Source organism: Chitinophaga agrisoli (genome assembly GCF_008386695.1).
In the GTDB taxonomy this organism is placed as follows: Bacteria; Bacteroidota; Bacteroidia; order Chitinophagales; family Chitinophagaceae; genus Chitinophaga; species Chitinophaga agrisoli.
Genome location: NZ_VUOC01000002.1, coordinates 1,806,264 through 1,921,606 on the forward strand (window position 1 = coordinate 1,806,264; position 115,343 = coordinate 1,921,606).

Annotated in this window: 92 protein-coding genes (2 of these 92 cut by a window edge); 50 read left to right on the forward strand and 42 right to left on the reverse strand. The window is 49.4% G+C overall.

From position 1 onward, the window contains the following. The 3 genes from F0L74_RS14585 to F0L74_RS14595 form a co-directional block, all read right to left on the reverse strand. Positions 1-1,040, reverse strand: the 5' portion of a protein-coding gene (locus F0L74_RS14585) for a CinA family nicotinamide mononucleotide deamidase-related protein (protein WP_246197712.1). Its footprint begins 202 nt before the window's first position; only the first 1,040 of its 1,242 coding nucleotides appear in the window; its start codon is at positions 1,038-1,040; its stop codon lies beyond the left edge, outside the window. Between the two features lie 163 nt (positions 1,041-1,203). Then, positions 1,204-1,614, reverse strand: a complete 411-nt coding sequence (locus tag F0L74_RS14590) for an acyl-CoA thioesterase (protein ID WP_149838577.1) — start codon at positions 1,612-1,614, stop codon at positions 1,204-1,206. Between the two features lie 2 nt (positions 1,615-1,616). Next, positions 1,617-2,024, reverse strand: a complete 408-nt coding sequence (locus F0L74_RS14595; protein WP_149838578.1) for a DoxX family protein — start codon at positions 2,022-2,024, stop codon at positions 1,617-1,619. 398 nt (positions 2,025-2,422) lie between these two features. Between F0L74_RS14595 and F0L74_RS14600 the strand changes: the two genes are divergently transcribed. From F0L74_RS14600 to F0L74_RS14610, 3 genes are all read left to right on the forward strand, one after another. Continuing rightward, positions 2,423-5,503 (forward strand): tetratricopeptide repeat protein, encoded by a 3,081-nt coding sequence (locus F0L74_RS14600; RefSeq protein WP_149838579.1) that lies wholly within the window; start codon positions 2,423-2,425, stop codon positions 5,501-5,503. A gap of 61 nt (positions 5,504-5,564) precedes the next feature. Then, positions 5,565-7,214 carry a TonB-dependent receptor gene (locus F0L74_RS14605; RefSeq protein WP_149838580.1) on the forward strand — a complete coding sequence of 550 codons (1,650 nt, stop codon included), beginning with the start codon at positions 5,565-5,567 and terminating at the stop codon, positions 7,212-7,214. Positions 7,215-7,246: 32 nt separating this feature from the next. Then, entirely contained in the window at positions 7,247-8,350 is a 1,104-nt protein-coding gene (locus F0L74_RS14610; RefSeq protein ID WP_149838581.1) for an HU domain-containing protein, read from the forward strand. A gap of 46 nt (positions 8,351-8,396) precedes the next feature. On the opposite strand, the gene F0L74_RS14615 is transcribed toward F0L74_RS14610, so the two are convergent. Continuing rightward, positions 8,397-9,293, reverse strand: a complete 897-nt coding sequence (locus F0L74_RS14615) for an SDR family oxidoreductase (RefSeq protein ID WP_149838582.1) — start codon at positions 9,291-9,293, stop codon at positions 8,397-8,399. 146 nt (positions 9,294-9,439) lie between these two features. Next, entirely contained in the window at positions 9,440-11,539 is a 2,100-nt protein-coding gene (locus F0L74_RS14620) for a prolyl oligopeptidase family serine peptidase (protein WP_213086968.1), read from the reverse strand. A gap of 211 nt (positions 11,540-11,750) precedes the next feature. On the opposite strand from F0L74_RS14620, the gene pfkA reads away from it, so the two are divergent. The 5 genes from pfkA to coaA all read left to right on the forward strand — a co-directional run bounded on the left by pfkA (position 11,751) and on the right by coaA (position 18,109). Then, complete coding sequence (gene pfkA, locus F0L74_RS14625) at positions 11,751-12,731, forward strand: 6-phosphofructokinase (protein ID WP_149838584.1); 981 nt, start codon at positions 11,751-11,753, stop codon at positions 12,729-12,731. Positions 12,732-12,741: 10 nt separating this feature from the next. Continuing rightward, on the forward strand, positions 12,742-14,232 hold the full coding sequence (gene pyk / locus F0L74_RS14630) for a pyruvate kinase (protein ID WP_149838585.1): 1,491 nt from the start codon (positions 12,742-12,744) through the stop codon (positions 14,230-14,232). 341 nt (positions 14,233-14,573) lie between these two features. Beyond that, entirely contained in the window at positions 14,574-15,560 is a 987-nt protein-coding gene (locus F0L74_RS14635; RefSeq protein WP_149838586.1) for a helix-turn-helix transcriptional regulator, read from the forward strand. 195 nt (positions 15,561-15,755) lie between these two features. After that, on the forward strand, positions 15,756-17,132 hold the full coding sequence (locus F0L74_RS14640) for an NAD-dependent succinate-semialdehyde dehydrogenase (protein WP_149838587.1): 1,377 nt from the start codon (positions 15,756-15,758) through the stop codon (positions 17,130-17,132). Positions 17,133-17,155: 23 nt separating this feature from the next. After that, on the forward strand, positions 17,156-18,109 hold the full coding sequence (gene coaA / locus F0L74_RS14645; protein ID WP_149838588.1) for a type I pantothenate kinase: 954 nt from the start codon (positions 17,156-17,158) through the stop codon (positions 18,107-18,109). 180 nt (positions 18,110-18,289) lie between these two features. Here coaA and tssD (F0L74_RS14650) read toward each other — a convergent pair whose 3' ends face one another. The 5 genes from tssD (F0L74_RS14650) to F0L74_RS14670 all read right to left on the reverse strand — a co-directional run bounded on the left by tssD (F0L74_RS14650) (position 18,290) and on the right by F0L74_RS14670 (position 22,504). Further along, the gene (tssD, locus tag F0L74_RS14650) at positions 18,290-18,679 is read right to left on the reverse strand and encodes a type VI secretion system tube protein TssD (protein WP_149838589.1); all 390 of its coding nucleotides are present in this window, start codon (positions 18,677-18,679) and stop codon (positions 18,290-18,292) included. Positions 18,680-18,856: 177 nt separating this feature from the next. Beyond that, positions 18,857-19,378, reverse strand: a complete 522-nt coding sequence (gene tssO / locus F0L74_RS14655; RefSeq protein ID WP_149838590.1) for a type VI secretion system TssO — start codon at positions 19,376-19,378, stop codon at positions 18,857-18,859. A gap of 100 nt (positions 19,379-19,478) precedes the next feature. Further along, entirely contained in the window at positions 19,479-20,654 is a 1,176-nt protein-coding gene (locus F0L74_RS14660) for a hypothetical protein (protein WP_149838591.1), read from the reverse strand. Positions 20,655-20,669: 15 nt separating this feature from the next. Next, on the reverse strand, positions 20,670-21,524 hold the full coding sequence (locus tag F0L74_RS14665) for a TssN family type VI secretion system protein (RefSeq protein ID WP_149838592.1): 855 nt from the start codon (positions 21,522-21,524) through the stop codon (positions 20,670-20,672). 26 nt (positions 21,525-21,550) lie between these two features. Next, entirely contained in the window at positions 21,551-22,504 is a 954-nt protein-coding gene (locus tag F0L74_RS14670; RefSeq protein WP_149838593.1) for a type VI secretion system baseplate subunit TssG, read from the reverse strand. Between the two features lie 128 nt (positions 22,505-22,632). On the opposite strand from F0L74_RS14670, the gene F0L74_RS14675 reads away from it, so the two are divergent. From F0L74_RS14675 to F0L74_RS14685, 3 genes are read left to right on the forward strand one after another with little or no spacing between them, the layout of a single operon-like run. Continuing rightward, positions 22,633-23,721 (forward strand): PKD domain-containing protein, encoded by a 1,089-nt coding sequence (locus F0L74_RS14675; protein WP_188316007.1) that lies wholly within the window; start codon positions 22,633-22,635, stop codon positions 23,719-23,721. Between the two features lie 13 nt (positions 23,722-23,734). Further along, a complete protein-coding gene (locus F0L74_RS14680; protein WP_149838595.1) occupies positions 23,735-24,166 on the forward strand; it encodes a GPW/gp25 family protein in 432 nt (143 codons plus the stop codon). Between the two features lie 28 nt (positions 24,167-24,194). Beyond that, a complete protein-coding gene (locus tag F0L74_RS14685) occupies positions 24,195-26,024 on the forward strand; it encodes a type VI secretion system baseplate subunit TssF (protein WP_149838596.1) in 1,830 nt (609 codons plus the stop codon). Between the two features lie 148 nt (positions 26,025-26,172). Here the strand turns inward: F0L74_RS14685 and F0L74_RS14690 are convergent, their stop codons facing one another. The 5 genes from F0L74_RS14690 to F0L74_RS14710 all read right to left on the reverse strand — a co-directional run bounded on the left by F0L74_RS14690 (position 26,173) and on the right by F0L74_RS14710 (position 32,966). After that, complete coding sequence (locus tag F0L74_RS14690; RefSeq protein WP_149838597.1) at positions 26,173-27,222, reverse strand: lytic transglycosylase domain-containing protein; 1,050 nt, start codon at positions 27,220-27,222, stop codon at positions 26,173-26,175. Between the two features lie 24 nt (positions 27,223-27,246). Beyond that, positions 27,247-28,143: a hypothetical protein gene (locus tag F0L74_RS14695; protein ID WP_188316008.1), complete on the reverse strand. Its 897-nt coding sequence runs from the start codon at positions 28,141-28,143 to the stop codon at positions 27,247-27,249. A 119-nt stretch (positions 28,144-28,262) separates the two neighbouring features. Continuing rightward, a complete protein-coding gene (locus tag F0L74_RS14700) occupies positions 28,263-29,645 on the reverse strand; it encodes a DUF5458 family protein (RefSeq protein ID WP_149838599.1) in 1,383 nt (460 codons plus the stop codon). 286 nt (positions 29,646-29,931) lie between these two features. Next, a complete protein-coding gene (locus tag F0L74_RS14705) occupies positions 29,932-30,372 on the reverse strand; it encodes a hypothetical protein (protein WP_149838600.1) in 441 nt (146 codons plus the stop codon). A gap of 125 nt (positions 30,373-30,497) precedes the next feature. After that, the gene (locus F0L74_RS14710; RefSeq protein WP_149838601.1) at positions 30,498-32,966 is read right to left on the reverse strand and encodes an AAA family ATPase; all 2,469 of its coding nucleotides are present in this window, start codon (positions 32,964-32,966) and stop codon (positions 30,498-30,500) included. A 724-nt stretch (positions 32,967-33,690) separates the two neighbouring features. Between F0L74_RS14710 and tssD (F0L74_RS14715) the strand changes: the two genes are divergently transcribed. The 7 genes from tssD (F0L74_RS14715) (at position 33,691) to F0L74_RS14745 (ending at position 39,910) form a co-directional block, all read left to right on the forward strand. Beyond that, the gene (tssD, locus tag F0L74_RS14715) at positions 33,691-34,080 is read left to right on the forward strand and encodes a type VI secretion system tube protein TssD (protein WP_149838602.1); all 390 of its coding nucleotides are present in this window, start codon (positions 33,691-33,693) and stop codon (positions 34,078-34,080) included. Between the two features lie 3 nt (positions 34,081-34,083). Beyond that, on the forward strand, positions 34,084-35,235 hold the full coding sequence (locus F0L74_RS14720; RefSeq protein WP_149838603.1) for a hypothetical protein: 1,152 nt from the start codon (positions 34,084-34,086) through the stop codon (positions 35,233-35,235). Beyond that, positions 35,235-35,657 carry a toxin-antitoxin system YwqK family antitoxin gene (locus F0L74_RS14725; protein WP_149838604.1) on the forward strand — a complete coding sequence of 141 codons (423 nt, stop codon included), beginning with the start codon at positions 35,235-35,237 and terminating at the stop codon, positions 35,655-35,657. The genes F0L74_RS14720 and F0L74_RS14725 overlap by 1 nt, the downstream gene beginning before the upstream one ends. Before the next feature lie 28 nt (positions 35,658-35,685). Further along, a complete protein-coding gene (locus F0L74_RS14730; protein WP_149838605.1) occupies positions 35,686-37,503 on the forward strand; it encodes a type VI secretion system Vgr family protein in 1,818 nt (605 codons plus the stop codon). Positions 37,504-37,511: 8 nt separating this feature from the next. Continuing rightward, positions 37,512-38,876 (forward strand): hypothetical protein, encoded by a 1,365-nt coding sequence (locus F0L74_RS14735; protein ID WP_149838606.1) that lies wholly within the window; start codon positions 37,512-37,514, stop codon positions 38,874-38,876. Between the two features lie 81 nt (positions 38,877-38,957). Beyond that, a complete protein-coding gene (locus F0L74_RS14740; protein WP_149838607.1) occupies positions 38,958-39,584 on the forward strand; it encodes a redoxin domain-containing protein in 627 nt (208 codons plus the stop codon). Positions 39,585-39,643: 59 nt separating this feature from the next. Then, on the forward strand, positions 39,644-39,910 hold the full coding sequence (locus tag F0L74_RS14745; protein ID WP_149838608.1) for a hypothetical protein: 267 nt from the start codon (positions 39,644-39,646) through the stop codon (positions 39,908-39,910). Positions 39,911-39,980: 70 nt separating this feature from the next. Here F0L74_RS14745 and F0L74_RS14750 read toward each other — a convergent pair whose 3' ends face one another. Further along, positions 39,981-41,186, reverse strand: coding sequence for a DUF6807 domain-containing protein (locus tag F0L74_RS14750; RefSeq protein ID WP_188316009.1), 1,206 nt, complete (start codon positions 41,184-41,186; stop codon positions 39,981-39,983). A 194-nt stretch (positions 41,187-41,380) separates the two neighbouring features. Between F0L74_RS14750 and F0L74_RS14755 the strand changes: the two genes are divergently transcribed. Further along, the gene (locus tag F0L74_RS14755) at positions 41,381-41,659 is read left to right on the forward strand and encodes a hypothetical protein (protein WP_149838610.1); all 279 of its coding nucleotides are present in this window, start codon (positions 41,381-41,383) and stop codon (positions 41,657-41,659) included. A gap of 17 nt (positions 41,660-41,676) precedes the next feature. Here F0L74_RS14755 and F0L74_RS14760 read toward each other — a convergent pair whose 3' ends face one another. Together F0L74_RS14760 and dnaK are read right to left on the reverse strand one after the other, a co-directional pair. Beyond that, positions 41,677-42,693: a dipeptide epimerase gene (locus tag F0L74_RS14760; protein WP_149838611.1), complete on the reverse strand. Its 1,017-nt coding sequence runs from the start codon at positions 42,691-42,693 to the stop codon at positions 41,677-41,679. Between the two features lie 104 nt (positions 42,694-42,797). After that, positions 42,798-44,708, reverse strand: a complete 1,911-nt coding sequence (gene dnaK, locus F0L74_RS14765) for a molecular chaperone DnaK (protein WP_149838612.1) — start codon at positions 44,706-44,708, stop codon at positions 42,798-42,800. A gap of 199 nt (positions 44,709-44,907) precedes the next feature. On the opposite strand from dnaK, the gene F0L74_RS14770 reads away from it, so the two are divergent. From F0L74_RS14770 to F0L74_RS14780, 3 genes are all read left to right on the forward strand, one after another. Further along, positions 44,908-46,260, forward strand: a complete 1,353-nt coding sequence (locus tag F0L74_RS14770) for an OmpA family protein (protein ID WP_149838613.1) — start codon at positions 44,908-44,910, stop codon at positions 46,258-46,260. Between the two features lie 139 nt (positions 46,261-46,399). Continuing rightward, positions 46,400-46,963: a porin family protein gene (locus tag F0L74_RS14775; protein WP_149838614.1), complete on the forward strand. Its 564-nt coding sequence runs from the start codon at positions 46,400-46,402 to the stop codon at positions 46,961-46,963. Positions 46,964-47,055: 92 nt separating this feature from the next. Beyond that, positions 47,056-48,987: an arginine--tRNA ligase gene (locus F0L74_RS14780; RefSeq protein ID WP_149838615.1), complete on the forward strand. Its 1,932-nt coding sequence runs from the start codon at positions 47,056-47,058 to the stop codon at positions 48,985-48,987. Positions 48,988-49,094: 107 nt separating this feature from the next. On the opposite strand, the gene F0L74_RS14785 is transcribed toward F0L74_RS14780, so the two are convergent. The 5 genes from F0L74_RS14785 to F0L74_RS14805 form a co-directional block, all read right to left on the reverse strand. Next, entirely contained in the window at positions 49,095-49,589 is a 495-nt protein-coding gene (locus tag F0L74_RS14785; protein WP_149838616.1) for a tetratricopeptide repeat protein, read from the reverse strand. 62 nt (positions 49,590-49,651) lie between these two features. Further along, positions 49,652-50,137 carry a cytidine deaminase gene (locus F0L74_RS14790; RefSeq protein WP_149838617.1) on the reverse strand — a complete coding sequence of 162 codons (486 nt, stop codon included), beginning with the start codon at positions 50,135-50,137 and terminating at the stop codon, positions 49,652-49,654. 122 nt (positions 50,138-50,259) lie between these two features. Then, a complete protein-coding gene (gene lepB, locus F0L74_RS14795) occupies positions 50,260-51,435 on the reverse strand; it encodes a signal peptidase I (RefSeq protein WP_149838618.1) in 1,176 nt (391 codons plus the stop codon). A gap of 87 nt (positions 51,436-51,522) precedes the next feature. Then, the gene (locus F0L74_RS14800; RefSeq protein ID WP_149838619.1) at positions 51,523-52,170 is read right to left on the reverse strand and encodes an alpha/beta fold hydrolase; all 648 of its coding nucleotides are present in this window, start codon (positions 52,168-52,170) and stop codon (positions 51,523-51,525) included. Positions 52,171-52,250: 80 nt separating this feature from the next. Next, entirely contained in the window at positions 52,251-53,429 is a 1,179-nt protein-coding gene (locus F0L74_RS14805; RefSeq protein ID WP_149838620.1) for a sigma-54-dependent transcriptional regulator, read from the reverse strand. A 202-nt stretch (positions 53,430-53,631) separates the two neighbouring features. Between F0L74_RS14805 and F0L74_RS14810 the strand changes: the two genes are divergently transcribed. Then, entirely contained in the window at positions 53,632-54,441 is an 810-nt protein-coding gene (locus tag F0L74_RS14810; RefSeq protein WP_149838621.1) for a serine O-acetyltransferase, read from the forward strand. Positions 54,442-54,510: 69 nt separating this feature from the next. Next, a complete protein-coding gene (gene cysM, locus F0L74_RS14815; RefSeq protein ID WP_149838622.1) occupies positions 54,511-55,395 on the forward strand; it encodes a cysteine synthase CysM in 885 nt (294 codons plus the stop codon). Positions 55,396-55,484: 89 nt separating this feature from the next. Here cysM and F0L74_RS14820 read toward each other — a convergent pair whose 3' ends face one another. Next, positions 55,485-56,468, reverse strand: coding sequence for a pyruvate dehydrogenase complex E1 component subunit beta (locus tag F0L74_RS14820; protein WP_149838623.1), 984 nt, complete (start codon positions 56,466-56,468; stop codon positions 55,485-55,487). A gap of 184 nt (positions 56,469-56,652) precedes the next feature. Between F0L74_RS14820 and F0L74_RS14825 the strand changes: the two genes are divergently transcribed. After that, positions 56,653-57,285 (forward strand): hypothetical protein, encoded by a 633-nt coding sequence (locus F0L74_RS14825; protein ID WP_149838624.1) that lies wholly within the window; start codon positions 56,653-56,655, stop codon positions 57,283-57,285. Positions 57,286-57,328: 43 nt separating this feature from the next. Here F0L74_RS14825 and F0L74_RS14830 read toward each other — a convergent pair whose 3' ends face one another. From F0L74_RS14830 to F0L74_RS14840, 3 genes are all read right to left on the reverse strand, one after another. Next, positions 57,329-58,501, reverse strand: a complete 1,173-nt coding sequence (locus F0L74_RS14830; protein ID WP_149838625.1) for an acetyl-CoA C-acyltransferase — start codon at positions 58,499-58,501, stop codon at positions 57,329-57,331. Positions 58,502-58,677: 176 nt separating this feature from the next. Continuing rightward, complete coding sequence (locus F0L74_RS14835) at positions 58,678-62,430, reverse strand: PKD domain-containing protein (protein WP_149838626.1); 3,753 nt, start codon at positions 62,428-62,430, stop codon at positions 58,678-58,680. Between the two features lie 313 nt (positions 62,431-62,743). Beyond that, complete coding sequence (locus tag F0L74_RS14840) at positions 62,744-63,556, reverse strand: PKD domain-containing protein (protein ID WP_149838627.1); 813 nt, start codon at positions 63,554-63,556, stop codon at positions 62,744-62,746. A gap of 148 nt (positions 63,557-63,704) precedes the next feature. On the opposite strand from F0L74_RS14840, the gene dnaG reads away from it, so the two are divergent. After that, entirely contained in the window at positions 63,705-65,690 is a 1,986-nt protein-coding gene (dnaG, locus tag F0L74_RS14845; protein WP_246197713.1) for a DNA primase, read from the forward strand. Positions 65,691-65,697: 7 nt separating this feature from the next. Here the strand turns inward: dnaG and F0L74_RS14850 are convergent, their stop codons facing one another. Then, a complete protein-coding gene (locus F0L74_RS14850) occupies positions 65,698-66,195 on the reverse strand; it encodes a dihydrofolate reductase (protein ID WP_213086969.1) in 498 nt (165 codons plus the stop codon). A 34-nt stretch (positions 66,196-66,229) separates the two neighbouring features. Continuing rightward, entirely contained in the window at positions 66,230-67,024 is a 795-nt protein-coding gene (locus tag F0L74_RS14855) for a thymidylate synthase (RefSeq protein ID WP_149838630.1), read from the reverse strand. A 308-nt stretch (positions 67,025-67,332) separates the two neighbouring features. Between F0L74_RS14855 and F0L74_RS14860 the strand changes: the two genes are divergently transcribed. Then, positions 67,333-70,308: a SusC/RagA family TonB-linked outer membrane protein gene (locus tag F0L74_RS14860; RefSeq protein WP_149838631.1), complete on the forward strand. Its 2,976-nt coding sequence runs from the start codon at positions 67,333-67,335 to the stop codon at positions 70,306-70,308. A 33-nt stretch (positions 70,309-70,341) separates the two neighbouring features. Beyond that, positions 70,342-71,670, forward strand: coding sequence for a RagB/SusD family nutrient uptake outer membrane protein (locus F0L74_RS14865; protein WP_149838632.1), 1,329 nt, complete (start codon positions 70,342-70,344; stop codon positions 71,668-71,670). A 77-nt stretch (positions 71,671-71,747) separates the two neighbouring features. Here F0L74_RS14865 and F0L74_RS14870 read toward each other — a convergent pair whose 3' ends face one another. After that, entirely contained in the window at positions 71,748-72,926 is a 1,179-nt protein-coding gene (locus F0L74_RS14870; protein ID WP_149838633.1) for a proline dehydrogenase family protein, read from the reverse strand. 75 nt (positions 72,927-73,001) lie between these two features. Here F0L74_RS14870 and F0L74_RS14875 point away from each other — a divergent pair, with 75 nt between their 5' ends. Beyond that, the gene (locus tag F0L74_RS14875) at positions 73,002-73,790 is read left to right on the forward strand and encodes a FecR family protein (protein ID WP_149838634.1); all 789 of its coding nucleotides are present in this window, start codon (positions 73,002-73,004) and stop codon (positions 73,788-73,790) included. Positions 73,791-73,936: 146 nt separating this feature from the next. Here the strand turns inward: F0L74_RS14875 and F0L74_RS14880 are convergent, their stop codons facing one another. After that, a complete protein-coding gene (locus F0L74_RS14880) occupies positions 73,937-74,968 on the reverse strand; it encodes a sugar phosphate isomerase/epimerase family protein (protein WP_149838635.1) in 1,032 nt (343 codons plus the stop codon). 138 nt (positions 74,969-75,106) lie between these two features. On the opposite strand from F0L74_RS14880, the gene F0L74_RS14885 reads away from it, so the two are divergent. Then, entirely contained in the window at positions 75,107-75,532 is a 426-nt protein-coding gene (locus F0L74_RS14885; RefSeq protein ID WP_149838636.1) for a hypothetical protein, read from the forward strand. Positions 75,533-75,655: 123 nt separating this feature from the next. Here F0L74_RS14885 and F0L74_RS14890 read toward each other — a convergent pair whose 3' ends face one another. The 4 genes from F0L74_RS14890 to F0L74_RS14905 all read right to left on the reverse strand — a co-directional run bounded on the left by F0L74_RS14890 (position 75,656) and on the right by F0L74_RS14905 (position 78,377). Next, positions 75,656-76,525 (reverse strand): alpha/beta fold hydrolase, encoded by an 870-nt coding sequence (locus F0L74_RS14890; protein ID WP_149838637.1) that lies wholly within the window; start codon positions 76,523-76,525, stop codon positions 75,656-75,658. 30 nt (positions 76,526-76,555) lie between these two features. Beyond that, on the reverse strand, positions 76,556-77,146 hold the full coding sequence (locus tag F0L74_RS14895; protein ID WP_188316010.1) for a TetR/AcrR family transcriptional regulator: 591 nt from the start codon (positions 77,144-77,146) through the stop codon (positions 76,556-76,558). A gap of 118 nt (positions 77,147-77,264) precedes the next feature. Beyond that, positions 77,265-77,813: a DUF1640 domain-containing protein gene (locus F0L74_RS14900; RefSeq protein WP_149838639.1), complete on the reverse strand. Its 549-nt coding sequence runs from the start codon at positions 77,811-77,813 to the stop codon at positions 77,265-77,267. A 129-nt stretch (positions 77,814-77,942) separates the two neighbouring features. Continuing rightward, positions 77,943-78,377 carry a hypothetical protein gene (locus F0L74_RS14905; protein ID WP_246197714.1) on the reverse strand — a complete coding sequence of 145 codons (435 nt, stop codon included), beginning with the start codon at positions 78,375-78,377 and terminating at the stop codon, positions 77,943-77,945. Between the two features lie 152 nt (positions 78,378-78,529). On the opposite strand from F0L74_RS14905, the gene F0L74_RS14910 reads away from it, so the two are divergent. Further along, the gene (locus F0L74_RS14910; RefSeq protein WP_149838640.1) at positions 78,530-78,931 is read left to right on the forward strand and encodes a nuclear transport factor 2 family protein; all 402 of its coding nucleotides are present in this window, start codon (positions 78,530-78,532) and stop codon (positions 78,929-78,931) included. Positions 78,932-78,974: 43 nt separating this feature from the next. On the opposite strand, the gene F0L74_RS14915 is transcribed toward F0L74_RS14910, so the two are convergent. Beyond that, entirely contained in the window at positions 78,975-79,877 is a 903-nt protein-coding gene (locus F0L74_RS14915; RefSeq protein ID WP_149838641.1) for an SAM hydrolase/SAM-dependent halogenase family protein, read from the reverse strand. A gap of 93 nt (positions 79,878-79,970) precedes the next feature. Between F0L74_RS14915 and F0L74_RS14920 the strand changes: the two genes are divergently transcribed. The 3 genes from F0L74_RS14920 (at position 79,971) to F0L74_RS14930 (ending at position 85,305) form a co-directional block, all read left to right on the forward strand. After that, positions 79,971-81,803 carry a glycoside hydrolase family 9 protein gene (locus tag F0L74_RS14920; RefSeq protein ID WP_213086970.1) on the forward strand — a complete coding sequence of 611 codons (1,833 nt, stop codon included), beginning with the start codon at positions 79,971-79,973 and terminating at the stop codon, positions 81,801-81,803. A gap of 54 nt (positions 81,804-81,857) precedes the next feature. Further along, a complete protein-coding gene (locus F0L74_RS14925) occupies positions 81,858-82,721 on the forward strand; it encodes an alpha/beta hydrolase (RefSeq protein WP_149838642.1) in 864 nt (287 codons plus the stop codon). 454 nt (positions 82,722-83,175) lie between these two features. Continuing rightward, positions 83,176-85,305 (forward strand): DUF4082 domain-containing protein, encoded by a 2,130-nt coding sequence (locus tag F0L74_RS14930; RefSeq protein WP_188316011.1) that lies wholly within the window; start codon positions 83,176-83,178, stop codon positions 85,303-85,305. A gap of 61 nt (positions 85,306-85,366) precedes the next feature. Here the strand turns inward: F0L74_RS14930 and F0L74_RS14935 are convergent, their stop codons facing one another. Then, positions 85,367-86,098 (reverse strand): GntR family transcriptional regulator, encoded by a 732-nt coding sequence (locus F0L74_RS14935; protein ID WP_149838644.1) that lies wholly within the window; start codon positions 86,096-86,098, stop codon positions 85,367-85,369. 242 nt (positions 86,099-86,340) lie between these two features. Between F0L74_RS14935 and F0L74_RS14940 the strand changes: the two genes are divergently transcribed. The 9 genes from F0L74_RS14940 (at position 86,341) to F0L74_RS14980 (ending at position 101,418) form a co-directional block, all read left to right on the forward strand. Further along, positions 86,341-87,639, forward strand: coding sequence for a GH36-type glycosyl hydrolase domain-containing protein (locus F0L74_RS14940; protein WP_149838645.1), 1,299 nt, complete (start codon positions 86,341-86,343; stop codon positions 87,637-87,639). Between the two features lie 61 nt (positions 87,640-87,700). Next, positions 87,701-90,769, forward strand: a complete 3,069-nt coding sequence (locus tag F0L74_RS14945; protein WP_149838646.1) for a SusC/RagA family TonB-linked outer membrane protein — start codon at positions 87,701-87,703, stop codon at positions 90,767-90,769. Between the two features lie 56 nt (positions 90,770-90,825). Then, a complete protein-coding gene (locus F0L74_RS14950) occupies positions 90,826-92,343 on the forward strand; it encodes a RagB/SusD family nutrient uptake outer membrane protein (protein ID WP_149838647.1) in 1,518 nt (505 codons plus the stop codon). Positions 92,344-92,484: 141 nt separating this feature from the next. Then, positions 92,485-95,373, forward strand: a complete 2,889-nt coding sequence (locus tag F0L74_RS14955) for a glycoside hydrolase family 38 N-terminal domain-containing protein (RefSeq protein ID WP_246197715.1) — start codon at positions 92,485-92,487, stop codon at positions 95,371-95,373. Positions 95,374-95,383: 10 nt separating this feature from the next. Beyond that, on the forward strand, positions 95,384-97,201 hold the full coding sequence (locus tag F0L74_RS14960) for a class I mannose-6-phosphate isomerase (protein WP_149838649.1): 1,818 nt from the start codon (positions 95,384-95,386) through the stop codon (positions 97,199-97,201). Then, complete coding sequence (locus tag F0L74_RS14965; RefSeq protein ID WP_149838650.1) at positions 97,202-98,518, forward strand: MFS transporter; 1,317 nt, start codon at positions 97,202-97,204, stop codon at positions 98,516-98,518. Between the two features lie 6 nt (positions 98,519-98,524). Then, entirely contained in the window at positions 98,525-99,379 is an 855-nt protein-coding gene (locus tag F0L74_RS14970) for an ROK family protein (RefSeq protein WP_149838651.1), read from the forward strand. Between the two features lie 56 nt (positions 99,380-99,435). Continuing rightward, positions 99,436-100,308 carry an ankyrin repeat domain-containing protein gene (locus F0L74_RS14975; protein ID WP_149838652.1) on the forward strand — a complete coding sequence of 291 codons (873 nt, stop codon included), beginning with the start codon at positions 99,436-99,438 and terminating at the stop codon, positions 100,306-100,308. Positions 100,309-100,359: 51 nt separating this feature from the next. Continuing rightward, positions 100,360-101,418: a winged helix DNA-binding domain-containing protein gene (locus F0L74_RS14980; RefSeq protein ID WP_149838653.1), complete on the forward strand. Its 1,059-nt coding sequence runs from the start codon at positions 100,360-100,362 to the stop codon at positions 101,416-101,418. Between the two features lie 60 nt (positions 101,419-101,478). Here the strand turns inward: F0L74_RS14980 and F0L74_RS14985 are convergent, their stop codons facing one another. The 4 genes from F0L74_RS14985 to F0L74_RS15000 form a co-directional block, all read right to left on the reverse strand. After that, positions 101,479-104,019 (reverse strand): phosphocholine-specific phospholipase C, encoded by a 2,541-nt coding sequence (locus F0L74_RS14985; protein WP_149838654.1) that lies wholly within the window; start codon positions 104,017-104,019, stop codon positions 101,479-101,481. 158 nt (positions 104,020-104,177) lie between these two features. Continuing rightward, the gene (locus F0L74_RS14990) at positions 104,178-104,945 is read right to left on the reverse strand and encodes an SDR family NAD(P)-dependent oxidoreductase (RefSeq protein ID WP_149838655.1); all 768 of its coding nucleotides are present in this window, start codon (positions 104,943-104,945) and stop codon (positions 104,178-104,180) included. Positions 104,946-105,026: 81 nt separating this feature from the next. Next, entirely contained in the window at positions 105,027-105,734 is a 708-nt protein-coding gene (locus F0L74_RS14995) for a LytR/AlgR family response regulator transcription factor (RefSeq protein WP_149838656.1), read from the reverse strand. Further along, positions 105,709-106,770, reverse strand: coding sequence for a sensor histidine kinase (locus F0L74_RS15000; protein ID WP_149838657.1), 1,062 nt, complete (start codon positions 106,768-106,770; stop codon positions 105,709-105,711). The genes F0L74_RS14995 and F0L74_RS15000 overlap by 26 nt, the downstream gene beginning before the upstream one ends. A gap of 203 nt (positions 106,771-106,973) precedes the next feature. Here F0L74_RS15000 and F0L74_RS15005 point away from each other — a divergent pair, with 203 nt between their 5' ends. Genes F0L74_RS15005 through F0L74_RS15015 form a run of 3 tightly spaced genes read left to right on the forward strand, consistent with a single transcriptional unit; the run spans position 106,974 to position 110,059 of the window. Next, positions 106,974-107,459: a (2Fe-2S)-binding protein gene (locus tag F0L74_RS15005; RefSeq protein WP_149838658.1), complete on the forward strand. Its 486-nt coding sequence runs from the start codon at positions 106,974-106,976 to the stop codon at positions 107,457-107,459. Then, positions 107,446-109,641, forward strand: coding sequence for a xanthine dehydrogenase family protein molybdopterin-binding subunit (locus F0L74_RS15010; RefSeq protein ID WP_188316012.1), 2,196 nt, complete (start codon positions 107,446-107,448; stop codon positions 109,639-109,641). Before F0L74_RS15005 ends, F0L74_RS15010 begins: the two co-directional genes overlap by 14 nt. Positions 109,642-109,651: 10 nt before the next feature. After that, a complete protein-coding gene (locus tag F0L74_RS15015; protein ID WP_188316013.1) occupies positions 109,652-110,059 on the forward strand; it encodes a c-type cytochrome in 408 nt (135 codons plus the stop codon). 81 nt (positions 110,060-110,140) lie between these two features. Here the strand turns inward: F0L74_RS15015 and F0L74_RS15020 are convergent, their stop codons facing one another. Next, positions 110,141-111,310: a M20 metallopeptidase family protein gene (locus tag F0L74_RS15020; RefSeq protein WP_149838661.1), complete on the reverse strand. Its 1,170-nt coding sequence runs from the start codon at positions 111,308-111,310 to the stop codon at positions 110,141-110,143. 102 nt (positions 111,311-111,412) lie between these two features. Here F0L74_RS15020 and F0L74_RS15025 point away from each other — a divergent pair, with 102 nt between their 5' ends. The 4 genes from F0L74_RS15025 to F0L74_RS15035 all read left to right on the forward strand — a co-directional run. Beyond that, positions 111,413-113,170 carry an ABC transporter ATP-binding protein gene (locus F0L74_RS15025; protein WP_149838662.1) on the forward strand — a complete coding sequence of 586 codons (1,758 nt, stop codon included), beginning with the start codon at positions 111,413-111,415 and terminating at the stop codon, positions 113,168-113,170. 10 nt (positions 113,171-113,180) lie between these two features. Then, positions 113,181-113,318, forward strand: coding sequence for a hypothetical protein (locus F0L74_RS33280; RefSeq protein ID WP_188316014.1), 138 nt, complete (start codon positions 113,181-113,183; stop codon positions 113,316-113,318). Between the two features lie 99 nt (positions 113,319-113,417). Next, positions 113,418-115,052 carry a DUF4932 domain-containing protein gene (locus tag F0L74_RS15030; RefSeq protein ID WP_149838663.1) on the forward strand — a complete coding sequence of 545 codons (1,635 nt, stop codon included), beginning with the start codon at positions 113,418-113,420 and terminating at the stop codon, positions 115,050-115,052. Positions 115,053-115,078: 26 nt separating this feature from the next. Then, positions 115,079-115,343, forward strand: partial view of a DUF4846 domain-containing protein gene (locus F0L74_RS15035; protein WP_213086971.1) — the 5' portion only. 545 nt of this gene lie beyond the right edge of the window; the window shows 265 of its 810 coding nt (coding positions 1-265); the start codon lies at positions 115,079-115,081; the stop codon falls past the right edge of the window.

The window sequence follows — 115,343 nt, forward strand, 5'->3', positions numbered from 1 at the left end:
AGCAGCTTGAGGGCGCCGGTTACCATTTCCCGTACTGTTTCCTCGCTTACCGCCCCATGCGCTTCCAGGGTGGCGGCGCTTACGCCCAGCATTTTCATCTTCATTTCGTTGCTGTAGGTGACTACGCTGCCGGTATAATAGGCGGAGCTGCCTGCCACCGCGGTGATATTATGCGCAATATAGCCGCCGGTGCAGCTTTCTGCCGTGCCCACGGTTTTGCCCTTTTCCTTTAACAGGCGGCCCAGCACTTCTCCCATGGGAATGTCTTCGTCATACACGACAATCTCCGCCAGCAAGTCCTTCATTTCATGGAAAAGCAGGGATAGTTCCGCGGCGGTGGATACCTTATCCTCGCCCAGGGCTGTAAGCCGCAGCTTCAGCAGGCCATAGCTGGGCAGGTAGGCCAGTTTGATATGCGGGGGCAGCTTAGCCTCGAACTGCAGTAGTTTTTCTGCCACAAAAGACTCGCCCATACCGGAAGTAAGCAAGGTCTGGTGCATCACGGCCTTTGTCTGGAACTGCTCCTGCAGGCGGGGGATGACATGATCCTGCATGATGCCTTTCATTTCATGCGGCACGCCCGGCATAGAAACGAATACCTTGCCGTCCTTTTCGAACCACATACCCGGGGCCAGTCCCCAGTTGTTTAACAGCACCGTGCAGGAATCAGGTACCAGGGCCTGGTCTATATTCCGCTGCAGGATGGGCAGCCCCCTGCTTTCGAAAAGCTGCATCAAACGTTGGAGGGTGGGTTCGTGCTGCACCATCTCTCCCCCAAAATACTCCCACAGGGTAGGTTTGGTAATATCATCCGCCGTGGGGCCTAATCCACCGGTGATGAGTATAATATCAGCAGTGGCGCTTTCAGCGTCCAGCGCATCCAGGATGGCCTCCCGCGTATCCCCTACGGCTACACGGCGCTGTACCCATATACCCATGCCGTTCAGTTGCTGTGCCATCCAGGCGGAGTTGGTGTCTATGGTCTGTCCTATGAGCAATTCATCCCCAATGGTGATGATGCTGGCTGTTATCTTTTCCACGCGTAATGGTTTTTAGATACGAAAGGAGCAAAATTAGGGAGTAAAACCTTGTAAAACACAATTATTCAGCGGGAGGGGGAACCAGGTGGCTGCAAGCTGCCTGGCATGAAAAGGGCCAGCCAGATCACCGGCCAGCCCTGATATCTTTGATCTGTTAGCGGATCTACTGGAAAAACGGCGCTAATTTCTCCCTTAATACCGGGGGCATATCAGCTTTCTTTTTGGTAACGGTATCTATGAATACCAGCGTGGTAACGCCTACATTCAACAACTCCCCTTTCTCATTATACAGCTCTGAATGGAACTGTATCTTATGATGGGCAGGTAATTCTTTTAGTGTAGTCTTTACGGTTACCAGATCGTCATAGAGGGCCGGCCGCAGGTATTTGGTATGCAGTTCCGCCACCGGCAGCATAATACCCTGCTCCTCCATTTCCTTATAGCTAACGCCCAGCGTACGCAGGGCCTCTACGCGGCCCACTTCGTAATAGAGGGCATAATTGCCGTAATACATATAACCCATCTGGTCTGTTTCTCCGTAACGTACACGTATCTGGATGGTAGCAGTAAACATATCTATCCTCCTATCAAATTGTCAACACTCACTTTACCAGGCCCGCAGAACAGGATCACAACGAATGCGGCCAGGAACATGATGGCTTTTTCCTTTACGTCTATAGCGTCATTTGCATGGATCATAAAGATCGCCACGCTCAGCCCAACGATCAGCGGAATGGCAGCCAGGCGCGTAAGCAGGCCCAATATCACAAATACGCCGCAAAATACCTCTGAAAAAACTATCAACCCCAGGGAAGCTGTTCTGCCTATATGAAACGGATCCGGGAACTTCTGAGAAACGGCCGCAAAATTCATGAGTTTAGGCCATCCGTGAGTGAGTATCAGCCCCCCAAACACCAGCCGTGTCAGGAGCAGGGAAAAATGTACAGTACCATTGGTTAAACCGGCTGAAAACAGTTTTCTCATAGAATTTAAAAATGGTTTAATTCTTGCTTTGGTTAATTTCGTCGCAAGATAGGGCAATACGCCTATGCCGTGGGTTCAGAGTTATCCACATTGCTGTAGATAAGCAATACCAGGCAGAAAAGTATAAACTTTTATATTTGCTACCATTGATTGAGCGTTATTGGGTTATCTGTTTTCCTGAATTCGTCCCGTTTTATCTGATCATTGATGCCGGCTGATATTAATCTCCTGATTGTCAATACCAATAACGGGACATTTGCGTTAACAGATAAGCCCTACACCTTTTTATAAGAGTCGCCGGTTGTTAGCCGTTAGCCGCAAGTAGAACGTGTGGGGATAGTCCGCCGTTTATCATCTGCCGCCAACGGCTACCGCCAACAAACAAATAAACACAGAGCATGCAGTTCATAAGAAAGATCGTGGTTTCCGGACAGTTGTATTTATCCCTCCTGGCCTTTGCCGGCGCCGGCTTATTGGCCATTCCTACTGCCCGGGCGCAACAAACACGCATTTACACTGATCCTGATAAAGTTTTCAAGGATGCGCAACAACTGTTTCAGCAGGAAAAGTATGGCGTATCTATGCAGCTTTTCCACCAGGTGATCGAGAATATCGACTATTTCCAGGAAACCAACCGGAACCTGGTAAAAACGGATGCTCAGTACTATTACATTGTTTGCGCGCTTAAACTGCAGCAGCCTAATGGAGAAAAGCTGGCCCTCGATTTTGTGGAACATGGTAATAACAATGCCCGCGAACAGCTGGTAAGCTATCAGTTGGCCAAATACTACTTCCACAAAAACATGTTCCAGGAAGCTATTCCCTACTACGAAAAAGCTAATATCGACAACCTGTCCAACAGTGAGATAGCAGACGCGAAATTTGAGCTGGCGTATTGCTATTTTAATGTGAAGGATTTCAAAAAAGCGCAGCCATTATTTGGCGATATCCGGGAAATAGAAGGCAAGTACTACGTACCCGCCAATTATTACTACGGTTTTATTGCCTATAATAACAAACAATATAACGAGGCCCTGGCCAGCTTTAAACGCGTGGAACAGGATCCTAAATACAGCGGTATTGTACCCTACTATATTGCCGAGATCTATTATTTCCAGGGTAAACGCGACCAGGTGATCAGCTACGGAGAGCCCCTGCTGAAGAAAGGCGATATCTACTACGATGCGGAGCTCAAACAATTGCTGGGACACGCGTATTTCGAGAAAAAGGACTACAAAAAAGCCCTGCCCTACCTGCAGGAATACCAGGACCAGGCGGAGGAAGTACGGAAAGAAGATGTATACCAACTCTCCTACTGTTATTACCAAACGGGGAATTACAATAAAGCCATCAACGGGTTTAAACAGCTGAGCAGCGAAAAAGACTCCCTGGGCCAGAACTCCATGTACCTGCTGGGCGACTGTTACCTGCGTACCAATCAAAAAGCCAATGCCCGTAATGCATTTGCCTTTGGCGCCCGTAACAACTCCAACCCGCAGCAGCAGGAAATATCCCGCTTCAACTATGGCAAACTTTCTTATGAACTGGGGTATTCTGATGTGGCGCTTACGGAACTTACCAATTTCGTGAACACCTACCCGCAGTCCACCTATAATAAAGAGGCCCGCGAAATACTGGTGGGCCTGCTGGTCAATACCAATAACTATGCGGACGCCCTTGCCACGATAGAAGCCATCAGGGACAAAAGCCCCACCGTGCTGCGGGCTTACCAACGGGTAGCCTATGGCAGGGCCACCCAATTGATCAACGACGGCCAGCTAACAGAGGCAGACCGCCTGCTGGATGTGGCCATTGGCAACCCCTATGATAAGAACATTAAACAGCTGGCTCATTTCTGGAAGGCGGAGATCGCCATCCGTCAGCAACGTACAGATAATGCGATCGTGAACCTGAACACCTATCTGACCGGCAGCGTACCTGCTTCCGGCGAGGCCAATGCTCCAACCGCCAGCTATAATATGGGCTATGCCCTGTTAAAAAAAGAGGACTACACGCACGCCCTCCAGCATTTCCAGGCAGCGCAAAAGGCCAGCGGCCCTAATGCAGGCCGTATCAACAACGACGCCCTGCTGCGCAGCGCGGACTGTTATTATATGCTGAAGGATTTCCCCAAGGCTACCGCATTATACGACCGGGTGATCGCCAATAACGACCCCGGATCAGATTATGCTACCTATCAGAAAAGTATCATCCTGGGCATTCAGGGCAAATACACAGAAAAGCTGGCCCTGCTAAAACAGCTGGGAGATAAATATCCGGCATCCGGCTTTGGCAATGACGCCGACCTGGAGATCGCCAATACCTACCTGGCAGATGAAAAATATACAGAGGCCATCCCCTTCCTGGAGCGGGTGCTGCAAAAACAGCCCAACGGCCCCAACGCACCGCGTGCATTGGTAAAGCTGGGATTAAGCTATTATAATAAGGATAATGACAGCAAGGCTTTATCCTACTATCGCCAGGTGATAGATAAGTACCCTAACTCGCCGGAGGCCAATGAGGCCCTGCAGAGCCTCAAGGATATCTATGTAAGCCAGGGCAAAACAGATGAATATGTGGCCCTGCTGAAAGCCAGCGGCAGAACGGTGACCGCTTCCTCCGCGGATTCCCTGGCCTATGCCACCGCAGAGACCCGGTTTACCAGCGGGGACTGCAAAGGCGCCATCCCGGCGTTCAACAACTATATACAGCAGTATCCCAACGGCCAGTTTATCATGCCGGCTTATTTTTACCGCTCAGAGTGCGCATACAACAGCAATGATTATACGACCGCGCTGCCGGGTTATGAGTACATACTGGCCGGTAACACCAGCCTGTATGCAGAGCGTTCTGCCCTGCAGGCCGCCAATATCAATTTTTACCAGGTTAAGAACTACGAAAAAGCGCGCAATTACTACCTGCAGCTACAGGATCTGAGCACCAGTAAGGAAAATACACAGACGGCCACCCGCGGCCTGCTGCGCAGCAATTATGAGCTGAAACACTGGGACGAAACGGCCAACTATGCAGAGGTACTGCTGTCCAGCTCCAGCCTGAGCACAGACGACCAGATCCTGGCGCATTTTTACCTGGGCAGGGCCCAGCAGGAGCAAAAGCAGTATGACGATGCCATTAACGAGTTTAAAACAGTGGCTGGCCTTACCAAATCCGAGACCGGGGCTGAAGCCCGCTATTATACCGGCGTGAGCTACCTGCTGAAGAATGACCTGGAAAATGCAGAAAAAGCAGGTTTTGACGTGATCAAGAACACGCCCTCCTACGGCACCTGGGTGGCTAAATCCTATATACTGTTAGGGGATGTATACACCCAGCAGAAAGATTATTTCAATGCCAAAGCTACTTTCCAGAGCCTGGCAGAGAACTGCCCCATACCAGAGCTGAAACAGGAAGCCAAAGACAAACTGGCTAAAGTAGAAGCAGAGGAAAAGGCGGAATCAAAGATCAGGACCCAGCCTTAATACAGTCCCCAACGGGACCAGGAGCAAATTGTAAAGTTGAATAAATCATAAAAGCGCATAAATGAACGGTAACATCAAATATATAAGCAGGTGGGGATTGATGGGGATGATGGCAGTATTTTCACTGCAGCAGTCTGCACACGCGCAGGATTCACTGAAACAGGAAACGATCGACATTATATCCACCTATCAGCCCAAACTGCGCGATGCGGCCAAGCTGAACCTGACGGCATCCCTGCCGGGCGCAGATACTGCGCGTCCACGGTTGCTGTATGAGGTGCCTGCCCTTAACCTGTATTTCATGTACCAGCCCGTGCCACTGAAGCCGCTGGCCCTGGGCAGGGATACGCTGAGCCCCCTGCAGAATAACTTCATCAAGGCGGGTTTTGGCAACTACCGTACACCATTGATACAGGCAGGTTTTGGCAGCAACCGGAATGATAAATTCAATTTTGGCCTGTATGGCAATTTCACCTCTTCCAAAGGGGATATCAAGAACCAGGACTATAGTGCGCTGAACGTGCTGGCCTCCGGCACCTATTTTTCTCCCCTGTTCGAGATCAACGGCAGCGTGGGCTTTGACCGGAATGTGATCCATTACTACGGTTATGATCATACCCTGTACGACCTGAAAGCCGGCGATGTAAAACAGGCTTTTAACCAGGGTACCATTACCGTAGGGTTAAAGAACCGCGTACAGAATGACTGGGCCTTCAGGATTGCGCCCCGGGCCAAATTCATGGTGTTTAATGACGCTTTTGACCGTAAGGAGAACACCGTGATCATTAATGCGCCGGTTACCAAACAGCTGGTGCAGGACCTGTACCTGAAAGCAGAAGGCGTTTTTGACCTTTCTACCTTTAAAGAGGGAGACCAAAAGCAGATCAATAATAATGTGGTGGCCATTCACCCGGCGCTGGAACTGGTAAAACCCGGTTTTATGCTGCATGCCGGCGTAAATCCTACCTGGACCAACAGCAAATTCTACCTGCTGCCAGATATCGTGAATGAGTCCCATATCCTCCGTAAGAAAGTGATCCTGAGCAGCGGTTGGATCTCCTATATCGATAAAAACAGCTACCGGAACCTGGCTAACAAGAATCCCTTTATTGGCCAATACCCGGCCATGGGCGGCCTGCTGAATACCCGCGTGGAGGAAAAATACACCGGTATTAAAGGTACCCTGGGCAGCCATTTTAATTATAATACCAAGTTTGCCGCGGTTACCTGGTATAACCTGCCCCTGTTCGTGAACGATACCCTGCCCATGCATAACACCTTCTTTATGAAGAATGAAGAGAAGCTGACTGCATTCCAGCTGCATGCGGAAGTGGGTTATATAGAGGAAGAGAAATTCCAGCTGCGCCTTACCGGCGACTGGTTTAACTATAACAAACAGACCTCAGAGGTAAAACCCTGGGGGCTGGTACCTTTCCAGGCCAACGCCTTTGCCCAGTATACCTTTGCTAAAAAGCTGCACCTGAACGCCAACCTGTATGCTTTAAGCGGCAGCTATTACCAGCTACCCAACCTGGATTTTGACAAAACCAAGGGCGCATGGGACCTGAATGCCGGCGCGGACTACGATATAGGCCGTTATTTCAATGTTTGGGTGAACGCTAACAACCTGTTTAACACGCATTACCAGCGTTGGAACGGGTATCCCACCTATGGTTTTAATATAGTAGGGGGCATAATGATTAAATTTTAAGTTGTAAACTTGCGCAATAATCATAAACGACCTTGATATTACAGCAATACATCCAGGATGTACTTTTCAGACAACAAGTGTGCATAGTGCCCGGTTTAGGCACTTTCACGCTTCAGTATTCCCCCGCCAGGTATAATGCAGTGGACAGAAGCCTGGACCCGCCTGCACAGCAGGTTACCTTTGAAGAAAACTGGACAGACGACGGCTCCTGCGTGGAATGGATCTCCCTGAAGGAGAACCTGGTATCCTCCGTAGCGCAGTTAAAGCTGGACAAATATATTAATGCGCTGAAGGCGGACCTGCAGAACGGTCAGCCGCTAGACCTGCCGGGCATCGGCACCCTGCAGCTCAACTCCCAGGGGCATATTGTCTTCCGGGAAGAGGCCCTGCCCAGCAGACCTGATACCTTGCAGCTGCGGCAGGTAAACTTTTCTGACCCGGCGCCCAGCTGGACGCCACCGGCCTCCACACCGCCTCCCCCGGTTGATACTTATACGCCACCACCGGTAACTCCGGCGTACCAGGAGCCGGCATATCAAGCGCCTGCCTACCAGGAGCCGGCCTACACGCCGCCCGCGGACCCAACACCCACGCCCGCAGCCAGCTCGCAATATGCAGCAGAACAGCCGCCTACCCCGGCGCCCGTTCCACCATGGGAACAGGAGGAGCAACAATCCCGTTTCAGGTGGTGGTGGGTAGCCATTCCTATTGCAGCCGCGCTGTTAGCTACCGCTATCTGGTGGTTTGTGAATAATCAGTCATCGCTGGCGGCAGATAATAACACGGAAGAAACGGCGCCGCCTGTGATCCCCGCGGACACCATGTCTATGCCACAAGAGGTAACGCCTATTGATACGGGTACCGCGCCGGTGACTTTTAAGCCAACGGACACCTTAAAATACCTGGTAGTATTTGCTGAGTATACGAATGGACGGGCTAACGCTGAAAAAAGAGCGAGTCAATTAAAGAGGTGTTGCAATGTAAATGTTAGTATGGATTATATAGGCAGGGACTCCTCCACCGTGAGGCTGTCCGTGCCTTTCCGCTCATTGGCAGCCGATACGGCTGCCAATATAAAAACTGTTCAAGTGAATTACGCCCAGAAGTTTAAGGCGTACCTGGAGTTGATAAAATAGTCAAAAGGCACTAGCCGCATTTCAATAGTCCCCTATCCTACCCCTATTATCCCATTTCCTTACCTACGATCTCTAACCCTTCCGCAAAACTATGTGGTTCATACCCTAGTTCCTGTACCGCCTTGTCTATAACGAAGCCTGTTTTGGCGGGACGTTTGGCTGGTTGTACAAAGGTCTTGGCGTTCACCTTTTCGATAAGACGGACATCCAGCTTAAAGAAATTGGCTGTCTGTATGGCCATGTCATATGGAGAGAGCATTTCCTTGCCGGAGATATGGAATACGCCGTTGCTGCGTTTATCCGCCACCAGCTTGCAGCCGGTAGCCAGGTCCTGTACCAGGGTAGGCGTGCGCCACTGATCGTCTACCACTTTTATCTTTTTGCCCTGCTGCAGGTTGTTTTTCACCCAGGAGATAATATTGCTGCGCTGCATATCGAACGCAGTGCCGTACACCAATACCGTGCGTACAATGGCCCAGGGCACTTTGCAGTTCTTCACCATGCGCTCCGCGGCCACCTTGCTGGCGCCGTAATAGCTAAGGGGGTTGGGGTGGTCATCCTCCCGGTAGGGGCCTTCGAGCCCATCGAAAATAAAGTCTGTGGAAAGAAAGATAAAGAAGGCGTTATGTTTCTCCGCCGCCTGGATCAGGTAGCGTGTAGCCGCTACGTTGGTATCCCAGCAGGCGTCTTTATTGCGTTCGCATTCGTCTACCTGTGTCATGGCTGCCGCATGGATGATCACATCCGGTTGATGCTTTTCCAGCAGCTGCTGGGCGCTTACCGCATTCCGCAGGTTCACGGACTCGTATGTATAGCCATGTTGTGATGGGAGGCGGTTTACGCCGCGGCCCACCGCAATTACCTCATAGCGTTCGTCCTGTATAAAAAGCGGTAACAGATGTTGTCCTAATAAACCATTACTTCCTGTGATTAAAACCTTCATAGCAGCCATTTAATTAAAATTACGAAATGCGAAGCATTCCCGAACGCTTTTAGAAATATTTATGAGGCGGGTTCCATCACGGTGTATACGTTTAATGGCAAAGCAGTATCCTGCACCCTTCCAGGTGCAGGATACTTAATATGTTATTACTTCATGGTCATACCCAGGTTATACAACGTAAACGCCCACACATCCGTGGCTTCATCTATGAGCTTGGAGGTAGGTTTGCCAGCCCCGTGGCCAGCCTGTGTTTCTATACGTATCAACGCGGGGTTAGGCCCTTTCTGGGCCGCCTGCAGGGTGGCGGCAAACTTAAAGGAATGCGCCGGCACCACGCGGTCGTCATGATCTGCGGTGGTGACCAGGGTGGCTGGGTAAGCCGTACCAGGCTTGATATTATGCAAAGGCGAGTATTTGATCAGGTACTTAAAGTCCTCCGGTTTGTCGCTGCTGCCGTATTCTACTACCCAGGCCCAGCCAATGGTGAACTTTTGGTAACGCAGCATATCCATCACGCCTACCGCGGGCAGGGCCACTTTGAACAGGTCTGGCCGCTGGGTCATACAGGCGCCTATCAGCAGCCCGCCGTTGGAGCCGCCCCGGATGGCAATACGGGCCGGGTTGGTATATTTTTGCCTTACCAGGAACTCCGCCGCCCCTATGAAATCGTCAAACACATTCTGTTTATGGTCCAGCATACCGGCTTTATGCCAGGCCTCGCCATATTCACTGCCACCACGCAGGTTTACCACGGCATAAATACCGCCCTGCTCCATAAAGAAGAGGTTAGACACGTTAAAGCCCGGCGTCATGGGGATATTGAAGCCCCCATACCCGTACAGCAGTACCGGGTTATTGCCGTCCATTTTCAGTCCTTTTTTGTAAGAAAGGAAGATGGGTACCCGGGCGCCGTCCTTACTCATGAAAAATACCTGTTTGGTCTCGTACTCATCCGGGTTGAACTGTACTACCGGCTTGTCATACAGGGTGGATTTGCCTGTGGCGATATCGTACCGGTAGATGGTACCGGGCGTAGTATAGGAGGTAAAAGTGTAGAAAAAGGACTTTTGCTCCTTCCTGCTGCCAAATCCGGATACGGACCCGATGCCCGGCAACGCCACCTCTTTATGCGTAACCTTAGCGGGATTGTCTATATTATATTCATATACACGCTCTGCGGCGTCTTTCAGGTAGCTTACAAATAAGCGGCCCCCGGCGGTATTTGCCCCGGCCAGCGCTTCCGGTTTTTCCGGTACAATGGTTTGCCAGTGCTCTTTTTCCGGGTGTTTAGGGTCGATGAGCACCACTTTATAGTTGGGCGCATCATGGTTGGTGCGCACCAGCAGCTTACCGCCCAGGTTATCGATCACCTCCGGCTCAAAGTCAAAGCCTTTGATCAGCATCTTAAAGCCTTGCTGGCTGGCATCCTGCAGGTCGCGGTACTGCAATTCCGCACCGGAAGTGCCTTCAGATGTGTTGAGGATCAGGAAGCGCTCATCCTCCGTTGCGTGTACACCGGCATTACGGAGCGGATGTTCCTTATCTACATATACCAGCTCATCCTGGTCCTGGGGCGTGCCCAGGCGGTGGTAGTATACCTTATGGAACTCATTTTTACCGGAGAGTTTGCTTTTTTCATCCGGCGCATCATAGCGGCTGTAGTAGAAGCCATTACCTTTCCAGGACAGGCCGCTGAATTTGATCCAGTCCAGCTTGTCGGATAGCAGCTCTTTAGTAGCTACATCCATCACAAAACCCTGTTGCCAGTCAGATCCGGCGCCTGCCAGCAGATAGGCCATATACCTATTATCGTTGGAAAAGCTCATATTGCCCAGGGCGGTAGTACCGGCGCTGGACAGTTTATTAGGGTCCAGGAATACCTCTGGCGGGCCATCCAGGCCTTTTTTGCGGTACAGTACAGCCTGGTTCTGCAAACCGTCGTTCTTAAAAAAGTAGTAATAATCGCCCCGTTGGAACGGCGCCCCGCTCCGCGGATAGTTCCAGAGGGTCGAAAGCCGTTTGTGGATAGCGTCCCGGAAAGGGATCTTTTCCAGGTAGGCCTGTGTTACGGTGTTCTGCTCCTTTACCCAGGCAGCAGTCGCCTCGCTGTGATCGTCTTCCAGCCAGCGGTAAGGGTCTGCGACCTTTACGCCGTGGTAATCATCAATAGTATCTGTCTTTTGTGTAACCGGGTATACTAATCCGGGTGTTTCCTGTGCCGCTGCACTGCCTGTTAAAATGCTCATAAGTAAGATTAGTATAGGTTCATAACCTTTTTTTTGCATATCTGAGGTTTTTATAAAAAATTCCTGCTTTGTTTAATGAAAATTGAAAATTTAGGTTATTTCATCTGATAACTGTTAGGAAACAAATTCCAAAATGTTATTTTTGTGCGCCCTTTTGGTGTTTTTTTAACTATCTAAAATAACCACAGGGAAGATAAATATTATATCCTGAATGAAAAAAGTGAACAACATTGCGGTTCTTACTTCCGGCGGAGATGCCCCAGGCATGAACGCGGCCGTAAGAGCAGTTGTAAGAACAGGTATTTACCATCAGATGAACGTGTACGGCGTTATGTATGGCTACCGGGGCATGTTAAAGAACGAGATTCTGCCAATGGAATCCAAATCTGTGGCGAACATCATACAACGGGGTGGCACTATCCTGAAGACGGCCCGCTGTATGGAGTTCTATGAGCCGGAAGGCAGAAAGAAAGCCTACGAGAACCTGAAAAAGCATAATATCGACGGTCTGGTGGTGATCGGTGGGGACGGATCTTTTAAAGGAGCACAGAAATTCTCAAAGGAATTTGATATACCCTGTATAGGGTTGCCAGGCACTATCGACAAGGATATTGCCGGTACGGATTTTACCATCGGTTTCGATACTGCTGTAAATACCGCCATAGAAGCAATTGACAAGATCCGCGACACCGCAGATGCGCATGACCGCCTTTTCATTATTGAGGTAATGGGCCGCGACGCCGGTTATATTGCCCTGTACAGCGGTATTGGCACAGGCGCGGAGCATATCATGATGCCGGAGCATAAGGCCGATGTGCAGGATATCATTGCAGACCTGCAGGCCAACGAGCGCCGCCGCAAGCTGGTGAACCTGATCGTAGTGGCAGAAGGCCATGAGACCGGGGGCGCCAATGAGGTGGCAGAAATGATCAAACACCAGTTGCCAAATGCAGATACCAGGGTATGCATCCTGGGCCATATCCAGCGGGGTGGCACACCTACCTGTCAGGACCGTATACTGGCCAGCCGTATGGGCTATGCCGCAGTAAACGCCCTGATAGAAGGCAACCATAATGTAATGGTAGGCATCGTAAACAACAAAATCCATTATACACCGCTGGATCACGCAGTAAAAGCCAAAGAGGAAATGGATCCGGAATGGTTCAAGATGTGTAAAATTCTAGCGAGTTAAAAATAAGCGTATGAGTACAAAGGATTTATCCAAATATTACCACAAGCAGATGGATCATGAGGCATCCAGAGAACATTCCACGCATAAGACTAAGATCGTTGCCACTGTTGGTCCTGCTTGCGACACCTATGAGAAGTTACTGGCGCTGGTACAAGCTGGCGTAAATGTGTTCCGTCTGAACTTTTCACACGGCGCGCATGAGGATAAACTCCGTATTATCGGACATATCCGCCAGATTAACCAAACGGAGCCTTACAACGTAGCCATACTGGCCGATCTGCAGGGTCCCAAACTGCGCGTAGGCGAAATTGAGAATAACGCGCTGCCCCTGAAGGCCGGCGATATCCTCACTTTCGTAAACGAGAAAGTGGTGGGCACTATGGAAAGGATCTATGTATCCTACGAAAACCTGCACAGGGATGTAAAGCCCGGTCAGAAGATCCTGCTGGATGACGGTAAGATCGAGACGGTGGTAAAAGAGATCACGCCGGCCGGCGAGATCAAGGCTGAAGTGAGCCTGCCCGGCGTACTGTCCTCCAAAAAAGGCTTTAACCTGCCGGATACCAAGGTTTCCCTGCCCGCCCTGACAGAAAAGGACCTGATTGACCTGGAATTCATCATTGACCAGGAATGTGATTGGGTAGCCCTCTCCTTTGTGCGTCACGTAAAGGACCTGATGGACCTGCGTAAGAAGCTGAAGGAACGCAATTCCAAGATCAAGATCATCTCCAAAATAGAAAAGCCGGAGGCTATCCAGAACCTGAAAGAGATCATCTGGGAAAGCGATGGCGTAATGATCGCCCGCGGCGACCTGGGTGTGGAGCTGCCCGTAGAGCAGATCCCGATGATCCAGAAAGACATCATCCGCAAATGTATACACCGTGCAAAACCGGTGATCGTTGCTACGCAGATGATGGAAAGCATGATAGATCGTACACGCCCTAACCGTAGCGAGATCACTGACGTGGCCAACGCGGTACTGGAAGGCGCTGATGCGGTGATGCTGAGCGGCGAAACTGCTACCGGCCAGTTCCCCGTACTGGTAATACAGACCATGAAAAAGATCATTGCGGAAGTAGAGAAAGAAGAAGTGATCTACAACCGTAACCTGATACCTCACCGTCACTCTGCTACCTTCCTGAGCGATGCGCTTTGCTACAACGCCTGTAAGATAGCGGAAGACCTGGATGCAGATGCACTGATAGGTATGACGCAGAGCGGTTACACTGGCTTTATGCTTAGCAGCTACCGTCCGCGCTCTCCGCTGTATATCTTCACCAAGGAAAGATCACTGGTAAACCAGCTGAGCTTAAGCTGGGGTGTACGCGCCTTCTACTATGCAGAAGAAGAGAGCCTGGATGATATCATCCTTGATCAGATCAATATCCTAAAGGAAAGAGGTTTTATCAAAGGCGAAGATATCGTGGTAAATACCGGCAGTACCCCGGTAAAAGAACACCTGCCTACCAACGTGCTTAAGATCACCAGGGTGCAGGAATAAACAGCTATCGTTTTGTTGAAAATAACGGCGGGTGTATCGGTTGATACACCCGCTTTTTTATTGTCGGCATCATATACCTATCGTACAAATATTAACTGTGGATTAGCAATAATCACGATCCTGGCCACACATTAACATCCGGTTAACCTTGTGTTTAACAACGCATTAACCCTTTATCCGATTTCCTTTGCGAATTTTGGATCATAATGTTGCTCTTGAAATAGTACACGAATTTTTTCAGACAGGAGATATTTTATAACGCCAACCATTGTACTAAGCACCATTCTTACGATAACCAAAACAATCTAATTGTCATGTTATTTCCACGCAAATCCCATGAAATGGAACTCAGTATTATCAGCCGGATCCCCGTTGCATTTAAACCATATTTTATCCGTGGCGCGCAAAGGCTTTATTATTGCGATGACAGGCGAACTGTTTTTTCCCAGTATATTATGCTGAAAGACGTTACGTTATGGTATCATGTTATTACCGTAACGGAACTGGTAGAAGTAAGCCCCTTGTCACTTGAACCAGGGCTCAAGCTCAATTTCATGTTAAGCGAGATCAAAGCAGAAGCGGCCCTTAACGCGGCGGAAAAAGTGATGTTGGTACCCGGACAGGCTAACCTGTTCCTGGTGGGCGATGGTTTAAACTATGCACAGCTGCCACCAGGCCGGCATATATTCTTTCATATAGATCTTAAGGAAAGTACCGTAATGAAATTATCGGGCAACCCGGCTGCCGCCAGCATGTTACAGGCTATAAAGGATGCAGGAGCCCGCGGAGGCGGACATATTAACATGGACCGGCCCATAACTACCAATGCGCGCTGCAGCTCACTGATAAAAGATATACGCCAGCATAAGTATACCGGAAAAGCGGCCGGCGTATACCTGTTGAAAAAGGCAAAACAGTTACTGGAATCCTTTATGAAAGACTTTTCCGGTTTGTATCCCATACCGGATGTACCGCTAACGCCGGAGGCAATTTGCAAAGTGGATGAGATAACGGATTATCTGAAGAAATACCTGAGTAAACCACTTTCCATCCCCCATTTATGTAAAATGCTGCAAGTAAAGGATCCTGAATTGCTTTTGAACCAGTTTACCAGGCTAAATGGCATCCCGCTAGCAGAATTTGATCACCATAGCCGGATGGAAATGTCATTTGAAGACGTAGTGGAAACCTTTACCACTTTGCCTACTATCGCCCGTAATCTGGGATATAACAACCGGCGTGAATTTCGCAGGGCGTTTAAATCCTATTTTGATTGTCACCCGGAATCACTACGTAAACGGGGCGGCGGAAAGGGATTAAAATATTGAGGAGCTTTTGCCTCAGCAGGATGATATCATCGCGGCGGTTGCATGCTGTACCATGTTCCTGACAGCATCCGCGCGTAATACACATTTTACTCCGGACGGCATTTTTTGCCTGCATTTGCGTTATACCACCGCTCATAAAACCCTGGGCACTGTTATTGTTATAAACCCTAAATTTGGGCCCTTAAACCAGGTTTTATGGGGAACTTTAAGAGTGTGTACCCGTACACGCAGGAAACCATAGCTGAGTATGCAGCACACACGCCGCAGGAAGTAGAAAAGAAACTGGCGCTGGGCGATGCCATTTTCCGGCAGCTGGGGCAGGTATCCCTGCAGCAACGTTGTGACTGGATGATGCAGGTAGCCGCACTGTTAAAGGAGCAGGCCAATGAGCACGCTACCATCATTACCCGCGAAATGGGTAAAACACTGAAGGAAGCAAAGGCTGAAGTGCTGAAATGCGCCGTAAGCGCGGAATACTACGCCCAACACATAGCCGGCATGTTACAACCCAAACCCGTTCCATCGGACGCCGGCAATAGTTACGAAGCCAATAACAGTTATATAGCATACCAGCCCAAAGGTATTATACTGGCTATAATGCCCTGGAACTACCCGTACTGGCAGGTATTCCGCTTTGCCATTCCCAACCTGCTGGCGGGCAATACAGGCGTGCTTAAACACGCCAGCAATGTAAGCGGTTGCGCGCTGGCTATTGAACGGCTTTTCCTGGAAGCGGGTTTTCCGGAAGGCGCTTTTCAGGCGTTGTTGTTATCATCTAAAGATATAGAGCCCATTATAGCCGACGACCGCGTACAGGGCGTAACGCTTACTGGCAGCACACCTGCCGGTAAAAACGTGGGACAGCTGGCCGGTAAGTACATAAAAAAGAGCGTGCTGGAGCTGGGCGGCAGCGATCCTTTTGTGGTGCTGAAAGACGCCGATCTGGACGCGGCGGCCGCAGTAGCCGTAAAAGGCCGTATGCAAAACGCCGGACAATCCTGCATTGCCGCCAAGCGCTGGATAGTGGAAAACGCGGTAGCGGCAGACTTTACGCATAAAGTAACCGCATTGGTGCAACAGCTGCATCAGGGAGATCCCTTTGCGGAGGCTAACCAGATGGGGCCTATGGCCCGTCCCGATCTGGCAGAAGAGCTGGATAAACAATTACAGCAAAGCCTGCAGCAAGGCGCTACCCTGCTGGCCGGCGGAAAATATGAAGGCTGTAACTTTGCCCCTACCCTGCTTGCAGGCGTACGGCCCGGTATGGCCGCGTTTGACGAAGAGACCTTTGGCCCACTGGGTACCATTATCACGGCAAAGGATGAACAGGAAGCCATTGCGCTGGCAAACCATCCTAGCTTTGGGCTCGGCGCCGCCTTATGGACCCGGGATCTTGAAAAGGCCAAACAACTGGCCAGCCGGATCGAGAGCGGCAGCGTATTTATCAATGAGCTCATGCATTCTGATCCGCACCTGCCATTTGGCGGCATTAAACAATCTGGTTATGGAAGAGAGCTTGCTTCAGAAGGCGCACACGAATTCCTGAATATCAAAACCATCTATCTGAAATAAATATTCTCTCTTCCCTATCTACTATGAAGCAACAACAAACTAAACCTGTGCACTATTCACCTTACATTACTATAAGCCGGGAAGAATGGTCCAAACAAAGGGATGATGCCGTCATTAATTTCGAGAATGACATTGCCAAACTGCAAGGTCTCAACGAGCCTTTAACGTCTGAAGAGATCCTGCAGGTATACCTGCCGCTTTCGCGATTACTGAACCTGCATGTAACCGCCGCACAACAGCTGCATGCTACTACCAGCCGTTTCCTTAACAACCACACGCATAAGGTGCCGTATATTATTGGCATCGCCGGTAGCGTGGCTGTTGGCAAAAGCACTACCGCCCGCGTATTACAGCGTTTACTGGCTGCATGGCCTAATCATCCGCGCGTAGACCTGGTTACTACAGATGGGTTCCTGTTCCCTAATAAAGTGCTGGAGCAAAAGGGACTGATGAACCGCAAAGGCTTTCCGGAAAGTTATGATATACGAAGGCTGATACAGTTCCTGGCCAATGTAAAATCCGGTATGGAAAAAGTAGGCGCGCCCATGTATTCCCACCTGGAGTATGATGTGCAACAACATCAGCAGCAGTGGATAGAAACGCCGGATATTGTGATCGTAGAAGGTATTAACGTGCTGCAGGTAAGGGCCCGCCCGCAGCGGGAGCCAGCCGTATTTGTTTCTGATTTCTTTGACTTCTCCATTTATGTGCATGCCGCAGAAAAAGATCTGCGGGAATGGTATATAGCGCGTTTTGAATCACTACGCGCTACAGCATTCCAGGACCCGCATTCCTATTTTCACCGTTATGCGCATCTGTCAGACGACGAAACGGTAGCCATGGCTACACATATCTGGAACGAGATCAACAAACCTAACCTGGAACAGAATATTGAGCCTACGCGCTACCGCGCCAGCCTTATATTGGAGAAAGGCAGTCATCACATGGTACAATCTATCCAGCTAAGGAAAACTTAAATACAGATCTTTCTGCTGTTGCTCATGCGTTGCAATAGTATTTGTATAACATATAACGCAAACGGTTATCCGCTATTTATAATTTCTCCCTTCTCACAAATTCACCACTTACTTATTGCACATAAAAAAGGTTCCGGCTTATCACCGGAACCTTCCACGATCGTGGGGTAGATTACTTTACTATCCTACCCACTGATTCACATGCGTACCACTGCCGGAAGTCAGCTCCCGTGCGGAAATGGTGAATGTGATGGTCATTGGGTTCGGATTGTCTGAATCAAAGCTTTCTTCAAACTTTACGAGATACCCTTCTTTGAAGTTTACCTCTTTTAATTTAGAGTCTGAATCTCTTTTGTAGAAGGTAATTTTTCCATCTTTTCTTTCAAAGTTGTTTACCATCCACTCAAAGAGATCAGTTTCGCCTGTTGACTCTACTGTCAAACGAATACGGCCTCCACGGGTTATTGCAGAAGGACGGCCTGTCGCGTCCACCTCCTGGCTGAGGTCATAGCTGCAATGTTTTACAACGAATTTTTTGCCAGCGACTTCAAATTCTGACTTGAAGGACATGGGTTAAATGTTTAAGGTTACCAAATAAAAAAATACCAAGAAGTAATAAGAATTATGATAACCAAATTTAACAGATAATGCTTAGGTAGACAAGCCTTCAGTAAGGGTTGTACGATAATTTAACAAATAAATTTTATACTAATTTTTTAAAATGCTAATGTATATGTGCAGCATTTTTTATCTGCCCGGCGTACTTCCGGAGAGGCGTTTATAGTACTCAGACTGGCTCTCCGCGCGGTCTAGCTGGGAGGTAAGATCTTGCACTTTTTCTTTCAATTCTGCAATAGTGCGTTGCGCATCCTGAAGGCCACGCAGCTGTTGTTTGCTTTGCTGTAATGACAGGCCCATCTGCACAAAATTATCGTATAGCCCATAATGTGTCACCACATCACGGGGAATAGCGTCGTGCATATTGGATAATGTCTTTCCAATCTGCTGATCCATATAAACGGCATTCTGGCTGGGCATATTGATGGAGTCCAGGTTGGCTTTTACCTTGTCCAGGTTCTGTGAAAAATCCGCCTGGAATGCTTGCTCCTTGCGGAATGTGTTCAATTCTTTCCGCAGCACTACATTCTCGCGCACGGGCACCTGGAAGTTAAAAAATACGGCGATCACAAAAAGTCCTACGGTTACTACAAAGAATAAAAGGAACCATAAAAAAGCGGTGGTGCGTTCCTGTTTGTTCAAAACTTGCATGGATGATATGTTTTACGTATACTAAGATAAGTAGTAGTTCAGCTGTTAGCTTTTAGGGTTAGCTTTTAGCTGTTCCCTGCTAACTGCCAATAGCTAACAGCTAGTCAGTAAAGAACCAGCGTTTGGTCTTATGCTTGCGCAGGTATTCGCTGTCTTCTGGCGATTCTTCTTTTACAAATATGCTGCTGTCTGTTTTGCGGCCTATGTAATCCAAACGGCTAAGGCTATCAAACAGTTTGTTAACGGCTCTTACAAATGGTATCATGGGCTGCAGGCATTCGCGTATATCCGTATGTTTATACCGTATATTGGCGCAGTTCACCATCAGCATTTCCAGTTCGCCCTGTTTTAATTCGCACCATTCTGTAAAATAGTTCAGCAATTCTTCTTTACCTGCGCTGGCGCGCTGATCAATCGCATTCTTCATGATGCGTGCAAGCCCGGCAATAACTTCCAGCATAGCGGCCGGCGACTGATACATGCCTAACCAGCGGAACTGCGAGATGCGGGTACCCAGGTATTGCACCACTTTTTCTGTGATATACAATACTACCTGCGCCAGGTCATTGTCCTGTTTACGCGAATAGATCTTTTGCACAATATGTACACCGTATAATTCCATCTGGCCCAGGAACTGGTCCAACTCCTGGTGCAGATCTGTTAACGCCGGATGGGAAGCCGCCATGGTACAAGGCGGTATATAATCATCATCCAGTTGCGGTCGGCCATCCTTTACCACGATCTTTCCTAGTATCATCTGGTAGCTGCCGAGTTGCCCCTGCGGTAATTGAGAACCGGGCGCAACATATAAATTATACTCCGGCGTGGCATAAGGCAATCGCGGCGGATCTTCATGCAGCAATGGCTCGCCGCTGGGCTGACGATCAAAAGGGTTTACCTGTATCAATATATAATACGTGCTTTCCGTATGCGAAGGGTCCCAGATATATACTGTTTCCGGAAAAGTAGTAGCGTATTTAAGGGAGTGCACGGTATGCTCCGGTATCTCTATACGCGCGCCGCCCGGCGTTACGGCACGGCATTCCGTCAACTTAACACGCCATTGCTGCTGGTTATCTGTTACCAGCCAGCAACGTAAAGATTCCTTCTGTTCTGCTTTGGCAGGCAGCAATCCATAGTTCTGTGTATGCAGGCCTACGGTGATGGCGTCCCGTAATTGATCCAGCAACGCATTCTCCGTATCAATGAAGTGCTGCTTCTTGATCTTCATACCATCCACCCAATTAACGGGAAAATATTTCAAAGGCTCAGCCATAGTGTATAGTATTTATCATGATAATGTTACCCTGTTACAGATCACCACACTGTTCTCCTGTATACCATTCATAAAAACAGGCTTCTCAGGATCCAGCGTTTTGGCGCCGGCCAGCCAGCGCGGCTTCAGGTGAAATACCCAGCCGTATGGTTGTCCGTTCGTATCCATAAAATCAATGGGTGTATTAGGATAACGGTCGTTATAATCATTAAGGAAATGATAGAACAGATCGCCCAGGTCCATTTTAATAGGCGTACGGGCCCGGAAATAAATGCGGCTGTTATCGTTCACTTTTTTCTCCAGCTCAAAACCTATCACGATCAGGTCGCGCATATCATCCTCATTCACCTCAGGCGCCTCCTTATATAAGGGATACTGCCACCATTTATGCATTTTGGCAGGGATGGCCATCATCCTTTCAAAGGTCTTGTACACAAACGTGGGCAATACAAAGGAGAACATGGAGGTTAACATGGGGTAATAGAGATAGGTCCCTTTTGACATCCAGTTATGTACCAGTATGGAAAGGGCGCCTCCAAACAGCCAGATGGCCACAATAAAGGCCAGCTCTGATCCCAGGGTTTTCTCATTTGCCCAGAAGCGGGTGTACATAAAATGGCAGTGCACAATCCCCAATCCAAGGAACCACACCATATAAAAGATGTACTGGGTCATGAGGTTCTGATGGGTGAAGAGGTACGGCAGGGAAGCCACTACGCCAAATACCAGCGTCATGTAAAACAGGTACCATAGCGCTTTCTTCTTATACAGGGCAAAGTTCTTAATAAAGCGGCTTAGCATGGCTACTATCAGGGAGCCCAGTGCCAGCACTGCCGCAACTACAAAATATATCTTAGCTTTTAGTAACATACCAATGAATGTTCGTAATAATATATCTATAGGAAAACATTATATCCCATGATACCTTCTTTCCGGTCCGCATCTGCGATCGCAGCGCCCTTCTCTGCAGGGTTGGGTTCCAGTAAGGTTTCCACGTCCACATCGGCCGGCAAAAGAAAATTGTAACAGGTTTCCAGCAGCTGCCCATAGGGTTGCCAGGGCAGGTAATCATACACCCGCTGGTTTTGTAACGGACCAATGGTCACTTTCATTACAGGCATGTCTGTAAAAAAGTCCTCACCGGCCAGGGTATCCATACCCAGGCGGCACTCTCCCAGCGGAATACCGCTGCTGCTTTGCACGCTCCGGGATGTATGTTCGCAAACAATATGCACATTCTCTTCCAGTATTACCTGCAGGCAAAGGGTTACCAGGGGTATATTGCCGGCAATGCGGTGCATATACGGCAATAATCTTACCAAACGATTCGTGGCTGCCTGGGGTAAGTTGGGGCTAATACCCCAGAAAGACCGGAATAACAGATCAGCGTCTTTTCCAAAAGCATCAAAGAGCAGGTGCTTTTCGCGTTGCTCAAGGAAAACACGTTGTAAAAAAAATTCATGCTCAAGTGGCTGAAAGAATTTGCGTGCGTGCTGTTGTTGTTGCTGTTGTTTCTTATAATTCGCCACCATCTCATTCACCGAGCCACGCCGCTGCGAAGAGAAGTCATGGAACAGACCTTCCGGCAGGCGGTCATACAATCCATCGCGTGAGAGCTGCAGGGCTATAAAAGGATGATAAGGTTGGGAGTCATCTAACCGCGCGCCCAGTATATCCCTTGCAAAAGCCCTGGTGAACACGTTCTTCATCTGCACGGTAACGGACTCCTGCTGAACCTGGTTGTCCAGCAATTCGCCCACTACGACTTCGGCGCGTACGTCTTCGTGTAACCGGTGAATATGTTCGATCACCTCTTCAAGCACAGCCGCCTTTTGTGCATTGTTCGCCATTTAAGCTATTATTTACGGTTTTTCTGAAGTTATTACTGATATGAACAAATGTGTAATATGTCACGTCAACTTGCCGGGTTAAAACTCACTCATTATTTATGGCAATTTATCTAAAAAATTATTTAAAATTGCAAAAACGTGAAAAACCGATGGCCCCACCCAAACAACCCAACGAGAGAAAAGTGAATTCGGTAAGACCCTTCAGCAACATCACGAGCCATATTGACCCGATGGTGATGTATACATTCCTGGCCTTGCTGATCATAAGTGTTGCCATGCTGGCCTTCAAAGCCGGAACGAGGGAGGATTGCAGCAATGTAAGCCTTGCGCTGAGCAGCCGTTTGCATGGTGTGAATACATCATTTACTGTGGGCGAAGTGATCACCTTCCGCGCTGATAACGCCAACAAACGCGCTGCAGGTTATGAATGGAAATTTGGAGATTCCAGTGTACAACAACAGGGACAACAAGTTTATCATGCCTACTCAGCAGCCGGCAGTTATACCATTACGCTACAGGCCGGCAAATGCAGCTGGCAGCAGGAAGTACTGGTGGTGAACCCGCCCCCTGTTAATAATACAGCGCCTGTTCCGGATGTATTCCCCGTAATAGATGGTCCGGAAGAAGTATTTGTAGGCAGGCCCGTTACCTTTAGCAATAGCACGCCCGGCGCCAACAGCTGGGAATGGCGCTTACAGCAACCCAATGCGGAAACGCATACAGAACGTTCACATACGTATGTATTTAGCAGCCCTGGCGATAGGATATTGACCTTAGTAGTAAATGGCGACGCGAGCCGTATGGTGAAGAAACGCATTACCGTATTCCCAGCGCCGCAAACACCGCGTAACAACGATCCGTTTGTACCGCCGCCCTTCCCCACTCCGGCAACAGATGGCGGCGCGCCGGTAGCTACGCCATTGCCAGAGAAACCCAAGGCGCCGGCTATCTCTGATGATGAGTTTAAAAGCATGCTTACACAGCTCAGCAATAAACAGAAGACCATCCAGGATTTCTCTCCCTATCTGTGTAATAACCTGAATGCACGGGTATTGCTCAACGATAAGGATGTGAAAACCTTTACCCAGTTCTGCGACGCTATCCGTGGTAAGAAACGTATTAAGATAGAAATGGTGAACCTGATCAAAGACCCGGAAGGTTGTGTAAAGGAAATAAGGGTGCGGTATGATAAAAAGGGTTTCCTGGGTATCTTCTAAAAAATATTAATCTATGCAGGGACAGTATTACAAACTGCCGCTGGATCTTTCCCGTATCCTCCAAAAAAAGGATATGCCGGTGTGCAACCTGGAAGAATCCGTGTCGCAGCATATACATCTGCTGATCACTACCGTACTGGGCGAAAATAAAGATGATCCCCAGTACGGATGCCAGCTTTGGGATTCAGACTTCGATATCAAAGCCTCCAATAACGAGGTAAAAGAGCAGGTGGAAAACGCGGTGCGCACCGCCATTGTACGTTACGAGAAACGGCTGGCGCAGATAAAGGTGATGGCCGTTGTAAGCCAGGAAGAACTAGGTATGACCAATGGCAGGAAGGTGAAGAAAAAAATAAAAGTGAACGTAACCGGTACACTGGCCAAGAATAATAACCCCTTCCACTACAGCAGCTATTTTTATGTAAGCCCCTTATCTTTTGATTAAGGGATATTAATCATTAAATGCCGAATGGATGAAAGAGAAGAAAGAACGCATAAAGGACCGTATGCTGAAAACGGCTGCCCGCCTGTGGGGCTACCCGGATGCGGAAGTGGAAACATCCTTTGACCCGGTGGTGCAACTGCTGTTGGAAACCTGTGCCAGCGAACTGGAAAAGATCTCTAACGAAGTAGATGTATCTCATGCAAGGCTCGTAGAGCGCCTGGCGCAGATCATGATGCCGGAGCCCATTACTACCAGTCAGCCGGCATATGGCATCTTACACGCCGCCGCCAATGAACCCGTTACCTCCATTACGCCGGAACATCAGTTTGCCTATAACAACCGCTCCAATCCCGATAGCCAGGACCTGTTCTTTAGCCCATTGGCCCAGCACCGGCTTTTCCGCGGTCATATCCGCTATATGGCCATTGGCAGCAAGTTATATGAAAGCAAGGAGCATTGGTTCAAAGAGCAGGTATTACAGGGCGCACTGCCACCCGGCGCCGCGCCTAATCATCTATGGCTAGGCCTGGCAACGGATACGCTGCCGGATAATCTCAACGGCCTTTCCTTTTTCTTTGACCTGCGCAATGTGCACCAGCAGGAAATGTTTTACCATTACCTGCCGCTGGCCCGCTTTTTTGTAGGGGATACGGAGCTGCACCTGCAGCAGGGCTACTACAATAGCCGCAGCACGCAGGAAGAGGACCTGAATACTATTATGCACCTGGCCTTTGATACCAATGCCCGTTATAGCCAGGAAGTATTACAACGCTACCGCCGGCATTTCCTGACCGTAAATGGTGTTTTTGCGCCCTCCCGCAGCCAGACGGCGCCGGAGATACTACAACAGACTTTTGGGAAAGATTGGTCCTATGTGGACCCTAATGCTTTATGGATCCAGGTACGCTTCCCGGAGACCATCCACCACTCTTTACTGGAAGACCTTTATTGCAGCATTAACTGTTTTCCCGTCATTAACCGTAAGGTAAATGAGCAGTCACTGAAGCTGAACCGTTACCTCAATATCATCCCCCTGCATACACCCGATATCTTCTTTGATGTAAAACGCGTGTATGACCTGGGCGGCGCTGATTACCATGTACGTAACTTCAGCACAGCCGGCGAAATGCAGGAAGGCGAGCTGGTAGTGCGTAGCAGCGGCATTGGGCGTTTTGATTCCAGGGAGGCCAAGGAGATCATTGCCTACCTGATTGAAGTGATACGGGACGAAAGCTCCCTGTTTGAAGAAGTGAAGAATGATTATGTAGCCGGCCGCATGCGGGAACTACACCAATTGATCGCCTCACTGGAAGAACAACTGCAACCCGGCAAGAACAAAGGCAATATTCCTTACCTGATGGTGAAGCCCCGGGAAAATGCAGAATACCTTTTCGTGGCATTCTATACGACCAACGGAACAAGCGCCAACAATATCCGGATGGGCAGCCGCCTGCAGGAATATGGCAGCATACAGGTACAACCGATCAGCATTACCCTGCTCACCAATACCCAGGGCGGCAAAGACCGTTTGAATATTGACGAAAAGATCAACCAATACCGCTACCATTTACTGACCCATAACCGCATCGTTACACCGGAAGATATAAAAGCCCTGTGCAAACATATTATGGGCAGCGAGCTAAAGACCGTGACCGTAACAAAGGGCGTAACAATGGCGCCTGGCGCTACCGCGGGTTTTAGCCGCAGTATAGATGTGCGCATTACCCTGGTGAAACCGGTAGATAAGTATACCAACGGCAGTCTTACCTACCTGAAGGATGAGTTGCTGATGCAGTTACGGGAGCACTCGCCTAATAATTATCCTTACCGGGTATTTATGAATGAAACATTAGTATAACACCGGCCAGCAAAACCCAATCTCACCCAAAACAAATCATTGGAATAATAAAGCACAAAAAAACCGGCGCCTGGGATGTACCCAGGCAGCCGGACCGTTTGTTTTTTAGCTGTGTGTTTATATTAAGTGTACTTACTTGCTTGTTCCTTTACACCTTTTTAGGCCCTTCCGCTTTTATCAGCCTTACAGTGCCGCCTTCCTTCAACTGTGCCAGCGGTACCCCCTTCTTGCCTTCATTATCACATAATACCACCGTATTCCCAAAACCAAGATCTACATACACCCGGTTACTTACCAGCCAGCCCCTGCCGGAAATGCTGGTATTGCGGCTAATATACACGCCATCTGCCTGCAGGTCATCCATTAATTTTATACTCACCAGCTGCCCATCCGCAAAGGAGGTATTATGCTGCAGCGTTGCGCTGTATATCAGTGCAGGCGCCTGTTGTATATTTTTACCTACTGTAATACGTATGCTTTTAAATGCCGCTTCACCCTCCGGCGCCGGCGTGCTGGCAAATACAGAACCGTTGGTGGTATTTTTGCTGAACACATTATAACCAAAACCTGGCAGGTACAGCTCCGGGCTTTCGAATAATTGTTTTACTGCTATTATCTTATAGATGTATTGTGCCGTTTCATTATTCAGCACCAGCTGGTAATAATCCTTGCTGCCCTGGCGGCGTATGTTGCGGGATATATTGCCGGCGCCTGCATTGTAAGCTGCCGCTACCAGTGTCCAGGACTGCAGCTGGCTGTACAACTTACGGATCAGCACACAAGCGGCCTGAGTAGCTTTTATTAAATGATTGCGTTCATCATAACCATTATTTACTACTAATCCCAGCTCTGCCGCGGTGCCCGGCATCAGCTGCCATACACCCTGCGCACCCACAGGAGAAGTGGCGTTTGTAAAACCGCTTTCCACTACGGGCAGGTATTTAAAATCTTCCGGTATCTGGTATTGTTTCAGGATGGGTACGATCAGGGGAAAGTATTGTTCTGATTTGGCTTTTAACAGCGGTAAAAAGTTCTGATGGCGCAGGTGCCATTTGATCACATCCATCAACCGGAACGATACAAAATCACGCTCCAGCGGCACTGCTTCCCCACAGAAATCTACCATCTGCGCATGGCCCGTGCGTGTACACAGGCAAAAGCAGCTAATAAATAATATGGTTTGCAGCAGTTTGGTCATAGTTTATGAAAAGCGTATAGCTAATTATTGCGTAGTCATGTACTTGGGCATGGCATTTACCGGGGTGTATAATACCAGCTGTTTCTGATCGGCATTGTTCTGCAGCACTACAATTACCTGATCATTCCGCTTAAATACCCGGGAGGGGACTACAAACACCAGTTGTTGCTCCTCTTTTCTATTGATGGTAGCCGGCGCTTTTTTATACAGGACCGGCATGGTATACAAGCGCTCCGCTGCTTTATTGTCCTTATACATTAGCGTAGCCTTTACCAGGTTATACGGTTGTTGCGATTTGTTCTTAAGCTCGTAGCAAAAGTAAACCAGGTTATTCAGGGTCATGGCATTGGAGAAGCTGAGGGTAATGCCACCCAGTTTTGTTTCATACTGCCGGCTTCCTTTCTGCTGCTTGCCAAAATCGTCCGCTATCTTGCTCACGGAAACAGTATCTATCTCGACAGTGGCGGCGGCGGGTTCTTCTTCTGTTACAACGGGGATCTGCTCTCCGTCACTGCCTTTTACAATAGCCGCTTCCGGTGTAGCCTCATTCTTTTCTGCGCCGGCTTTGCCGGAAAGGGTGTAACGCAGTTGCGCCAGGTCTACCTTATCGTGAAAGGTGAGTATCATGTAATGTACATTACTACCTTCCCGTACGATCAGGTTGGTGGTCCTGGGCGCCGGCACCGTGGGCCGTATAAATACCAGGTTGCCGTCTACAATCCGGTAATCGTAATCTGTATTCTTTCCATCGCCAATCTGAAAGGTGCTCACCGGCGCGCCACACGTTATAAAAGTGGTAGCGCCCCTGGTGGTGAATATTGTATCTATGGAAGATTTTGTCTGCGCGCTTGCCTGCCTGCTGCCAGCCAGCAGCAGTAAACCAGCACACATACCAATGGTCACATGCCCAAATTTTGCCATGCTATTGATCATTATTAACACAGGTAAAGGATGATGTATTAATGTACAAATGTGCAGATATGCAAATGAACCAGCTGATCACAAGCATTTGCACATCTGCACATTTGCATATCCTTACATTATTTCTTGTTGTCTTGTTCGTATTCTGTTTCCCACTCATTCACGTCTTCACCTTTATGGCCTTCCATTTTAATGAGGAAATTCTTGGCCGGGAAATAAGGCTTAAGGTGAATATCCAGGTGTATACGGTCTTTTTGTATCGGGTCCTGCTCAAAACGGCGGATGTTAAAGTCCTCTATCAGCTTATCCGGTCCTGTTATGCTATCCAGGAAGCGGATGATCTGTTTCATGAGGTCTTTACGGGTGTTGGCGTTGAAGTTCTCAAAAGCGCGGCGGTTCAGGAAGTCCATCAGCACTTTGGTCACATAATCAAACACGCGCACTACCGAGTAGGTTTGCAGGCCTATATTATCGCCGTTGAATAAGGTTTTGGCGCTAAAGGCCATTACCTTGCCATATTCTTTTACCATGGGAACAAGCCCCATTTTTTCCAGGCTGGCGATCTCGCTTTTCTTCAATTCAAATTTCACGCCATCTACTTCATTCATGCCGCCAAATTTTTTACCGGCCGTTACCTGCGACATCAGCGTTTTATAGATCTTGCCTGCCAGTGATCCCGAAGGTGGTACATATAGATTATCCTCCTCCCCTACTTCATCAAACTTGCCACGGCCTACCAGCCAGTTACAGGCCATGATCACATTAGAGCGGTGTATTTCGCCACCGGTGAGGTTCGCCTGCTCAAACATCTCCATCACATCATCCGGCGCATCCAGATGGGAGAAATCTGTTACCAGCATCACCTTATTTTCATGGGCGATCTTAGCCCATTTTTCCAGCACTTTATTGGAGCCCAGGTAACCAGGCAGTACCAGCAGGCTGTAGTTACCACGCAGGTCAAGACGATCGTAGTTCTGTACGATCTCCTGGTGAATAGCGTCTATAAACCGGGTATTATCCAGGTCCTTCAGCTGGTCCAGCTCCACGTTAATGAAGGCTACATTCTTTATCTTATCGGATTCTGTATTCTTGAAAAAGAGCGCTACGTTGCGGTAGGACTGTTCCAGCTCTTTGGTGGATTCCACTGCTTCCGCCAGGTTGGCCGTCAGCACTTTATCCGCCTGTTCTGCATGCTCTGCGCTGAAGTTCACCATATCCGTGAGCTCCGTAGCAGATGACAATACCTTTTCCCAAACCTGCAGGGATTTGCGGAGCTTATCCCGCTCTCCTTTTTTATTGCCTTCTGTCAGGAATATATTGCGGCGTGCTTTACGATCGGGGTTAAGGTTCTGGGCGCCTTCAATAGATGCTTCCAGCAGGTCAAATCCACCATACTTGGCCAATACCTCGATGCTTTGCTCAAGGGAGGCATCCTGTTGCTGGACTGCAGGCTGGCCGGCGGCCTGCGTTTCTTCCTGCTGATTTTTTTGTAACTCTGCCATAAACAATTATTAATTACGAATTACGAATTATCGATTAAGAAATGTGTTCATGATCACTGTTGAAAGTATCTCATGATGTGCGTAAATACAACATATGAACACCATCATGCGTAGCTTGTAAATATTCATGATGCGAATGATCAGTCACAAAACCTGTGATTAATCACCTAATGGATCAATATGCTGTAAATATTAAAGAAAACATCTGCTACCCTATGTAAATTATCAATCATCAATTATGGATCACTTTTTCAATCGTAATTCGTAATTGATAATTTGTAATTACTTACTTCAGGTCCTTTAACATACCGCGTACAGCGCTTAGCAGGGCCTGTCTTGCAGCAGGGTCTGCCAGGGCGCTCTTCAGTATTTTATTGGTCTTAAGGTGTTTCATGATCTTAAGGAACTGTTCCTTTTCAGAAGCCAGGTCGTTCAGGAAAGCGCTTTGGGCGGTGATGCCCTTAATGCCAAAATCGCCCAGGTTATGAAACTGCAGGGTTTCCGGTACGGACTGTCCATCTGCATCATGGAAAGTAACAGGCACTGCCGGTTTGTAGTGCTCAAATACATCTTCCACCTTGGTTAACCCTTGTACGATTTCGGGCTTAATAGGGGTTTGCTGGGTTAACTTTTCAGCAAACAACGTTCGGTTATGTGATATTTCGATGATCGCCTCATTGGCGTCGAGCTTCACCTCATTACCACCAATTCCATAGTTATCGTTCATAAGAAAAGATTTTAATGTTTGCTATGGTTACCTTTAAGTTAAACAATTTCTTTGACAATCTTATTGAATCATGCTCACTGTGTATATGCTTTTACATATACAAACTACTCATTACTGACTAGTATTTATGATTGAATCACTTCCCATTTCAGTTCGCCTGTTTCGTCTACATCCAGCTTTACCTGCATGTTCTTTTGCAGGGCGCCTTCAATGATCATGCGTGACAGGGGTTTACGGAGCCGGCTACGGATCACCTCCTTCAGCGGGCGGGCGCCATATTGTGGGGAATAGCCCAATGTGGCCAGCTGCTGCCGCGCATTGTCAGATACTTCAAAGCTGATCTGCTGCTGCTCCAATAGCTGCAATAAATGTTGCAGGTGTATATCAAAGATCTTCACCACATTTTCTTGTTGAATAGGACCAAACGGCACGATCTCCGTTAAACGCCCCAGGAATTCCGGGCGGAAATGGCGGGCCATTATCTCCATAAGCTGTTGTGACTGCGGAATAACACCCTCACGGAAAGATTGCGCAATGATATCACTTCCTATATTAGAGGTGAAAAGGATCAGCGCATTTGAGAAATCGCCGGTTTTACCCAGGCGGTCATGCAACTTTCCTTCATCCATGATCTGCAAAAAGATGTCGAATACAGAGGGATGGGCTTTTTCAATCTCATCAAATAACACCACGGCATAGGGTTGTTGCCGGATCTTGTTCACCAGCAGACCGCCTTCTTCATATCCTACATAACCCGGGGGGGCGCCATATAATAAGGCGGCGGAATGCTCCTCCTTAAACTCGGACATATCAAAGCGTATCATGCAGCGCTCATCCTGGAACAAAAAGTCTGCCAGCGACTTCGCCAGCTCTGTTTTACCGGTACCTGTAGGCCCCAGGAAAAAGAAGGAGCCAATAGGTTGCCCCGGCCGGCTTAAACCGGAACGGGATTCCAGGATCGCCTCTGCTACGGTCTTTAACGCATGGTCCTGACCAACTACGCGTTTGCGCAGGTGCAGGTCCATGCTCACCAGGCGTTCTCTTTCCTGTGATTGTATCTTGCCCAGGGGGATACCGGTTGCCTCTGCGATGATCGTTGCCAGATCTATCGTGTTCACCTCATCCGTATGAGTGGTAGTGAAAGATTGTAATTGTTGTAATATATCCTGCAACGTTTCCTTTAAGGCCTGAGGGTCTTCTGTTTTAAAAAGATCCTTTTCCGTTTGTAGCCGGCTGGTGATCAACGCGCTTAACCGCTGCATGAGCAATTGATGCAGCCATAACAATTCCTGACGGGCCGTGGCAGCGGTTACATCAATTGTATCCAGCTGCTGTTGCAATTGTTCCACGATCTGTCCGCCAGTATCCTGCAAAGTGCGGATGGCAGACATGGTACGGTCCAACAGGTTGATGGCGCTATCCGGCAGGCAGCGTTCCTTCAGATAACGGCGCGCCAGCCGTATAGCCTCCAGGGTTACTGCGGCGTCTGCCTTGAGGCGGTAATATTCTTCGTAAGCCGGCAGCACGGCTTCTATCATGCGGGCAGCCAGTGCCTCGTCCGGCTCCGCCAGCGCAATGGTCTCAAAACAGTGGCGCAAAAGGCTATCGGGCTCTATTAGCTTGCGGAAACCTTCCGGCGTACTGCTGCCTATCACAATGATCTCTCCTTTGCCTAATGCAGCCTTTAATATATTGGCTATGCCACCTGCGCCGGATCCGGGCTGTTTATCCAGCAGGGTATGTAGATTGTCAATAAACAAAATATGGCGGCCGTTCTGCTTCAGTTGCTGTATGATCTGCAGCAACCTGTCTTCCAGCTCATTCTTATAGGCGGCCCCGGCAATAAATGCGCCATAATCCAGCGCGTAAATATCTGTTTGTTGTAATAACAAGGATACCTGCCGCTGCACAATAGCATGGGCCAGATTATCCGCCAGGGATGTTTTGCCTACGCCCCCCTCACCTATTATTAATATGCTGGATCGTCCCTTGCGGGTCAGTATCTCCGTCATCATGCGGATCTCCGCATCCCTGCCCGGCAAGGCATGCTTTTCAGCAAAACGTTGCGGATCCGTAAGGCGGTATACATATTTTAACGGCGTGCGGGAGGTATTAGCGGTTTGCCCGTTGGCGTTACCGGCTCCTTTATCCTTATTGTTATGGGTGTTATGTGTTAAGAGTTGTTCGCGGGTGAATGGAAACGTCTTTAACTGCTCATAAGAAAAGCCAACACCTGGTGTGCTCAGGGCAATCAACAGGCTCCAGGCATCTGTAGCGTCCAGGTTTTGCGAGAGGCGTTGCACATCTGCTTCCTGCAATACAGCTGCAGCCTGCTCATCTTCCCCGGGCTCATCTACCAGGCGGGGTGATCTGGGTAAGTTATCCAACCGTACATCCGCCCATTCTTCCAGGTAATAGATATCCAGGTCCATAGCCTGCAGCGCTGAGGTAAGGCCTGCATCTTTATGTAAACATGCTTTCAACAAGTGCGCCGGCGTATACCGTGCATGATGATATTCTTTGGCAATTGCCTGGGCTATGCGTATGGCAGCCTGTACTTCTGGAGTATATGTAGCGTATGTGGCCAGGGTCATGTTGGATGATACACGGTTTTTCTAACTGATCAAATTATTTCCATTCGTGGTCCATAGCCTGGTGGCAATGGATGGGTCAATATAAAATGGTACTTCTTGTATTAAGGCAATAAAGATACGGTTAAAATGTATATAACAAATTCCTGAAGCGGCGGAACGTACTGTGGTGGCATAAAGTATGATTAAAACAAATGCCTTTTTAATTAAATAGGATTTTTATAAACATCTATAATGGTGATACAATTTACTACTAATCAACAGGCTCGCTCATCACTTAAAATTTTATAAGAATTCGTTTATTTTTTAATGTTACTACAATCGTACATCCATTATTTTTTCATCAAATAATGATGGTATGCATTATGGTAAGATATTTGTCAGATACAGCTCCGCGGCATACTACTTAAATGAATAATATCGCCGCTTCGTATATCAATAATTTAACAATCTATCGTTTCATTAATTTTTAAAATGCGGTGGTCTATATCTGGAAGAATAGTTATTTTCGTAACAGAACCATGGTCCATTTGCACAACTTAAATGGTGAAATGATGGAAAAGCCTTTAACCCGAGACCCGTTACAAACTTATCCGTACAAGAGATATAATGATGTTACTGATAACCTCGTTAATCTGTTGCACCCCATTTCAGACGGGATATAGCACCCCATGGTTCCGGATTACCCCGGCGGATAAACACTTACAATAAAAAAATCCAACGTTATATGTCTTTCATAGCATTGTTAGAAATAGATGAAAAGCCCATTAATATCCTGGAATGCAATTATGGCTTTTCCCAGGGTACCGATAATCTTGGTAAACCCTCTTCTATGCCCAAAGGCGGCTCCATTTCCCTGCTGCTGGAATCTACTAAGGATACAGACCTGGTACAATGGATGGTATCCCCTGATCAGAAGAAAACAGGGAAGATCACCTTTAAACGTAATGACCATGACTCCAGCCTGCGTACGGTAGAGTTTACAGATGGCGTATGCGTACAGTTCCATGAAAGCTTTAATCACCTGGGCGCAAGCCCCATGGTTACCCATATCGTAATATCCGCCAGGGAGCTGAAAATAGGTAGTGTTTCACACGTAAAGAACTGGGGGGAGTAAACTATGGACGAGCCCAAGGCCAAGCTGGATGCGGTAGCCTCCTTTGTGTTGCATTACCTGGGAGATGCTTTCCAGCAAATGAGATCGGCAGCACCTGCAAATGTAACAGAAGAGCTGATAAGCCCCGCCGGGTACACTCCGTTGTCTCCCGCAGAACTATCGGCCCGGCAAACAGCGATCTTTAATAATAAGCTGTTGCACCTGGCTTTTCAGCTGCCTACCGTTTTATACAACGCAGGCATTACCAGTCAGCTGCTGTCTGCAGATAAGATCCACATCACCCGGCATCAGCAATACCTGGGCATACAGGTGGCTGGCTATGGCTTAATGATCATAGACCTGCAGGGCAAAAAGTTCCATGCCAGGTTATGGCAGACAAGCAATAAACAGCAGCCCGTTAACGAAAAGCCCATTGATATAAAGGAGATACGGGTAAACGGCGCCACGCACAAACGTAATCTCAATACCGATTTTGATTATACTACTGCCATCCATCGGGATAAGGATTACATTGTTGATCAGTTCAAAGATTTCCTTAATAAGGAAGGTATACCGGTAAGCCTGGAAGAACTGGCATCGGATGGTATTAAAGTAAACTGGCAAAAGCATAAAGAGCTGGTTAAGAAATTAGGTCCCGTGCATGAGGTGTATAAAGGGCTGATCAAATCCAGCACCGCCAGCACCATTTATGATATTGCCACCGCCAGTCAGGGTAAAGGCAATCTGCCTGGCGTAGATGCCATTCCCGGTGGTAAACAGTTGGTGGATATTATGGCGAATGACATGTTTAATAAAGACGCCCTGCTCTTTATTGATATGGCGCAAAAAACGCCCGCCAGCAAAACAGACGCTTACGGTAATTCACAAGGCGGCTACCAACGGCTTATCAACGCCATGCGAACGTATAATAATAATGACTGGGGAGATACCTTTCAGGGTGTATACCTGCATGAAGAAGAACTGAAGATCATGGAAAAAATGCAGTTTATCATACCTGGCGCTATGAGCTTCAGTCCTAACTTCAGCGCGCGTCCGTTTGATAAGGATGGAAAGCCGTACGATTTCTTTATGTACATACACGGCAGCCAATTAAATAGCGAATATATTAAAATGGACGAGCTGGGCGTCATTTACATAAACCCGGCAACACAATAATGAAACAGGGCATACATAACATCGGCTTTAGCGTACTATTCATATTGGGCGTATTACTCACCGGCACTGCCAGCTGTCAGCAAACGCAAAGTAAACTGCAACAGGCGCCGGAAACTGGTTACACGCTCCTGAAAACAAAAAAAGGGAAAGAAGGCCTGGTATCAGAACTGTGGACGTACGGAAACGATACCAGTAAATATCTGATCCGTAAATACCGGTACAACAAACTCATCACCATTTCGCATTATGAACAGGGAAAAGCCAATGGATATATCATGATGGCCAATGACAGCGGCGTTATACTGCTGGAAGGCGCCATGAAGGATGGCAAACGACACGGCATATTCAAGAATTACGATGATACCGGTAAGCTCCTGTCTACCATGACCTACGAGAATGATTCATTAATAGAAAACAAGTAATTTTTAACCCGTCTACAACCGCAATATTATGCAAACATCATCCATAGACCAGTTTCTGCAGAAATCCTCCATCAGCATTGAAGGGTATAGCGGACAAGTGGAATTCAGCAACGTTACTTTGGAACAGGCTGTTGGCGGCCATCACTACTTCAGCTTCTTCTGGCGTCCCGGCGGCGTTATCTCCGATATGTCCTATCAACGCAAGATCGTTGAAAGTTATATAGGCAAGAAACTGACGATCACTTTTGGCAGTTACCGTTTCCAGGGTATTATCACCAGCCTGGGCGTGATAGATGAAGAGGGCGCGGCCAAAGGTTTCCAGGTAGCGGGCATCAGCCCCACCATCCTGCTGGATGATGTACCCCAGAGCACTTCCTGGTACCAGAAAAACCTGCAGTCCATCATACAAGGCGCCTTACAGGATGGCGGCAGCTCGCTTAAAACAGAAGTAGTGCCTGCTTTTAAGAAAGTGATCCAGTACTGCGTACAGTACAATGAAACTGATTTTGATTTCCTGGTACGTATGTCGGCCCGCTATGGGGAATGGATGTATTACGACGGCAGCCAGCTGGTAATAGGCGATGTACAGAAATCAGACCTGAAGCTGGAGAACAATATTACCCTCCATAATTTTAAAATAGTGGCCTCTGTGAGCCCGCAACGCATCAACTACGTATCCTATGATGCAATGACCGCCGGACCAGTAAGTGAAAAAGGACAGAAAGCAGAAATAGGTAGCGACGCTTACATGAAGTACTCCGCAGCTGCATCAGACGGTATGTTTGCTGCGTCCTCCAACAAACAAACCTTTATAGGACATGGATACAATCAGGAGGAGCTGAAGCGCGCCAAGGACCTGCAGTCCAAAGTAACGGCTACAGAGTTTGTAAAGGTAAGCGGCGTAAGCCAGCTGCCGGTAGCGCCGGGCCAACGTATTGTAGTAGCGGCTGGTCAAAGCCAATCCAATTATATTGTTACCGCTGCCAAACATTTTGCAGATACCCCGGGCAACTATTATTGTGCATTTACCGCCGTGCCGGCAGATGTAAAAGCGCCTCCCTACAGCAACCCGCACCATATTCCCAAAGCGGATATGCAAAGTGCCCTGGTAAAGGATAATAATGATCCGGATAAACTGGGCAGGGTACGCGTACAATTCTTCTGGCAGCAACAAGGCGAGTTAAGCCCCTGGTTACGCCAGGCCTCCCCTGCCGCGGGTGGCGGCACCGGTTTCCACTTTGTGCCGGAAGTAGGCGAAGAGGTAGTAGTAGGATTTGAAGGCGGTAATGCGGAAATGCCTTTTGTGCTGGGCAGTAAGTTCAATGGCAAAGCTAAAAGCGGGTACGGCGATCCGCAGAATAATGTAAAAGCCATTAAAACCCGCAGCGGCAACACCATTGCGCTGGATGACGCAGCCGGCAGCATCACCGTAACGGATAAGAACGGCAGCATGATGATGATGGACGGCTCCGGCAACATCACTGTTAAATCACAAACGCTGGTAACCGTAAAAACAGATGATAAGATCGTGGTGGATGCGCCCAACAAGATAGAGTTCATCTCCAAAGAAGTACATATCAAGGGCTCTGAAAAAGTGATCATCGGCGAAGGCCCGGCTAAGATAACAGTGGACAATACTGCCAATAAAATAGAGTCTACCGCCGATAAGATCAAGACCATGGCAGACACCCTGCATGAACTGTTATGCGCCGCCAACATGAAACTGAATGCAGAACACTGCCAGGCAGTGGGCAGTACCAAAATGGATATCAGCAGCACCAGCGTTAAAGTGAGCGGTGGCACGGCTACTGATATTGTAGGAGGAATGGTGAATATTAATTGCTAGCAACTTACATGAACGAACATAATCCCATAGCGCTTGAGCTGAATAAGATACAACAGGCCTGGCAAAAACAGGTAACGCCCAATGCCGGCCTGCGCGTAGTACGAATGATCATTAAACCGGAAGAGGCCCGCGTATACGAGGGATTCTTAAAGCTGGAATCATCGCCTTACGGGCAGCTACCACAAGTATTTGTAACCCATCTCACCTCTTTTGATGACGAAGATACCTTTAGCGCCGCTATTATAAAGGACTGGCTGGAGGCATATGATAACAGCGCTTCGTTGATGGAGGAGCTCAAAACTAAAAATGCCGCCTTCACCTGGGACGCTCAGCCCTACCGCCAGGCATTAGCCAGGCAACAAGGTCAGCCCCTGGATGATACGCTGCTGCGTATGCTGGATGATTTCCGTAAAGCGCTGCCGCAGGAGGAGCAACAACTGGTACTGGCCCTATTGCCACGCCAGGTAAGCAACCTGCGTAATATGAAGACCTGGCTCACCAATATGCTGAAAAAAGGCATTCCAGCCGGCGTAAAGTTGCTGGTGTTTGAGCATGTAGGCAATGAGCAGCTGGCCATACACGAACGCCAGTTCCCAGGGCAAATGCATGCCATGCATGTGCCGCTGGAGCTCCACAATGCCATACAAAAGCTAGCTAAAAGCGGCAATCCCAACGATCCGGAAATAGCGCTGCGCCGCTGCCTGTTTGAAATGGGCGACGCCCTGCAGGCAAAAGACCTAAAGCGCCTGCACGAATGGGGACAAAAAGCGCTGGAGTATACGCAACGCAGCGGCAATAAAGGACTGTTTGCCACCGCGCATATCATGTATGCCGGTATGCTGTTCTACTTCAAAAAGGATCCGCAGCTGCCATTGCTACTGGAACGCGGTATGCGTATTGCCAAACAAGGCAGCCAACAGGGCGATCCCGCCTGCCTGCCCCTTCTTATACAGTTCTATGGCTATCATGGGGCATATGCCCAGCTGCGCAGGAATTTTGAGGAGGCTATAGAATGGTTCATTAAACAGGCCCGCCTGGCACAGGAACACAATTTCAACCAACAGTCCATGAATGGCTGGTACCAGGCAGCAGAGCTCTGCCGCCGTAAAGAGGCCGGCAGGTACTATACCGTACTGGAAGAGGCCTACCTGGCCGGTTTAAACCTGCAGGACGAAGAGATCAGTACCTCCCTGTATATCTACCTGCTGCGGGACTATTACGATTATGTACATAACAAACGGATCCAGGACCGCATCCGCTCCATAGATGAAAAAATGGGGCGCCTGTTTGGCGATAACTGGAAAGAAGAGGTGGACCGCATCCGTAAAACCCGCGCGCCCCTCATGATGCCTCCCCAAACGGAAGAAGCCTGACAAAATAATACCCCACTAATTTGGTGGACTATTATAAAGCCCCTATCTTTGTCCTTACCACCGGATAAAAAAAGATAGTATATGTCATCTCTTATTCACAGGTATGCCGATTTAGAACCTCTCTCCCTGCCAGAGCGGTTCAATGCTCCCACCCGCACCCGTAACAGGATAGCGCCGCTGGGCGCAGGCGATTTCGTTCCGGAATTTAACCTGCCACGCACGCAGTTCATTGCTGCCTCCTCCCTGCCGCAAGATGCGGGCGAGCAGATTGCCGGCCGCACATTGCTGGGCCGTCCGCTGGTGCTGGCGTTTATCTCCCTGCATTGGAATGGTTATGCGCAAAGATTATTACAGGAACTGCAGGACTTACATGCAGATATACAGGTAATGGGCGGCGATCTGCTGGTAGTAAGTGATGAAGACAGTGCGGGCTTTGCTTCCCTTGCAGGCCAGCAATCCTTACCGTTTAATATCGTGTGGGATAAACAGCATAAGATTGCCAGCCAGTTTGGTGTTTATGCTACTACAGACCCTATCTGGGACCGTATTTCCGGTGTTGAAGCAGATGTGCCCACACCTGCGGTATATGTGCTTGGCCCTTCCGGCAAGATCGTATTTGACCAGGTGGATCTTTACCTGGAGAAATGCATCCCCACCCGTGATCTGCTGTCAACTGTTTACCAGAACAAGCAGGGAAAAGCAGCCTGATATTTACTGTATACTTTCAGCTACTGAATAAGTATATTTATTATTCAATCCTGTAGCTGATGAATAAACTTCCTGATCAACAACCCGAAACCCCATCCTGGAGCCAGGTGATATGGTCTGCCGTAGTTGCGGCCATAGGCTTTGGTTTCGCCATCTACCGTTATCTTCAGTTCAGCGGCGCTGCAGCAGAGCTGCGCCTGAGCCGCCTCGAAAGACCCCTCTACAGGCTGGCCGGCAAATGGGGCATTATCACCGTTTTTATATTGATGGGCGTAGTGGGCGTGTACAATGCCGTAAAACACTACAGGAATTTGCGCAGGCAATAAATGCGTTCCAATAAATGATCAACGCTCATTGGTAATTTTACAGCATACCAACGCTATTCAGTACAGTCGTTTACTGCTTTGTGATCTTCACTACCGGCGGGTTGGCCAGGTCATTCCATAAAGCATCTGCCTCCGCTGGGGTAATATCATCGTTATAAACAAGAATCCTGTATTTCAATGTATACTCCTTACCGTATGTAAGTAGCCAGGATTTTATCTTGGTAGGACTGAAATTAATGAACAGCTCTCCCCTTTCCGCATTCTCCGGCCATACACGTACCGGTTCCGGGGAATCATAGTTAGCCGGATAAGATAGTACCAGCATACCTGCCTGGCCCTTGCCGGTTTGGCCTGTTACTTTTATCCAGCGGGCACGGGTGCTGTCAGCATCTTTACGGGTATGCCCTTCTGAAGTAAGCACCTGGCTGGTGGCATTGGTCCACTCCGGCGTAGCCCGGAAACCAAACCCGCCGCCGTAACGGTATTGCAGCAACAGTAACGGGCTGCTGCCTGCACAGCCAAAAGTAGACGTAAAGTCCCAGAGGCGGCGGGCGCCATTGGCCTGCGCCGGGTATGCGCGTACATCCCACACTTCATTCAACGCTACCTGTTCCTTCCCTTCGCCTTTAAATACGATATGATCCTGCAATGCTTTAAAACCGCCCCATACAGGTCCCTCTGTTTTAGACAGGAAACCAGTGAAGCGTACTGTACCCTGTTTCTCTTTCAGGTTCCAGAAATCCACCACCTTACCTTCAAATTCCGTATGTGTCCAGGGATTCCAGATCCCTACATGGTGCCAGTGATCTTTAGGATGTATGTTGGTAAGTACCGCACCGTTAGGCGCCCATAAGGGATGAATGAACCCGCTGCGTTTAAACACGCTGTCAATCCCCGCCGGCGGGTACACCGTTGCATAATTATATTGTAATATAGACTGGCTGCCTTGCTGTAACACTAAGGTCCCTTGCTGGTCCTTTGCCTGAATAACGGTGGTAGCCGCTGCCGGCTGGGTTGCCTTTACCAGCTCAAACACACGTTGTGTACCAGGCGCGCTTACGCCGGACAGTATCCACCATATGCGGCGCTGATACCCTTGCTCCACCTGGAAGGGCACCGGTGTTTTGTGACCATCTTTTACCTCCATCAGCGCCACTTCTGTATCAGCTAAGCTGGTTGCATCATCCAGCGCAAAGGATACCGGCGTATTCTCACGTTTAAACTTGCCGGCGTCTATTGTAATACGGGCCATTACCTGGGCTTGTGCAGTTATCATACAACAGGAAAATAAAAGACTTAGCAGTAAAAAGCAAATAGGTTGTTTTTTCATCCGTGGCTATTTTTTAACGTGTCAGGTCAACATATATACACCGGACAAATGCCGGTATTGCCAAAATAGGGAATCCCGGGCGGGTATGCAAGCATAAAATAACGTAACTTAGAGATTGTGCACCCTATCTTGTGTGTCCCATGAAACTGCCTTCAATACCATCCAGCAAACAAACGCCCAACCCACTGCAACTTACCGGCAGGCTGGAGTTAAGGACCTTCTACGCCAATACCAGGAAGAGTTTTACAGGCATCTATATTGTAACGGAAAAAGCCGCCTATCTCATACGCCCTGCGCGCCTCCCGGCCTCCGGCGACAATCCCCTACAGGCTTTACTGGGCAAAATGGTTACCGCCACGGGACAGCTAAAGCATGAGGTGTTCCTGGCTGATCAGGTTGTTGACAAGGAAAATGAATAATTGCAGGCGGATAAATATTACAACGGCCTTAACACCGCTCCCGTTCCCGGCCTGTCCGCATAAATAATACGCCCATCCGCTATTTTTACCCCATCCGCCGTATCTCCCGCCAGCAACAGCGGCCCATCCATATCTACATAATCCAGATAAGGCAGCAAATGCGCCACGGCGGAGGTGCCGACAGTGCTTTCGTTCATGCTGCCGGTCATTACCTGCATGCCCAAACGTTTGGCTTCGGCTATCATCCGGCGGGCAGGCGTTATGCCGCCGCATTTGGTAAGCTTTATATTAATACCATGAAAATGCCCATGGCATTGGGCTACATCCGTTTCTACAATACAGCTTTCATCTGCTATAAGCGGCAGCGCGGACTGTTCGTATACTTGCTTCATACCCTCCCAATCAGCCGCAGGCATAGGCTGTTCAATAAACTCCACCCCCAGGGCCTTAAAGGCGGCGGCGTTACGCAAGGTCTCTTCTACGCCCCAGGCACAGTTGGCGTCTACCCGGAAAATAGCCGTGGTATGCTTGCGTAGCTCCTGTATAATAGCAATATCATCCGGGGTGCCCAGCTTTATCTTATAAATAGGCCACGGGAATTCCTGTAGCTTGCTTACCATATTCTCCACCGTATCTATCCCAATGGTGTAATCGGTAAGCGGGTTACGCGAAATATCCAGCCCCCATACTTCATACAGCTTTTTACCCAGCCGTTTGGCGTACAGGTCATGGGCCGCCAGGTCCAGCGCGCAAAGGGCAAACATATTATCCTTGAACAGCGGAAACAGGGTTTCCCAGAAAGCTTCCGGCGTATCCAGCGTATAGGCTTCAATCACATCACGATGCGTGTTGATGGCCTCCATCAGCCGGGGCACTGTCATATTATAATAGGCGTTATCTGCTGTTTCCCCCAGGCCGCTAAGGCCATCCTGCGATAGCTTGGCCACCAGCAACGGTTGTACATCCTTTGACTTACGGGAGATAGTGAAGGTGTGCCGGAACTTTAGCTCAAACGGGTATAATTCTAACTGCATGCTGGCAAATTAAGAAAGGGGCGCTAAAAAAGCAAAAAGCCGGCCGCTTCGGATCTGCTCCTTAACGACCGGCTTTTGCCTTTTATGTCGAGTCTTTACGCTCTTTATTTCACTTCTTCAAACTCTGCGTCGGTTACGCCGCCTTCTCCACCTGCGCCGGTATTACCCTGCTGCTGTGGCTGCGGTTCGCCGCCGTTATTTGCCTGCGATTCCTGGGTAGCTTTATACAGCTCTTCGGAAGCGGCTGTCCAGGCAGCATTCAGTTCTGCTACGCCAGCGTCTATCTGGGCAACGTCCTGGCTCTTCTGGGCTTCTTTCAGCTTGTTCAGCGCAGTTTCGATAGTGGTCTTCTTTTCTGCAGGTATTTTCTCGCCATATTCCTTCAGCTGTTTTTCTGTCTGGAATACGAGGCTGTCTGCCTGGTTGATCTTTTCGATCTTTTCGCGTTGTTCCTTATCTGCAGCTTCGTTAGCCTTGGCTTCCGCCTTCATCTTTTCTATCTCATCCTTGCTTAAGCCGCTACCCGCTTCAATGCGGATGTTCTGGGTTTTGCCAGTGCCTTTATCCTTAGCTGTTACATGCAGGATACCGTTGGCGTCTATATCAAAGATCACTTCGATCTGCGGTACGCCACGCGGAGCCGGCGGAATATCACCTAAGATAAAGCGGCCCAGGGTACGGTTCTGTGAAGCCAGGGGCCTTTCACCCTGCAGTACATGTATTTCTACGCTTGGCTGGCTATCAGCAGCGGTAGAGAATGTTTCAGATTTCTTGGTAGGAATGGTGGTGTTGGACTCGATCAGTTTGGTGAATACACCGCCCATGGTCTCAATACCCAGTGAAAGCGGCGTTACGTCCAGCAACAACACGTCCTTCACTTCCCCGGTCAGTACGCCACCCTGGATAGCAGCGCCAATGGCTACCACTTCGTCCGGGTTTACGCCCCTGTTGGGTTTCTTACCAAAGAACTTCTCTACTACTTCCTGTATCTTGGGTATACGGGTAGAACCACCTACCAGTATTACTTCATTGATCTCTTCTTTGCTTAAGCCGGCGTCCTGCAGGGCCTTACGGCAAGGCTCCAGGGTACGCTCTACCAGCTGGTCGCTGAGCTGCTCAAATTTAGCGCGGGTCAGTTTCTTTACCAGGTGCTTAGGCACGCCGTCAACCGCAGTAATATAAGGCAGGTTGATCTCTGTCTCTGAAGAAGAGGACAGTTCGATCTTCGCCTTTTCAGCTGCTTCTTTCAAACGCTGCCATGACATCGGGTCCTTATGCAGGTCTACCGCTTCGTCTTTCTTGAATTCCTCTGCCAGCCAGTCCATGATCACTTTATCGAAGTCATCACCACCCAGGTGGGTATCACCGTTGGTGGATTTTACTTCAAACACGCCATCACCCAGCTCCAGGATGGAAATATCAAATGTACCACCACCCAGGTCAAATACAGCGATCTTGCTGTCATGGTGCTTTTTATCCAGGCCATAGGCCAGGGCAGCAGCCGTGGGCTCGTTGATGATACGGCGAACATTCAAACCGGCGATCTCTCCGGCTTCCTTGGTAGCCTGACGCTGTGCGTCATTGAAGTAAGCGGGCACCGTGATCACGGCTTCGTTCACTTCCTGGCCCAGGTAATCTTCGGCCGTTTTCTTCATTTTCTGCAGGATCATGGCAGAGATCTCCTGCGGGGTGTATAACCTGCCATCTATATCTATACGTGTGGTATTGTTGTCGCCTTTAGCCACTTTGTAGCTCCAGTGAGGTATTTCGTTGTTCACTTCGTCATAATGACGGCCCATGAAACGTTTCACGGACATGATCGTGTTCACCGGATTGGTAATAGCCTGGCGCTTGGCAGGGTCACCCACCTTTCTTTCTCCGTTCTTTAAGAATGCCACTACGGAAGGGGTGGTACGGCGCCCTTCATCATTGGCAATCACTACCGGCTCGTTACCTTCCATTACGGCAACACATGAGTTGGTAGTTCCTAAGTCGATACCTATTATTTTTCCCATATTATTTAAGATTCTCCTTTAGTTGTAGATTGATTGTGCGTTTGCTGTTGGATTGTCAATGATTATGCCAAGCAAAATTTTATGCAAATATGTCAGTTTGCTGAACTCTGCCCCGGATTATTTGTTAAAGCTACGAGTACAAACCGCAACAGGCGGCCTGAACCATATTCAACCATATTCGTAACCTAACTCACATTCAATGAAAAAGACCTTCCCGTTATGGGTCACTGGTATGATGACCCTTATTGCACCCCTGGCTGCTTTAGCGCAAACCACCCCTGGTTCTGTTTCGTCTCCGGGCATCTTTAATGGCAGCAAAGATTACAAGACCTGGTCCATTGGCGTCAATGGCGGTTTACTGGCCCCTGTATCACCTACCGGCGGCAGTAATGATTTCACCAAATGGAAAGCCTCCGCAGGGTACGGCGCCTATGTAAAATGGCAGATCCTGCATTCCCTGGGCATCCGGGCCGATTATATTGGCGGTAAGCTAAAGGCCGACAATTCCAAAGAGCTGGGGAACGACAAACAGCCCATCCGGGATTACAGCTCCTATGAGACCAAGCTGAAATGGTCCGCAGCCCTAAGTGCTGTAGTAAACGTAGCCACCATTAACTGGCTTTACAAGCAGAATTTTGTACAGATCTATGTGTCCGCAGGCGCCGGCCTTGCGGGTTACAATCCCACCAAAACAACAAATAATGGCACAGAAGTAGACTACAAGCCGGATGGTACCATCAAGGAGCTGATCATCCCCATAGGCGCCGGCCTTAAGTTTAAACTGTCAGACATGATCAACCTGGACCTGGGTTATACCATGCACTTCCTGGATGGCGACAACCTGGATGGTTATGCCTATGGCCGCAACAATGACAAATATTCCTACGGCTATGCCGGGCTGGAATTTAGCCTGGGCCCCTCCCATAAACCCCAGCTGGCCTGGAACAACCCGGCCAAAACAATGTATGATGACCTGGCCGCCCAGAAAGCCGCGCTGCAGCAGGAGCTGGAAAGCACCCGTAATACGAACGCCCGTCTGACAGCAGATGTTGACAAACTGCTGAAGGATACCGATGGCGACGGCGTTTCCGACTTCTTTGATAAATGCCCCGGCACCGCACAGGGTAGCAAGGTAGATGGCGGCGGCTGCGACCTGCCAAAAATAGATACCACCCCCAAAGTTGTGGTGCAGCAGGTTACGGACGAAGACAGGCGCCTGGTACGCGACGCCATCCAGAACCTGGAGTTCCAGACCGGTAAGGCCAGCATTAAACCCAGCTCTTACCCCTCACTGGACCGCGTGGCAGAACTGCTGAAGGCCAAGAATTTCAGCCTTAAGCTGGCAGGCCATACGGACGATGTAGGCACTGATTCCAAGAACATGATCCTGTCTAAAGACCGGGCAGAATCCGTAAAACAATACCTCGTCGGCAAAGGCGCTAATCCTTCCAGGATAGAGGCTACTGGTTATGGCGAAACACAGCCCATTGCCAGCAACAAAACAGCCGCCGGCCGCCAGAAGAACCGCAGGGTTGAGTTCACCTTATATTAATATGCTGAATGTTTCGGTTACAGGTTTGCCACATCTGCCAACGGGCAGTGTGGCAAACTTGTTTTAATATGTTTCCATCTTACCATGGTTCCAAAACGGCATATAATTTGCTTTTCAGGGTCAAAATCGAACCATATATATGAAAAAACTAATACTCTCCACGCTCCTGGTCCTGGGTGCTTGCTGCTCCATACAGGCCCAAAAGATCCATTTAGGTGTAAAAGGCGGTTTAAATATTGCCCAACTGTCAGATTTTGATGGGAGCGGTAGCCGTATTTCCGGTCATGTTGGCGGTTTCGTAAACTTCCGTTTCCGGGACTGGGCCGTGCAGCCGGAACTGGTTTTTTCCGGTCAGGGCGAAAAGCACCTGATTATTCCCAATGGCGACCGCCAGATAGCCCTGAACTATATTAACCTGCCGGTAATGTTCCAATACTACCTGATCCCGCAATTTTACCTGGAGGCCGGTCCTCAGATTGGTTTTCTGGCAAGCGCCAAAGATAAAGGCGGCCGGTTAACCCTGGATATAAAAGACGGTTATAACTCCGCAGATCTGGGCATAGGCCTTGGTTTAGGCTTTAAGCTGCCCATGGGCTTTGGCATATACGGCCGCTATAATTTTGGCCTGCTGGATGTATATGACGGCGGCGGCGATTATAAAAATATGGTGGCACAGATAGGCGTTTCCTACACGATCCTGTAATTTCAGCATACCTTATAAGAGAAAGTCCACAGTTCATTGGCTGTGGACTTTTTGTTTACCTTTGCAGCTACTTTGCATTAACCATTTTTCACATGAGCGTTGTACAACACATTAGATCAGCAGCCGTAACAGCCATTAAATCGCTTTATAACCAGGATATAGCCCTTGCCGATATAGCTATTAACGTTACCAAACCGGAATTCGAAGGCGAATACACCATCGTGGTCTTTACCTTCACAAAATTCAGCCGCCAGAAACCGGAAGAAACCGGCCAAACCATTGGCAACTACCTGGTAACTAATTTCCCGGACTTGGTAGCCGGCTTTAATGTGGTGAAAGGCTTCCTGAACCTGAGCATCAACAACGCCTACTGGATACAATACCTGCAGACCAATTTTAATAATGCCCATTCCGGCCGCAAACCGGCCAATGGTAAAAAGGTGATGGTAGAATATTCTTCTCCCAACACCAATAAACCCCTGCACCTGGGCCACCTGCGTAATAACTTCCTGGGTTATTCCATTGCAGAGATCTTAAAGGCCGCCGGGTACGAAGTAATAAAAGCAAACCTGGTGAATGACCGGGGTATACATATTTGTAAATCTATGCTGGCCTGGCAACTGTTTGCCCATGGCGATACGCCGGAATCCACCGGCATCAAGGGCGATCACCTGGTAGGCGACTATTATGTGAAGTTTGAAACGCTGCTCAAGGAACAGGCCGAGCCTATCATAGCCAGGATCCTGGAGAATGATTTCCGTGACTTTGGCGGCGCAGAACTGGAAAAGGTAGAAAAGCTGGCAGCTTTGCTGCATAAGCCGGAGATCCAGCAAGACGAAGAAAAAGCAGGTAAGCTGCACGATGATATCAAGGAGATTGCCCGTAATAAAACGGAGATCATGCAACAGGCCAAGATCATGCTGCAGCAGTGGGAAGCCGGTAACCCTGAAGTAAGGGCGCTGTGGAGCACCATGAACGGCTGGGTATATGATGGCTTTGAGACCACCTATAAACGCCTGGGTATCGACTTTGACAAGGTCTATTACGAAAGCGAAACCTACCTGCTGGGGAAAGACCTGGTAGAAGATGGCCTGCGTAAAGGCGTGTTATTCCGCAAAGAAGATAATTCCGTATGGATAGACCTTACGGCCGATGGCCTGGATGAAAAGCTGCTGCTGCGCGGCGATGGCACCTCCGTATACATGACCCAGGACCTGGGTACCGCCAGGCTTAAATATCAGGATTTTCAGATGCAGCAAAGCATTTACGTGGTGGCAGACGAACAGAACTACCACTTTAAAGTGCTGAAACTGATCCTGGAAAAACTGGAAGAACCTGCTGCAGAAGGCGTATACCACCTTTCTTACGGTATGGTGGAACTGCCGGCCGGCCGTATGAAAAGCAGGGAAGGCACCGTGGTGGATGCGGATGATCTGACGGAGGAAATGGTGAATACCGCTGCCGAACAAACAAAAGCATCCGGCAAATTACAGGATCTCAGTGAAGAGGAACTGCAACGCCTGTACGAGATCATTGGCCTGGGCGGCATGAAGTTCTTCCTGCTGCGGGTAGACCCTAAAAAGCGGATGATCTTTAACCCAAAAGATTCCATCGACCTGAATGGTTTTACAGGCGCTTTTGTCCAATATGCGCATGCACGTATCAAATCCATCTTCAGGGAAGTAGGCATAACAGATGTCAGTCATTTGGACACTTACCGGCATAATGACAGTTTACTGCCATTGGAAAAAGAGCTGATCAAACTGAACGAACAATTTGGCGAGATCCTCGATGATGCCCAACGGGAAATGAGCCCGGCCATTATTGCCAACTATGCCTTCCATCTGGCACAAACATTCAATTCCTTCTATGCAGAAAAAGTAGAAGGCCATTACACCTACTCCATCGCCAGAGCGGAATCTGAAGACAAACAAAAACTGCGTTTGCAGATCATCTCCATGACCGCCCATACCATTGCCCAAAGCATGAAACTGCTGGGTATTGATGTACCGGAGAGAATGTGATGAACAACTTTTAGCGGTTAGCTATTGGCTTCTAGCGATAAACGTACTAAAGACAAAAGCGAAGCAAGATGATTGCTTCGCTTTTGTCTTTTTATAACAGCTAAAAACTAGTAACTCGTTGCCCTGTCACACAGCTCCTCTCCTCTTTTCAACTCCCCGGAGCCTATATACGATTTCCCCAGCATGAACATGGCAAAATAATTCTGCGGCTGTATCGCCAGCAGTTTGCTCCACATAGTCACCGCCGCTTTGTAGTTTCCTTCATAATAATATACATGCCCCAGGTTGTGGATCACCTGCAGATCCTCCGGATCAGTGCCATGCAGGCTGTCTGATCCCAATATCTGCCGGTAATAATATATGCTTAAGCGATAGTTCTCCAGTAAGGCGTAGATCTGCCCCAGCTCCAGGTAAGCGGGCGTAAAGCTTTTGTCTTCCTGTATGGCGGCATGAAAATACTTGAGCGCAGCGTCCAGTTTACCGGAACGTTTCAACACCAGCCCTTCTTTATAATATGTTTTGGCCTTGTCCTTTGGGTGCGCAATGGCAATCTGCATGGTAATGGCTGCTACAAACAGCAAGCATAGAATACGTTGGGTCATAGATATACAGTAGCAATAATTGTTCCCCTGCTACAAATATACTAATTTTTATCTATACGATTTTACTCCATATCCCGCGAAGTGAAAGAAAGCGGTAACAATTGTCCGGCGGCTGGTATCACATATATCTTACCGTTCTGCCCGCCCAGGATAACCCGGATGGGATGCTGCTGCCGTTGCTCATATTCAGATAACGACTGACGGCAGATACCGCACGGAGAGATGGGTTGATCACTATTGCCTTCGGGGTTATGATAGCTAACGGCAATGGTTTCAATGGCCATGTTGGGAAACAGGGATGTAGCCACAGATAACGCCGTTCTTTCCGCGCAGATACCAGCGGGAAAAGAGGCATTCTCCTGGTTGGTGCCACTCACCGTTTCCCCATTGGTCAGGCGGATAACCGCCCCTACCCGGAAATTGGAATAAGGCGCATATGCCTGTGCAGTGATCTTTCTGGCAGCTTCTAATAACGCAGCATCCTGTCCTTCCAGTTCAGATATATCGTCATAACATAGGTACTCAAAAGGTTGCTGCAATTTGTGCATGGGTGATAGCAGGAATGATTTTATTAAGAATGCTGCGAAGATATTAAATAATAAGCATGGTATAAATATAAATGTCCTGCACCGTTGATGGTGCAGGACATCTGTTTTGTATGCGAATGATCTTATTTAATGGTCCTGAAAAGGCGGCTCCAGCGGATGCTGCCACGGCCGTAGCTCATCCAGATCAACCACGCCTTACCTACCACATGGTCTTCCGGAACAAAGCCCCAGTAACGGGAGTCCAGGGAGTTGTTACGGTTGTCCCCCATCATCCAGTAGTAGTTCATTTTAAAGGTATATGAATCTGCCGGCTTGTTATTGATATAGAACTGCCCGTTCTTAGCCTCCAGCGTATTGCCTTCATACACGCGGATCACGCGGTCGTAGATGGCGATATTGGTGCTGTCCAGCTTTACGGTAGCGCCTTTCTTGGGTATATACAAAGGGCCAAAATTCTCTTCAGTCCAGTGATAATGTGCAGTGTCGTAAGGGAATACGGATTGTTCGCCGCTAAAATAGGGCTGCACATCCTTTACTGTGGGGAAAGTCTTCTTAATATCCAGCACATTCCCCGGCGTAAGGTTATACAGGAACAGGCCCGCGGACAGGGTATTTTCTGCCCCGGAAATATCCATATCGTCCAGGCGGTCCGGGTTTAGCGGATCACCATTGGAAGTTTGTACCGTATACCTTCTCTCACTTTCTGGTGGAATGGGCGCCTGCTGGCCGTTCACGAACACCACCCCATCGCGGAGGCTAAGTGTATCGCCGGATTCTGCCACACAGCGTTTAATATAGTTCTCCCTTTTATCTACCGGGCGGGAAGTTACATGGTAGGATTCCCATACCGCATCGCGGCCCAGGCTGCGTACCAGCCCGTAATAACTCTGATCCTGCTGCTCCAGTGCTACGGTATCACCTTCCGGGAAGTTAAATACCACCACATCGTTCCGTTTTACGCGGGTAAAACCGGGCAGGCGTCTGTACGGCCATTCTACGGCTTCGGAATAGGCTTTGGTATATTTGGTAAAAGGTAAAGTATGATGGGTAAAAGGTACTGCCAATGGCGTATTGGGGATACGCGGACCGTAACTGATCTTGCTTACGAACAGGAAATCGTTCACCAGCAGCGTTTTTTCCATGGAAGGAGTAGGGATAGTATACGCTTCGAATATAAAGGTGCGGATCAACGTGGCTGCGATGATGGCGAAGACCGCCGCGTCCAGCCATTCCCGTACAGCAGACTTCCTTTTCCTGGGCTGGTCGTCCTTATTGCGCTTCCAAAATGCCAGATTCATTCAGTTGTGATTGTTTTTTAGATATCTATAAAAGAACAAATATAATATTCTGTTGGTTGCCAGCTAATTTTCTCTGCAAAAGTTTTCTTAAAGTTCCCCACTTAATATACGGTTAATCTCTGCCGACTGGTTCATGATCATACAATGGGTGCCCCCTTTTATCACATGGGTGGGTTGTATGGTTTTCAACGGAAAAGTAAGGTCACTGTCGCCCTGAATATGCACTAAATGATTGGGAATGAATTCGTTCTCCCAGTTAATGACCACATTAATGGCCCAGCGCATGTAATGCTGATCTTGTTTTTTCAGGTATTCCCGTAACAACTGCGCTGCTTCAGGGGTTTGTGGCCCCATATAATGTTTAACGATGAGATAGCGTTTTCCAAAAATAAGCTGATCCGGCAAATGATTTAGCTTTAAACGCCTTACCCAGTTAAAATAAGCCGGGCGTTCCCGGGTATGTTTAATAGTACTGATAAGGATATTCTTGGCTATAGGCCGTTGTTTTGCAATCTCCAGGCTCAACATGCCGCCAAAAGAAAGGCCCAGGAGGGTTATCTCGCCTTCTGCGGTAATGCCACGGGCCATGCGGGCGGCATAATCGGCATAAGGCTCATTGGGTTGAGGATCTAACCAGGGCAGATAGTGCACGGTGTATTCGTCCGGGAAGCGCAGGTGGCGGAACATCCGCTCGTCTGCGCCCATGCCGCTGATGAGGTATATATGTTTGCTCATTCTGGTGTATCGTTTTACCGTTCGCCGTGGGCCGTTGGTACTGCCGCAATGACAATGATCCAATGACCGGCGGCCAACCGCTATATGCTGGCTTTCTTCCTGTTAGGTACTACATAATCCTCCACATTATCCGCCGTGATGGTTTTGCCGGAAAGGATCACCAATCTTTCCACCACATTGCGCAGCTCCCGGATATTGCCGGACCAGTCATGGTCTTCCAGGGCCTTCAGTGCTGCCGGATCAATGGCCTTTTTCGTAATGCCATACTCCTGGCATACGCCGTCCAGGAAATGATCTACCAGCAGCGGTACATCATCCCGCCGGTCGTTCAGCGAGGGCACATGGATCAGGATCACGCTCAGGCGGTGGTAAAGGTCCAGGCGGAAGTTCTTATCCTCCACTTCCTTCAGCAGATCCTTATTGGTAGCGGCTATCACGCGCACATCTACATTGATCTCCTTATCGCCCCCAACCCGGGTAATACGCCCTTCCTGCAGGGCGCGCAGCACTTTGGCCTGGGCGCTCAGGCTCATATCGCCTATTTCATCCAGGAAAAGGGTACCGCCATTAGCCTGTTCAAATTTGCCGATACGTTGTTTAACGGCAGATGTAAAAGAGCCTTTTTCATGTCCAAACAGCTCACTTTCAATCAATTCGCCGGGGATGGCTGCGCAATTCACTTCCACCAGGGGGCCACTGGCACGGCTGCTGCGCTCATGTATCCAGCGGGCTACCAGCTCCTTCCCTACCCCATTCTCCCCGGTTACCAGTACGCGCGCGTCTGTGGGCGCTACCTTTTCAATGGTCTCTTTTATTTTGAGGATGGGACCTGAAGCCCCTATCATTTCCTGGGTCTTGTTCACCTTACGGCGCAGCCTTTTGGTCTCAGCTACCAGGTTGGTCTTGTCCATGGCATTCCGCAGGGTGATGAGCAACCTGTTCAGATCCGGCGGTTTGGAGATATAGTCATAAGCGCCCTTTTTCACCGCATCTACGGCAGTATCGATATTGCCGTGGCCAGATACCATCACGATCGGGATGTCCGGATTGGTTTCCTTCGCTTTTTCCAGGAACTCCAGCCCGTCCATCTTGGGCATTTTAATATCGCACAATACAGCATCATACTGCTTTGCCGTAAACATTTTAAAGCCTTCTGCCCCATCTGCCGCTTCGTCTATCTTATATCCTTCGTAGGTCAGTATCTCGCCTAATGTTTTACGGATGCTTTTTTCGTCGTCGATTATCAGAATATTGGCCATATTGCTGTTTTGAGTAGGGAGCAAAGATAATGAAATAATGGGCTGATGTGATTAATGTGCGGATGGGTGGATGTGCACACTAGCATAATCGCCTGCATCCCGCGTGCAGTATGAAAAATAACAAATAGTCTACTAATTTTACAGGTTTTATACGTACTTTCAGTATAGTAAATATTTTATTCCTGTAATTTCACGCCGCATTATGGACAAGTTTTTAGAGGAGCTAAAGAAGAGACATCAATGGGCAGCGGCGAATGCGTTCCCTTGTACAAAAGCAGTGAACGATTTTGCCAGCAACCTGGTAAATTGGTTGTTTCCTGAGCATACAGGCAAAGTGATGACGGAAGCGGAGTTGGAACAATATCCACAGATCCTGCAACAACAATTGCAAGATCTCTTGCATACCATGCAATCCCAGTTGCCGGACACAGCCTCCCAGCTAAGCCAACTTTTCATGCAGCAGGTACCTGCTATCTATGATGATCTGACAAAAGACGCTTCGGCCATTTACCAGGGAGATCCCGCTGCCACCTGTCTTTACGAAGTAATTAGGGCTTATCCCGGTTTTTATGCCATCGCCTTTTACCGCATAGGCCATGCCCTGCAGGAGCTGCATATTCCCTTGCTGCCACGCATGATCACGGAACTGGCACATGCCCGCACGGGTATAGACATACACCCGGCCGCCTCCATAGCGCCCTACTTCTGTATAGACCATGGCACCGGTATCGTAATAGGGGAAACCTCTATTATAGGCGCCCATGTAAAATTATACCAGGGCGTAACCCTGGGCGCGCTGAGCATTGATAAGAGCATGGCTAAAAACAAACGCCATCCTACTATTGAAGAGCATGTAGTAATCTATGCCGGAGCCACCATCCTGGGCGGCGATACCGTTATTGGCCACCACAGCGTAATTGGCGGCAATGTTTGGCTCATCAAAAGCGTAGCGCCCTTCTCCCGCATTTACTACAAGGCAGATGGGAGCATGAACATTGTTGAAATAGCATGATTACCCGCGCCATTGACCATCAACTGTATTGACAGCACACATTAGACAAACCTAAATCCGTAATTAATTATGTTTTCTATCCTTGACCAGGTTGGTAATACACCGATAGTTGAATTAAAGAAACTCACCGCCAATCCCAACGTAACCATATATGCCAAGCTGGAAGGCAATAATCCCGGCGGCAGCGTAAAGGACAGGGCCGCCTACGGTATGATCAAAGGCGCGCTGGACCGTGGGGAACTGAAGCCGGGTACGAAGCTGATAGAAGCCACCAGCGGCAACACAGGCATTGCCCTGGCCATGATCTCCAGCCTGTTTGGCGTGGAAATAGAATTGGTAATGCCGGAAGATGCTACCCGCGAGCGGGTGCTGATCATGGAGGCCTACGGCGCTAAAGTGGTGCTCACGCCCAAAGAAGCGTCTATGGAAGGAGCCATTGACTATGCCCATGCGCAGGTTGCCAAAGGCGGCTACCATATGCTGAACCAGTTTGCCAACCCGGATAACTATGGCATGCACTACCGCACCACCGGCCCGGAAATATGGCGGGATACCCAAGGCGCTGTTACCCATTTTGTAAGCGCCATGGGCACTACTGGCACCATCATGGGCGTTTCCCGTTATCTGAAAGAACAGAACCCGCAGGTGCAGATCTGTGGCTGCCAGCCCACAGAAGGCTCCCGCATACCGGGCATCCGCAAATGGCCGGAGGCTTATCTGCCTAAGATCTTTGAAAAGGAACGGGTAGACCGTATCATGGATATTTCCGAAGAAGAAGCCCGCAACATGACCCGCCGCCTGGTAAAGGAGGAGGCCGTATTCTGCGGCATGAGCAGTGGCGGCGCTGTTGCTGCAGCGGTCCGCCTGTCAAAAGAACTGGAAAAAGGCGTGATCGTGTGCATTATCTGCGACCGTGGGGATAGATACCTTTCCAGCGACCTGTTTGAAAAGTAAAAAAGCAAAATAAAAAGCAAAGCGGCTGCACCAGTTAGATGCAGCCGCTTTTTATTTTACCGGAGATAGCCAGCTATGCTATCCCTTTTTTACTTTTTCATATACATTACTTCCTTCACCAGCTTCACAGTACGCTCTATATCAGGCATATACAGTTTCACCAGGTTGGGCGCATAGTGCATAGGCGCATCTGCAGCCGTGATACGGCGGATGGGAGCATCCAGGTAATCAAAACCCTCTTTCTGGATACGGTAACTGATCTCAGAAGAGATACTGGAGAAGGGCCATTGCTCTTCTACGATCACCAGACGGTTGGTTTTCTTCACAGACTCCAGGATGGTGAACCAATCCAGCGGGCGGATGGTACGCAGGTCAATTACTTCTGCCTCAATACCTTCCTTAGCCAGTTCTTCCGCAGCACCCAGGGCCACTTTCATCATCTTATTAAAAGAAACGATCGTTACGTCCTTACCGGCGCGTTTGATATCTGCCTTACCGATGGGAATGATATATTCCTCTTCCGGTACTTCGCCCATATCACCGTACATTACCTCACTTTCCATGAAAACCACCGGGTCTTCATCGCGGATAGCCGCTTTCAGCAGGCCTTTGGCATCATAAGGGTTGGAAACGGATACCACCTTTAAACCGGGGATATTGGCATAATAGCTTTCAAAAGCAGTGGAGTGCTGAGCGCCCAGCTGACCGGCAGAACCGTTGGGGCCGCGGAACACGATCGGGCAACCTACCTGTCCGCCACTCATGGCCAGCATCTTGGAAGCGGTGTTCAGGATCTGGTCCAGCGCCAGTACGGCAAAGTTCCAGGTCATGAATTCCACCACCGGACGAAGGCCGTTCTGCGCAGCGCCTACGCCAATGGCAGCAAAACCTAATTCCGCAATTGGGGTATCGATCACCCTTTTAGCCCCAAATTCATCCAGCATTCCCTGGCTCACTTTATAGGCTCCGTTGTATTCGGCAACTTCCTCTCCCATCAGAAATACGCGGTCGTCCCGGCGCATCTCTTCCTGTAAGGCTTCTCTTAAGGCTTGTCTGAAAGCTATCTGACGCATGCTATTGGTATAATGATTTGTAAAGATTTTAAGTCCTTCCTCTAAAGGCAGGGGCAAAATTATCGTTTGTTGATGAAAAAGCAAAGGATTTGGAAAAGGGGAACGGATTTAAATATTAGTGGAATATAAAAATATATTAATATATTGGTCTTTATTATCCCGGAATCTTAAAGCTACCTATCCTATGATCACGCTTACGATCCTTTCTGTCAGTTTCCTGACGGCGATCTCCTGCAAGATAAAAAAGGTAAAGTCGCCAGACGCTGTACGCCTCTTGTGGTATGTACACCTGGTACTGCTGTTCTTTGCTATTATCTGTTTGCTGCTGAATGCCAATGGTTATGGCTTCAAAGGCGCGTATACGGAAAGGGTGTTCTTTTCACTGTATGCCGGCTCCGGGGTTATCCTGTACGGGCTTACACCTAAGGAGGTGACCGGTAAATGGGTGTACCTGGTCTGCTTTTTCGGGTTCCCTTTTGTACTGCTTTTTGGCCTGCTGCTGCCGCCCTTGCGGATCCTTACCATTATGGCGGGCGTAGCCCTGCTGTACGATGGCGATTTTACGCGCTATCCTATTGATAATGACTATGCATTGCAAACCAGGGAACAAGGGATCCTGTCCCGCTACCCTACTTACAGCCTTATTGAGGACAAATACTGGTTCTTCGAAAAGATCACCCCGGATGTGATCCATCAGAGATCCGCGCCCATGGCCCTGCAGATGGATAAAAAGGCGGAAGACAGCGTGCACGTAAGCCTCCAGGTCTTTGACAGGGCTAAAACAAGGTTTGATACTACGCTTTACCTGATACAATAAAGGGGCAGCACACAGGCCGCCCCCATTGTTTTATTGGTGGTATTTATACTTTCTCTAAAATAATAGCGCTTGCGCCGCCGCCGCCGTTACAGATCCCAGCTACGCCATAACGGCCATTTTGCTGGTGCAGGATGGAGTTCAGCGTTACCACAATACGGGCGCCGCTGCAGCCGATAGGATGGCCCAGGGCCACCGCACCGCCCCATACGTTCAGGCGTTCCATATCCAGACCCAGGTCCCGCTGGTTGGCGATTGGCACACAGGAGAAAGCTTCGTTGATCTCCGCATAATCCATATCAGATACTTTCAGCTTAGCCCTTTCCAGCGCCTTATTGATGGCTTTAACCGGCGTGGTGGTGAACCATTCCGGCGCCTGGGAGGCGTCTCCATAGCTAACGATCCTGGCCAGGGGCTTTAAACCCAGCTCTTTCAGCTTTTCGCCGCTTACCAGCACCACGGCTGCTGCGCCGTCATTAATGTTGGAGGCGTTGGCGGCTGTGATAGTCCCGTCTTTTACAAAACTTGGCTTCAGGGTGGGCATCTTATCAAAATTCACTTTCTTGTAATCCTCATCCTCTGTTACCGTTACCGCCTGTTTGCCAGCTATTTCCACGGGTACGATCTCGTCCTTAAAATATCCTTTCTCAAAGGCAGTGGCTGCACGTTTGTAGCTGTTGGCCGCATAAGCGTCCTGGTCTTCGCGGGATATCTTATATTCTTTGGCGCATAGTTCCCCGGCATTGCCCATGTGGAAATCGCTGTAGGGGTCCCACAGGCCATCCCGGATAATACCGTCTATTACAGCGCCATGTCCCAGGCGGTAGCCATTACGGGCCTTATCCAGGTAATACGGCGTATTGCTCATGCTTTCCATACCGCCGGCCACCACTATATCATTCTCACCCAGCAGTATGCTCTGCGCCCCAGTTATAATGGCTTTCATGCCGGATGCGCATACTTTATTAACGGTGGTACAGGGTACGCTCACCGGGATACCTGCATATATGCTGGCTTGGTTGGCAGGCGCCTGCCCCAGGTTGGCGCTGATCACGTTGCCCATGAATACTTCATTCACGCTGTCTGCCGCTACGCCTGCCCTTTCCAATGCCGCTTTTATGGCAGTGGCGCCCAGCCGGGTAGCCGGTATAGTGGCCAGTGCGCCGTTAAACGCGCCAATTGGCGTGCGGGCAGTGGATACGATGAATACTTCTTTCATAATAATAAAATAAGATTGTTTGGCTTGATCACCAAATATAGGGGAAATTGAGTGATTAACCGTTGGCCAATACCTGCGCCGGGATGTCAGCTTTCAGCCAATATTGCCAAAAGCAAAAGGTGGAAAACAAACCTGTTGCCAGGCCTGCTTTCCACCTTTTTATATTGCTTTAATACTTACTGCACTACGATCCGCATGGCTTTTTGCCTGCCGTAACCGGTGATGGTTACATAGTACACGCCTTTAGGCTGTGCAGACAGGTCAATCTCGCCCGTTTGATCCTGCGTATGCCTGCGGTACACTATATTGCCGTTGTTATCCAGCACCACAATATCCACTGCTTTTAACAGCGGTTTCGCAAAACGCAGGTATACAATGCCCGGTGTGGGGTTCGGGAACGCGCGTACCACATTTTGTTCCAGGGTGATCTCCGGCACAGCGGTAATGATCATATTCAGCGTGGCAGATGTGCTGCGGCAGCTTTCGCCATTGCTTACTATCACATAATACTGGCCGTTGGCCTTGGCCCGGATAGACGGTTGCACCGCATTGGCAATGGCCGTGCCATTCAAATACCATTGGTAGGTAAGCGCCTTGCCTGCAAAAAGGCTGTCGCCCTGCTGACGGATGGTTGCCTGCGGCGTGTTCTGTATCGCAAAGCCAGATGACCAGCCAGTAGTATCCGCCGGTGAGCTGCTCACAATGCGGAGCTGATAATGCTGGCCACAGGGCACCGTATCCGGTATACTCACCTGTAGCGCAGGATGTTGGCTGGTGCCGGCTATAGTGGCAATGTTCAGGATATCGCCGGGTGTTTCGCCGGTAACCCTGCCGCCGGCGTCGCTGCCTTTCAGCAACTGCACGGTGAATACGTTATTACTGTTGAACGGATGGTTGAACTGCGCATTTATCGTAAAGTCTTCGTCAGCGTTTATAGCGCCCGTTATATCTGTACCGGTTGCAGGCTGGCCGCTCATTACAATGGTATCCGAGGCGCTGGTGCCGCAGTACCGGTCTGTTATCTTTACCCAATAAGTACCTGGTTGTGTAACCGTGATCGTACGGGTGGTGTCCTGCGTAGACCAGAGATATTGGTAAGAAGCCATTGGCGCTAAATAAGATCCCAGCATCACAGAACCACCAACTGTCAGCGAATCAATATCCGGGCCAAGGTCCGCGATTGGCGCTCCAATGATGGTGACTGATTTTACAACGGTATCCTGTCTGCCCAGATTATCTGTTATCCGTAATGTTATGGAGTATTGGCCTGGCTGGCTGTACGTATGTACCGGATTAGGAAGGGTATCGGTCTTATTATCGCCAAACTGCCAGTACCATTGCGTAATGGAGGCGCCATTTACCGTACTCCAGTCCGTGAATAGGTATTGACGGCAGGCTGTCTGTTTGATCAGGAAATCAGCCTCCAGTGTTTCAGTATTATCCTGCCGGGTTACTACAATCGTATCGGAAGCGCTGTTACCACAAAACCGGTCTGTTACCTTCACCCAGTAAGTACCCGGCTGCGAAACGTTGATCACACGGATGGTATCACCGGTAGACCAGCGATAATCATAACCAAGCCCTTCGGGATTATAAGTGCCCAGCTGAACAGTTTTGCCGCTTCGCAGCGTATTGATATCGGGCCCAAGATTTACAAAAGGCGCTCCCTGGCCATCAATCAGGGCGTAAGCAGTATCCCGGTTGCCCAGGTTGTCCGTTACCCGCAGTATGATGCCAAATGGACCATCATAGCCATAGGTATGCGCAGGGTTTTGCGTTGTATCCGTAGCGCCATCTCCAAACTGCCAGTTCCATTTGACGATGTGGGCGCCTGTTATTTTTGTGGTATCAGTGAACTGGAAGCTCCGGCAAGCTGTTCGTTGAAGAACAAAGCCGGCTTGGAGGCTATAACTGGTGCCAGGACGTGATACGACAATGGTATCTGAACTGCTGGTACCGCAGAAGCGATCCGTTACCCTCACCCAATATGTACCCGGTTCATCCACTAACGTAAAGTGGGTGGTATCTCCGGTAGACCAGAGGTAGCTGTAAGCAGCCCTGTAAGGAGCGTTTATCGCAATAGTATGGCCTGGTTTAAGCGTATCAATATCTGGTCCCAGGTATACTTCAGGCGCAGCTTCCAATGTAGCGAAATTATAAGTCGTATCTATATTGCCGATGTTATCTGTCACCTTCAGTGTTACGTGATAGGTGCCCGCCTGCGTATAAGTATGCGCCGGGTTAGGCACCGTATCCGTGGTACCGTCGCCAAAAGTCCAGCGCCACTGCGCTATATAGGCCCCGGAAACGCTGCTGGTATCTGTGAACTGTATAGTGCGGCAGGCAATCCGTTCAGATGTAAAACCTGCATCTAAATGCCTGGCGGATGCAAATACCCGGATAGTATCTGCAGCACTGGTGCCACAAGCCTGGTTGGTCACCGTAACCGAATAAGTACCTTCTGCAGATACCGTTTTGGTACGGGTGGTATCCCCTGTGGACCACAAATAGGTAAATTGTGCGCCCTGTGGGTTACTGCTACCCAGCGTCACACTCTGCCCCCAGAGGATGGTATCCTTTCCCAGGTTCACATACGGCGGAGGAGAGCTGATCGTCACCTGCTGGTACGCGGTATCCCATTCTCCCTTGCTATTACCCACCATCAGGGTCACATTGTATTGACCATCCTGGAGGTAGCTATGTACTGGCATACTGGCCGTGTCGTTGGTATTGCTGCCATCGCCATATACCCAGTACCGTTTGGTAACCGGGTAATCCGGATGTACGATAGAACTGTCCGCAAAATATATTGTTTTGCACTCCCGCTGCAGGATACCAATGTGGGCATCCGGTTTGGTGGGGCGATCGATGACACGGACAAATATGCTATCTACATTCATATCCGGCCCCTTATATACAGCCACCCCGTAATGACCTTGCTCAGTTACCTTAAAGGTTTGGCTGGTTCCCAGAGGGCTCCAATAATAAGTCGCGCCAGGGTTGCCTGCATCCAATACCAACGTGTCACCCCGGTATATAGAAATAGTATCCGGACCAAGATCCAGCCTTACTTGTGTCTCCGGTACTATTAAGTTAGGAATGACTATTGCAGTATCACAAAGACCATTTGGTTCCTTTGATATCAGATCAATGCTAACCCGGTAGGTTCCTCCATTGGGAGCGGTATAATTATGGGCATAAACAGCAGAAGGGGATTCATAACTTTCATAGGAATTCCATTGCCCATCGCCCCAGTTTATGCGCACACTATCAACGGCTTTACTAGCAAAGGGATAAGTCCAGGATACGATCATACGATAGTAACCATATTCCCATCCTTGCGCCTGCTTCCGGTAGCTTGCCTGTATTGCACTACTGGCTACAGACACATTCGCCGTATCCCGCAAACTCTGTCCGCACACATCATAACTTACCCGGTACTCCCCTGCGGTATTCACATTGATACTGGCCGTCGTATCCCCCGTAGACCACTCATAATGCCCCATAGCAGACGCATACGGCGCCGCCGCCTTATTGGCCAGCGTTACTTTATTATTAGCGTCATACATAGTGCAAACCAGGTACTCATCACCAATATTCAACACCGGCAGCACCACTACCTTTTTTTGCGGGTACCGGTACTCATTACTAGCCACGTTGCCACTGGCATCCCGCACGGTAAGCGTAACGGTAAACTGCCCCTTCTGGCTATACGTATGCACCGGGTTGGCTACAAAAGAAGAATCGCCGTCGCCAAAGTTCCATTTCCAGGCTACAATATTGGCCGGACCGGTGCTTAGGTCCTGGAAAGTTACCGTCAGCGGACCGCAACCAACCGTTTTATCGTAACTGAAATCAGCCTTAATATCCTGGGCGGATAAAAGATGGCGGGCAAAAATAAAAACAAACAATAGTAAACATCTTTTCATGTACTCATGGGTATAGGGTGAGGAAAATAAAAAACCGGGTAAAATTAGCTAATTAAATAAATACAAGAGTATTAATATATGTGTACGGTCAGTCTGATGTTATTTTCACCCGCTCCTACCCCGGATCAAGTCCACCTCATCCCCACCTCATATCCATTTCAGATTGCACTCTCCTTGCTTTTCCCAAGGATGATCCTTGCTAGTTAATATAACATCACTCCCATAAAAGGCGAAGGGTGGGCAACATGACCAAACCGGTCCGTTGCTCACCCCTCGCCACTCACTCAATAGTATGTTGGCATAGGAAAAGACGTTACTGACGCACTGTCACCTTCCGCGTTACCACATCAGAACAGCTGTTCTGATACTCCATGTGCACCTCTATCGTATAGTCGCCGGAAATGGCATATTCATGGTCAAAATTCAGGATATGACGGTCGCGGTCCATCAGGGTCTGGGAAGAACCATCACCCCAGTTCAGCCACAAACGGTATGGTACATTCTCATAAGCAGGCGTTACGGCCAGGTCTACCTGCCTGCTGCACAGCCAGGTATAGGAGATCTGGGCCAGGGTCTCACTTACCCTGCCTATCACCACCGTAGTATCGCGCAGGGTTTGTCCGCATACATTATAGGTAACGGAATAAGTGCCCGGGCTACAGGCGCGCAGGGTACTGGTCGTATCCCCCGTGCTCCACAGATACCATCCTGGGTCATGGTGCCCCTCCGCCATAGCGGTGTTGGAAATGATCGGACAATAATTGCTGCACAACGGGTGTAGGATACCCAGATCCAGGATAGGCAGAATGTCTATCTCCTGGTAGCTGAACACCTTCATGGAAGTAGCCCCGGCGGGTAGTACCATGGTTAAACGCACCACATAGTGACCGGGCGTATTAAATGTATGGGTAGGTTGAGGGCCGGAAGCGGTACCACCATCACCAAACTCCCACAGCCAATCGATCACGGATAGCTCGGCAGATGATTTTACATCAAATGAGATCTTTTTTGGCGCACATCCGACAGTATCGGAAGCCAGGATCTTCAAATCAAAACTCTGACTCTGCGCCTTCACAGCAGTAAGCGCCAGACACATGCCTGCAAACAGCATTAAAAATCTTTTCATGTACTCGGGAGGTATAGGTGAATAATCTATGTAAAGATATAAACATTAATATGTAAAATTATTAAAATTAATTAAAAACAATAATATAAAAATACGGATACAAGGCTGGCAAAGCCTTCGCCGCAAAAAATCTGTAAATTACCTATGTTTGCAGTTTGCTTTTCCAAAAACCGTGATTGCACAACATACCATACAACAGATCCTGAGCCGCATTGACATTGTGGAGATAGTAGGCTCTTTCGTAAAATTGAAGAAAAGAGGCACCAATTACCTGGGCCTCTGCCCCTTCCATAACGAAAAAAGTCCGTCCTTTACGGTTTCCCCCAGTAAAGAGATCTACAAATGCTTCGGCTGCGGGGCCAGCGGTAATACTATCAGCTTCATCATGGAGCATGAAAAGTATTCCTATGTGGAAGCCCTGCGCTGGCTGGCCCAGAAATATAATGTAGAGATTGAGGAGAAAGAGGTTAGCGCAGAGGTAAAGCAGCAACAGCAGCTGGCAGACAGCCTGTTTATCATTAATAATTTCGCCCGCGAATACTTTTCCCATAACCTCCTGGAATCGGAAGAAGGCCAGAATGTAGGCCTCGCGTACTTTGAAGAGCGCGGTTTTACCAAAGAAACCATCCAGAAATTCCAGCTGGGTTACTGCAGCAACGAACGGGATACCTTTGCCAGAACAGCCTTATCTAAAGGTTATAACCTGGATTACCTGCAAAAGACCGGCCTGGTTGCCATCCGTAATGAGCAGCCGGCAGATAACTACCGCGGCCGGGTGATCTTCCCGATCCATAACCAATCCGGCAAAGTATTGGGTTTTGGAGCCCGTATATTGGTCAAAAATGACCGGGCGCCCAAATACATTAACTCCCCGGAAAATGAGATCTATGTAAAACATAAGGTGCTGTATGGCACCTACTTTGCCCGCCATTCCATAGACCGGCTGAATGAATGCCTGCTGGTAGAAGGATATACGGATGTGATCTCCCTGCACCAGGCAGGTATTGAGAACGTAGTGGCGTCCAGTGGCACTTCCCTTACAGTAGACCAGCTGCGGCTGATAAAGAAATATACCAACAACCTCACCATCCTGTTTGATGGGGATAACGCGGGCGTAAAAGCAGCCCTGCGTGGCCTGGATATGGCCGTAGAAGAGGGACTGAATGTGAAGCTGGTACTGATACCGGACAAAGAAGACCCGGACAGCTATGTGCAGAAGATAGGCGCTCCCGCTTTCCGGCAGTTTGTGGCAGATAATAAACAAGACTTTGTACTGTTTAAGCTGCAGACCTCCATGCAGGAAGCCGGTAACGACAGCACCCGCAAAAGCCAGCTGGTGAACGAGATCGCGGAAACCATCTCCAAGATAGATAAGGTAGAGGACTTCACCCGTCAACAAGATTATATACGCCAGTGCAGCCAGCTTTTAAAGATCGATGAGCAGGGCCTCATCATGCTGGTGAACAAATTTATCCGGGAACGCCTGCAGAAACGGGAACAGCAGCTGGCCAGGAACGCCCCGCCGGATGATGATAACGCCCTGAGCGATGAGGCCATTGCCGCCATGGAAGCCATGGAAACCGGCGTGGAAGTTGTTTTCTCTACGGATGAGAAGCAGGAAAAAGAACTGGTGAAGATCCTGCTGCGCTTTGGCGATATGCAGTTCAGCGAAGAAGACCATAATACAGTGGCAGACTATGTATTTCACCTGCCTTATGATTTTGAGTCCCTGGCAGACAGTGAAATAGTGAAGAAAATACTGCGTGAATATAAATCCCTCTATGATGGCGGCAATACACCTGACCGCAAATGGTTCCTGTACCACCAGGACCCTGATATTTCTAAAAACACGGCGCTGATCCTGGAAGACAAGGAAGCAGACCTGAGCGTGAACTGGAAAGAGCGTTTTGAAATAGACACCGTATACGGCGACAATGCCTATCTCAAAGACACCATCAGCACCACCAATTATCTGATACTGCGTAAAATAAAGAAGCTCATTCTGGAAAACCAGCAGGAAATGGAGAAGGCAGATACCTTTGACGTACAGATGAAATGTATAGAAGTGCACCAGCACCTGAAACAGCTGGAAATGGAGCTAACACAGGGGATTGGAACCGTGATATTCCGCTGATGTGCTGCTATCGGCGTTCGTACACCTCAAAAGTAAAGGCATATTGATTTTTCTCATCGGCGGCGTGTGGCTCGCTGCTGACCAGCTGCCATTGATCCTTATCAAAAACAGGAAAGTAGGTATCCCCTTCTACCGTGGCATGCACCCTGGTAATATAGATCCTTTGCACCAGCGATGCCTGTAATGCCTGTGAAAAGATCTCTGATCCACCGGTAATAAATATCTCCCCCATATTAAAAGCCGCAGCAGCGGTAATGGCGTCTGTCAGGGAACTGGTAACAATAATACCATCCTGGCCATAATCCGCCTGGCGCGTAACCACGATATTAGGACGGTTGGGCAATGGCTTGCCCAGGGATTCAAAGGTTTTACGCCCCATAATAATGGGTTTGCCCAGCGTAGTTTGCTTGAAATATTTTAAGTCTGTTGATAACCGCCAGGGCAATTCCTTCTCCCGGCCTATTACGTTATTCTCAGACGCCGCTACAATGATAGAAATGATCATTAACTGGATTTCGGGTGGTTAATGGTAGAATGTGCTACACCGCCACGGGCGCCTTAATAGCCGGATGGAACTGGTAGTTCTGCAGCTCAAAATCCTCAAACCGGAATCCAAAGATATCCTTTACATCCGGGTTGATCTTCATTACCGGCATCGGGTATGGCGTGCGGGTCAACTGCAGTTTGGCCTGCTCTACATGGTTGTTATATAAATGCACGTCGCCAAAGCTGTGTATAAACTCGCCGGCTTCCAGGCCGCATACCTGCGCCATCATCATCGTAAGCAGCGCATAGGAAGCAATATTAAAAGGCACGCCCAGGAACACGTCAGCGCTCCGCTGGTATAACAGGCAGCTTAAGCGGCCATTGGCTACATAGAACTGGAACAGGCAGTGACATGGGCTCAGGGCCATTTCCGGCAGCTCGCCCACATTCCAGGCGCTTACAATGATACGCCGGGAATCCGGGTTGTTTTTTATCTGTTTCACGGCTTCGCTGATCTGGTCTATCAACTTCCCGTCACGTGTTTCCCAGCTCCGCCATTGTTTGCCATATACGGGGCCCAGGTCGCCGTTGGCGTCTGCCCACTCATCCCATATGCTCACGCCATGTTCCTTCAGATAGGCTGTGTTGGTATCGCCCTTCAGGAACCATAACAGCTCATAGATAATAGACTTCAGGTGCAGTTTCTTGGTCGTTACCAGCGGAAAGCCCTCCTGCAGGTTAAAACGCATTTGATAGCCAAAGCAGCTGGTAGTACCGGTACCGGTACGGTCTGTTTTGGTAGCCCCATGATCGAGTATATGCTGTAGTAAGTGAAGGTACTGTTCCATATGGGGGCAAAGTAACAAAATTGTTGGGAATTATTGGGAGGCTACCTGCCGTGTATCCGCGTTTATCATGATAAAGAGGGCAAAAAATATAACATTATTTCTTCAAACAAAAAATGTGGTTATGACGTGGAAATTTCGTAATCTGTGATACAACCAAAACCGTCGCGGAATAGAGGGAACCACCACGTTAAGATAAGTTCCATGTGTAGCAAAGCTATTTTATCAACCTTAATACTGCATCAAAACTATATGCCTTTACCAAAAAACCTCTGAACTAAACACAGACTATCACCCAAAAAACACAATCTATGTTTCTATCTAAATCTACACTTATGGTGTTGCTATTGATATGCAGCACGTATATGTTGTACGCCCAGCAAAACGTTACAGGCAGGGTAACAGATGCCAGTTTTGGCAAGCCCATACCCGGCGTTACCGTGCGGGTGGCCAACACAAACAGGGGTACTATTTCCGATGCGGACGGCAGGTATACCATTGCCGTTCCTTCGGGCAGCACTCAACTTACTTTCTCCTTCACCGGTTATAAAACAAAGACCGCATCCGCCGGCAGCGGTACGGTAAACATTGCCATGGAAGAGGATTTTGCCCGCCTGGATGAAGTAGTGGTGACCGGCCTCGCCACCACAGTTAAAAGAAGTAACCTGGCCAATGCCGTAGCCACCATCTCTGCCAGGGACCTGGCCGGCACCGCACCCGCTCAGACCTTTGACGCGGCACTGAGCGGCAAGATCCCCGGCGCCCAGATCACCGCTAACTCCGGCGCTCCCGGTGGCGGTATCTCCGTAAAGATGAGGGGTATCACTTCTGTATTTAGTAACTCACAGCCGCTGTATGTAATAGACGGTATTTTTGTGAACAGTGTGGCCGTGCCAGCTGGCCTGAATGATATCACCGCCGCCGCATCTGCCGGTAACCCTAATAACCAGGACAATCCCTCCAGCCGTATTGCGGACCTTAACCCTGCGGATATTGAAAGCATAGAGATCCTGAAGGGCGCCTCCGCGGCTGCATTATACGGTTCCAAAGCTGCCGCGGGCGTGGTGCTGATCACCACCAAACGGGGTAAGACCGGCCGTACTAACATCAGCGTTAACCAGGAAACCGGCTTCGTAAAAGTACGCCACTTGTTAGGCCAGCGTGTTTTCACCTCGGAAACAGCCCTGGAAACATATGGCGCACCCCAGCAGGCAGAGTTTTTGGCAGCCCAGGCAGCCGGCAAGATCTACGATTATGAAAAAGAGCTCTATGGTGAAACCGGATTGGTATTAAATACAAATCTGAGCGTGAGCGGTGGTTCTGAAAAAACTACTTTTTACTTCTCCGCCAACCGCCGGGCAGAAGACGGTATCATTAAAAATACCGGCTATCTTAACAGCTCATTACGGTTGAATATAGACCACCGTATTAATGACCGCATAAGCGTAGGTATTACTACCAACTACGTAAATTCCAGCGCTGACCGTGGCCTTACCAATAACGATAACAACAGTGTTACCTACGGTGTTGCACTGGCTTTCACCCCTGGTTTTACAGATCTTCACAAGGATGAACTGGGTAACTACAAACCAAACAACTACTCTGCATCCAACTTCCTGGAAACAAGGGATAAAATGACGAATAATGAAGCTGTTAACCGTTTCACCACCGGCATAAAACTGGATGCCCGCCTGCAACAGAATGATAAGACCACTACCCGCGTGGTAATGAACGCCGGTGTGGATTATTACAACCTTAAAACAGCCGCCATCTTCCCCGCCTCCCTGCAGTTCATGGCAGCACTCAAGGGCGCATCTATACAGGGCTCTACCAATAACCTGAACACTAACCTGAACGGTTATCTGATCAATAACTTTAACCCCTCCAGTAAATTAAGCTTTAATACCACGATAGGCGCTACCCTGGAAACGGGCAATTTTGAGAACATTCTCGTGACCAGTACACAGCTGATAGGTACACAAACCAACTTAGACCAGGCTGGCGCCACCACCGCCAGGCAGTTCCGGCAGAAATACCGCGACAACGGCATTTTTGCACAGGAAGAGATCGTGATCATGGACGCCTTTACCCTGGCCGGCGGTATACGTTTTGACCGTTCCACCAACAACGGTGATTACAAGAAATATTATGTATATCCTAAAGGCGCCGTTTCCTGGAACCTGGCTAAAATGGCCTTCTGGCACATGTCCGCCATTAACAGCCTGAAACTGCGCGCCGCCTTTGGCCAATCCGGTAACGTACCGCCATACGGCAGTAAATTCACACAGCTGATTGGCTCCAACACAGGCGGTTTCCCCGGCTCGCTGATCGATAACCAGCTGGGTAACCCGGATATTAGACCGGAAAAGCAATCTGAGTTCGAAACAGGTATTGATATTGCCGTGCTGGATGGCCGCGTAAGCCTGGAAGCTACCTATTATAACAAAAAGATCAATGACCTGCTGCTGCGCCGCGCACCCTCCCCTTCTACCGGTTTCACCGCAGAGTGGGCCAACGCCGGCGATCTCCGTAACCGCGGTATAGAGCTGGGCCTTAGCCTGGTACCCATCAATGCCAAAAACATAAGGTGGACCTCCAACATCAACTGGTGGCGAAACCGCTCCCTGGTGACCAAGCTTTCCATTGATCCCTTTGCACTGGGCGCCTTTGGTAACTCACTGGCCACCTTCTTCCTGGAGCAGGGGCAACCCGCTACCCAGATCAAAGGCAGCATTCCTGACCCGCGTGATCCTACCACCAACGTGTTCGTAGCCCTGGGCAACTCTGAGCCTAAATTCCAGATGAGCTTTTTTAACGAAGTGCAGGTGTTTAACAACCTGAGCCTGCGCTTCCTCATCCACTGGAAAAAAGGCGGCGATAACATCAACCTTACCCGTTACCTCACAGACATTGGCGGTACCAGTCCTGATTTTGACGATGACAAAAATGGTAACGGCGTTAAAGACGGCCCCGAACGCCTGGGCTCCGGCAGCGCTTCAATCTTTGTACAGGATGCCGGCTATGTAAGGGTGCGCGAAATAGGCCTGTACTACAACATTCCCGTGCCCAATAACAAGTTCCTGAGAGCCGTGCGCGTAGGCGTTTCCGCCAACAACTGGTTCACCTGGACAGATTATGTAGGGTATGACCCGGAAGTATCCAACTTTGGCAGCAATACCATCAACACTACTACCAGCAGGGGTAGCAACGGTATTTCTACCGGTGTGGATGTAACGCCCTTCCCGGCTTCTAAACGTATGAGCCTGCACGTAGGCGTTGACTTCTGATTAATCTAACCCTTAGTTTTAAACTGATTCTTTATGAAACATAACATCACCAAATATATTAAGCTGGCAAGCCTGCTACTGGTTTTAGGCGCTTGTCAGAAAGGCGATATTCCCAACCTGAATACGCCGGATGCAAGCCTGATCACAGTTAATCCTACCAAAGGAGAGCTGGACAACCTCGTAACGGGCCTGGAATCCGGTATGCGTTTTAACCTGGGTACCTATCTGGAGGTGGTAGGCGTTGTGGGACGGGAGATCTACCGTTTTGCCGGCTCTGAACCGCGTTATACGATAGAATTGCTGGGCGGTGGCGCCTCTACGCTGGATAATAATACCTTTTATATCACCAATCCATGGGCATCACGTTACCGCACCGTGCGCCAGGGCTACCTGCTGATAGAAGGCGCACAAAACGCAACCACTATTACAGAACCGGTACGCAAAGGTTACCTTGGCATAGCCCATACTATCATGGCCTATCAGCTGCTGCTGAACCTGAATATGACAGATGAGAATGGCATACGTGTGGATGTGGCGGATTATAAAAACCTGGGACCTTTTGTGGAGAAAACACCTGCGCTCGAGGCCATCGCACAAATGCTGGACCAGGGACAAGCGGATCTTACCGGGGCAGAAATAGCTTTTCCGCTGGCATCAGGGTTTGATCTGGCACGGGAAGCACCAGACAATGCTTTGACCGCCGCAGGCCTGATCCGTTTTAACCGCGCCTTAGCCGCCAGGGTGGCCGTATACCGCCAACAGTGGGCTGCAGCGCTTACTGCGTTGAACGCTTCGTTCTTTGACCTGAACGGCAGTACCTCCGCTGGCTTTTACAACTCATTTTCCACCAATAGTAACGATCAGTTGAATCCACTCTTTGTACCGCAGAACCAAAGTGGCGAGATCCGCCTGGCACATCCTTCTTACGCAACAGATATCGCCCCCGGCGACGACAGGATTGCAAAAGCTACCCTGCGTAATGCTTCCGCCACCCAAAATGGCCTGACCAGCAACCGCGATGCATGGGTATATACCAGCAACTCCGCGCCTATACCTATTATCCGTAATGAAGAGCTGGTCCTGATCTATGCGGAGGCCAAAATACAGACCAACGCTTTCCCGGATGCCATTGTAGCGCTTAACCGCATACGCATCGCCCATAACCTTCCTGCCTATACCGGCGCTCTTACACAAGCCGCCCTTTTAACAGAAATGCTGCAGCAACGCCGCTATTCCCTGTTCTTTGAAGGGCACCGCTGGGTAGATATGCGCCGCTATGGCCGGTTAGGCGAATTGCCTAAAGACAGGCCGGGTGATGATGTATGGGAAGAATTCCCGATACCGCAGACCGAGAATAATTGATCAAAGCCATAAAAAAGCCGGTTACAGTATGTACTGTAACCGGCTTTTTTTATAAATACTCTATGTAAAACGCCGCTTTATACAGCCCTGCGCTTCAGCTCTTTTCTGATCAGTCCTAATTCCCGGCCCATCTGCCCCGCAATGGAAGTATTCTCCTGCGCCCGGCGTATCAGGTAAGGCATTACATCCTTTACCGGCCCATAAGGCAGGTATTTGGATACATGGTACCCCGCATGCGCCAGGTTAAACGTAATATTATCGCTCATGCCCAGCAGCTGGGAAAAGCTTACATGCGGATGCTGGTGCGGCAGTCCTTTCTGATCCAGCAGGCTGGCCGCCAGCATACAGCTTTGCTCATTATGCGTGCCTATCACTACGGCCATTTGGTCCAGACGGTCCATACAAAATTTTACGGCGGCGTTATAGTCTGTATCCGTAGCGGCTTTGTCCGGTTGTATGGGAGAAGGGTAATTCAGTTCCTCTGCGCGTTTACGCTCTTTTTCCATATAAGCGCCGCGCACCAGCTTGGCCCCCAGCAGGTAACCTTGCTGCTGCGCTTTCTCAAAAGAATCCTGCAGGAATACCAGGCGGTCATGCCGGTACAGCTGGAAGGTATTATATACGATCACAGTACCCTTGTTGAACAGCCGCATCATCTCATCTGCCAGATCATCTACCGGCTGCTGTATCCAGGATTCTTCCGCATCTATCAATAACCCTATCTTATGACGGGCGCATGCCTCAGAGATCGCCTGTATACGGCCACGTACCCTGTCAAACTCCGCTTTCTCGGCTGTATCCAGCGTTTCCCGGCGATGTATCTTCTCCAGCAGCTCAAAACGGGCAAAACCCGTTACTTTAATGGCAATAAAAGGGATATTGGGATTGCCCGCGGCATATTCTGTAGCGCGGATAAACTCCGGCACAGCGTGGTCATAGTTCTCTTCCCCCTCCATCGCCTCTACGCCATAGTCCAGCACCGCGCCTACATGGAACTTACCCAGGGTATGCGCGGTTTGCGCTGCCTCCTGCAGGTTCTCTCCCCCGCAGAACTGTTGGAAAATGGTATGCTTTATCAACCCCTTAACAGGAAGCTTCAATTTAAAGGCCAGCGGCGTAAAAAAGGCACCCAGCTTCACCAGCCATGGCTTACCTATGTTGCTGAACAGGAAATCGGCTTTTTTAAGCGCTTTATCTGTTCTATGCTCAAATGCAATGGCGGTATTATCAAATGATAATGGTAGCTGCTTTTCCATAGGGCCGCAAAGTTAAGGGGCTGCCATTGTTTTAACAAAAATCTGTTTATTTTTAATGTTTCCAGTAAAAATGTCATGTTAAGCAAGATCCGGATGCAATACAACGCCCCACTAATATGCCTGCTACTGATAGCAGTTGGGTTAATACAATGTAAAGAACCAGCCAGGCCAGCCAATAACCTGGTTGCTGGCCTGCAGGACAGCCGCTTTACCTATACCATTTTCGAAGGCCAGTTGGGCCAGCGCAAACGGGTGGTACTGGCAGATAGCAGTATCGTCATGCTGAATGGCGGCTCCCGCCTGTTGGTACCTGCCGGCTACCCGCAGCAAACCCGGGAGCTGATCCTGGACGGAGAAGGCTATTTTGATGCCGCTTTTAACGGCAACGCACAGCCCTTTATCGTAAAAACAGATAAACTCACCGTCACAGCCCTGGGTACCGCCTTCAGGGTACGGTCCTTTGCGGCGCAGCCTGGCGCTACCGCTTACCTGTTGAATGGCAAGGTAAGGGTAGCCAAAACCTACCATTCCGATACAGACAACCAGCCGGAAATACTGGAACGTGGTCAAATGGTACTGGCCAACAAGGAGATAGACCTGATGGAAAAGGAAACCTACGAACCGGCGGAGCTGGAGACCTGGCTACAGGGCGACCTGCAATTCAGGGACCAGCCATTTATGACCGCCATGCGCCAGCTGGAAGACTGGTATGCCGTTACCATCACCGTAAACACAGATGTGTCCGCGATACAGAACATCTCAGCAAGTTTTAAAGATAAAACCCTGCAACAGGTGCTGGATGCCTTAGTAAAACCTAAAGGACTGGATTATAAAATAAAGGATGGGGAAGTAGAGATCAAATAATGTGCTAATGTGCTAATGTGCCAATGTGCTAATAATAAAGAAATAAGCAAATGATAATAAAAAGCCCAAGGCTGGTATCATACCGCCTTGGGCTTTTATCAGTTTACGTTATATAGCCTCTATTGACAAATCAACGCATCAGCACATTAAATCATCCCTGCTCTCAGCAACAGCTCTTTGGTCTTACGGATACCTTCTTCCTCAGACAGATCCTGGCCTTCATATTCAATACCAATATGGCCGGTATAACCCGCATCTTTAACGATCTTCAGCATCTTGCTATAATCTGTCTCCACGCAGTTGCCATTGGCGTCAAAACCATAGGTCTTAGCGCTTACGCCTTTGGCAAAAGGCATTAGCTCCTGCACGCCTTTATAACGGTCATACTCCTCCAGGCATTTGGTTTTGGCCCAGCCCTCCGGTGTATTGCTCTCTGGTTTAGTACGGTTCAGGCAAAAATTACCAAAGTCCGGCAGGGTACCACAGTTAGGCATATTCACCGTTTTCATAACGTTCGACAGCCATCCGCCATCAGAAGAAATACCACCATGGTTCTCCACGATCACATTGATATTGTGATCTTTACCAAATGCGGATAATTTAGAGAGCGAATCTTCCACGGCCTTTGCCACGTCTTCCGGTTTACCCTCACCTGCTGCATTTACGCGGATGGCGTGGCATCCCAGGAACTGCGCCGCTTCCACCCACTTATAGTGGTTTTCTATTGCCTGCGCACGTTTCTTCGCATCCTGGTCACCCATTTCCCCTTCCCCGTCGCACATGATCAGTACACTGTGTACACCGTTGTCGTCACAACGTTTTTTCAGGTCGGTCAGGTAAGCCTTATCCTTTGCCTTATCTTTAAAGAACTGGTTCACATATTCTACCCCATCGATACCAAACTCGTTCTTAGCCCTGGCAGGAAAATCAAGATGGTTCATTTTTCCGGCAAACAAAGCCCGGTGGAATGACCATTCCGCCAGCGAGATCTTAAAAAACAGGCCAGCCGCGGTAGCTTTACCAGCAGTGGTATCTGCAGCGGTACTATCAGTACCTGGTTGTCCGGATGAAGGGCCATTGCCACCACAGGCAGCCAATACGGTTGGCAACATACCCATGCCCATGGTATACATGCCTAATTGACGAAGGAACTCCCGGCGATTTTTTGATGTAGTCATTTACGTGGATTTCGGGTTAAATAAAAACAAAATACAAAATATACGCTACAATATCATTCCTTTAATCACCGTTTAATAGGTATTATCTAATTTAATAATATTTACTATCTTGCATAGTATCCAATAATTCTATTACCTATGAAACTGAACCGAATATTGCCATTGATGGCTGGTATAGCCTTATTTTTTGCCTGTAAAAAAGATGAAGATGCACCTCCCGCTAATGTAGCCATTGCAGGCAAATGGAACTTTATCACCCTGATAAGGAACTATAAACAGGGAAACATAGTGGTAAAAGACACATTGAACTATGCGGCAGACAGTAATAACTGGACATTTGATACCACTGCTCATAAAATTTACCAGGTAAAAAATGCCCTGCTGGATACGGTATATTATAAACTGCTGGATGGCAATAAGAAATTGGTGACATCTACAGATGAGCGTTTTGTATTTGGTAACGACAGCCTCACGATCACTACCCTGGAAGGCAACCAGTTAAAACTGCAGGGGCATACCGAAACGCCCTGGCCCACCGATCTCTTTTATAGCTTTGGCAGATAACGATTGCTACATACAATAATGCCTGTAACAAACTGCAAAGGCAGTGAGTTACAGGCATTATTCTTTATATCTTATTCTGCGTCGGTCAGCTGCAGATCCAGCGGCTTAAGCCCCCTTTACGCCCTATTTCCCGATAAATTCCAGCACGCCCTCAATCACCCGCGGATCCTTCATAATACGGAAATGCCCCTCCCCTTTGATCTTTAACGGCGTTATAGCGGGGTATTGCTGCAGAAAGCTATCTATCTGCTGCTCCCGTACGATACTGTCGGTCTCATCATATGCCACCATTATGTGGTCTGCCTTTATCTGGTCAATATGTTGAAAAAGATCCAATTGCAATAGGTCCTGCTTTAATCGCCTGATAACAAGCTGTTGCACTTTAGGCATCACTTTTTCCGGTATGCCAAATATTTGGAAGGTCTCGCCAAAGAATACAGGCGCGCTCACAGCCGCGCTAACCATTACCAGCCGGGGTACCCGTACTTTTTTATGTACCAGCGTAAGCGCAGCGCTAAGCCCGCCCAGCGAATGGCCTATTATGGCATGTACAGGGCCGGTACGTTGCAGCAGCTGCTCTATGATGTGCATCCATTGTATGAGGTTGGTCTTCCTGCCCTGTGAGGCGCCATGTGCCGGCGCATCAAAAGTGATCACTTCATAACCGGCAGCGGTCAGCGCGGTGATCATCTGTCTAAAGTCAAACGGGCTCCCGCCCCAGCCGTGCAGTAGCAATATCTTTTTGTCGGATTGCCCCCAGCGATAGATACTAAGGGTCAACGGCCGGTCGTCAAAAGGATACCGGCTAAAGGCCGCCTTTTCTAGTACTGCATGTTCCCTTACTGCCAGGTGCGAGTCCCGTAGTTTTCTTTTGGGAGGAGTGCTGTACATGGAAAGGAACATACGGGCCGTTAACCCCGGAAAAGGCTTCCCTAACCGGGATAACATAAAAGCAGAAACTCTAAGGGAGAATGGCAATACCTGACTTTGCATACAATCAATTAGTTTATTGAATAAAAAAGATCAGATCGTGTAATGTTCCATTTCGTCTTTCAGCATGCTCACCACCGCCTTCATCTGTTTATTGCTGTTATGCATCCTGCATACCAGCACAGCGCCTTCCAGCATGGTGAACATCTTTACTGCAAAATATTCCGCATTCCAATCTTCCTGGAACTCCCCGCCCGCCTTGCCAGCGTTGACCAGCTGTACGATCCTGTTCTGGAAATAGGCAATCAGCTCGCTCACCCGGTCCCGCAACTCCGGATGGGTATCATCAGCGTCTGCGCCAAAATTGAGGATTGGACAGCCGCCGTCCATAAAGGGTTGCGTAGCATTGTCAATATAAAAATCGAACAGCGCCTCAAACTTTCCCCGGAAAGTGGGCACAGGGGCGGTAATACCTGCCAGCTTTGCCTTCAGGTTCTCTGCAATATGGTCAAATGCAGCAATGAGGATTTCGTCTTTGGTGGAGAAGTTGCCGTATACGCCGCCCTTAGCCAGTTGGGTGGCCTCCATAATATCGCTGATGGAGGTGCCCGCCACTCCCTTGCTGTTAAATATAGGGGCCGCTTTTTCCACGATAAGTTGCCGGGTCCGTTCGGATTTCTTCATAGGCATAAAATTAGACCGATCGGTTTTAAATAACAAATAAATTTCCGGCACGGAAATTTTTTAGGGGTATATGTTAATAAGGGGAAAGAATAATGGGTTGACGGGGAAACGTGGGTAACTATTTCTTTATAAACAGCAGGATAAAACTAAATGTGGCAATTAACTGGCCAGCCCAGAAAACGAACATCCATTTCATAAGATCAGCTTTGTTATGTGACATCTCACTTCTAACCGTCTTAAACTCATTCCTCATTTCCTCTTTGAATAATGCTGCTTCCTCCCTTACCGCCTTAAATTCATTCCTCACTTCCTCCTTGAATAATGTCGCTTCCTCTCTCACTGCCTTAAATTCGTTTTTTACTTCCTCCTTGAATGCTGCCACCTCTTCCCTTATCGCCTTAAATTCGTTTTTTACTTCCTCCTTGAATGCTGCCACCTCCTCCCTTATCGCCTTAAATTCATTCTTAGTGTTCTCTCCGGACGATAAAAACTCCCTCCGCAATGCTTCCACATCCCGCTTTGTGGCCAGATGATCCAATTTACCGTTAAGTACTCTTTCAATTGCCATAATGTCTGTGTTTTCTACATATTCAATGATCGTTCGTGCATCCGTTGCGCCATACGACCCTTCCAGTATTTTAAATACTTCCAATGCTTTTGATCTCATTCGGTTAACAGTTTTGATTTACTGCTAAAATACCCAAATAATTAGCGATTTTCAAAAACCTCTCCATATTTTTTAAAACAAAATCACCCCATATTCACAGTGAAAATCGATTCTTCAATTCGACGTTTCTTACATCGTTTCGATCTCATTTTTATGCATGGGTTTATAGATCAGATAGTAATAAGCCAGTATCAACACTCCCATCGTGAACGGGATCACCGCCAGGTGTTTATAGGTAATATCGCCGGTAATGGTCAGCGCATCAAAATGCAGGAACTCACTGATCATCCAGTAAGAGTTAGCTGTGATCCATACAGTAATGGCCACATTATGGCAAAGCTCCGATACAAACTGGCGGGTACGCCAGGCAATAATGATAGATATGATCAGCGTAGGGAAGATCATGATAATGCCCAAAGGTTTCCATATCAGGCACCAGCTAATGTCTTTCAGCAGCCAGAAAACAATATGCAGGTTCTCCATGCGCCGGTATCCAACAGGAATACTGTACATATTGCCAGGCGTATTGGCGGTAGCGGTTTGTGTGAGGGTATCTTGCTCCATAAGCGCAAAAATATAAAAAGGCGCACATTGTACCTACCTGTCATTTCCCAAAACCCGGTTGTCGTAAAATGGTAAGGGAATGGCGCCTGCCGGTAACTCCTACCCCCTTGAACAACAATAGCTTTGCACCATACAACAACAAAATTACAGATATGGAAAAGCAAACATTACAGGTAGTCAGCGAATTTGTGACCGCCGTACAGCAAATGAACCAGGAAAAACTAGCCGCCCTGCTCCACCCGGATGTAAAATGGCATCAGCCCGGCAACCACCGTTTTTCCGGCGTAAAACAGAACTGCATGGAAGTATTCCAGATGGTGGGCGGTATGTTCCAGGTATCGGAAAATACGCTGGCCTTAACGGATATCAAATTACTGGCAGTGAACGGCAACAGCGCGGCCTGTGTGCTGCACTTTAAGGCTACCCGCCCTGGCGCTACGCTCGATACGGATAATATCGACGTCTACACGGTAGCCGATGGAAAGATCATTGAGGCCAGGATCCATGTACAGGATCCGGAACAGGAAGATACATTCTGGGGTAAGACCAACTAGCAACCTACGTATAGCCTGTACCTTCCCGGTACAGGCTATCACTTTATTTTTTTACAGTTACGCTCCAGTCATTCCCGCTTTCAATATGGTACTTGCCGGCAAAGCTTCCCATATTCAGCGCAAAGGACAGCTGCATCAGGCTGTTCAGGTAAGCCAGGGGCTGCCCTTCCGGCACATCGCCAAAAGTGTGCGCATAAGGTATGCTACCACTGTACACCTGCTTCCCTTTATGATAAAGCGTTACCTGCAGGCGGCCGCCCGCGGGAATATTAAGCTGCTTAAACAGATCTGCCGGGATATTGGTCCACAGGTTACCATACTGCACATCCAGTATGGCAATCGTGCCTTTAAGGGTGTTCCCCTCCAGTATTGCCGGTTGATGGGAGATCGTTACCACAGTATCCGGCAATGCAGGCCCTACCTGCTCAAATGTGATAACGCCGGCCGCCAGCCTGGCGCCGGTATAGGCGTACACATCCCGGCCATGAAAAGTATAGGATGCGCGGGAGTCTTTCCGCCGGTTCACCGCTTCGTCTATTTCACGTATGGCCTCAATGCCTTCTGATTGTGCTATCAGGGTAAGGGTGCCATTATCCGGTGTTACAATAAAATGCCCTGCTTTTGTTTTCAGCACCACGGACTTGCGCTGAGTGCCCACGCCCGGGTCTACTACAGATACAAACACCGTTCCTTTAGGCCAGTACGGTATGGTCTGCTCCAGCCGGTATGCGGCCTCCCATATGTTATAAGGCGGTATCTCATGGGTAACGTCATACAGTTTTAATGCGTCAGATACCCCATTGGCCACACCTTTCATGGCAGATACGGCGCCATCCTTTAATCCAAAGTCCGACTGGAAAACAACGATCTTATTCTGTGCATACAGCCGGTCTGCCGCCAGTGCAAACAACAATAGCCATAATAATTTTTTTACAGTAGCCGACATAAGAGAATAATATAGGTGATGACTGAAAGTATAAAATTACAATTTACCGTTATTTATGAGTAAATTTCTGCACATCAGCCAAACATAACTCTTATGTACTATCAGTACTGCAGCAGACTCATTTTTATCCTGTTAATGCTCCCTTTCCTTTTATCCGCCCAGTCCATTAAGATCGTTACCAACCATATAGGTTATGAAAGCGGCAAAGCTAAAAAAGCCGTGATCGTGGGAGATCACCGGCCTGCCATCAACAGTTTTCAGCTAGTAAACGCCGCTACCGGTAAAGTCGTATATAACGGTAAGCTAACATCGCCTCAGCCGGTGCAAAAATGGAAGAACTGGGTTTTCTGGAACATGGACTTCAGCGCATATAACACTCCCGGCGCCTACAAGCTACAGGTAACGGCTGATGGGAAAACCATCCTGTCCTATCCATTCACGATAGGCAGGAACGTATTGGAACAAGCCACTATCTCCGATGTGATCTACTACTTTAAAGGACAACGCAGCTCCGGCCTGCTGGATAAAGCAGACGGGCGCCTCCTGCTGGAGGGACGGACCACTGATACGATAGACGCCCATGGCGGCTGGTATGATGCTACCGGCGATTACGGCAAACACCTCTCCCACCTCAGCTTCTCTACATACTTCAATCCGCAGCAGATCTCCCTTACAGTATGGAGCCTGTTAAAAACATACGCCCTGTTACATAAAAAGAGCGGCACAGACTATCGGCAGTACAACCGCCGCTTACTGGATGAAGCCATGTATGGAGCAGATTTCCTGGCCCGTGTACATCCCGCAACAGGCTCCTTCTACCGCTCCGTATCTGCGCCCGGCCCCGGCAAGCTAGCAAAGGACCGTGTAATACATGGAGAGGAAAAAGGTTACAGCATCAAACAATCCGCCAACCAGGCAGCCAATAAAAAAACGGCGGCAGACGACTGGAAAAGTTACCAGGCCAGTTACCGTTCCGGCGGCGGCATCGCTATTGCGGCCCTGGCCATGGCCGCTACCTACGATACCTCCGGCGAGTACAGTAATGCAGACTACCTGCGCGCGGCAGAAGATGCTTTTGCTTTCCTGGAACAGAATAATCCCTCCATGACCAATGATGGTAAAGAGAATATTGTGGATGACTATTGCGCATTGGCCGCTGCTACAGAATTATACAAAGCCACAAAAAAAACCGGGTACAAAACAGCCGCGGACAAAAGAGCAACGCAGCTCATGAACCGCCTTATTTCCTGGAAAAACTATCACAATTACTGGCGGGCAGACGATAAGGACCGTCCTTTCTTCCATGCGGCAGATGCGGGTTTCCCCATTGTAAGCCTGGTCGGCTACTACGATATTGCGGACGATGTGGCAAAAGACCATATACGTGAAGTGCTGAAACAATCGCTTACATTTGAACTGGGCATCACGCACGAAGTGAACAATCCCTTCGGTTACAGCCGCCAGCTGGTACAGGATACAGCAGGGAATCGCCACAGCGCCTTCTTCTTCCCGCACGGCACGGAAACCGCCCCGTGGTGGCAGGGAGAAAATGCAAGGATAGCCTCTATGGCCAGCGCGGCACGGATGGCCGCATCCCTTTTCAAAAACGATAAGTCCTTGCATGACAAGCTCGAAAGTTTTGCGCTGGACCAGCTGAACTGGATCCTCGGCCTCAATCCTTATGACGCTTGTATGCTCCAGGGCGCCGGACATAACAACCCGGCCTATGGCTTCTTTGGCACTTTTGAATACACCAATGCGCCCGGTGGTATTGTAAATGGCATTACCTCCGGCCTGAATGATGAAGAGGATATCGACTTCAATCTTTCCTATGCCACTACCGGCAAAGATTATGACTGGCGATGGGCAGAGCAGTGGTTGCCACATGCGGCCTGGTATCTGTTGGCCGTGGCGCTGGGAGAATAAGATCGTTGCCGGAAGAAAAACAAAACAGCAAAGTTTACCACTCAAAAAACTAATATGCGCACGTTTATCAGGTACCTTTTCCACGTTTGCCTGCCGTTACTGGCCATTATACCAGCTATAGCGCAGGATACCGGCCGCGTTATCCCCTTATGGCCCAATGGCGCGCCTGGCTATGAAAACCGCCGCAATGAGCCGGAACAAGCCAAAGATTATTGGGTAAAGAACATCCACAACCCGTCCATTACAGTATATCTGCCGCCAAAAGAGAAAGCCACGGGCGCTGCAGTACTCATTTGTCCCGGTGGCGGGCACCGCCTGCTGGTATATACAGCGGAAGGCGTAGAGCCGGCGCGTTTCCTCAACAGTATAGGCGTTGCTGCTATTATCCTCAAATACCGCCTGTTCCGCGAAGACTCCACCTACAGCCTGGAAAAAGAGGTAAAACAAGATGCCTACCGCGCCATGCGCCTGGTGCGCAGCCATGCCACCCAATGGAATATTGATCCCAGCCGCGTGGGCATCTGGGGATTTTCTGCAGGCGGGGAAGTAGTAGCCCAGGTGGCCTACCAGTCTGGCGCGGGTGATCCTAATGCCCCGGATCCGGTGGATCGCCTGAACGGCAAACCTGATTTTCAGATACTGGTATATCCCGGTCCGCTGGGTGTACCGGAGCAGGTACCGGCAGATGCGCCCCGCGCATTCCTGATTGCGGCTAATGATGATGAATGTTGCTCCGTACCTATTGTAAACCTGTTACAACGGTACCGGGCCGCCAAAGTACCGGTAGAAGCACATGTATTCGCCAATGGCAGCCATGCCTTTAATATGGGTTACCGTTCTACCTTGCAGTCCCTCAAGGCCTGGCCGCCATTGCTGACCAACTGGCTGGCGGATAGTAACATCTCACCCAAACATTAAAATAAACAGCGGGAGCGCTAATTCGGCAATCCGTATATGTAGTAACATTTCAATAAACATGTAAGACTGTCAGCATCCCCAACATATGGAGGGCAGATATCATATTGCTACGCCTGCTGAACATTATCCTGATCCCGGGAGGTCTGGTGCCGCAGCATTAGCGCGCCCAGCCTCCGCACAACCCGTTATCCGCACTAACCGTTGGCGCCACCAGCCAATTTACCGCCCGGAATGAACCACTACCAATCATTCCGGACATTCCCCTGCATTTCACCCCGCTTATTCCATTGGTTATTAACATATAATCATTTTTATTAAATTTTAAATTTTTTGTTTGTATTTTGCCGCCTCCAGAAACCGTAATCTTTATTTTAAAGCGCTATTTAGCAACATGTTACGCAAATCCTTATCCTATGATTGCAGGAAGCATTTCAGTGTTTTGCTTTTTGCCTCGATGATTCTCTCCATTCAGAGTACAATTGCAGCCAACAATCCTGTAAGCGGTAAACCGCTCCGGGACACTACCATTTTTCAGGCCACAGATGCCCCCACTGCACCCGCTGTGGACGACGGAATGCCCATTGAGCTGGGCGTTAAGTTCCGCTCTGCGCAGAATGGCCAGGTAAACGGCATTCGCTTTTACAAAGGCGCTGCGAAAGGTGGTAAATACCTGGTACACCTGTGGAATACTACCGGCACTAAGCTGGGAGAAGCCGCTTTTACCGGCGACAGTACAATTGGCTGGAAAGAGGTGCTATTTGAAAAACCTATAGAAATAAAGGCCAGCACCACCTACATAGCCGCCTATTTTAGCGGCCCCGGTGACTATGCCAGCACCAATCCCTTCTTTACAAAAGGTGTGGTGAATGGCCCCCTGCGCGCCCTGGCCACTGGAGACGATGGCCCTAACGGTGTGTACAAATACGCGGACGCGCCAACATTCCCGGACGATAACTATGGTTCCAATAACTATTGGGTGGATGTGCTGTTTATACCGGATGCCAACGCGCCTGTAGCCGCTACTCCCACAACCACAGACAACGCCACCGCGGCAGCGCCCGTAAAGGACACGCTGCCACCGGCGATCTCTAACGTACACACCGCTCCTAATCCTGATGGATCTGTGGCCGTTACCTGGACCACCAACGAAAATGCAGATGCCGCCATACGTTACGATGTAAGCCCTGACAGCCTTACCCTGCATATGGAAGAAACATCTCCGGCTACCTCCCATAACCTGCATCTCACGAAGCTTACGCCGGGTATCACTTATTATTTCCGCATCATTTCCAAAGACGCTGCGGGTAATACAATAGTAAAACCTACTATTGGCGCGCCACCCTTAAGCTTTAAGCTGCCCGAAGCCCCTTGTGCTATTGACAAAGCGCCGGAAGAGCTGAATGCAGGTACGCCGGATGTTGGCACGCTTATCACCGCCGATGGCGCCGTAACCTTACAGCCAATGGTAAGCGAGGAATTCGCCAGCGCGCTCACTACCATCCCTGCCGGTTGGAAAGGCGCCCGTTACAATACTGATGGTACTACGGTAAACAACAAAGGTGTGATCACCGTAAGCGGTACCCATATGTTCTCTGAAAACACTTATGAGCCCGGATCATCTATCGAGTTTGCCGCAACTTTCACAGAAGGGAACTACCAGAATATCGGCTTCTCTATTGATGAAGGATTTAACAACGGTCCCTGGGTAATGGTGGGCGAAGCAGCGCCGGACGGCAACCTGTATGCCCGTGCCTCTAATAATACCGCTATCAGCCTGGGCACTCGCTTATTTGATGCACAGCACCGCTTCCAGATCAAATGGAATCCCGGCGGCTTCGAGTTCTATATAGATGGCGATACCAAACCCGCCGCGGTGATCAACATGCCTGTAAAGACAAATATGTTCATACAGGTGAGCGATTACGTGTCCAGCGATAATAACCTGTCTATTGACTGGATGCATGTGGCGCCATATGCGCTCACCGGCAGCTTTACATCCCGTGCATTCGACGCCGGCGACATTACAGATTGGGGAGCAATAACCTGGCATGGCGATACGCCTGCCGGCACCTCCATCTCCATGGCCATCAGTACCGGTAATACAGCAGACCCAAATGACGGCAGCTGGACCTCTTTTAAGCCTATTAACGCGCAGGGCGAATCCGTGGCCGCTAACAGCCGCTTTATCCAGTATAAAGCAACCCTTAAGACCACTGATAACAAAGTAACGCCCGTGCTTAAAGGAGTAGCGATCAACTGTAAAGGCAACGGCCGTATGCGCGAACAGGTAAAGGAAGCGCTTAAACCGTCTGCCGAAACCCCTCCTCCCGGCACTGGCCTCAGCGTGAAGGTGATGCCTAACCCTAGTTCCGATTATTTTGAGCTGGCTACCACTAGCGGCAACAATGATAAAACGATCATATTGAACGTGCTGGATAGTTACGGACGTATTGTGGAGCACCACCAGGGCCTGCCGCCCAACGGTAGCTTACAGTTCGGACAATCGCTGGCGCCGGGCACTTACTTTACAGAAGTATTGCAGGGAGCTACACGGAAAACAGTTAAGATCATTAAGGTAAAATAACGCTTAATAATAAAAAGGAAAGGGTCNNGACCCTTTCCTTTTTATTATTAGCCGGGAATGATTATTCCCTTCTGCTTTCCACGGTATAAACAAAACTATCCGCCCGGTAATAACCCAGGTTATATTCAATCGGGCGCTCTCCCTGGTCATACACAAAACGTTTCCTGCAAAGGATCGGCGAGCCCGGTTCCACCTCCAGCTTGGCAGCCAGGAATTTATCAGCTGCTTTGGCGCTGATCTCCTCTTTTGAAAGGGTGGCCGTAACATGATAGTCCTTTTCCAGTATATCATACAGCGGACGCTTAAAGTCCTCTTCTCCTGTCAGCCCCACCCTCGGGTGAAAATAGGAGATGAAATACACAAAAGGACCTTCCAGCTTGCCCCGCAACCGTTCCAGCTTCAGGATCTTCTTAGCAGTGCCTATGTCAAAAAAATCTGCGATAGCGTCTTCGGGTGTTACCCAGGTAACATGCAGTTCAAAATTTTTGATGTGCACGCCACGGGCAGTCATTTCCTGCGTAAAGCTTAGCCAGTTCTTGGATTTGGAGCTGATGGCCGGCTCCGCTATACGGGTGCCAACGCCTTTTTTTCGTACCAGTAGTCCTTCATATACAAGTTTATTCAGGGCCTGGCGTAACGTGGATCTTGAAATGGCGAATTGTTTGGCCAGCTGTATCTCGTTTGGTAAAAACTTGCCGTTAGCGTACTGCGGATCCTTTATGATGGCACGCAGTAGATTTTCCGCCTGAAGGTGCAGGGGAACGGGATTCTTGTGGTCCAGATTATAGTTCATGTTCGCTATAGGTAAGCACAAAATACTAAAAAAACTAATGCGGCTATGTCCGGTCGTTTAGTATGTATAATCATAGTTTTTCCCTTAATAGGTATAAAATTAATACTTATTAACCAAAATGCATTATCTAATATACTTAATATCAATCAAAAACGAAATATTGGGGAATATTTCACCAATTTTCAAAGATACTTGCAAAAGTGGATTCATGTTTATATGTTTGTACATTCACAGGCGAGCATATGAAAAGCACCGTTATCATTCACGTTATTGCCGGCTTTTTGACTTGTTTTCAACCATCTTATGCGCAAATCAACCAACATAAACTGGCTGCCGCTATTCTTGCAGATAACCGCTTAGATACGATACAGTCAAGGGCATTAAGCCTGCTTACAGGCTTTGCCGCAGGTACCTCTTACGGTGAAGTGTGGATACGGGACTTTAACACCTTCATCAAAGGCTCGCTGCAGGTGCATCCTAAGGATACAGTGAAAAATATGCTGCTGCTCTTTTTCCGCCTGCAAGGCAGCGGCGGGGACATTGTAGATGGCGCTATTGACAGCCGCAAGGCGCGTGCGGGTTATCAATACCGGCATACAGCGCTGGCGCCGGGCTGGTCCGCACATAAGAACACAGTAGAGACAGACCAGGAATCATCGCTCATACAGGCAGTAAAAAAATATATCGACGCTACCGGTGATCGCTCCATCCTTACAGAAAAGATAGGCGACACGACAGTGTTACAACGCATGGAAGCCGCGCTGACATATGTGATGCGCGAACGCTGGTCTGCCAAATACGGATTGGTAACGGGCGCTACTACAATAGATTGGGGGGATGTACAACCGGAAACCGGCTGGGGCGTAGCCATCAACGATAAGACCAAATGGGCCATTGATATTTATGATAATGCCATGTTTGCCCTGGCGCTGCAGGACTTCCTTTCCATGCAACCGGCAGGTTATCAGCCGGCAAAGGATTGGAAAAAGATAGCCGCACAGATCCGTGAACATGTAAGGCAATATCTCTGGCAACCGGCATCCCAGCATTATCTGCCGCATTTGTATTTAAACGGCAGCCCATTCTCAGCAGATTTTAACGAAAAAGAGATACTATATACCGGCGGTACTGCTTGTGCAGTGCTGGCGGGTTTTCACAACCAAAATGAGATTGCCGCCATCAACCGCCAGATGGTACAGGCAGCCGCTAAAGAAAAACATGCCACCATCGGCATAACTGTATATCCGCCTTATCCGGCAAAGCAGTTTCCCAATATGCATCCTTATGTATATCAGAATGCAGGGGACTGGACCTGGTTTGGTGGGCGCATGATACAGGCATTGATACAAAATGGGTTTATAAACGAAGCAGTGAACGAATTAAACCCGATGCTCGACCGCGTGCTTGCGCACAATGGTTTCTTTGAATGGTACGACGTACAAACAGGCGCCCCCAAAGGATCAGGGGACTTCCGGGGCGAAGCCGGCGTACTATATGATACAATCACGTTATTAAAACAATGGGCGACTCAACATAAATGAGGTACTAGCCATCCGTGCCTCATATTTTCTACATTCTATTCGTAAAACCAAAAAACCTGTTATGAAAAAAACGTTTATTTATGCCATTGCATGCATGCTACTCTCCTTAGGTGCAATGGCCCAAACGAAAATAAGCGGACGGGTCACTGATGCAGGCGATGCATCACCGTTACCAAATGTGACCATTCAGATCAAAGGCAGCAATACGGGTACCCTCACAAATGTGGACGGGCACTATACCCTGCAGGTGCCTAGCCAGAATGCCGTTCTGGTATTTTCTTTCACCGGTTACGCCAGCCAGGAGATCACCGTTGGCGGCCAGACAACTATCGATGTAAAATTATCAACCAAAGCCAGCACCCTCAATGACGTAGTGGTGATTGGTTATGGTACTGCCAAAAAATCAGACCTGACCGGCGCCGTTGCAACCCTGAAAGCTGAAAAGCTGATGGACAAGCCGGTGCCCAACATCTCCCAGGCCCTGGAAGGTAAGATCGCCGGTGTGGATGTTAACGTAAACAGCAGCGCGCCCGGTACCGGTGCAAAGGTGCGCATACGCGGTATCGGCTCCATCAACTCGAACGTAGACCCATTGTACGTGGTGGATGGAGTAATAGGCGTAGACGCTAACTCACTGAACCCAAGCGATATCTCCTCTATTGAAGTACTGAAAGACGCCTCCGCTACCGCCATCTTTGGCGCCCGTGGCTCTAACGGCGTAATCCTCGTAAGCACCAAACGCGGCGTACGCGGCACGCCCCGTATCAGCTACGAAGGCAGCGTAAACGTAAGCACACTCGCCCGCCATCTGAAAACCTTAAACTCTGATGAATTTGTAAAAGTCTACAACGAAGCATTTGCTAACGCAACCAAATTCGATCCTGATGGCGGCACCTGGGCGCCACAAGTTCCTTTAGATCATGCGCATTTGCCCAAATTGTTCGACGAAAACAACAAACCGCTTTATAACACCAACTGGGAAAAAGAGGTATACAAACCCGCTGTATCACATAGCCATTATCTGAATATGCAGGGTGGGGACGAAAAGACCTTGTACAGCGTATCACTGGGTTACCTGGATCAGGACGGTCTGATGATCAATTCCTGGTTCAAACGCTACTCTGCCAGGTTTACCCTGGACCGTGATGTGAACAAATGGCTGACCATCGGCGGTAACGTATCACTGCTTTCCAGCAAACAAAGGGTAGTATCTGACGGCAACGGCGCCCTGAACGTGCCCCGCGCTGTATCAGAAGAAGTACCCATTGTACCTGTAAAATATCCTGACGGCAGCTGGGCTGGTAATAACGACATAGGCGGTCTGGAAGGTGCGCCCAACCCGGTACACATCTCAGAAGACAGGTACACCCTTAACAATGCACTGCAGTCAGTAGGCGATGCTTACCTGCAGTTCCATATTACCAAAGACATCGATTTTAAAACTGACTTTGGTTATAACCTGATCGCCAATAAGAACAACTTCTTCTCCTCTGCCGATCTGCCGCACCTGTCACAAGACCAGGGTGGTGATGCGCATATGTATAACAACACCACACGGTACTGGCAGTCAGAAAACTACCTGACCTGGAATAAAAAGATCAACTCCCGCCAAAGCCTCACCGCTATGGGCGGTATCTCCTTCCAGAAGTTTAATTACGAGTCTTTCGATGCAGAATCTCAGAACTTCATTGATGACTTCTTCCAGTATCATAACCTGGGTGCAGGTTCCGTACGGCAAGGCATCGCTTCCAGCGACTATCAATGGAGCATGAACTCTTACTTTGCCCGTCTGACCTACAATATCGATGACAAATACCTGTTCACCGCTACCGGCCGTTACGATGGTTCCTCCAAATTCGGTAAGAATAATAAATACGGTTTCTTCCCGTCTATTGGTGCTGCATGGCGTGTATCCCAGGAAAATTTCATGAAGAACACCAGCTGGATCAACGATCTGAAACTTCGCGCCAGCTACGGTATTTCCGGTAACCAGGAAATCGGGCAATACCTGTCCTTGCCACAGCTGAATCCGAGCACTACCGTACAAAACGGTGCAAACGTGAGCAGCCTGCTGCCGCAGTACATTGGCAATCCCGACCTGAAATGGGAACGCTCCCTGCAGTTTGATGCCGGTATAGAAGCTTCATTGTTCGACAACCGCGTGTCTTTTGATGTAGACTACTATAACCGTACTACCAAGGACCTGCTGTTGCAAACACCTATCCCCTGGTCTGCAGGTATGGTGAATAACTATGTTTATGAAAACGTAGGTTCCGTAAGGAACGCCGGTATAGAAGTAAACCTGCATACAGTGAACGTTAAATCTAAAAACTTCACCTGGAGCACCAACTTTATCTTTACCTCTAACAAGAATACCATCTTGAAGCTGAACAACGGTAATGCAGATATCTTCCCTGGTCCTAACTTCCTGGGGCAGACTAACGTATTGCGCGTAGGTGAGCCCATCGGTTCCTTCTATGGTATGACCCGCCTGGGCACTTATGGCGAAAACGAAGCGGCAGAAGCAGCAGCGCATAGCCTGAAACCCGGCGACCGTAAATACATTTACAACAAGGATGGCAGCCCGTACTACAGCATCATTGGCCGCGCCTATCCCAAATGGACTGGTACCTTTAGCAGCACCATTAACTACAAGAACTGGGACTTCTCCTTTGATATCCGTATTGTTCAGGGCGCAAACACAGCAGCTACCTTCAAACACTCTACAGAAGACCGTCAGACACTGGCCAACAGCCTTGCCTCCGTGCTGAATGCCTGGACGCCACAGAACCAGAACACCATGATAGCACAGGTACGTAGCTACAAATTCACACAGGATTCTCACTTTGATACCTGGTGGGTAGAAGACGGTTCCTTTATCCGTGGTCAGAACTTTACGCTGGGTTACACCATGCCCGATGCTGTGAATGAGCGCCTGCACATCACTAAGCTGCGTATCTATGCAAGCGTACAGAACCTGTTCCTGATCACCAAATACACTGGTTACGATCCTGAAGTGGATACCTTTAACTCTGCCTTCGGTAACAGCAGCTTCTTCTCACAGGGCCTGGACTTCTTCTCTTATCCCAGACCTCGCGTGTGGAACCTGGGCGTATCTCTGGGCTTTTAGTGGCGAGGGCAGTTAAAGCGCCCCTTTTTTAACCGTAGTATTAAAAACTGATTAAAATGAAGAAAGCAAAACATCTGATAATAGCGGCTTTAGTCCTGATGAACTTTGCAGCATGTACAAAGTTCCTGGAAGAAAAGCCAACTGGTTTTATTCAACCTGGCACCCCCCTTTCGGGCATCAAAGTAGCCAGGACTTTTGCCAATGGTTGTTACAATAACCTGCAGGGCTTATTAACCGGCCAGGCCGGCTCCTATGGCGGTAATACATATAACCTCATGGAGTTCATGACAGGTAAGTGTAATAGCGATCTGGGCCAGACTGGTTTCGTTACTTTTCAGAACCTCAGCTACAGTAACACTTCTTTTTATGTGGATACCTGGTGGCTGCAGATGTACCTGGGCGTAGGTGCTTGTAACTCTGCGCTGGACAACATTCCCAATGTAAGCAATGTAACAGATGGCGATAAAACCAACCTGCTGGCGGAAGCACATGCCCTGCGCGCATTGTACTATTTTTATCTGGTAAGATTATACGGTGCGGTGCCTAAGGTAACCTCTGTGCCTAAACCGGAAGATGTAGGAAATCTGAACATTCCTCGTACACCGGCCAAAGCGATCTATGATAGCATTATCATACCAGACCTGCTGGAAGCAGAAAAAGCTAACCTGCCCTGGAATGATAATACCGGCAAAATTTCCAAGAGCGCTGTAGAAGCCATTCTGGCAGATGTGTACCTGACCTATGCTGGTGCAGCTATTAATGGCGGCAACCAGTATTACGCAGAATCTGCCAAACGCTCCAAAGCGGTTATTGATAATGGTGGTTACTCCCTGTTTCCTGAATACAGGGACATGAATAACCCTGCCAATAAGAACAAAGGCGAATTTATCTTCCAGGTGCAATTCGGCGCAGGTATACCGGTAACCAATCCGCTTACTGCGCTTACTATTCCTAACTACGCGGGTATATCCCAGTATTCTGATGAATATGGTTCTGTATATCCTACCAACCAGTTCATCGCATCATTCCCTGCAGGAGACAAACGCGTACAGGAACGCCAGTTCTTCTATACCAAGTATAAGAAGAAAGCGCCCGCTACTGATACGTTTACCTTCCCTCATCCATACATCTACAAGTTCTTTGACTCTGTGGCCGTGGCAAACACCGCTAAATCAGATCTGAACTACACCATCTACCGCCTGGCAGATGTGTACCTGATGTATGCGGAGGCTTCTAACCGCGCTGAAGGCGGGCCTAATGCCAACGCGGTTAGCTACGTAAACGCCATCCGCGCCCGCGCAAAGCTGGCTCCTATAGGCGCCTTATCACAAACCGACTTTGAACACGAAGTATGGCTGCAACGGTATTTTGAGCTGTGCTTCGAAAACAAAATGTGGTTTGATATGCTGCGCACCCAAAGAGTGCACAACGATATTACAGGCGCTTGGGATCCCTTTGTAGGACATAAAACCGTGTTCAATTTCACTTTCACAGAAAAACAACGCCTGTTCCCGCTGCCTAAGCAGGAAACAGATGTGAACCAGGCACTATTACCCAACAATCCTGGCTTTTAAACTTTGTTCATACATACCAGACAAAGGCACACCTTCATCGGTGTGCCTTTTTTGTTTATTTCCTTATCTAGCCAGCCATGAATCGACTTTTTATTGGTAAAGTCAGAATATGTCCATATGTTTGTACATATTGTTTCCTCTATGCGTTTCAAACCATTCCACCTCATAATACTGGCGGGCTTTTTATATGGCGGCGCCGTAACAGCACAGCCTTCTAAACCATCGTTCACCTCCATTGAGCTGCAGCCCACCGTGGCCTATCTCAACCATGCCGGCGGTCCCCGCAGGATGGTGCGTATGCTTTTCCACGGCGGTAAAGATTATACGCAGGGTAAACTCCTGTTATCATTCAATGGCCTGCAGGATAGCGTACAATTACCCGCAGATACTGCCGGCCGCGCCGTTTATGAGATAGCTTTACCCGGTGTCCCGGTACAGAAAGATGTACAGCTCTCCGTACAGCTTAGCTCCAACGGACAGCAATATACCGCCCGCTGTATCGTATCCCCCACCCGCGAGTGGAAGGTATACGTAATGCCCCACTCCCATGTGGATGTAGGTTATACGAACGTGCAGGCCAAGGTCTTATCCATCCATATGAACAATATTGATGAAGCCATCAATATTGCCGCCCGCACCGCTACTTATCCGGAAGGCGCACGTTTTAAATGGAGCACAGAAGCCATCTGGGTAGTAGAGCACTACCTGGCCGCCGCAGATGCGGACAAACAGCGCCGCTTCTGGGATGCCGTAAAAAAAGGATGGATCAACCTGGATGGCGGATATGGCAACATCAATACCAGCGCCACCAGCCCCGCCCAGTTAATGCATATGTTCTATACCGGCACACAGCTGGCAAAAGAGCATGGCATTACCGTACAATCCATGTTCCAGGGCGATGTACCTGGCGCTACCTGGGGCCTCTCCAGCCAAACGGATATTACTGGTATCAAATACTTCCTGAGCGCGCCCAACGCATCTGACCGTATAGGCAGTGCAGACCAGTGGCGGGATAAGCCCTTTTACTGGCGCTCCCCTTCCGGCGGGCAAAAGCTGTTGTTCTGGCAATGCTCCCCCTACTCCATCGGCTACTCTATTAAGGGTAATAAGATCCCTAATTTCTTTACCATAGACGATCCCAAACCTTATTATACCGGTCACCCTAGTGATAATTTCCTGAATCCCTTTCTGTTCAATTACCTGGATAAACTGCAGCAGAAGGATTTCCCCTATAACATGACCCTGCTTACCTGGGCCATGAGCGACAACGCGCCTATAGATCCGGAACTGCCGGATGCGGTAAAGGCCTGGAATGAGCGGTATGCCTCCCCGCACCTGGTGATCACCTCCGCTCATGATTTCCTGCAGGATGTGGAAGCCGCTTATAAAGACCAGCTACCCGTAATATCCGGCGATTATACAGAGTTCTGGACAGACGGCCTGGCATCCGGCGCACGCGAAACAGCCATTACCCGTAATGCATCTGATCGCCTCCAGCAGGCTGGCGCCATCTGGGCCTTGCGCGGAAAAACCGGTTACCCCGCAGCCGATTTTGATACTGCCTGGAAAGATGTTATTATGTTCAATGAGCATACCTGGGGTGCACACAACAGCGTATCTCATCCGGAAGATCCTAAAGCCATCTCCCAATGGGCATACAAACAGGCCTTTGCACTAAACGCAGAAAAAAACACAAACGCCTTATTAACTAAAAGCGAAACTGGCGAAACCGCTATAACCAATGCCATTGATGTATATAATACGCTGAATCAACCACGCACAGAGCTGGTCGTCATCCCCGCTTCCCAAAGCGCCTCGGGCGATCTGGTAAAGGATAATCAGGGGCACAAAATACCTTCCCAACGTTTAAGCACAGGCGAGCTGGCATTCCTGGTGCAGCAGCTCCCGCCGTTCTCTAAACAGCGTTTCACCATCCAGCAAGGCAACGCCTATGTAAGCAGCCGCGCCAATGTTACCGGCAATCATCTGCAAAATGGCATCTATACAGTGGAGCTGGATGCGCAAACAGGCAACATCACCCGCTTACAAAAAGCAGGTAATCCGGCTAACCTCGCAGATTCCGCAGGGCTTAACCAGTACTCCTACCTGCCCGGCGACTCTGCAGAAAAAGTACAATACGCCACACAGGCATCCATCCGCATAAAAGAAAAAGGCCCGCTGGTGGTAAGCTTGCTGGTATCATCCCCCGCGCCCGGCGCTAACAGCCTGCAAAGGGAAATAAAACTGGTCGCCGGCATTGACCGCGTAGAGCTGATCAACACGGTGGATAAAAAAGCCATCCGCCAGAAAGAGAGCGTGCACTTTGTATTTCCCTTCCATATTCCTGATGCGCAGGTACGTTATAGCATTCCCTGGGGCAGCATTACCGCGGAAGCGGACCAGCTGCCCAATACAAACAGGAACTGGTATACAGTACAGCGTTGGGTAGATGTTTCCAATAAAGACATGGGCATTACCTGGAGCAGCCCGGATGCGCCCTTATTTGAGATAGGCCGCTACCCTACTGCCGGGTTATTAGGTGGGTTGCATAATTCCACGTTATGGCGCTCTTTTACGGAGCAGCAACCCACCATTGCTTCATGGGTGATGAATAACCTCTGGCACACCAACTTCCGCGCCAGCCAGGAAGGCCCCGTTACCTTCCGCTATTACCTGCAGGCGCATAAAGCGTACGATGCGTATGCCGCCAACCTGTATGGCCTGGCCAACCATCAGCCATTGATAGCTGCGCGGGCAACAGGCCCCGCACAGGAAGCCCTGTTCTTTACCATCCAATGTCCGGGCGTGTATGTGGAGAATATCAACCCCGCCCGCAATGGCAAAGGCGTAATGCTGCAGCTGGTTAATACCGCAGATGCTCCCGCGGCAGTTACCCTGGCCCCGCATAATGGCGCCGCTGCGCTGCGGGTATGGCAAAGCAACCTGCAGGAGGAAGACCTCACCGAAATGAAAACTGCGTTTAACCTGCCCGCTAAAGGCGTTTTAATGATTCATGTTGCAACAAACTGATTGGAAATCAATGCTTAGCAAAGAAAAAACAATGACAGGCCGGGACTCCATACAACCCTTGCTGCCGGTGCAGCTGCCGGCAACCACACCGGATGGATATAACATCTACCCCACACACCCCCTTGGCGAAGGAAAGATCCATACCGGTTATGCCTCGCTGGCTGCCTGGATAGCCCGGCACGAGCTGGTGCTCATAGACGGGTATGAAGGTATAGACTGGTCTGCCATACAGACCGCGCTGACACAGGAATTTGCGCATACAGGTGTATCCGTTAAATGGCATGCCACCCGTGAGTGGCTGAAACCTACTGCAGACATACAAGCCCTGGTAGCCCCTTTTATTGGTGAAATAGACGAGGTATGGGGTACCCGTACCACATTGCAGCTTACAGACTTCTTTGCGCCGGGTAAACCACAAGCCTTTAGCGCAGATACCGCATTTACGCTGAATATTGTAATTGGCACAGGCGCCGCGCTGGCACACCCGCTGGCGCCGGTAATATACCTGGATCTACCCAAGAACGAACTGCAATACCGCCAACGGGCGGGCGCTGCGGCCAACCTGGGTAGCGCCATACCGGAAGCGCCGGCAGAGATGTACAAACGCAGCTATTTTGTAGACTGGGTAGTGCTTAACAACTATAAACAATCACTGCTGCACAGGATCCAGCTGTTTGCAGACGCCCAATGGCCGGATACCATGACCTGGATCAGCCAGACTGACCTCACCACCGGTATTGACGGTATCACCAGCTCCTGTTTCCGCGTGCGGCCCTGGTTTGAGCCCGGCGCCTGGGGCGGACAGTGGATGAAACAGCATATCCCCGGCCTTAACCCGGCCGCAAAGAATTATGCCTGGTCCTTTGAGGCGATCGTACCGGAAAACGGCCTCGTATTTGAAAGCGATGGTCACCTGCTGGAAATACCGTTTGAATGGCTGATGTTTTACCGCCATGAGGCTATCCTGGGTAAACACGCGCCTATCTTCCGGTATGAATTCCCCATCCGTTTTGACTTCCTGGATACTTTTAACGGCGGCAACCTCTCCATTCAATGCCATCCCAGCCTGGAGTATATCCGGGAGCAATTCGGGGAAACCATTACGCAGGATGAAACGTATTATATCCTGGATTGTAAGGAAGATGCAGGCGTATACCTGGGTTTTCAACAGGGCATTGATCCTGCTGCTTTCCGCGCCGTATTGGAGCAAAGCCGTGACCAGCAACAGGCCGTAGATATTGAGCAGTATGTGCAGCGGAAACCTGCACAGCGCCATGATCTGTTCCTGATCCCTAATGGTACGGTACACAGCGCCGGTGTTAATAATATGGTATTGGAGATAAGCGCCACACCTTATATTTTTACATTTAAGATGTATGACTGGCTGCGGCCTGGCCTGGATGGCAAGCCCCGCTCCATCAGCATTGAACATGCGTTCCGCAATCTGGATTTCAGCAGGCAGGGCGCTGTTGTAAACGAGCAGTTAATATCAGTACCTGCCATCATACAGGAAGGTACAGGCTGGCAGATCATACATCTGCCTACCCACGCCGTACATTTTTACGATGTGCACCGCCTGGAGTTTGACTCTGTTATAACAGTACCTACTGACAACTGCTGCCTCGTTATGATGCTCGTGGAAGGTACATCTGTTACCGTAAGCACAACCAATGGCGGAGCCATACCATATCATTACGCGGAAACCTTTGTGATACCCGCTGCCGCCGGCATATGTGAGATACGGAACACTGGCCCCGGCAGAGCCAAAGTGATCAAAGCTTTCCTGAAACCGGAACACGCTATTTTCAATGACCTTACTTCCTTGTAAATGACCAGAGAAACCACTGCCGGCAACCTGCCGCTCGTAACATTCATTGCCTCCCTGGGGGGATTCCTCTTTGGGTTTGATATGGCGGTGATATCCGGCATACTGCCTTTTGTACAGTCAGCATTTAATTTAGATGCCGCCCAGCAAGGCTGGTTTGTATCATCGGCGCTGGCAGGCTGTATTGTAGGCGTTATCTTTGCCAGTGACCTCAGCGACCGCATCGGCCGTAAAAAACTCATGGTACTGGCAGCCCTTCTCTTCCTGCTGGCGGCAGCCGGTTGCACCTTTTTCTCCGCTTTCTCCTGGCTTATTGGCGCGCGTATACTGTCAGGCCTGGCCGTAGGTGTTGCGTCTACAGTAGTGCCGTTATACTTGTCAGAGATAGCGCCGGATCATAAAAGAGGCCGCCTGGTCACCTACTATCAACTGGCCGTGACCATCGGTATTTTTACCGCATACCTCAGCAATGCGCTGATACTGCAATACGGCCAGTCAGAGAACAACGCTACAGGTTTCTTTTATTTCATTGCCAATATAGCTGTATGGCGCAAAATGTTTGGCGCTGGCATGTTGCCCGCCCTGCTCTTTTTGCTGGGTGTGACCATCATCCCGGAAAGCCCCCGCTGGCACAAACAGCAAAAAGGGGGCAACGTGGCTACTGCAGCAACGGGCAGCTACCGCCAGCTGGCGGCGCCAGCTTACCGCAGGGCACTGCTCATAGGTATATTGCTGCCCTTGTTCTCACAGTTCAGCGGTATCAACGCGATTATCTATTACGGGCCCACCATCCTGCACAATGCAGGCATAACGCTCAGCAACTCCTTTATGAGCCAGCTGTTCTTTGGCGCGGCAAACGTAGCCTTTACATTGATCGCTATCTGGAAAGTAGACAGTTTAGGCAGGCGGCCGCTGTACCTCTGGGGTACTGCCGGCGCAGCAGTGAGCCTGGCGCTTACCGGCATCTGCTTCTACGCAGGCGCGGCCAATGGCATATATCTGCTGCTATGCGTACTGGCGTTCCTGGCATTCTTTGCCTTCTCCATTGGCCCGCTGAAATTTGTAATAGCTGCGGAGATCTTTCCGGATCATATCCGGGCAAAGGCCCTCTCCTTCAGTATTATGGTAATGTGGGTAGCGGATACGATCGTAGGCCAGTTAACTCCCATGCTGCTGATGGGTATAGGCACAGCATCCACTTTCTGGTTCTTTGCAGTGTTCTGCGTACTTGCATTCATCACCGTATATAAACTGGTGCCGGAAACCAAAGGCCAGTCCCTGGAACAGATCCAGGCAAACTGGAATAACTTAACACACTAATTGATCATGAACCACTCCTTTGTATTAAGCGCAGATATAGGCGGTACACATATCACCACTGCCCTGATCGATGAGCAGGAGCGCAGTATCCTGCCCGGCTCCCAACATCGCGGGCTGGTAAATGCGCAGGCGCCGGCGGAAGAGATCATACACGCCTGGAGCAGCATTATGCGGCAAAGCCTGCAGGCTGTGCCCGGCGTGCACCGGGTAGGTATCGCTTTACCAGGGCCCTTTGATTATGCAGCGGGGATCTCCCTCATTAAAGGCCTGCATAAATATGAAGCCTTATACGGCCTGAACGTAAAGGAACTGCTGGCAGCTGCGCTTTCTATGGATGTTTGCGATATAAGGATGGCCAATGATGCGCATTGTTTTCTGCAGGGTGAGATCTATAACGGCGCAGTAAAAGGAGAAAAGGATATAACCGGTTTTACATTAGGCACAGGCTTTGGATCAGCCGTCGCGGAAAACGGAATAGCGCATGATGCGGCCTATTTTAACACCCCTTTCCTGGAATCCCGGGCAGAGGAATATTTCTGCACCCGCTGGATCCTGCGGCGCTACCAGGAGTTAGGCGGTCAGTTTAACCCCAGCGTAAAGGCCATTGCCGCTACTGCCCCGGCAGATAAAGCAGCTGTAGCCGTGTTCCATGGATTTGGGGCCAACCTGGGTCTTTTCATCTCGACGTTAAATCCGGTACCAACACATATCTTACTGGGTGGTAATATAGCCCGCACCTATGCGCTCTTTGCAGGTGGCCTGCAGGAATGTCTGCAAGCAAAAGGATTACAGATCAAATTTTCCCTGTCCATCCTGGGTGAGGAGGCCCCGCTCTACGGTGCGGCCGGTATATGGCAATAAGGTCTCCGCTTCCTGTTCTGCATTAAAATGCCTAAATTAAGGCGTATACAATCACTATGGAGGCAATAGAGATCACTGATCCGCTGTTCCGTGAAGCCGTAACAGCCATCGATACCGGCAATGTGACAGCGCTGGAAAACCTGCTGGCACAACATCCCGAACTGGTTACCCGGCGGCTGGATAAGCCGGAGCAAGGCTATTTCCAGCGGCCTTTCCTGCTTTGGTTTATTGCTGACAATCCCATCCGCAATGGCAGGGTGCCTTCCAATATCACAGATATAACACAGGTCTTGATAGCGGCTATACAAAAGCATGCGCCGGATACTCTTTCTATGCAACTCACAGAAGCGCTGGGCCTGGTGGTAACCGGCAGCAGTACCCGCGGATCGGGTGTGCAGATAGCGCTTATTGATCAGTTAATTGCCGCCGGCGCCACGCCCAACGGCGTACTGTCAGCCCTGGCGCACAATAACACCGCAGCGGCACAACAGCTACTGGAGCGGGGCGTTCCCCTTACCCTACCCGCAGCAGTAGGACTACAGCTAACTGATAGCGTTAACCAGCTATTACCAACAGCCAGCAAAGAAGACCGGCAGCTGGCGCTGGTATTGGCGGCCTTCTATGGCAATGCTACCTTTCTCTCTTTACTTATAAGCCCTGATATCGATATCAATGCCACACCGGACACCGCCACCGGCTTCCATCGTCATGCCACCGCGCTGCACCAGGCAGTAAGCGCAGCATGCCCGGAATGTGTACAGTTACTCCTGGCCGCTGGCGCAGATACCGGCATCAAAGACCATATATACCGTGGTACCCCATTAGATTGGGCAGAACACCTGCTCACTGCTGATGATTACCCGGCAGACGCCAAAGAAAGATTGGCACAGATTGCAGGCTATCTCCGGAATAAATATTCTACTTGCTGACATACCGCTGTCACCAGCGCCCCTAACTTCGTACTGTACAATCATCCATACATGCAACCTACTGCAATATTAAGCCTGCGGCTGGCCTGCCAGCAAATATCCGCCCATCAGTTCACGACCATCCCGGAACTGGTATCCTGGATGGGGTGTATGCAAGCCCAGGACTATGCGCAATCGCAATGGGCTGTAGGCATCCGCATACCGGGTGTACAGGATATCGATATAGACGCCGCTATCGCCAATAAAGAGATCATACGTACCTGGTGTATCAGGGGTACCCTGCACCTGGTAGCCGCCGCGGATGTGCACTGGCTTTTAACACTGCTGGCGCCCCGTATCATAACCGCAGGCGCTGCCCGCTACCGCAACCTGGAGCTGGATGATAAAATATTAAAGAAATGCAGCAATATACTGGCCCGCGCGCTGAAAGACAATGAATCCTTATCCCGCGAAGAGCTGACCGCCACTTTTGCAAAAGCAAAGATCGAAGCAAAAGGAGAAAGGCTTACCCATATCCTGTACCGGGCCGCATTGGAGCAACTGATCTGTACCGGCCCTAAACGCGGTAACACCCCTACCTATACCCTGCTGCCTTCAGGTACCCAGCCTGGCTTCAAACACCGGGAAGCGGCGCTGGCAGCCCTGGCCAAAAAGTATTTCAACAGCAGAGGCCCTGCCACGCTGCAGGATTTTGTATGGTGGAGCGGGCTTTCCCCCACAGAAGCACGCCAGGGCCTGGAAGCCGCGCAAGCTGGCCTCACATCTTTTACACATGCACAGCAAACCTATTGGATGTCTGCAACACAGACAGCAGCTCCTAAACCAGGCCTTTATTGCCTGCCTGGTTTTGATGAATACATGATGGCCTATGCAGACAGAAGCTTGTTCCTCCCTTCACAGCACGCATCAAGGGTATACCAGGTAAACGGCATCTTCAATCCCATGATCGTACAAAAAGGCGAAGTAATTGGAACCTGGGCGCGCACATTTAAAAAGGATACAGTATCAGTGCAGACAAATTTATTCAGCGCCGTAACGGCTGCCACACAAAAGAAAATACAGGTAGGATTTAATGAGTTTGCTACGTTTGCAGGAAAGGAGCTGGAATAACAAATGCCATCACAGCATCCCTACTGCAATGGCATTCCTCGCATATCTTCTGATCAAACCTTATCCTATCACCTTCCCCATATACGGATCACTAATACTCTCCTTCCCGGTCTCCACTCTCCCCGCATACCTTTTCTCAAACGCATCCGCACCATTTATACTTAAGCTGAAATCATACCAGCCATGGCTATCCTTCAACGAAAGCGCCAACGCTGCATTACCGCCTTGCGCTATCTCCTTCACAATATCCTTCTTTTGATAAGCATTATCCCTGATCGTTACCTCTACAGCTTTTTGCGCATCGGCATTCGCAATATGCAGCAGCACATTACCGGTAGGCTTTTTCAACTTAGCATCCAGCTCGTACTCCACGCTCACCGCCAGCTCAGGATCTTCGGCATTACCTTTAAATTCCCGGTAAAATCCATTAGGCCCATACAGCCGCAGATGATACTGATGATTGTCAAATGCATGCAGCGGCCAGGAGTAAGTCAGGCTATCACCGGCTTTTACAGCAAAGCCCCAGTTGCGGGAAATATCGTCCGCTCCCTTTTCTGTATACTTACCAGGAGCATACACCGTAAACGGCGATCCGGCAGATTGTTTACTAAACACCTTATTGCCGGCCGTCATTTTTATTTCAATATGTTTTTTATTGGCGCTGCGGGTAGCATCTGCATACAGCTCATAGGGCAGCGCGCTGGAGGGGCGTACACCTTTCTCCTGCCCTACCAGCCGGTCTAGCGCGGTAGGCTTTGCGATGATCTCATTGATCTCCTGTTCGGATAGTTGTTTAAACCCGTTAGGTTCCCGTTTGAATTTTGCGTTGAAGATATCTTCCACAAACTGGTCCCTGTTCAGGAAAGGCAGCGTTTCCAGTTTGTTACCATTATAAGGGCTGAATACAGAAGTAAGGTCACCGCAGATGGTCCTTCTCCATTCGCTGATATTCTTTTGATGGATTTTCTTGCCCAACTTATTGTTAAAGAAATTTTCCAGGAACTGCTGCGTAGAGGTATGGTCAAACAACTGTGAACATACTTTACCGCCACGGCTCCAGGGGGAGGCAACGATCATAGGCACACGGAAACCTAAACCAATGGGCGCCTCGCGGGCCGCTCTTTTGCCTACGCCTTGCGCCAGCTCATTCTCCAGGCGTACCCACTCTATTTCCGTTTCAATACCGTCAGATACCTTGCCGGTTTCCGGGCGCTTCTCATCAGGGATATAAAAGGGCTGCGCATGGTCAAAATATCCATCATTCTCATCGTAGGTAACAATAAAGATGGTCTTCTTCCATACTTCCGGGTTCTTAGTCAGGATGTCCAGTATCTCGGATACATACCAGGCGCCATACCAGGGTGCGCTGGGGTGATCAGAGTAGTTTTGCGGGGCCGCCAGCCAGGAGACCGCGGGCAGCTTGCCTTCATTTACATCCTTACGGAACTGGTACAACAGGTCACCGGCAGGCACTGCCAGTTCGCGTTGCGTACCATTATCATCATAACTCAGTTTGCTTAAGGAACGGTAGCCCGGATCACCACTGTTTACTACAAACGCCTGCTCATACAAACGTTTCTGGTAATCGCTGAGTTTATCGAAATTCTGTTGGTTCCATTGCGCCAGCTCAGTGCGGGCATTATCCAGCACCTCCATTTTTTTCTTTACATCCGCTTTTATCTTTTGTGCTGCGTCTTCGGAAGAAGGGCTGGCTTCCTGCAATTTATCTATCTCACCCGGCAGCGTATCTACCAGGTTTTGCAGGCTCTGTACATACCGGGGGCTGAACTTTACATTAAATGCAGCAAAGAACTCCAGGTTGTTACAACCAAAGTTCGCCAGCCAGGAACGTTCCTCTCCTTTAAAACCGCCGCCGCAACTGAGCTCGTTCTGGTAAAATTTCCAGGGAATGTTATTTTCTGTCAGCAGCTCCGGAAAGGTCTTCCAGGGCAGTTTGCCATAGCTGAAGTCATCATTGCGTATATGCGCTTTGGGCCGGCCATCCACTTCGTGGGTGATCTTACCGTTCCAGAAAAACGAACGGTTAGGCGTAGTGCTGGTCATAGCAGAGCAGAAGTGCTGATCGCAGATGGTGAAGGCGTCTGCCATGGCATAGTTAAAAGGCAGGTCCTCACGGGTATAATAACCCAGCGTTAGCGGCATGGGCGCATATTGTTTATTACCGGATCTTTTAGCGATAAGCCACTGATCATATTTGCCTTTATTGTCAGCATCTACCTGGCTGGCCCGGGAGTGCGGCAGGGAGCCCATCCAGGTGATCTTGGAATCTTTCATGTCCAGGCGGAAAGGCGCATAGGTTTCGCCCTTCTCATTGGTTTGCAGCCATACCGGCTTTTTGTCCGGCAGCGATAGCGCACGGGGATCATTAAAACCACGTACCCCCTGCAGCGTGCCAAAACAGTGGTCAAAAGAGCGGTTCTCCTGCATAAGCACCACAATATGCTCTGCATCCAGGTAGGTGCTGCCCGGCGCCGGATCAATGGCCATGGCCCGCTGTATAGAGGCTGGCATTACGGTAGAGAGGCCTGCTGCCCCTGATAACAGTACAGACTTTTTAAGGAATTCCCTGCGTGTATCCATATTAAGTAAAGGTTATTATTTCTCTCTGAGCATTGACAATGTGAACGCTAACAAGTACAGCGTGAATTTAATACGCTATTGAAAGAAATAAAAACCACGCGTCTTTTAAATGATAAAGCGTGTATATAGAGGATAAGTGGCATCTTCTTTTCAAGTTATCATGCTTCGTAAGGCGATGGGCTTACGGAAGTCCATCCGCCATCTACCACCAGGCTTTGCCCGGTAATATGCCGCGCCGGGCGGGATACCAGGAAAAGGGCCGCTGCTGCTATATCTGCTACAGATGCAGGCCGCCCCATAGGCGTTAAACGCGACCAGATCTTTTCGTAGTCCTTTTCTGAACTGGTACGCTCCGTAAGTGTAGCGCCGGGCGCCACTGCGTTTACATTGATGCGGAAGGGCGAAAGCTCCACTACCAGGCTTTTAGCCAGCATTTCCAATGCGGCCTTGGTCATGCCATATACCGCCAGGTTCTTATGCGCCTGGTGACCGGTAACGGAAGAGGTGAACAGGATGGAACCGCCCTCTCCCTGCGTCTTCATTTGCCGCGCGGCCGCCTGTGCCAGGAAAAAGTTGCTACCCAGGTTTACCTGTAATACTTTATAAAAATCTGTTTCAGGATAAGTGAAGAAGTCCCCAAACAAGGTAATGCCCGCATTACCGATCACAATATCCAACCGGCCAAAACGGTCTACCGCGGTTTGTACCATCTGCTGGATCACTGCCTGTTCCGATGCATTGCCGGCAACAGCTATACACCGTTGCCCGTCGGCATCAATATCCTTCGCAGCCTGTTGCGCCAACGCGGCATCCATATCATTCAAAATAACAGCAGCGCCCTGCATTACCAGCTGGCGGCACATCTCGTATCCAATACCCTGTCCTGCGCCGGTAACAATAGCTACCTGGTCTTTAAATTCAGCCATAAACAATATCTTTTGATGATGAACATTCCGGAACGTTAATATACTCATTTCCGGTCCATCATCATAATAATGCCAGGGCCTTTAACGCAGGTATTCCATGAATTTCTGTTTGTAACTTCTGCCTACAGGAATGGAGTATTTATCAATGGCCACCAGGTCATTGCAAAAACCGCTTACGCGGTCCAGCGCAATAATGTAGGACTTGTGCACGCGCATAAACCGGCTCTCCGGCAGCTTCTCTTCCATATAGCTGATGCGCTGGTAGGTGACCATAGAGCGGGAATCCGTTACAATACGGATATAATCTTTAATGCTTTCTATATAGATGATCTCTTTAAGGTACACTTTGGCCAGCTCTTTATTCACTTTAAAATACAGGTAAGCCTGCTCAAAAGCATTGGATAAATGCCCTGCCTCATGTTGATTAAGATAGGTTTTATATTGATGGAATTTAGCCACCGCTTTCAGGAAGCGGTCAAAAGTGATGGGTTTTACCAGGTAATCCAGCGCATCCAGCTCATAGCCATCAGCACCGTATTCGCGGAAAGCGGTAGTGAAGATGAACGGCGGCTTTTGCGGCAGGGAGCGGATGAGTTCCAGGCCCGACATCTGCGGCATGGCAATATCCAGGAAGATAATATCCACCGTATTTTTCTGCAGCATAGCAAATGCTTCCAGCGCGTTGCTGCATACGGCGGTGATCTCAAAGTGCTCGATCTTTGATACATAGGAACGCAACAGCTCCTGCGCCGGCGGTTCATCATCAATGATCATGCATCGTACTTTCATGCGCTGGCTTTTTAAGCTTTAATATAGTAAGGAAGGAATCGCCTTCCTGTATGCAGCGGAACTCATGTTTGCCCTGGTACAGGATCTCCAGGCGTTTCTTCACATTTTCAAGACCTATACCATTTTTATGGCCATTATGCGCATAATCCCGCTCTTCATAGCTATTCTCGATCTTTACAGACAGCCATTCATCTTTCAGGGAAATATCCATCCGTATCCAGCAGTCTTTAAGATTACTGGATACGCCATGTTTAAAGCTGTTCTCCACCAATGGCAACAACAGTAAAGGCGGTATCTTAAAATGATCAACAGGGTCAAATATGTTAAACGATACATCCAGCCTTTTGCCGTACCGGATCTTTTCCAGTTCTATATAATTATTGATATACTCCAGCTCCTTGCTCAGCGCAATGGTGGTCTGGCGGCTATCATATAGCATATAACTCAGCAAGGCAGAGAGCCGGTAGATCAGCTCCGCTGTTTGCTGGTTATTCTGCATAGCATACGAGTAGATATTATTAAGCGTATTAAAGATAAAATGCGGCTGCACCTGCGATTTCAACAGTTCCAGCTGGGCTTCTGCCTTATCTTTCAGCAACTGCTGCGTAGCCCGTTGCTGCTCGTACCAGGCGCGCAGAAAATAGAACATGGCATACAACGCCACAATCAGGTACATGCTCACCGCCTCTATGAGCAGTTTGGGTGGAAACAGGTAAGGCATGGTGACCTGCCCCTGCGGATAATAGAGCGGATAAGTATAGTAGTAATTAAATGCCCGGCGGATGAGCGTAAGCACCACCGCACTACCGCCAAATAGCAGCCAGAAGGCCGTTCGTTTGCCGGTAAAATAATACCGTTCTATCAGCACATGAATGGTAAGCCAGGTAGCAAAAAAAGTGATAGGGACGATCACAATGGCATTAATAAAATACCTTTTATACTCGCTGTCTACTGATGCATTGCCTACCCATTCGTACAGAAAATAGAAGGCCCAGAATAATAAGCTGAATGCTATGTTTTTTTTGGTGTTGTTCATCACAAATTCGCCTGTTTAAAATTACCGATATCTTTTCAATAACAAAGTAAGGCAGGGCTTCTTTCGACCAACAACCTGTTTTGCCCACCAACGGCATTGATCCTGCCTAACCCACGGTGGACGAATTATAAGTGCGCTGGGCTAAATAGCCCTTGACCACTAGAAGTTTGTACCTAATATTGATACAGACAAAACGCTGTACTATGGCCTTCCTTCATTTTACCATCAATGGCGAGGCGCATTCTTTTGAGGTAGATGCGCAGATGCCCCTCTTATGGCTGATCAGGGATTATGCCGGCTTAACCGGCACCCGTTATGGATGCGGCATTGCACAATGCGGCGCCTGTACCGTGCATGTAGACGGGAAGGCCATGCGCAGCTGCATGCTTACCTGCGGCCTGGCTGCCGGTAAAAAGATCGTGACCATTGAAGGGCTCTCGCCGGAAGGCACGCATCCATTGCAATTGGCATGGATAAAAGAAGATGTACCGCAATGCGGGTATTGCCAGGCCGGGCAGATCATGAGTGCTGCAGCCTTGCTGCAGGATACCCCCTCTCCTTCCGCCGAAGAGATTAATGCAGCCATGGCCGGCAATATCTGCCGTTGCGGTACTTATGTGCGCATCCGCAGGGCCATCAGGACCGCTATTGCTTTACAGGACAAAACCATCTCCCATGAACAGGCGTAACTTCATCCGGGTGGCGCCCATGGCAGGCGGCGGCTTTATGCTCAGCTTCTCCGGCTTTGCCAAAGCCATTACCGCCGTTACCGGTACTACCATGGCGGCAGACGCCGTGCTGGGCGATTTTCTGTCCGTACACCCCAATGGCGACGTAACTTTTAAAGTGATCAAACATGAAATGGGACAAGGCGTTACCACCTCCCTGGCCATGTTGTTTGCAGAAGAGCTCTGCGCAGATTTCCGCAAGGTAAGGGTAGAATTCCCCGCCGCCAATCCCACCCGGTACCCGGAAAGCACCTTGGGCGGCCATGGCACCGGCGGCAGCTATAGCGTCATACAAATGACGCCCATCCTGCGCAAGGCCGGCGCCACCGTCAGGGAAATGCTGATCCAGGCCGCCGCCACACAATGGAATACAACAGCAGATAACTGTTATGCAGAAAACCATTTCATCATCAACCGCATTACCCACCAAAAAGCAGGCTTTGGCGAACTGGCCATAGAAGCCGGCAAACTACCGCCGCCAGCGGAGCCAAAGCTCAAAAGCCGGCAGGATTTTACCATCATCGGCAAAGGACAGTATTCCAAAACCCTGCCCCTCCTGGTCACCGGTAAACACCAATATGGTATAGATGCTAAGGTACCTGGTATGAAATATGCCCTGGTAGCCCGCTGCCCGGTATTTAAAGGTAAACTGGCCTCCTACAATGCCGCTAAAGCTATGGCAGTAAAAGGCGTGCTGAAGGTAGTCACCACTAAACCTATCGCCGGCGTACAAGGTCCGGTATACCCCTACGATATAAGGGAAGGTGTGGCCATAGTGGCAGACTCATTCTGGGCCGCTAAAAAAGCCCGCGACCTGCTCGCCATTAAATGGGACGAGGGGGTGAACGGTACCCGGAGCCTCGCAGACTTTGAAGCCCTGGCACAACAGCGCGGTGAACATCGTACAGACCCCGTAGGGTTTACGGGTGATGAAAACGCCATCGCCAACATAGATCACGTAAAACAAAGCCTGCGGGCTACCTATATATTTCCTTATATCGTGCATTCCATCCTGGAGCCGCTGAACTGTACCGCCCATTTTAAGGGCGATAGCTGCGAATTATGGCTGGGCACCCAATGGCCGGAGTATATCATAGACGAGATCAACCGCCTGTTTGGCTTACCAAAAGAAAGTATCCAGGTACATCTCTACCCCTCCGGTGGCGGTTATGGCAGAAGGGCTTTCCCGGATGCCGCCATAGAGGCGGTACAAATATCCAAAGCGGCAGGCAACATCCCCGTAAAAATGATCTGGACCCGGGACGATGATCACCAGACCAATGCCGTGCATCCCTACCAGCGTATGGATTATGAAGCGGGCCTGGATGCGGACAACCAGCTGTACGCCTGGTATGAAAAGGAATGCCGTACCTACATGTGGGACCGCAAATTCCCTGCTACAGAGCTCACCACCAACGGTTACAACATTCCTAATATCCGCTACGATTTTGAAGACCTGACCAACGACAGCATACTACAGTCCACCGCCTGGCGCGCCGTTACCAGCAATGGCTGGGCGCTGAGCGAGTGTTTTATAGATGAGATAGCCGCCCTTCTCAAAAAAGATCCATATGAATACCGCCTGTCCCTGCTTAAAGAAGGCCGCGAAGCACATACCGGCCGTACAGATAAGATCAGCAACTCCCGCCTGATAGGCGTGTTAAAGCTGGTAAAAGAGAAGAGCAACTGGGGCCAGCCCATGCCACCCGGACAAGGCCGCGGCATGGCCGTATACCCTTATGGAAACGCTTACTGCGCCATTGTAACGGAGGTGACCGTGCATGATAATAACATTACCGTAAACAAGGTTACCTGCGCGGTGGACTGTGGCATGGTGGTAAACCCTTCCGGCGCGCGTAACCAGATAGAAGGCGGCGTAGTATGGGGCCTCTCTGCCGCATTGTATGGCGGCGTGCCGGTAGAAAAAGGACGGGCCACTGCGGGCAATTTCCATCAGCACAGGCTCATGCGTATGAACGAGTGCCCGGATATTGAGGTGTTTTTTGTGGAAACAGAAGATACCCAACCCTGGGGCCTGGGCGAACTGGCCAATCCCGTAGTGGTGCCGGCCTTCTTAAATGCAGTATATGCCGCTACCGGCAAACGGGTACGCAAGCTGCCCTGCAAACTGGATAATGTGTAACTCATCACCTATGTCAACATTCGCTTTGGGACCTATATACTGTACGTTGCTGCTGCTTATCGCATCCATTCAGCGGCAACCATCGTCTGATCTGACAGCCAGTGTAGCGCGCGGCAAACCGCTGTACGCTACCTACTGTCTCACCTGCCATATGCAGCAGGGCCAGGGGCTGGAGGGGATATACCCGCCCCTGGCAGGATCAGGCAGCCTGGTGGCGGATCCCAAACGCGCCATCCAGTTGATCCTGTACGGTAGCGCCGGGGCCACACCGGCAAAAAGCAAAACCTATAGCCAGCCTATGCCGGGTATAAACCTGCCGGATTCCACCGTTAGCGATATCCTCAATTATGTACGTAATTCCTTTGGCAACAAGGGGGCGATGGTAAAACCCGCCACCGTGAAGGCAACGCGGAAATAAGAAATTACTGGGTAAATAGATAACGTCTACCCCTTTAGACGACCCTTCATTACACCGCCTCTGTTCAGGGGTGGTGAAGTTTTAGCTAAAACTTTCCAGTAACCGCAGCGCGCCTTCCGTTAAAAAAGCCACGCCGGGCTTTATACAATCCTCGTTAAAACTAACCTTTGGATGATGCAGGAAAAAAGCGTCATTACCCTCCTGCTGTGCGCCCAGGAAATAAAATTGCGATGGCATAATGCGGGAGTAAAACGCAAAATCCTCCGCTATCAGCTGGCCTGCGCCTTCCCGTACCTGCCCGGCGCCAAACACCTGTTCATGTACCGGCGCCAGTTGCGCATGTATACCGGCATCATTCAGCAAACTGGGATAATAGGCCGTAAATTCCAGTGCTATACGGCAACCAAAGGAAAGCTCCATGCCTTTCAACAGATTTTCCAGACGGGCCACTATTTTGCGATAGGTGTCAATATTCAGCGCGCGCAACGAGCCTTGCAGCAACACCTGCTCCGGTATCACATTATGACTGGGCTCACCGGAGATGGCTACATTGGTAAAGGCCAGTACCGCCGCCTGCACCGTGGCCGTATGCGAAATAATGGATTGTGCCGCTACTACCACCTGGCTGCTGATGAGCACCGGGTCTATCACATGCTCCAGCGAACCGGCATGCCCGCCTTTCCCATAGATCCGGATAAAGAAATTGCTTACGTTGGCCAGCGCCTCCCCATTCCGGTATCCCAGCACACCGACCGGCAGCAGTGGATGCACATGTAAACCCAGGGCGGCTTTGGCGTTGTTGAGCTTACCGCTTTCAACGATGATCTGTCCGCCGGATTTTCCCTTCTCCGGGCTGCGGGCATTTCCCTCTTCAGAAGGCTGGAACACCAGCTTTACCGTGCCGTTGAAGGAACGTTCGCGCAGTGAACGCGCAGCGCCCAGCAGTATGGTGGTATGCAGGTCATGACCACAGGCATGCATTACCCGGTCGTGCACAGAGCTAAAAGGCAGCCCTGTATCCTCCATAATAGGCAGCGCGTCTATATCCGCCCGCAATACTATTTCCGGCCCCTCGCCTTGCTGCAGCGTACCTATCACACCGGTAACGGCTACCATTTCAAAAGGTATATCCATTGCCCGCAACTGCTCCTGTATAAGCGCGGACGTCTTAAACTCCGTAAACCCTAACTCCGGGTGCTGATGCAATTGCCTGCGGATACCTATCAATTCCTGGAACAGCGTGTCTTGCATGAATGTTAATTATTAGTGATGATATGGCTCCTATCAACCATCCTGTAAATGTAAGCAGCCCATTACTATTGGGCAAATGCCATTATTTCCTTATTATTAAGCATGCGAACCCTCTGGAAATACTTTAACGAACAGCGGTGGTGGGTAGGGCTGGCACTGCTGCTGGCGGCCATTGCCCAGCTATTAAGCCTCACGGATCCCATCATCTTTGGCAAGATCATCGATAACTACGCCACCAATGCCAGCCACCTGAACGAGCAGCAGCTGGTCACCGGCGTATTGTACTGGCTCAGCATCGCCATCGGGATTGCCGTGGCATCCCGCATAGCCCGCGCTTTCCAGGAGTATTTTACCCGTAAGGCGGTGCAGCTGTTTGGCATGCAGATCTTCAATGATGGGTTAAAACAAACCCTCCGCCTCTCTTTCCAGGAGTTTGAAGAGCAACGCAGCGGCGAAACGCTCTCCATCCTGCAAAAAGTAAAAACGGATACAGAAAGGTTTATCAACGCTTTTATCAACGTGCTGTTCTCTTCCGTAGTAGGCATGGGGTTCCTTATATGGTACTCCATCACCCGTAACTGGATGCTGGTGCCCATCTTTGTAATAGGTATCCTGGTGCTGGGCTCCCTCACCGGGCTGTTAAGTAAACAGATCAAGACCGTCCAGCGCTCCATCAACAAGGAAACCAACAAACTATCCGGCGTGATCACAGAATCCCTGCGTAATATAGAGCTGGTGAAAAGCCTGGGCCTCACCTTCCCGGAAATACGCCGCCTGAAGCTGCAAACGCAGCAGATCTACGATCTGGAAATGATCAAGACCACCAAGGTACGCACGCTTTCTTTCCTGCAGGGCACCACGCTCAACCTCTTAAAACAATCCATCCTGTTTATACTGTTATGGCTTATTTTCCGCAAGGTATTAAGCACCGGGGAACTGATCGCCATGCAATTCATCTCCACTTCCATCTTTGGCCCCTTGCAGGATCTGGGCAATATTATCCTGAACTACCGCGAGGTAGAAGCCTCTATCCATAATTTTGACCAGCTGATGCAGAAACCTGTGGAGCGCCGTCCGGACACACCGGTAGAAACAGGCCTGCTGCAACGCATCAGGTTCGATGAGGTGGTGTTCCGCCATAAAACGGCCAACATGAATGCGATAGACGGCATCTCCTTTGAGGTGAACCTCGGCGAGACCATCGCTTTTGTAGGCCCCTCGGGCTCCGGCAAGTCCACCTTGGTAAAGCTGCTGGTAGGCCTGTACCGGCCTGTTAACGGCAACATCCTCTTTAACGAAGTGCCATCCACAGATATACGCTACAATGAAATGCGCCGCCAGATAGGCTTTGTAACACAGGATACCCAGCTATTCGCCGGCACTATCAAGGAAAACCTGCTGTTTGTAAAGGCAGACGCTACAGATGAAGAGATCATAGAAGCGTTGAACAAAGCCGCCTGCGCCCCACTGCTGGCCCGGTCAGAGAAAGGGATTAACACCGTGCTGGGCGAAAGCGGCATGAAACTATCCGGCGGGGAAAAACAACGTATCTCCATTGCCCGGGCGCTATTAAGGCATCCCCGGCTGCTTATATTTGACGAAGCTACTTCCGCGCTGGATTCGCTCACAGAAGAAGATATCACCAATACCATCCGCGATGTATCTATGAGCCGCGAACAACTCACCATCCTCATCGCACACCGTTTATCTACCATTATGCATGCGGATATGATCTATGTACTGGAGAAAGGGAAGATCTCAGAAACAGGTTCCCACGAAGAGCTTCTGGAACAAAAAGGATTGTATTATGCCATGTGGCGGCAGCAGGTAGGAGAAAGGCGCAGCAGTACAGTGGCATAACCTATTGTTGTTGCTGTTATTTGATAAAACAACCCATTATATTGGCAGTATCCGTTCTTTTACCGCCATCTATTACGGTACATCAGACCCCGCCACCTATTACGGCGGCAGCGAAAAGGGATATACGGATTATCCTTTTGCAGGTTAATAAATCATTCCGCCACACATAAGCAGGCGGTCAGCCCAAATTTCCTCCGTCCCGTCCCATTTATAAAAACGGCCGCCTGATTTTTTTCACATTTGGTGCATGAAAAAACTGATCCTATGCCTGCTGGTCTTGTTGACCATTCACAGCCAGCGGGCCTTTTCCCTTACCCGTTTCCAGGATTTTTCCTTTGACCAGAAAGGCATTGTGTTCAGCATTGACCCACGGATAGAGCTGTACAACGTCATGAACATGCTGGCCGGCATTCCCACCATTACCGCCAATGCCACCGCTTATAAGCAGGAGATCTTCGGGCGCTTTAGCGCGTATGAACAACATCCCGGCCTGCAGTTCTTTATCCGCTGCCGTATGAAAGGCTGGGGCGTGGATAATCCCCTTTTCTTTATGCTCCAGCTGGACAAAACATTGCAGCTACAACCCGGCATAGACCCTGGCGTGGCCAAAGGCGCCGGCGGCATAGATACCATCAAACAGCTGGCAATAGCCGTTAAACAGTTCTGCGAGGACAGTTATTTTGCGGAGTTCTTTAACGCCCATGCCCCTTTTTACCGCATGATCCTGCAAAATACCCAGTACCATTTCCGCGACTTTAATGAAAGAACACGCCTGGAGCAGTATTATGGCCAACAGCATGCGGGTTATAACATTATCCTGAACCTGCTGGAAGGAGAAGGTAATTTTGGCCCATCCGTACAAACACCCGAAGGCCGGCAGCTATACGCCGTTATCTCCACCAATGGCAGTCAGGGCGATCTGCCTTCCTTTACGCCCTCCTTCAGCACGTACGATCTTATTTATCACGAGTTCAGCCACTCTTTCATTAATTACCTGGTACATGCCGCAGATGTTGCCCCCACGGAGCATCTCTGGGAGCCCATCAAACAATCTATGGCCCAGCAAGCCTACGATAACTGGCTTACCGTAGTGCAGGAGCACCTGGTGCGCGCCGCCACCATACGCCTGGCTACCCAGCGTTTTGGCGAAGCCATTGCACAAAGCTACTACCACAAAATGGAGATAGGCCGCCGTTTTATTTATATCGACGCGCTGTGCAACCGCCTGCAGCAATATGAGCAGCAACGGCAACGTTATCCGCATTTCAGCAATTTCTTCCCGCATATACTCCCCTGCCTGGATAGCATTACGCAGCAGGACATTGCCCGCCTGCAGGCATTGGTACAACAATACCGCCAACCGGATGTAGCGCACATTCCCATACCCGCACAGGTACATTATGACAGCAGCATGGTATTCATCATCTCCTCCCATGAAAACGATGAAACCGCCATGGCTGGATTAAAGGCCTACGTAGAACAATATAGGAATATGGTCAATAGCCGGATAAACATCATCACGGATAACGAGGCATTAAAAACAGACCTCAGCCACTGCGATATCATGGTGTTTGGCACCCCACATGGCAATACCTTCCTGCGCCAGCATATGGCGGGTATGCCCCTGCAGATAACGGACAGCACCGTACTGGCCGGCAACCTGTTACACGGACGGCATTTCCAGGTAGTGACCACCTGGGTAAACCCTGCCAACCCGGCCCATACCATGCTCATACACACCGCCCAACAGGCAGCGGATATACGTAATTATTTCTACTCTGCACAAAAAGAAGCGCATAACTACTGGATAGCGGAAAACCTGGTCACGATAAAAAGCGGGGATTATCGCCGTATGATGCAGATTTGGTTTGCAGATGAATAACTTTATCACAAAAAACCGGGCCCTGTATGGAAACTATCCCGGCCCTGCATCTATACCGTATGCGATACTTTTTCCCATTCTTTATATTCCTGGTGACAACCTCACCATCGCAGGCGCAAACAGTGGCAGATATCGCGGCGCCGGCCGGTTTTAACCGCCTGGAGCAGCCAGCAGGGGCCTTTGGCGCCTGGTTGCGGAAAATACCGCTCAAAAAAGATAAAACGGTATACCTCTATAACGGCAAAAAGAAAACCAACCAGCAGGCGCAGTTTGCCGTACTGGACGTATCCG

Bases quoted from the DNA above. Each gene is read 5' to 3' on its own strand.
- F0L74_RS14590 (WP_149838577.1), bottom strand. From the start codon at position 1,614: ATGTTTACTGCTACCATCCAGATACGTGTACGTTACGGAGAAACAGAC.
- F0L74_RS14595 (WP_149838578.1), bottom strand. From the start codon at position 2,024: ATGAGAAAACTGTTTTCAGCCGGTTTAACCAATGGTACTGTACATTTT.
- F0L74_RS14600 (WP_149838579.1), top strand. From the start codon at position 2,423: ATGCAGTTCATAAGAAAGATCGTGGTTTCCGGACAGTTGTATTTATCC.
- F0L74_RS14605 (WP_149838580.1), top strand. From the start codon at position 5,565: ATGAACGGTAACATCAAATATATAAGCAGGTGGGGATTGATGGGGATG.
- F0L74_RS14615 (WP_149838582.1), bottom strand. From the start codon at position 9,293: ATGAAGGTTTTAATCACAGGAAGTAATGGTTTATTAGGACAACATCTG.
- F0L74_RS14620 (WP_213086968.1), bottom strand. From the start codon at position 11,539: ATGAGCATTTTAACAGGCAGTGCAGCGGCACAGGAAACACCCGGATTA.
- pfkA (WP_149838584.1), top strand. From the start codon at position 11,751: ATGAAAAAAGTGAACAACATTGCGGTTCTTACTTCCGGCGGAGATGCC.
- pyk (WP_149838585.1), top strand. From the start codon at position 12,742: ATGAGTACAAAGGATTTATCCAAATATTACCACAAGCAGATGGATCAT.
- F0L74_RS14635 (WP_149838586.1), top strand. From the start codon at position 14,574: ATGGAACTCAGTATTATCAGCCGGATCCCCGTTGCATTTAAACCATAT.
- F0L74_RS14640 (WP_149838587.1), top strand. From the start codon at position 15,756: ATGGGGAACTTTAAGAGTGTGTACCCGTACACGCAGGAAACCATAGCT.
- coaA (WP_149838588.1), top strand. From the start codon at position 17,156: ATGAAGCAACAACAAACTAAACCTGTGCACTATTCACCTTACATTACT.
- tssD (WP_149838589.1), bottom strand. From the start codon at position 18,679: ATGTCCTTCAAGTCAGAATTTGAAGTCGCTGGCAAAAAATTCGTTGTA.
- tssO (WP_149838590.1), bottom strand. From the start codon at position 19,378: ATGCAAGTTTTGAACAAACAGGAACGCACCACCGCTTTTTTATGGTTC.
- F0L74_RS14660 (WP_149838591.1), bottom strand. From the start codon at position 20,654: ATGGCTGAGCCTTTGAAATATTTTCCCGTTAATTGGGTGGATGGTATG.
- F0L74_RS14665 (WP_149838592.1), bottom strand. From the start codon at position 21,524: ATGTTACTAAAAGCTAAGATATATTTTGTAGTTGCGGCAGTGCTGGCA.
- F0L74_RS14670 (WP_149838593.1), bottom strand. From the start codon at position 22,504: ATGGCGAACAATGCACAAAAGGCGGCTGTGCTTGAAGAGGTGATCGAA.
- F0L74_RS14680 (WP_149838595.1), top strand. From the start codon at position 23,735: ATGCAGGGACAGTATTACAAACTGCCGCTGGATCTTTCCCGTATCCTC.
- F0L74_RS14685 (WP_149838596.1), top strand. From the start codon at position 24,195: ATGAAAGAGAAGAAAGAACGCATAAAGGACCGTATGCTGAAAACGGCT.
- F0L74_RS14690 (WP_149838597.1), bottom strand. From the start codon at position 27,222: ATGACCAAACTGCTGCAAACCATATTATTTATTAGCTGCTTTTGCCTG.
- F0L74_RS14695 (WP_188316008.1), bottom strand. From the start codon at position 28,143: ATGGCAAAATTTGGGCATGTGACCATTGGTATGTGTGCTGGTTTACTG.
- F0L74_RS14700 (WP_149838599.1), bottom strand. From the start codon at position 29,645: ATGGCAGAGTTACAAAAAAATCAGCAGGAAGAAACGCAGGCCGCCGGC.
- F0L74_RS14705 (WP_149838600.1), bottom strand. From the start codon at position 30,372: ATGAACGATAACTATGGAATTGGTGGTAATGAGGTGAAGCTCGACGCC.
- F0L74_RS14710 (WP_149838601.1), bottom strand. From the start codon at position 32,966: ATGACCCTGGCCACATACGCTACATATACTCCAGAAGTACAGGCTGCC.
- tssD (WP_149838602.1), top strand. From the start codon at position 33,691: ATGTCTTTCATAGCATTGTTAGAAATAGATGAAAAGCCCATTAATATC.
- F0L74_RS14720 (WP_149838603.1), top strand. From the start codon at position 34,084: ATGGACGAGCCCAAGGCCAAGCTGGATGCGGTAGCCTCCTTTGTGTTG.
- F0L74_RS14725 (WP_149838604.1), top strand. From the start codon at position 35,235: ATGAAACAGGGCATACATAACATCGGCTTTAGCGTACTATTCATATTG.
- F0L74_RS14730 (WP_149838605.1), top strand. From the start codon at position 35,686: ATGCAAACATCATCCATAGACCAGTTTCTGCAGAAATCCTCCATCAGC.
- F0L74_RS14735 (WP_149838606.1), top strand. From the start codon at position 37,512: ATGAACGAACATAATCCCATAGCGCTTGAGCTGAATAAGATACAACAG.
- F0L74_RS14740 (WP_149838607.1), top strand. From the start codon at position 38,958: ATGTCATCTCTTATTCACAGGTATGCCGATTTAGAACCTCTCTCCCTG.
- F0L74_RS14745 (WP_149838608.1), top strand. From the start codon at position 39,644: ATGAATAAACTTCCTGATCAACAACCCGAAACCCCATCCTGGAGCCAG.
- F0L74_RS14750 (WP_188316009.1), bottom strand. From the start codon at position 41,186: ATGATAACTGCACAAGCCCAGGTAATGGCCCGTATTACAATAGACGCC.
- F0L74_RS14755 (WP_149838610.1), top strand. From the start codon at position 41,381: ATGAAACTGCCTTCAATACCATCCAGCAAACAAACGCCCAACCCACTG.
- F0L74_RS14760 (WP_149838611.1), bottom strand. From the start codon at position 42,693: ATGCAGTTAGAATTATACCCGTTTGAGCTAAAGTTCCGGCACACCTTC.
- dnaK (WP_149838612.1), bottom strand. From the start codon at position 44,708: ATGGGAAAAATAATAGGTATCGACTTAGGAACTACCAACTCATGTGTT.
- F0L74_RS14770 (WP_149838613.1), top strand. From the start codon at position 44,908: ATGAAAAAGACCTTCCCGTTATGGGTCACTGGTATGATGACCCTTATT.
- F0L74_RS14775 (WP_149838614.1), top strand. From the start codon at position 46,400: ATGAAAAAACTAATACTCTCCACGCTCCTGGTCCTGGGTGCTTGCTGC.
- F0L74_RS14780 (WP_149838615.1), top strand. From the start codon at position 47,056: ATGAGCGTTGTACAACACATTAGATCAGCAGCCGTAACAGCCATTAAA.
- F0L74_RS14785 (WP_149838616.1), bottom strand. From the start codon at position 49,589: ATGACCCAACGTATTCTATGCTTGCTGTTTGTAGCAGCCATTACCATG.
- F0L74_RS14790 (WP_149838617.1), bottom strand. From the start codon at position 50,137: ATGCACAAATTGCAGCAACCTTTTGAGTACCTATGTTATGACGATATA.
- lepB (WP_149838618.1), bottom strand. From the start codon at position 51,435: ATGAATCTGGCATTTTGGAAGCGCAATAAGGACGACCAGCCCAGGAAA.
- F0L74_RS14800 (WP_149838619.1), bottom strand. From the start codon at position 52,170: ATGAGCAAACATATATACCTCATCAGCGGCATGGGCGCAGACGAGCGG.
- F0L74_RS14805 (WP_149838620.1), bottom strand. From the start codon at position 53,429: ATGGCCAATATTCTGATAATCGACGACGAAAAAAGCATCCGTAAAACA.
- F0L74_RS14810 (WP_149838621.1), top strand. From the start codon at position 53,632: ATGGACAAGTTTTTAGAGGAGCTAAAGAAGAGACATCAATGGGCAGCG.
- cysM (WP_149838622.1), top strand. From the start codon at position 54,511: ATGTTTTCTATCCTTGACCAGGTTGGTAATACACCGATAGTTGAATTA.
- F0L74_RS14820 (WP_149838623.1), bottom strand. From the start codon at position 56,468: ATGCGTCAGATAGCTTTCAGACAAGCCTTAAGAGAAGCCTTACAGGAA.
- F0L74_RS14825 (WP_149838624.1), top strand. From the start codon at position 56,653: ATGATCACGCTTACGATCCTTTCTGTCAGTTTCCTGACGGCGATCTCC.
- F0L74_RS14830 (WP_149838625.1), bottom strand. From the start codon at position 58,501: ATGAAAGAAGTATTCATCGTATCCACTGCCCGCACGCCAATTGGCGCG.
- F0L74_RS14835 (WP_149838626.1), bottom strand. From the start codon at position 62,430: ATGAAAAGATGTTTACTATTGTTTGTTTTTATTTTTGCCCGCCATCTT.
- F0L74_RS14840 (WP_149838627.1), bottom strand. From the start codon at position 63,556: ATGAAAAGATTTTTAATGCTGTTTGCAGGCATGTGTCTGGCGCTTACT.
- F0L74_RS14850 (WP_213086969.1), bottom strand. From the start codon at position 66,195: ATGATCATTTCTATCATTGTAGCGGCGTCTGAGAATAACGTAATAGGC.
- F0L74_RS14855 (WP_149838630.1), bottom strand. From the start codon at position 67,024: ATGGAACAGTACCTTCACTTACTACAGCATATACTCGATCATGGGGCT.
- F0L74_RS14860 (WP_149838631.1), top strand. From the start codon at position 67,333: ATGTTTCTATCTAAATCTACACTTATGGTGTTGCTATTGATATGCAGC.
- F0L74_RS14865 (WP_149838632.1), top strand. From the start codon at position 70,342: ATGAAACATAACATCACCAAATATATTAAGCTGGCAAGCCTGCTACTG.
- F0L74_RS14870 (WP_149838633.1), bottom strand. From the start codon at position 72,926: ATGGAAAAGCAGCTACCATTATCATTTGATAATACCGCCATTGCATTT.
- F0L74_RS14875 (WP_149838634.1), top strand. From the start codon at position 73,002: ATGTTAAGCAAGATCCGGATGCAATACAACGCCCCACTAATATGCCTG.
- F0L74_RS14880 (WP_149838635.1), bottom strand. From the start codon at position 74,968: ATGACTACATCAAAAAATCGCCGGGAGTTCCTTCGTCAATTAGGCATG.
- F0L74_RS14885 (WP_149838636.1), top strand. From the start codon at position 75,107: ATGAAACTGAACCGAATATTGCCATTGATGGCTGGTATAGCCTTATTT.
- F0L74_RS14890 (WP_149838637.1), bottom strand. From the start codon at position 76,525: ATGCAAAGTCAGGTATTGCCATTCTCCCTTAGAGTTTCTGCTTTTATG.
- F0L74_RS14895 (WP_188316010.1), bottom strand. From the start codon at position 77,146: ATGAAGAAATCCGAACGGACCCGGCAACTTATCGTGGAAAAAGCGGCC.
- F0L74_RS14900 (WP_149838639.1), bottom strand. From the start codon at position 77,813: ATGAGATCAAAAGCATTGGAAGTATTTAAAATACTGGAAGGGTCGTAT.
- F0L74_RS14905 (WP_246197714.1), bottom strand. From the start codon at position 78,377: ATGGAGCAAGATACCCTCACACAAACCGCTACCGCCAATACGCCTGGC.
- F0L74_RS14910 (WP_149838640.1), top strand. From the start codon at position 78,530: ATGGAAAAGCAAACATTACAGGTAGTCAGCGAATTTGTGACCGCCGTA.
- F0L74_RS14915 (WP_149838641.1), bottom strand. From the start codon at position 79,877: ATGTCGGCTACTGTAAAAAAATTATTATGGCTATTGTTGTTTGCACTG.
- F0L74_RS14920 (WP_213086970.1), top strand. From the start codon at position 79,971: ATGTACTATCAGTACTGCAGCAGACTCATTTTTATCCTGTTAATGCTC.
- F0L74_RS14925 (WP_149838642.1), top strand. From the start codon at position 81,858: ATGCGCACGTTTATCAGGTACCTTTTCCACGTTTGCCTGCCGTTACTG.
- F0L74_RS14930 (WP_188316011.1), top strand. From the start codon at position 83,176: ATGATTCTCTCCATTCAGAGTACAATTGCAGCCAACAATCCTGTAAGC.
- F0L74_RS14935 (WP_149838644.1), bottom strand. From the start codon at position 86,098: ATGAACTATAATCTGGACCACAAGAATCCCGTTCCCCTGCACCTTCAG.
- F0L74_RS14940 (WP_149838645.1), top strand. From the start codon at position 86,341: ATGAAAAGCACCGTTATCATTCACGTTATTGCCGGCTTTTTGACTTGT.
- F0L74_RS14945 (WP_149838646.1), top strand. From the start codon at position 87,701: ATGAAAAAAACGTTTATTTATGCCATTGCATGCATGCTACTCTCCTTA.
- F0L74_RS14950 (WP_149838647.1), top strand. From the start codon at position 90,826: ATGAAGAAAGCAAAACATCTGATAATAGCGGCTTTAGTCCTGATGAAC.
- F0L74_RS14955 (WP_246197715.1), top strand. From the start codon at position 92,485: ATGCGTTTCAAACCATTCCACCTCATAATACTGGCGGGCTTTTTATAT.
- F0L74_RS14960 (WP_149838649.1), top strand. From the start codon at position 95,384: ATGCTTAGCAAAGAAAAAACAATGACAGGCCGGGACTCCATACAACCC.
- F0L74_RS14965 (WP_149838650.1), top strand. From the start codon at position 97,202: ATGACCAGAGAAACCACTGCCGGCAACCTGCCGCTCGTAACATTCATT.
- F0L74_RS14970 (WP_149838651.1), top strand. From the start codon at position 98,525: ATGAACCACTCCTTTGTATTAAGCGCAGATATAGGCGGTACACATATC.
- F0L74_RS14975 (WP_149838652.1), top strand. From the start codon at position 99,436: ATGGAGGCAATAGAGATCACTGATCCGCTGTTCCGTGAAGCCGTAACA.
- F0L74_RS14980 (WP_149838653.1), top strand. From the start codon at position 100,360: ATGCAACCTACTGCAATATTAAGCCTGCGGCTGGCCTGCCAGCAAATA.
- F0L74_RS14985 (WP_149838654.1), bottom strand. From the start codon at position 104,019: ATGGATACACGCAGGGAATTCCTTAAAAAGTCTGTACTGTTATCAGGG.
- F0L74_RS14990 (WP_149838655.1), bottom strand. From the start codon at position 104,945: ATGGCTGAATTTAAAGACCAGGTAGCTATTGTTACCGGCGCAGGACAG.
- F0L74_RS14995 (WP_149838656.1), bottom strand. From the start codon at position 105,734: ATGAAAGTACGATGCATGATCATTGATGATGAACCGCCGGCGCAGGAG.
- F0L74_RS15000 (WP_149838657.1), bottom strand. From the start codon at position 106,770: ATGAACAACACCAAAAAAAACATAGCATTCAGCTTATTATTCTGGGCC.
- F0L74_RS15005 (WP_149838658.1), top strand. From the start codon at position 106,974: ATGGCCTTCCTTCATTTTACCATCAATGGCGAGGCGCATTCTTTTGAG.
- F0L74_RS15010 (WP_188316012.1), top strand. From the start codon at position 107,446: ATGAACAGGCGTAACTTCATCCGGGTGGCGCCCATGGCAGGCGGCGGC.
- F0L74_RS15015 (WP_188316013.1), top strand. From the start codon at position 109,652: ATGTCAACATTCGCTTTGGGACCTATATACTGTACGTTGCTGCTGCTT.
- F0L74_RS15020 (WP_149838661.1), bottom strand. From the start codon at position 111,310: ATGCAAGACACGCTGTTCCAGGAATTGATAGGTATCCGCAGGCAATTG.
- F0L74_RS15025 (WP_149838662.1), top strand. From the start codon at position 111,413: ATGCGAACCCTCTGGAAATACTTTAACGAACAGCGGTGGTGGGTAGGG.
- F0L74_RS15030 (WP_149838663.1), top strand. From the start codon at position 113,418: ATGAAAAAACTGATCCTATGCCTGCTGGTCTTGTTGACCATTCACAGC.